Below are 112,132 nucleotides of genomic sequence, written 5' to 3'. Positions count from 1 at the left end.
TCGTTAAGTTGGTCTTCTTTATCTTGTTTTTGGAAATAATGATTTTGCAACAATTTTTAATAAGACAGATTATTCTGATTAAAAGCATCATAAATAAATTTAGTTGGGGGCGAGTAAAGCGAACCCGTAAAAGTAAAGAGCCAGACTGCACAACCCGTACAGGGCTTGACCACTTTTGTCCTAAGATCACAATTTGTAAATTCTTCCCGCCGGAAGGAACGACGTTCTCTACACTCCAGGTAGTATTCACTGGAGGCATGACATCATGGCGAACACCATCACGGCTGATGATATTCGGGAACATTTTTCGCAGGCTATGTCGGCGATGTACCAGCAGGAAGTTCCGCAGTACGGCACCCTATTGGAGCTGGTGGCCGACGTAAACCTGGCGATTCTGGAAAATAATCCGCTTTTACATGAACAGCTGGCGAACGCCGACGAGCTGGCGCGCCTCAACGTGGAGCGGCACGGAGCGATCCGCGTGGGAACCGCGCTGGAGCTCTCCACGCTGCGCCGGATGTTTGCCATCATGGGCATGTACCCGGTCAGCTATTACGATCTCTCGCAGGCGGGCGTTCCCGTTCACTCCACGGCGTTTCGTCCCGTCGACGATGCGGCGCTCTGCCGTAATCCGTTTCGCATCTTCACTTCGCTGCTGCGCCTTGAGCTGATTGAAAACGCCGCGCTGCGCGAGCGGGCGGCGGCGATCCTGTCCCGTCGACATATTTTTACCCCGCGCTGCCTTGAGCTTCTCGACCTGCATGACGCGGCGGGGGCGTTTACCGAGGCGCAGGCGCGCGAATTTGTTAAGGAGGCGCTGGAAACCTTCCGCTGGCACCGGCACGCGACCGTGGACCAGGAAACCTATCTGGCGCTAAGCAACGAGCATCGCCTGATCGCCGACGTGGTGTGCTTCCCGGGCTGCCACATTAACCACCTGACGCCGCGCACGCTGGACATTGACCGGGTGCAGGAGCTGATGCCGAAATACGGCATCGAACCCAAGATCCTGATTGAAGGGCCGCCGCGCCGCGAGGTGCCGATCCTGCTGCGCCAGACCAGCTTCAAGGCGCTGGAGGAGCCGGTGCTTTTTGCGGGCGAGCATAAGGGAACGCATACCGCGCGCTTCGGTGAAATTGAGCAGCGCGGGGTGGCGCTCACGCCGAAAGGGCGCGCGCTGTACGACAGCCTGCTGGGGCAGGCGGGAACGGGCAAAGATAACCTTACGCACCAGCTTCATCTGCGCGAGGTATTTAGCGCCTTCCCGGACAGCGAAATGTTTCTGCGTCGTCAGGGGCTGGCCTATTTTCGCTACCGCCTGACGCCTGCGGGTGAAGCGCACCGCCATGCGTTTCGCGCGGGCGACGATCCGCAGCCGCTCATCGAGCGCGGGTGGGTTATCGCCCAGCCGATCACCTACGAGGACTTTCTGCCCGTCAGCGCGGCGGGGATTTTCCAGTCCAACCTGGGCAACGAAACCCAGGCGCGCAGCCACGGCAACGCCAGCCGTGACGCGTTCGAAGCGGCGCTCGGTAGCCCGGTGCTGGACGAATTTACGCTCTATCAGGAGGCGGAAGCGCGCAGTAAACAGCGTTGCGGTTTGCTCTGAAACCGTTACTCTGCTGGGGTGTGATGGAAAAAGAAGGTCGTTATGCAGAATCCCTCCGCCCCTGTGGTTGAAACGCGCCAGGGCGCACTGATTGGTTTTACCGATAAAAATGTCCACGCCTGGTGCGGCATACCTTATGCTGCGCCGCCCGTGGGCGAGTGGCGCTGGCGATCGCCGCGTCCGCCGGAGGCCTGGGAAGGCGTGCGGCAGGCCACGGCGTTCTCACCGTCGAGCTGGCAAAGCCGTGACTACTGTGAAGATCTCGGCGGCGGCGATCCGGGGCAGTTCTCCGAGGATTGCCTGTACCTCAACGTCTGGTCGCCAGCGAACCGCCCGGCTCCGCTTCCGGTGATGGTCTGGCTTCACGGCGGGGGCTTTACGCTCGGCGCGGGCGGGCTGCCGCCGTACAACGGCCGGGCGCTGGCGCAGCGCGGCGTGGTGGTTGTCACCCTCAACTATCGTCTTGGCCATCTCGGCTTTTTCGCCCATCCGGCGCTGGAAGGAGAAGAAGACCGCGTGGTGCATAACTTTGCGCTACTCGACCAAATCGCCGCGCTGAACTGGGTGCGGGACAATATTTCGGCCTTCGGCGGCGACCCGAATAGCATCACGCTCTTTGGCGAATCGGCGGGCGCGCGCAGCGTGCTGTCGCTGCTGGCCTCGCCGCTGGCAAAAGGCTTATTCCACAAGGCGATTATTCAGAGCGGCTATACCTTACCCGATACCCCGCGCAGCGCAGCGCTGCAAAAAGGAGAGGCGATCGCCGCCCATTTTGGGCTGGAAAACGCCACCGCCGAGCAGCTGCGCGCGCTGCCTCCCGAGGCCTTCTGGCCGCTGACGTCACCGCTCAACATTGCGCCCGCGCCGATCGTCGGCGATTGCGTGCTGCCGGAGGCGATGCTTGACGTGTTTTTCGCCGCCCGCCAGCATCCCGTGCCGATGATGGTCGGATCGAACAGCGACGAAGCCAGCGTGATGGCGGTGTTCGGGGTCGATCTCGCCGGGCAAATTCAGAAGCTGCGCCGCGAAAGGCGGTTTGGCCTGGGGCTAATCAAGCTGCTCTATCCCGGCGTGAAGGGCGACGAGGAGCTGGGCAGGCAGGTCTGCCGCGATATGGCCTTCACCACGCTCGGATACGTGGTGATGCAGGCGCAGCAGCGCGCGGGCGGGCTTTGCTGGCGCTACTGGTTTGACTATGTCGCCGAAGCGGAGCACGCCACCTACGTCAACGGCGCCTGGCACGGCAACGAGGTGCCCTACGTGTTCGACACGCTGGGCGAGGTGGAACCTTCCCGGCAGTACGTTAACGAGCGCGATCTGACGTTTGCCGCCCAGGTGGCGGACTACTGGGTGAGTTTTGCGCGCGATGCGGGCGCTCGCGACAGCCTGCCGGGGCCGACACGCTGGCCCGCCTGCCGCAAGGGCCGAGACGTGCTGCTACGAATCGGCGTGAATAAACATGCAGGTTTCAGGCTGGAAAACCGCTTTATGCGCGCCCGCATGAGCCTGTTCAAGCGGGTGATGAAGCACCACGTCAGCCTCGATTAAGCAGGCAGTCGCGAAACGCCGACAGCCCGTTTTCGTCGTCCGGCGCGGCGCGGTAGACCAGCCGGTAGCTCGCCCCGGTCTGAATGCTTTGCGCATAAGGCCGCGCCAGCCGTCCGGCGCGGACGTCTTCTTCCACCAGAGTCTCGTCCGCAATGGCGACGCCCAGCCCCTGGATCGCGGCGGTGATGGCGAGGTCCATGGTGTCGAAGTGTTGATTTTTATGCATGGCAAGCGCCGGCTGAGGCTGGTTTGCCAGCCAGAGCGACCAGTCGGTTTTATCCCGCGTGGGGTGCAGCAGCGTCATGGAACCCAGCGGTACGCCCGCGCGCAGCGGGCTTATCACCGGGGTTAACGCCTCTTCAAACAGCAGATCGCCCGCGCTCATGTGGGTGCCAAAAACGATGGCCGCGTCGTAGGACTCCGTTTTGAAATTGACGTGATGATCGGTCGTGGTGGTCAACGCAATTTGCAAATCCGGCTGTTCCCGCTCCACCTTCAGTAGCCGCGGCACCAGCCAGCGCACGGCGCAGGTCGGCGCCTTAAGCCGGATCACGGTTTGCTGCGCGCGCGCCTGTTCGGCGACGGTCAGCAGATGTTCAAAGGCGGACTGCAGCTCCGGAAGAAGGGCGCTTCCCTGGGAGGAGAGGCGTAGGCCGCGGGCGTGGCGCTCAAACAGCGGAAAGCCGAACCACGCCTCGAGCGCGGCGATTTTGCGGCTAACGGCGCCCTGCGTCAGGCACAGCTCTTTGGCCGCGTGGGTCAGGTTTAAATGCCGCGCCGTTTTTAAAAAGGCATCGACGGCATTCAGCGGGAACGAACGGCGTGACATGGTTTTCCCTCAGCTATGCGTTTTTATCATGGCTATTATGACAACAATTCGATTGTCCCGACAGCGGCGATGTTGTTTGAATAGTTATGCATTAGCCATGAGAAGGGACAGAGGATGACATTACGAACTCCGGTGCAAACCCGTTCAAAATTGCCCGACGTGGGCACCACTATTTTCACCGTTATCGGCCAGCTTTCTGCGCAGCATAACGCCATTAACCTTTCTCAGGGCGCACCCAATTTTTCCTGCGATCCTAAGCTGGTCGCCGGGGTGACGCGCGCCATGGAGGGAGGGCATAACCAGTACGCCGCGATGACCGGCCTTCAGCCGCTCAGGGAGCGTATCGCGGAGAAAATCGACGCGCTGTACGGGACGCGCTACGATCCCGCCAGCGAAGTGTTGATAACCGCCAGCGCCAGCGAGGGGCTTTATTCCGCCATCAGCGGGCTGGTGCATCCGGGCGATGAGGTAATTTATTTCGAACCCTCATTCGACAGCTATGCACCGATCGTGCGGCTGCAGGGGGCGACGCCCGTCGCCATTAAGCTGACGGTGCCGGACTTTGCGGTGAACTGGGACGAAGTGCGCGCCGCGATCACCCCGCGCACGCGGATGATCATCGTCAACACGCCGCATAACCCGAGCGGTCAGGTATTTTCTGCGAACGATCTCGAGCAGCTGGCGGCGCTGACCCGCAATACCGATATCATTATTTTGTCTGACGAAGTGTACGAGCACGTGGTGTTTGACGGCGAGCCGCACCACGGCATGGCGACGCACCCGCAGCTGGCGGAGCGCAGCGTCATTATTTCGTCGTTTGGCAAAACCTATCACGTGACCGGATGGCGGGTCGGCTACTGCGTTGCGCCCGCTGAGCTGATGGACGAAATCTGCAAGGTGCATCAATTTTTGATGTTTTCTGCCGATACTCCCATGCAGCACGCCTTTGCCGAGCACATGACCGACCCGCAGACCTGGCTGTCGCTGGCGGCGTTTTATCAGCGCAAGCGCGATCTGCTGCAAAGCCTGCTGGCCGACTCGCCGTTTACGCTGCTGCCGAGCGCCGGATCGTTCTTCCTGCTGGCGGACTACAGCCGTTTCAGCGATGAGAGCGACAGCGAGATGGTGAAGCGCCTAATTACCGAGTGCGGCGTTGCGACCATTCCGCTGTCTGCGTTTTACGCCGACGGGACGGATAACAAATTGATTCGCCTTTCGTTTGCCAAAGACGAGGCGACGTTACGGGCAGGTGCCCAGGCCCTGTGTCGGGTTAAACCACGCTGAGGAGTTTGAGATGAAATTACGCGCGTTAGCTGTTGGCATCGGTCTGCTGTGTTCGTTCTCGTCGTTTGCGGCCACCGAGCTGCGCTACGGCCTGGAAGCGGAGTATCCGCCGTTCGAGAGCCGCAATGCCTCCGGTGAGCTGGAAGGGTTCGACGTGGAGCTGGGCAACGCCATCTGCAAAGCCGCGGCGCTAAAGTGCAGCTGGGTTGAAACCTCGTTCGACGCCCTGATTCCGGGGCTGGTGGCGAAAAAATTCGATGCGATCAATTCCGCGATGAACATTACCGATCAGCGCCGCAAGAGCATCGATTTTACGCAGCCTATCTACCGCATTCCGTCCCAGCTGGTGGGGAAAGCCGGCACGGCGGTTGAGGCAACGCCGGAAGGCCTGATGGGCAAAACGATCGGCGTACTGCAGGGATCGATTCAGGAAACCTACGCTAAAGAGCACTGGGAAAAGCAGGGTGTCACCGTGGTGTCTTATAAAGATCAGAATATGGCGTGGGGTGACCTTCTGAACGGCCGCATCGACGCCTCGCTGGTGATGTCCGCGGCCGGGCAGGCCGGTTTCCTCAGCAAGCCGCAGGGGAAAGGGTTTGGCTTCATCGGCAAACCGGTGTCGGACGACACCATCCTCGGCAGCGGGATCGGCTTCGGGCTGCGCAAGGGTGACGACGCCACCAAAAAGCAGCTTGATGCCGCGATAGATAAAGTCCGTGCCGACGGCACGATAGCGAAGCTCGCTGATAAGTACTTCCCGGGTATCGATGTCAGCGTAAAATAACCACCTCGTTTTGCCCCGGCTGTGGATGTCCAGCCGGGGCATTTTTTTTTACATCACCTTAATTGATTGATTTTAAATTTGTCAGTGCGGAGAATCCCTATGAATCTAAAGGAAAAGGACTCCGCATGTTTCGACTATACCGTTCGGATGATTTAGCCCGTAGGGTAGACCCCACCGACTTCCAGTACATACTCACACCAGCTGGCTCATTAAAAGAAGCATCTATACATTACGACCTCTCTTATGAGGCGAACGGGTTCAGTCTCGCTTTTGGACTCCCAAAAGAAAAATACTGCTCGTCACCACATGAGCAACCCTATGTACGAAAAAATCCTGGCTATGCAGATCCTATATACGATGAGGTAGAGCGGGAGCTGCAAATTGGCTGGCTTGTTGGTGTGGATACGTCCAGACGCTGGAGCAGCAACCGGAACCCGTTTTACATCGATGATAACGGGGACCTGATTTTTACGCCTACCTCCTCGTCATGGCACTCCTGGTTTGAGGAAGAAATTATCAGCGCTTACCGACACGCAATTGCCGACCGTCAGGGACGTAAGCCTGCCTCTACACAGCGTATAAACCACGATTCTTACGGTACAAAAACATTGAACAGTAAAGCCGTTGGTCGTCTGCTTGCGGTCGGCGGTGTGTATAACGGTAATATTGAGGGGTTTCAAAAAACCGCCCAGCAGCTTGGCGGGGAGGCTCCAGCGGGTTACGAGCAAGTCATGAACAACAAAGGGCTAATCATTGCGGGGGCCTCCGCTGTTGCAGGTTTGACAATGGGCAGGTTAAACCCTGTAAGTGAAATCGATGAGATATCAAATCTCACTAAAATCCCCGCTTTTGACCGTCCATATGAAAGGGGCTTCACAACTGAGAACGGTACGTTAGTGAACGCAGAACATGCCGTTATCGATCCGAAAAAACTCGCGACCTATGCTTTAGATTCAACACATCCTGCTGGGGGACACAAAGCCAGGGTATTTGAGTCAGCGCTGGGATACAACCCGACTAATGCAGATGTTTTAGCAGCAAGAATTCAGGAAGGCGTATTATCAGCTCCAGCGAAAGTGCTGCAGGCAAATAATTATGGTCAAACAATGGCTGTCGATATGCCGATTTTAGGCATCAACGGTGAAACAGCGATCGTGCGTACAGGATGGATGTATGAAACAGATGCGCTAGTGCCTCGCCTGACAACCCTGTTCGTTAAATGAGAAAAAAAAAAATGAAAAGAGCCGAATTAGACGTTGTGGTTTTAAACGAGGATCTACCGGATGAAGGGCTGGTAAAGGGGGCTTTAGGTACGATTGTTATGGTTTTCGAAACCCCGACACTGGGCTACCTTGTCGAATTTTGCGACGAGGAAGGAAGAACACTAGCAATGCCCGCTTTGTTACCCGCTCAGCTAAAGAGCTATCGGTAACGTTTGAAGCCCGGCGCGACCGGGCCTCTTTACACAACCATACGGGTTTTTACACCACTTTCAGGCCGTTCTGGTCGACAGAAAATATTTCTCACTTTGCTCAGATATTCACCGGCCAACAATTGGATTTTTAACCGTTTTTGTTTAGGCTGTGCGTTCTTTCTTGCCGTCATTTCGCCGCGCGCGAAGCACATTCACACGACCATAAGGACGTTTTCACAGGCATGAATCGCAGACGTTTTCTAAAAGGCTCCCTGGCAATGGCTGCCCTGAGCGGCACCTCTGGCCTGTCTTCGCTGTTTTCCCAGGCGGCATACGCTGCTGACTCCGACATCGCCGACGGGCAAAGCCGTCGCTTTGACTTCTCCGTCCTGCAATCCATGGCGCACGACCTGGCGAAAACCCCATGGGGCGGTGCGCCGCGTCCGCTGCCGGATACGCTGGCCACCATGACGCCGCAGGCGTATAACGCCATACGTTATGACGAGAAGCAGTCGCTGTGGAATAACGTTGAAGGCCGTCAGCTTGACGTGCAGTTCTTCCATATGGGAATGGGGTTCCGCCGCCGCGTGCGCATGTTCTCGCTGGACTCGTCAACGTCCCAGGCGCGTGAGATCCACTTCCGCCCGGAGCTGTTCAGCTACGGCGAGACGGGCGTTGATACCAAACAGCTGGAAGGTCAAAGCGATCTCGGTTTTGCGGGCTTCCGCGCCTTTAAAGCGCCTGAGCTGGCGCGCCGCGATATCGTCTCTTTCCTCGGCGCGAGCTATTTCCGCGCCGTGGACGATACCTATCAGTACGGCCTGTCCGCTCGCGGCCTGGCGATTGATACCTTCACCGACACGCCGGAAGAGTTCCCGGACTTTACCGCGTTCTGGTTTGAAACCGTCAAGCCTGGCGATACCACCTTCACCGTTTATACGCTTCTGGATAGCCCAAGCATCACCGGCGCCTATAAGTTTGTGATCCACTGCGAGAAGAGCCAGGTGATCATGGAGGTGGAAAACCATCTCTACGCCCGCAAGGACATTAAGCAGCTGGGCATTGCGCCAATGACCAGCATGTTCAGCTGCGGCAACAACGAACGCCGCATGTGTGACACCATTCATCCGCAGATCCATGACTCCGACCGCCTGGCGATGTGGCGCGGCAACGGGGAGTGGATCTGCCGTCCGCTGAACAATCCGCAGAAGCTGCAGTTCAACGCCTACATGGATAAGGATCCGAAGGGCTTCGGCCTGCTTCAGCTTGACCGCGATTTTTCCCACTATCAGGACATTATGGGCTGGTACAACAAGCGCCCAAGCCTGTGGGTGGAGCCGCGTAACAACTGGGGAAAAGGCGCGGTAGGGCTGATGGAGATCCCGACCACCGGTGAGACGCTGGATAACGTAGTGTGCTTCTGGCAGCCGGATAAACGGATCAAGGCGGGCGACGAGCTGGACTTCAAATACCGTCTTTACTGGAGCGCGCAGCCTCCGGTTCGCTCGCCGCTGGCGAACGTCTACGCCACGCGCACCGGCATGGGCGGGTTCCCGGAAGGCTGGGCGCCGGGGGAAAATTACCCGAAAGTGTGGGCGCGACGCTTTGCCATTGATTTTGTCGGCGGCGATTTGAAGGCGGCGGCGCCGAAAGGCATTGAGCCGGTGATCACGCTCTCAAGCGGCGAGGCGAAGCAGGTGGAAATCCTGTACGTTGAACCGTTCGACGGCTATCGCATTCTGTTTGACTGGTATCCAACGTCCGATTCGACCGAACCGGTAGACATGCGCATGTTCCTGCGCTGTCAGGGGGATGCGATCAGCGAAACCTGGCTGTACCAGTATTTCCCGCCCGCGCCGGACAAACGTCAATACGTTGACGACCGGATCATGCGTTAACGGGTGTGGGATTGTGCCGGGTGGCGGCTGCGCTTACCCGGCCTACAAATGCGCCCAGAGGTGGCCGGGTAAGGCGCAGCAACCACCCGGCATAGCCAGAGTGCTATAGCGCCCCGAGCAGCGGCGTGCGGGTGATACGCTCGTCGCCGTTCACCACCTTTTCGCCGCGCAGATGCACGTGCTCCCCGGCGAATGCCTCAATCACCGCGTTGTCCGTTACCTCAACCCGATGTTCGATCAGCACATCACCGCTGATGCGCGCCCGCCCCTGGATCACCACCTTATCGTCAATCAGAATCGGCCCGCCGCGCAGCCACGCCTGGCCGCCAATCAGCACGTGATGCTTGATGACGCAGTTTCCCTCAACGACGGCGTTTTCCGCCACCTGCGAGCTGTAGCGCAGGGTGGGGATGGCATCGTCTTCTAAACCGGCAATCAGGCGCGCGCTGCCGTACACTTTCGCGCAGTCGCATACCCAGACGTTATTAAGCTCGTTGCCCTCCAGAATGGCGTTGTCGAATACCTCGGCGCGGTGCTCGACAAAAGCATAATTCACCATCGCATTGCCATAGATCTGCGCCTGATGCACAATCCGCGACTGGCTCACCGTCGCTCTGTCATAGATTTTCAGGATCTGCTCGCGATCCGGCGTTAGCCCTTTGGCCGCGACAATCATGCTGTTGTGCAGAATGCGCGCATCTCCGTAAATATGGCATTCTCCGCGCACGCTAGAAGCCTGGATGGTGACGTTGTCACTTATTCTGGCGCCGTGACTGACCTGAGCAGCATCCAGCCAGCTGTTACCGCTAATCTCAGCCTGATGGCTGACCACGCAGGGCTGGGTGAGGCGCGCGTTGCCGGACACGCGGGCGCCCGCGTAAACCACGCTGTTTTCATCGTAGATCCAGCAGTCTCCATCCTCTGCGAGGGCGCTCGCATCTTCGACCCAGCCGCCTTTCGTCCCGCACGCAACGTCGTTAAAATCCGCCGTGGCAATCAGCTGGCGCAGGACGACCGCACGTTTTTCATCGCCGTTTTGTTCGTACCACAGGCGGGTTTCATCACTTAGACGGTATTTTTTCATGGTCTATTCTCGTTAAACGCCTTCACTAAACGTAGCAAAGTTTCCGCATGTCGAAGTGCTGGCGTCCGGTGAGGAAACCCCTTAAAATGGCATTTAAAATACATTTTATATTTTAAAATAAATGCATAAATCGAACGACACTCAGCGGGTTTTGAACCTGCCCGCAGGCTATTTCGGCATGGTGCTGGGGATTATCGGCATGGGCTTTGCCTGGCGCTATGCCAGCACAATCTGGCCCGTGACGCGCTGGCCGGGGGAGAGCCTGGTTGCCCTCGCGGTGGCGATCTGGTTGTTGTTGACGGTCGCGTTTGTCACGCGCGCGGTTCGCTTTCCTTACAGCGTGCTGGCGGAGATGCGCCACCCGGTGATGAGCAGCTTTGTCAGCCTTTTCCCCGCGACGACGATGCTGGTTTCCATCGGCTTTGTGCCGTGGTGCCGTCCGGTTTCGCTTGTCCTGTTTAGCGCAGGCGTCGTCGTGCAGCTGTGCTACGCCGCCTGGCAAAGCGCAGGGCTGTGGCGCGGAAAACATCCGCAGGAGGCGACCACGCCGGGGCTTTATCTGCCCACGGTGGCGAACAACTTCATCAGCGCCATGGCCTGCGGCGCGCTGGGCATTCATGATGCCGGTCTGGTCTTTTTGGGCGCGGGGATCTTTTCCTGGCTCAGCCTCGAACCGGTAATTTTGCAAAGGCTGCGCAGCGCCGGAGAGCTGCCCGGGGCAATGAGAACCTCGCTGGGGATACAGCTCGCGCCCGCGCTGGTGGCCTGCAGCGCCTGGTTTAGCGTTAACGGCGGCGAGGCGGATACCTTTGCTAAAATGCTGTTCGGCTACGGCCTGCTGCAGCTGCTGTTTATGCTCCGCCTGATGCCCTGGTATCTATCGCAGCCGTTCAACGCCTCGTTCTGGAGCTTCTCGTTCGGCGTCTCGGCGCTGGCCACTACCGGGCTTCATCTCGGGCAAAGCAGCCCGTCGGGCTTTTTTCACGCCATCGCCATCCCGCTGTTTATTTTTACCAACATCATCATTGCGGTGCTGCTGGTCCGTACATTTATCTTGCTGATGCAGGGCAAACTTCTGGTGCGCGCTGATAAGGCACTGCTTATGCAATCTGAGGAAAAAACAATGACCGCTGATGACAGCTACTTCACCGAGAAATATGGCCTGACCCGCACCCACTCCGAGGTGGTCTACAGCGCAGGGATCGTTAAGCCGGGCAAAACGCTCGACCTGGGCTGCGGCAACGGCCGCAACAGCCTTTATCTGGCCGCCAACGGCTATGACGTGACCGCGTGGGACAAGAACCCGATGAGCATCGACAACATCGAGCGCATCAGGGCAGAAGAAGGGATAACGAACCTGCAGACGGCGGTTAAGGATCTTAACGGCCTGAGCTTTGACGGGGAGTACGATTTTATTCTCTCCACCGTGGTGCTGATGTTCCTGGAGGCGAAAACCATCCCTGGTCTTATCGCCAACATGCAGCGCTGCACGAAGCCTGGCGGGCATAACCTGATCGTCGCGGCAATGGATACCGACGATTACCCGTGCACCGTGGGCTTCCCGTTTGCCTTCAAGGCCGGCGAGCTGAGCCGCTACTATGAAGGCTGGGAGCTGCTTAAGTACAACGAAGAGGTCGGTGAGCTGCACCGCACCGACGCCAACGGCAACCGCATCAAGCTGCGTTTCGCCACCATGCTGGCGCGCAAGCCCGCCTAACGGGCGGCCAGCAGGCAGAGCTGAAGGGCGGTCTTGTAAGACGCCTCGAACGACGACAGCGGTAAAAACTCAAACTTCGAGTGGAAGTTATGTGCGCCGGTGAAAAAGTTCGGGGTGAGCAACCCTTTGGCAGACAGCGCTGCGCCGTCGGTTCCGCCGCGCATAGGCGTCGGCTTCGGCGTGATGCCGAGTGATTCCATCGCCTCGAACATCAAATCGATGGCGCGGCGGTCCTCGCCGATGGCGTTGCTGATGTTGCTGTAGGTGTCCTCAATGCGGTATTCCACGCTTGCCGTGGGGTGCTGGGCAGCAATCAGGTAAGCAACGTCGGCGATCTGCTGCTTGCGGGCGGCAAAGCCGTCTTTGTCAAAGTCGCGAATATTGGCCTTCAGCAGCGCGTCGTTTTGCCCGGCCTGAATGCCGTTAAACCAGATGTAGCCCTCGCGGCCTTCGGTGCACTCCGGGGTTTGCTGGCGGTCAAAGTGGCTCATAAAATCGGTTGCCATCAGTAGCGGGTTCACCAGCACGCCTTTGGCGGACATCGGGTGCGCCGTTACGCCGGTAAAGCGGATTTCTGCCGCGGCCGCGTTGAAGTTCTCATACACGATTTCTCCCAGCTCACAGCAGTCGATGGTCCAGGCGAAGTCAACGTCGAAGCGCGCCAGGTCCAGCGCTTTTGCGCCGCACAGCCCTATCTCTTCATCGGGCACAAACGCCACCACAATATCGCCGTGCCGGTGTTCCGCCGTCAGGTTTTCCAGTACCGTCATCACCACGGTGACGGCGGATTTATTATCTGCGCCTAATACGCTGGTTCCGTCGCTGAAAATAATCTCTTCATTAGGATAAGCCAGAATTTCCGGGTGCTCATTGACGCGCAGCCAGACGTCTTTCTCTTTATTCAGGCAGAGGTCTTCACCGGTAAACGTTAATATTTGTGGATGAATATCCGGTGAAAGGCCGACGTCAACCGTATCAATATGGGTAATAAAACCGACGCGCGGCGCGCCGGGAACATTGCCCTTTTTTACCGCCGTTACCGTGGCAAATTCGTCGATGACGATATCGTCTAAACCCAGCTGCTGCAGCTCCTCCGCCAGCTCGCGGGCCATGTCGTACTGGCCCGGCGTGGAGGGGAGCGTTTTAACCTTCGCGTCGCTCTGGCTGGTGATGGCGAGATAGCGAAAGAAACGGTGCGTTAATTGTCTGGAGAGCGGGGAAGCCATAGTGAATCCTTCTCTTTTTGTTTTTCAGGTGTTTGCATAATCACTTTAATGTTATTTATGAAATGGCAAAAGAATTAATTAGCCGTCGAATAAAAAGACAGGAATAAAATATGAAATGCAAACGCACAACCTTAACGCTGGCGCTTGCGGCGCTGACGGTCAGTTCTACCGTTGCGGCAAAAACGCTGGTCTATTGTTCCGAAGGATCGCCGGAAAACTTCAATCCTCAGCTTTATACCTCCGGCACCAGCGTGGATGCCAGCGCCGTTCCGGTCTATAACCGCCTGGTCGACTTCAAGCCCGGAACGACCGAGCTGGTGCCGAGCCTCGCCGAGCGCTGGGACATCAGCGACGACGGCAAGGTCTACACCTTCCATCTGCGCCAGGGCGTTAAGTTCCAGAGCAACAAATCCTTCACCCCCAGCCGCGATTTCAACGCGGACGACGTGATCTTTTCGTTTATGCGCCAGAAGGACGTCAATCACCCGTACCACAACGTCTCTAACGGCAGCTACTCCAACTTTGAAAGCCTGGAGTTCGGCAGCCTGATTACGGCGATTGATAAAGTGGACGACCACACCGTGCGCTTTACGCTGGCGCATCCGGAAGCGCCGTTCGTGGCCGACCTGGCGTGGTATTTCGCCTCGATTCTTTCAGCGGAATATGCCGACGCGATGCTTAAAGCAGGCACGCCGGAGAAGGTGGATATGGATCCTATCGGCACCGGGCCGTTCAGGCTGGCGCAGTACCAGAAAGATTCCCGCATTCTGTTTACCGCGTTCCCTGACTATTGGCAGGGGAAATCGAAGCTGGACCGCCTGGTGTTTACCATCACGCCGGACGCCTCGGTGCGCTTCGCGAAAGTTGAGAAAAACGAGTGTCAGGTGATGCCGTTCCCCAACCCGGCGGATTTACCGCGCATGAAGGCGAATAAGGATATCAACCTGATGAGCAAGGCGGGGTTGAATACCGGTTTCCTGGCATTCAATACCCAGAAGCCGCCGCTGGATAACGTCAAGGTTCGCCAGGCGCTGGCCATGGCGATTAACAAGCCGGCCATTATCGACGCCGTGTTCCACGGCACGGGCACCGCGGCAAAAAACCTGCTGCCGCCGGGCGTCTGGGGGGCCGATAGCGAGCTGAAGGATTACGACTACGATCCCGAAAAAGCGAAGGCGCTGCTCAAGGAGGCCGGTTTCGCCAACGGCGTGAGCATCGACCTGTGGGCGATGCCGGTTCAGCGCCCGTATAACCCGAACGCGAAGCGCATGGCGGAGATGATTCAGGCGGACTGGGCGAAGGTGGGCGTGCAGGCCAGGGTCGTCACCTATGAGTGGGGTGAATACCTCAAGCGCGTGAAGGGCGGTGAGCATCAGGCCGCGCTGATGGGCTGGACCACGGCGACGGGCGATCCGGATAACTTCTTTGGTCCACTGTTTACCTGTACGTCCGCGAACGGCGGCTCGAACTCGGCGAAATGGTGCTACAAGCCGTTTGATAAGCTCATTGCGGAGGCGAAATCGATAACCGATCGCGATAAGCGCGTGGCGCTTTACAAAGAGGCGCAGCAGATGATGCATGACCAAATGCCTGCCGTCATGATTGCGCACTCCACCATCTTTGAGCCGGTGCGCAAGGAAGTCACGGGCTATGAGATCGACCCGTTTGGCAAGCATCTCTTCTGGCAGTTGGATATCAATAAGTAACGCCAATTACCCGGCGTGCTGGCGTCGGGTGATTTTTCGCAATATGTGCTATCTGCATCATTTTTTGCCACAACACGCACACCTGATTTTTGCTATAACTTCAACTGCATACTTGCGTATAAACTGGAATCTCATCATGCGTACTCACACACTTTTTAAAGTTGCAGTGCTTTCAGGCCTGCTGGCGCTGGCGGGCTGTGCGTCGAAAGTCGCCGAACCCGATCAGTACTCAGGCTTCTTAAAAGATTATTCCGGCCTCCAGCAAACGACGTCAGCGACGGGCAAACCGACGCTGCGCTGGGTCGATCCTTCCTACAACGAAGCCAATTATGACAGCATTATCTGGACGCCGATTACCTATTACCCGACGCCAAAACCGACTACGCAGATTGGTAAACAAACGCTCGACGAGCTGCTGAACTACACCAATACCAAAATGAAAGCCGCCGTGGGCCAGCGCAAGCCGATTGTGACCACGCCGGGCAAGCATAGCCTGATTTTCCGCGGTGCCATTACTGCCGTGAGCGCTCAGAAAGAGGGGCTGCAGTTCTACGAAGTGATCCCCGTCGCGCTGGTCGTAGCGGGTACGCAGATGGCGACCGGCCACCGCACCATGGATACTCATCTGTTCTTTGAAGGTGAGTTAATCGACGCCGCGACCAATAAGCCGGTCATGCGGGTCGTGCGTAAAGGCGAAGGCAAAGAGCTGAGCAACGAAAATACGCCGATGGCGTTCTCAACGCTGAAGCAGGTTGTTGATGACATGGCGACGGATGCCACCATGTTTGACGTGCATAAAACGGCAAAATAAGAAAACGGGCCTGCTCCGCGCAGGCCATTTTTTTACGCCGCGCGCAAGCGCCTGAACCAGGTCTCCGGCTTCGTGAACATCACCATATTCCCGCCCAGAATCAGCAGCAGCCCGACGATCCCGTTCATGTGCCACACGTATCCTTCGTAGACCGTTGAAATTGACAGGGCCACCAGCGGGAACAGCAGGGTGCTGTAGGCCGCTTTGCCGGGGCCGATGCGCCCGACCAGCGTAAAGTACGCGCCGAAGGCAATCACCGAGCCAAAGATCGCCAGGTAGAGCAGCGCGCCGACGTAGCTCACGGTCCATTCCGGCATAAAGCTATCGCCTCTCACCACCGCAATCATCCCCATCACCAGCGTGCCGTAGAGCATCGCCCAGGCGTTGGTGGTCATCGTCTCAAGGCCATTGCGCTGGTGGCGCATGCTGATCATGTTGCCGAGCGAGAACCCGTAGGTGCCGAGCGCGGAAAGGCCAATGCCCGTCAGCAGGGAGGCGCTCCAGCCGCTCGCCAGCAGATCGTCCCAGAAGAGGGTAATGATGCCGATCAGGCCCAGCGCCGCTGCCGTCCAGAATCGTGCCGGAGGCCGCTGGCCGAAGAAAATAAAGCTGTTAATCGCGTTGTACAGCACCGCCATCGAGAAAATGACCGACTCCAGCCCGGTGTTGATGTGCGTCGCCGCGGCGTAAAAACACCAGAAGTTGAAGCAGAACACGCAGCATCCCTGAAGAAGGCAGAACAGATGGTCCTTCAGCGCCAGGCGGCGCAGGCGCTTAAGCGCAATCAGCACGATCATCATCGTGGTGCAGGCCACGGCGAAGCGCCAGAATATCGATACGGGCGCGGCAACCGGCCCCTGCTGAAGAAAAATGGCAATCCACGTCGTTCCCCAGATGATCACGACCAGCCCGTATAATAATGCGTTCATGGTTTCTCTCTTTTCCTACCGCGAAAAGCGGAGTGTGACGCGGTTTGCCCGATGCGGCTTTCACCGGTTTGCGGCGCACTTGCAAAATCTTGCGCTTTTTTATTGGCCCGACTCTGGTAACGCGATGAAACAATTCTTAGACTGAAAGCCTGATCAACGACCTGTTAACGGCCATGTCTCGCGCTTACGACACTTTTGAAACGTTACGCCAACAGAACGCGGTGCTCCGGGAAACGGTCGCGCTGAACTCCGGCATTCAGCTGGCGGCGTGGTACAACAAGCACGATACGATTACCGTCAAAAGCAACCACCATACCCTGAGCCTGTACGTCGCGGACGGCTACGAGAGTTATCAAAAAACGCCGGGCGGATGGAAGAACGGCGGCGGGCCTGACCGCTTTTGCCTGATGCCCAAGGACAGCGAATCGACGTGGGATATCCGCGACGATCTGTCGTTCGTGCACCTCTACTGTACCGATGAACACCTGCGGGACGTCGGGGAGAAGATCTGGGACAAGCGCCCGCTGAGCCTGTCGCTGGATGAAAAAATCTTCGGCAGCGATCCGAAAATCACCGCGCTGTACCGTCAGTTTTTGCTCGGCTGCGACTGGCAGCAAAAGGCCAACCAGCTGACCCTGAGCACGGCGTCCACGCTGCTGCTAACGCACCTGCTGCAAAACTACGCCAACGTGCAGTGGAAGCTGCCGGTCGTAACCGGTGGGCTTTCGCCGTTCGTGCTGCGCAACGTGCTGGCGTTTATTGAAGAAAACCTCTCCCAGCCGCTGACGCTCGCGGAACTCGCCGACCAGGCCGCGCTCAGCGAGTACCATTTCGCGAGGATGTTCCGCCAGTCAACGGGGCAGGCGCCGCACCAGTACGTGATGAAGCGCCGGATGGAGAAAGCCAAAGCGCTGGTCCAGTTCAGCGCGATGCCGCTGACGGACGTTGCGCTGGCCTGCGGATTTAGCTCTGCCAGCCACTTCAGCAACCGCTTTCGCAGCGCGGTGGGGATTGCGCCCTCGCAGCTACGCGCGGCGCAGGCGTGAAAGCACGGCGTAGCCGATCCCGCCGATAGCCAGCCCCCAGAAAGCCGATCCCACGCCGAGCAGCGTGACGCCGCTGGCGGTCACCAGAAAGGTGACGATGGCCGCGTCGCGCTCGGCTTCATTATGCATCGCCTGCGCCAGACTTCCGCTGATTGTGCCAAGCAGCGCCAGCCCCGCCAGCGTCTGGAGCCAGCTGGGCGGCAGGGCGGACATCAGCCCCGTAATCGAGCCGCCAAAAACACCGGCCAGCAGATAAAATACGCCCGCCGCCATCGCCGCCAGCCAGCGGCGGCTGGCATCCGGATGGGCGTCCGGGCTTTGGCAGATGGCGGCGGTTATCGCCGCGATGCAGATGGAGTAGACGCCGAACGGCGAGAGCAGCAGCGCCAGCGCGCCGGTAAATACGATCAGCGGCGAGACCGGCAGCGGGTAGCCGGACGCCTTCATGGTGGCAAACCCGGGCGCGTTCTGCGACGCCATCGTCACCAGGAAAAAGGGCAGGCCGACGCTGACCAGGCTGGTAAGGGTAAACGCGGGGGCAACAAACGTCGGCATCGCGACGGCGAGCGTTAGATTTTTTGTGACAACGTCACCTCCGGCCCATGCCACGACGCCGCCCACCAGCAGCGATGCAACGATGGCATAGCGCGGGGCGAGCGCTTTTGCGAGTAGCCATGCCGCCAGCATGCTGCCGCAAAGCAGAAGATGCCCGTCAAGCTGGCGAAAGGCCTGCAGCCCGAACTGCAGCAGCACCCCGGCCAGCATCGCCGCGGCAAGGGAATGGGGGATCAGCTTCATCAGCCGGGCAAAAAGTCCGGTCACCCCGCACAGCAAAATCAGCGCGTTGGCAAAGATAAATATGCCGATGGTTTCCGCAAGGGTGATGCCGTGCAGGCTGGTCGCAAGCAGGGCCGCGCCCGGCGTGGACCAGGCGGTCAGCACCGGCGCTTTATACCACCAGGAAAGGACCAGCGTGCTGACGCCCATTCCCAGACCCAGCGCCGTCATCCAGCCCGCAATCTGCTGCGCGCTGGCACCGGCTGCCGACGCGGCCTGCCAGATGATGGCCGCCGAGCTGGCGTAGCCCACCAGGACGGCGACGAATCCGGCCAGGACCGTGGGAAAAAGCGTGGATGAACTGCGCATAAAAACTCCAGTGTGCGTTATAGCGTCCGGCATAAGGTAGCATTGTGCGTTATAGCGTACAAGTGGTATGCTTTCCGCTTACGGGAGGACCTATGGATATCACGCAGCATCTTGCATACACGTTAAAAACGCTGCGCCAGGCGCGCGGCTGGAGCCTGTCGAAGCTGGCGGAAGAGACGGGCGTATCGAAGGCCATGCTCGGGCAGATTGAGCGCAACGAGTCCAGCCCGACGGTCGCGACCCTGTGGAAAATCGCCACCGGGCTCAACGTCCCGTTTTCGACGTTTATCGCTTCACCCGCCGATACGCAGGCGGTATTTGACCCGCAGCAGCAGGCGATGGTCGTCAAGCCGTTATTTCCTTGGGACGATGCGCTGAAGTTCGACCACTTCTCGATTACCCTTGCGCCCGGCGCGCTGAGCGAATCCACCCCGCACGAGGCGGGCGTCGTTGAGCACGTGGTGGTGATCAGCGGCGAGCTGGAGATGAACATTGATGGCGAGTGGCGCACCCTGACGGCGGATTCCGGCGTGCGTTTCGCAGGGGATAAACCCCACGCCTACCGCAACAGCAGCGGGCAAACGGTCCATTTTCACTCGCTGATCCATTATCCCCGCTGAGGGGACGCAAAACTGTTTCGCTGACGCAGACTTCTGACTACAATAGCCGCCATTTTGACCATAACGGATAACGACGACGTATGCGCCTGCACTCCCATCATCTTGAACTTTTAAGCCCGGCCCGCGATGCCGACATTGCCCGTGAAGCGATCCTTCACGGCGCCGATGCCGTCTACATCGGCGGCCCTGGCTTTGGCGCCCGCCATAACGCCAGCAACAGCCTGAGCGATATCGCCGCGCTAGTGCCGTTCGCCCACCGCTATGGTGCGAAGGTGTTCGTGACGCTGAACACGATACTTCATGATGATGAGCTGGAGCCCGCGCAGCGCCTGATTACCGATCTCTACCAGACCGGCGTTGACGCCCTGATCGTTCAGGACATGGGCGTGCTGGAGCTGGATATTCCGCCTATCGAACTGCACGCCAGCACCCAGTGCGATATTCGCACCGTCGAAAAAGCAAAGTTTCTCTCCGACGTGGGCTTCTCCCAGATCGTGCTGGCGCGCGAGCTGAACCTGAACCAGATCCGCGACATTCACCAGGCGACCGACGCGACCATCGAGTTCTTCATTCACGGCGCGCTGTGCGTGGCGTATTCAGGGCAGTGCAATATTTCACACGCGCAGACCGGGCGCAGCGCCAACCGCGGCGACTGCTCGCAGGCGTGCCGTTTGCCGTACACCCTGAAAGACGATCAGGGCCGCGTGGTCGCATTTGAAAAACACCTGCTGTCGATGAAGGACAACGACCAGACCGCCAACCTGGGCGCGCTGATCGACGCGGGCGTGCGCTCCTTCAAGATTGAAGGGCGCTATAAGGACATGAGCTACGTAAAAAACATTACCGCGCACTACCGCCAGATGCTGGATGCGATCATTGAGGATCGCGGCGATCTGGCGCGCTCGTCGGCAGGGCGAACCGAGCATTTCTTCATTCCGTCCACGGATAAGACCTTCCACCGCGGCAGCACGGACTATTTCGTTAACGCGCGTAAGGGCGATATCGGCGCGTTCGACTCGCCGAAATTTATCGGCCTGCCCGTCGGCGAAGTGCTGAAAGTGGCGAAGGACCATCTGGACGTTGAGGTCACCGAGCCGCTGGCAAACGGTGACGGCCTCAACGTAATGATCAAGCGCGAAGTTGTCGGCTTTCGCGCCAACACGGTAGAGAAAACCGGCGAAAATCGCTATCGCGTCTGGCCGAACGAAATGCCTGCCGATCTCTACAAGGCGCGGCCAAACGCGGCGCTGAACCGTAACCTCGACCACAACTGGCAGCAGGCGCTGCTGAAAACCTCCAGCGAACGCCGCGTTGCGGTTGATATTGAGCTTGGCGGCTGGGAAGAGCAGCTGATCCTGACCATGACCAGCGAAGAGGGGATCAGCGTTACGCACACCCTGGACGGCGCGTTTGAGGTGGCGAACAACGCGGAAAAAGCGCTGAATAACCTGAAGGACGGCGTGGCAAAGCTGGGGCAGACCATCTACTACGCGCGCAAAATCGACGTCAACCTGCCGGACGCGCTGTTTGTGCCCAACAGCCTGCTAAATCAGTTCCGTCGCGAAACGGCAGAGATGCTGGACGTGGCCCGTCTGGAAAACTATCCGCGCGGCAGCCGCAAGGCCGAGGCGGTACCGGCGCCCGTTTATCCCGATACCCATCTCTCGTTCCTGGCGAACGTCTACAACCATAAGGCGCGTGAATTTTATCATCGTCATGGCGTGCAGCTGATTGACGCCGCCTATGAGGCGCACGAAGAGAAGGGCGACGTGCCGGTGATGATCACCAAGCACTGCCTGCGCTTTGCGTTTAACCTCTGCCCGAAACAGGCGAAAGGCAATATCAAAAGCTGGAAGGCGACGCCAATGCAGCTGGTCAACGGGGATGAGGTGCTGACGCTGAAGTTTGACTGCCGCCCGTGTGAAATGCACGTCATCGGCAAGATGAAAAACCATATCTTCAAAATGCCGCAGCCGGGCAGCGTGGTGGCGTCGGTCAGCCCGGACGAGCTAATGAAAACGCTGCCGAAGCGTAAAGGCCGATAGCTCACGCTGGTGGCTCTCTGGTTTGCGCGACTTTTGCCAGGCATGGTGTTCGCGCAAACCCTCTGCGGACTCCTCCGCCACGCTGCGTAACTCGTCGCTGTCGGCTTCATGACGAAGCTGATGGCCGACGTTTTTCACCCATAAAAATTCATGTCCCTTGTGTCCCGCCATCAGCTGCCCTGAAAAAAGCGCACAAATCAGCAGCACAATCGATAACCCTTTACTCACCATTGTTTCATCGTCGGTTGTTTATTTCCGGCCATGATGAACATAGTTTCGTCTGGTTATTATTCGCCATTTTAAAAAATCGCAAAGTCATTGTCAGGATCTGTCGGCGGTAATATCACGCGCGGTTATGTTACTGATTTGTTAACAAAAGATGAGCGCATAAATCTTAGGGCCACTACAGATTACTCCTAAAATTTCCAGAAAAATGGGTAGCTGCCAAAATTGGTACGTTTAAGGACATTTGATTTAGAGATTAATCTTATATAATGAGACTTCTCTGGCTATGGAATGAATCTAAATCAATGAAGAAAATACTGTCTCTGGTGCTTATTGTCGCTGCCGTTGGGGCCGTTGCCGCGGTGAACGTTCGCTGGGATGACGAGCCAGACTATATTCAGGCGGCGGAAACGCGGGTCGGTTCCTATTTGACCAGTGACTACGGAAGAGTGACCTGTAATAGCGCACGGGTGAACGCCCAGCGCTGGGAATTAGGCTGCGTGAACAAGGCGAAAGGAAAAAATTTCCAGTTTGCGGTCTATTCTGCCGACGAAGCTCCGTACGGGGTTTCACGTCCGTTCTACCTTGAAGCGCTTAATGACGACGCTAAAGATAGCGCCAGCTACGGCCTGATGCGCTATCTCCAGATAAACACCAAAGCTGGGTAACGGGCCCGTTTAGCTCTCGTTGAATATATTGATGGTAGGTTGTAAGGGATCCGCTGCCCGGCATGGAGTGTCGGGGACGTAGAGACCAAAATACAAATCTATCCATGCAAGCATTTACCGCCAGATAATGGCGGTTTTTTTTACCCGCTATAACCCGCTATAAAGAGAATGCCGCGAACCGCTTGCGATATTGCGCGGGCGAGAGGGCGAACCGCTGCCGAAAATGGTGGCGCAGCGTGGCGGTCTGGCCAAACCCCGTTTGTTCGGCGATTAGGTCAATACTCATTCGGCTATTTTCCAGATAATCTTTCGCCCGCAAGAGCCTTTCATTCAGCAACCATCGCGCGGGCGTCGTGCCGGTCGCATCCTGGAAACGGCGCAGAAAGGTTCGCTGGCTCATGCCGACCCGACGCGCCAGCGAATCGACGGTGTGCGGCTTGGCCAGCTGCTGATGCAGATAATCAAAAAGCTGGCCCAGACGCTGGCTTTCGCGCAGCTGCGCCACCGGACGGCTGACCCGCTGCGTTTGTGAACCGTCCCGGTGCGGCTGAATGACCAGACGGTGGGCCACCCGGTTGGCCGTCTCCATGCCGTAATCCCGCCGCACTACGTGCAGGCACAGGTCGATGCCCGCCGCACTGCCTGCCGACGTCAGGATATCGCCTTCATCCTGGTACAGCACATCCTCCACCACGCGAATCGCCGGAAACCGCGCCTTCAGCGTTTCTATGTACCGCCAGTGGGTCGTCGCTTTACGATCGTCGAGCAGGCCGGAAGCCGCGAGGACAAACACCCCGGAGCAGATAGACACCAGCTGGCAGCCGCGCGCATGCGCCTTGCGTAGCGCCTCGCACAGACGTTCTGGCACCGGCGCATCCGGCCCGCGCCAGCCGGGGATAATCACCCGGTCTGCGCTCTCCAGCAGGGACAGATCGCCCTCCGTCAGGATGCGCACGCCGCCCGTCGCCCGCAGTTCGCCCTCGTCGATGCCCGCCACCGCAAAGCGGTACCAGTTCTCACCCATCTCTGGGCGCGGCAGGCCGAAAATTTCCACCGCCACGCCAAACTCAAACGTGCACAGGTCGTCATACGCCAGGGCGATAACCGTTGGTCGTAAGGTTGTCATCTTTTTGCTGTTTTCTGGCATAGGCGGAAGCATTCACGGGCTGAATTTTTGGATAAAGTAGTGGTAACACAAACCCCCATCACGAGGAAGCATTATGAGCTATGTTACTGAATTTTCAGCCGCGGAGCCGCAGGAGGCCGCCGCACATTTTCTGCGTCGTCTGAGCGTGGAAACGGACTGCGCGGACGTGCATTACGCGCTGGCACAGGGTGAGCAGGACTTTGTGCTGCTGCACGTTGTCGGCCAGCCCGAGCACTTTGCGCGCCGCCATATTCCCGGGGCGATTCATTTGCCCTGGCGCGAGATGACCGAGGAGCGGATGGCGCACTGGCCTGCGGATACGCTGTTTGTCGTTTACTGCGCGGGGCCGCACTGCAACGGTGCGGATCGGGCGGCGCTCAGGCTGGCCCGCATGGGGCTGCCGGTCAAAATGATGCTCGGCGGGCTAACGGGCTGGGAAGACGAGCAGTTTGCGTTCGCTGGCCAGTAACTCGCCATCGCGATGAAGATGAATTTTTTTCATCACAGATGAAATTTTCTCGTTTGCCGCGGCGGGGCGGGCATGGCATCTTCTTGGACATATAGACATCCAGAAGTCTAAATCTTCGTTATGTTAATTATCACCGGTGGCGATAGTTGCCCTCGGTTACAGGAGAAAGTCATGCAGCGACAGCACGCCCCGTTCCGCGCCGACGTCGTCGGCAGTTTTTTACGTCCCGACGCCGTGAAGCTGGCGCGTCAGGAATTTGCCCGCGGTGAGATTAACGCCGTGCAGCTGCGCGAAGTGGAAGATGAGGCGATCCGCCACGTTGTTGAACAGCAGTGTGCCTGCGGGCTGCACGTGGTGACCGACGGCGAATTTCGCCGCGCCTGGTGGCACTTCGATTTCTTTGACGGCCTGCAGGGCGTTGAGCGCTACGATTCGCAGCAGGGCATCCAGTTTAACGGCGTCCAGACCAAAGCGCACGGCGTGCGCGTGACCGGCAGGCTGGGCTTTGGCGACCATCCGATGCTGGAAGACTTCCGCTACCTGAAAAGCATTAGCGGTAATGCACAGCCGAAGATGACCATTCCAAGCCCGAGCGTGCTGCACTTCCGCGGCGGTCGTAAGGACATTGATGCGGCGGTGTACCCTGACCTGAGCGCGTATTTCGACGACCTGGCGACAACCTGGCGCGATGCTATCCGGGCCTTCTATGACGCGGGCTGCCGCTACCTGCAGCTGGACGATACCGTCTGGGCGTACCTGTGTTCAGACGAACAGCGCGCGCAGATCCGCGAGCGTGGGGACGATCCCGACGAGCTGGCGCGCACCTATGCGCGGGTGCTGAACGCGGCGCTGGAGGGTAAGCCTGACGATCTGACCGTCGGTCTGCACGTGTGTCGCGGCAATTTCCGCTCGACGTGGATATCCGAAGGAGGCTATGAGCCGGTGGCGGAATTGCTGTTTGGCAGCGTCAACGTGGATGCCTTCTTCCTGGAGTACGACAACGATCGCAGCGGGGACTTCGCGCCGCTACGCTTTATTCGTCCGGGCAAGCAGCAGGTGGTGCTGGGGCTGATCACCACCAAGAACGGCGAGCTTGAAAACCCGGAGGGCGTGAAGGCCCGTCTGGAAGAGGCAGCGAAATTTGTGGCGAAAGAGCAAATCTGCCTCAGCCCGCAGTGTGGCTTTGCCTCCACGGAGGAGGGCAATACGCTGAGCGAAACCCAGCAGTGGGATAAGGTTCGCCTGGTGACGCAGATCGCCAGCGAGGTCTGGTAAGCGGAGCGGTTGCAAGCGCATTTGTTATAATATAACATCACCACTCTTTTCAAACGGAGTGGAGGTGTTGTAGTGCTGGGACATACAGGAAAATTGGCAATCGCGCTCGGGGCGCTGCTGGTCAGCGGGCAGGTATTTGCGCATTCGCACGGGCATCAAATGACCGAGGCGGAGCAAAAAGCGGCGAACGGCGTGTTTGAGGATAAAGACGTTAAGGACCGCAAGCTGTCCGACTGGGACGGCGTCTGGCAGTCCGTATACCCGTACCTGCTCGACGGCTCGCTCGATCCGGTCTTTAAAAAGAAAGCGGAAAAAGACAAGAGCAAGTCCTTCGACGAGGTGAAAGCCTACTATCGCACGGGATATGCGACCGACGTCGACACCATCGGCATTGAAAATAACGTGATGGAATTTCACAAAGGTAACGCGGTGAGCCGCTGTCACTACGACTACAGCGGCTTCAAGATTTTGACCTATGCGTCAGGCAAAAAGGGCGTGCGTTACCTGTTCGAGTGTAAGGATGCCGCCAGCACCGCGCCGAAGTTTGTCCAGTTCAGCGACCACACCATCGCGCCAAAAGCCTCGGCTCACTTCCATATTTTCATGGGCAACACCTCCCACGAGGCGCTGCTGAAGGAGATGGATAACTGGCCGACGTACTATCCGAACGAAATGTACAAGGAGCAGGTGGTGGACGAGATGCTGCACCACTGATGCTTTGCGCTGCCCGGCCTAGGATCGTGGATCTGTAGGTCGGGTAAGCGTAGCTTCACCCGACACATTATTCTCACCCTTCACGCCCATTCCGCGCAAAATCATCAGCCACGCGGCGACAATGGCCGCCATCATGATGGCAAACAGCGACCAGTGCGGTAGATGGGTCAGGATAATTCCGGTGATCATCGGGTTGGCCGCCGCGCCCAGCCAGCCCAGCGCCTGCGCGGAAAAATAGCTCGCCTTCATGCCCGGCGGCGCGATGTTGTCGATCAGCATGTATTCGCCAGGCGCATAGATAATCTCACCCAGCGTAAAGACGGCCGCCGCGATGCCCCAATAAACTAAATTCTCGCCGGAGAACATAAAGCCGCCCAGCCCGAGGATAAAAAACAGCGTGGCGGCGGTCATTAACGGCCGAATATTGGACGCGGAAATTTTGCTGCCAATGAAGTATTGCAGCGTCACCACGACCGCGGCGTTGACCGGCAGCACCACCGCCACCACCTTTTGCGCAAAATCGCTGTCGGCGTTGGCCGCCAGAACGTACTGAGAGATGCAGGTGGCAAAGGATCCGCCGACGTAAGAGGCGAGCAGGCCGGACAGCGTGAACCAAAACAGCGCGCGATCCTTTAGCAGGATCGACGGCTGCCACGGCGCTTTCTCTTCCGGCGCGTCCAGCGCGACGCTTTTCTGCACGAAGAAATGGATAAAGCCCAGCGGGAGCGCGGCGCAGAAGGCGGCCAGCCAGAACGGCAGCTGCAGGCTGTACATCACCAGCAGCGTGCCGAGCGGCGGCCCGACGGTCCAGCCGATGTTCAGGAAGCTGTAGTTCAGGGAGAACACGCGCGCCTTCTCGCTGGAGGTGAGCACGTCCGCGAACCACGCCTTCAGCACGGTGGAGAATACCGAGTAGGCGCAGTTGATGAGAGAGAAAAACAGCACCACCAGCGTGACGTTATCCACCAGCGGGATCGCCACAAAGCCGACGATGAAGGCCACAATGGAGGTCAGCATGTAGCGCTTTTTATCAAACTTATCGGCCAGAATGCCAAAGCCCAGGCTGAACGCCACCCCGATAGTCAGCGCAATCGTCAGCGCGTAACCAATATTCTCGACGCTCATGCCGTATGCGCGCGTGAGATAGATGGTCATGAAGGGCAGCGTTGCCCCCCGGCCGATGGTTAACAGCAATGACGATGCCAGCAGCGCCGCGGTTGAGCGCCTGAGAGATGGTTTCATATTCCTGCCCGACAAATGCTTATGATTTTATTGTTGTGTTCTATCAGGAGTATCACGACATCATGGGCTTGTATAGCGCCCAATTTTTCCATCCGTGCGCTGTTTTAACTGCCAAATTTAATGATCTTTTCCTGCGGTCATTTTTTCGCTACTTTGAAGTGTTTACAAAAATTTAATAATCAGGGGCAGGATATGACGCGAAAAGACGGGCTGCTGGCGATGCTGGTGGTTGTGGTGTGGGGGCTAAATTTTGTGGTCATCAAGGTAGGGCTGCACAACATGCCTCCGCTGATGCTGGCCGGCCTGCGGTTCATGCTGGTCGCGTTTCCGGCGCTCTTCTTTATCGCCCGTCCGAAGATCCCGTTCACGCTGCTGCTGGGCTACGGCCTGACGATTAGCTTCGGCCAGTTTGCGTTTCTGTTTTGCGCCATCAAGTTTGGGATGCCCGCGGGGCTGGCCTCGCTGGTGCTGCAGGTGCAGGCGTTCTTTACCATCATCCTCGGCGCGTTTGTCTTTGGCGAACGCCTGCAGGGCAAACAGCTGGCGGGCATTACGCTGGCGGTCTTCGGCGTGCTGGTGCTGATTGAGGCGAGCCTCAACGGGCAGCACGTCGCGCTGCTCGGCTTTATGCTGACGCTGGCCGCCGGGCTGAGCTGGGCCTGCGGCAATATCTTCAATAAGCTGATCATGCAGCACGACGCGCGTCCGGCGGTGATGTCGCTGGTGGTGTGGAGCGCGCTGATCCCGATCGTGCCGTTTTTGGCCGCATCGCTGATTTTCGACGGGCCGGACGCCATGGTGAGCAGCCTGGTGAATATCGACCTGACGACCATTCTGTCGCTGATCTATCTGGCCTTCGTCGCCACCATTGTCGGCTACGGGATCTGGGGCTCGCTGCTGGGCCGCTATGAAACCTGGCGCGTGGCGCCGCTTTCCCTGCTGGTGCCCGTCATCGGCATGGCGAGCGCGGTGGTGCTTCTGGACGAAAAGCTGAGCGCGCTCCAGCTGACTGGCGCGGTGCTGATCATGGCCGGGCTTTATATCAACGTGTTTGGACTGAAGGTGCGCAGGGCGGTGCGGGTGAAGAGCTAAAAAAAAGCCCCGCAAAAGCGGGGCAAAAACGAATCAGAGGCCGTGCTGGTTATAATATGGCACGCCTAATTCGTCGGATTTATCGCTGCCTGCGCCCATGTGGTTAAAATCATACGGGGAGGCGCTCTGCGCCGTCGGCATAACCATCGCTTCGCGATTGTTTTGCTGGGTGGCAGTCGGTGTTTGCTCCGCAAACGTCTGGCCGGAGACCAGCACCAGTAAGGTGAGGGCGGCGGAGGCGGTGAATTTCATGATTTCCTCGGTTACGTCTTTACAGGCGATGATTAACTACAGTGTGTTAACTGCAATGTTTTAACGGATAGAGATAGCGGGACTCGCCCGGCATGCTGGTAATTCGATATTTATGAGGCGGCACGTCGAAGTAGTTCTTAAACGTACGCGTCAGGGTTTGCTGGGACTCAAAACCATAACGTTCCGCCAGATAAAGGATCGGCTCATTGCTTTCTTTCAATTTTTGGGCAATTTCCGTCAGCTTGCGGCTGCGAATGTATTGTCCTAATGAATGACCGGTCTCTTTTTTGAACATCCGTTGCAGGTGCCACTTAGAGTAACCTGAACGCTCTGACACCTTTTCAAGGGAGAGCGGCGATTCCAGGTTATCTTCGATCCAGTCCAAAATGCTATGAATAGTGATAGCGTCAGTATTGCGTCTGGACATCGTCATACCTCTTTTCTGTTTACGGCAGTATTTTCTTAAGCAAAAGCTCAAGCGTTGCCACTTCGTCTGCCGTTAAGTTTTTTGTTAGTTCCTGATGCAGTGTTTGTCCTACTAATTGATGACATTGCTCGCACATCGCCGCGCCGTCACGGGTGAGCTTCACCAGGACGCCGCGTTTGTCATTCGGGTTAGGGCTGCGTTCAATCCATCCTTTACAGACGAGACGATCCAGCATGCGGGTTAACGCACCCAGATCGACAGAAAGCACCTTTTTGAGCTCAACCGGCGTGATACACACTTCGCAGCGAATGGAACACAGCACTTTGAACTGTGTTGCGGTGATATCCAGCGGTGACAGGTAGTCATTGAGCAGGCGATCTTTTTTCTGATTGGCCATGTGAATAAGGCGACCCAGCGGAATGATTTCGTTGAAGAGGTCACTGGTGTTGTTCACAATGGTTGCCCTGGCAAGTAGTTTAGTCACGGCAGATATTATTGCTCAGGCAAGTATAAGTCAACTGAATGAATCAGCCGATGCCACGAATTGCTAAAACGTTTCATGAACTTTTTTTGACCGTTTTCAAATCAGATACATAACGCGAGGTTATTTGTCAGTGCGACAACAATCCTTACGTTGTGCGGATGGCTGTTCCGCATCGTTTAACCCTATAATTGCGGAGATTCAAACTGAAAAGGACAACGACGCAACATGTTGGATTTAATTAAAGCAATAAGTCTCGGGCTGGTGGTATTGCTGCCGTTGGCTAACCCGCTGACCACGGTCGCGCTCTTCCTGGGGCTTGCGGGGAACATGAACAGCGCCGAGCGCAATCGCCAGTCGATGATGGCCTCGATTTACGTCTTCGCCATTATGATGGTGGCGTATTATGCCGGTCAGCTGGTGATGAACACCTTTGGCATCTCCATCCCCGGCCTGCGCATTGCCGGCGGGCTGATTGTTGCCTTTATCGGTTTCCGCATGCTGTTCCCGGCGCAAAAAGCCCACGAGTCGCCGGAAGCGAAAAGCAAATCTGAGGAGCTGGAAGACGAGCCTTCCGCCAATATCGCCTTTGTGCCTCTGGCGATGCCAAGCACCGCGGGCCCGGGTACGATCGCGATGATTATCAGTTCCGCCTCAACTGTGCGGGACGGCTCCACTTTCCCTGACTGGGTCATCACCGTCGCGCCGCCGCTGATTTTTGCCCTGATCGGCATTATCGTCTGGGCGTCCCTGCGCAGCTCCGGGGCGATTATGCGCTGGGTCGGGAAAGGGGGCATCGAAGCAATTTCACGCCTGATGGGCTTCCTGCTGGTGTGCATGGGCGTGCAGTTTATTATCAACGGCGTGCTGGAAATTATTAAGACCTATCATTGATGTTTATACCGGGCGATGCTCATGCACGCCCGGTTCGTTTTATATGTGCTGTGAATATAAATACATTCTGAATTTTAATTAACTGACTGTTATTGCGGGTGTTTTTATCTTTTCCGCACTTGTTCCCTATTAGTGAATAACGTAACGTACGCGGCGTCTATTATTATCAGGATACCGACATGAAAAAACGTTATTTACTCGCCTCAGGCGCCTTGCTTTATTCATTAAATGCCAGCGCCGGGCTGTTTGATTCCACGCCGGAATTTAAATGCGGCCGTGAAGATTCGATTGCCGCCGTTCAGGCTAAAATCAGAAGCGATGCCGTCAGCAAACTGCAGGAAACGTATTTGTCTTCCCCGGTAACGTTTTACGGCAAGCCGCTTCAATCATACGTTGATAAAGCTAACCAGATTTCCATCGTTATGGAGAATGTGACCACTAAGACCTTCAAAAAAGAGGATTCCGTGCGCAACTGTAGCGCCACCATTTCGCTGACGCTTCCAGCGGAACTGCAGTCGGTAATGACCTCTTTCCCGGACAAACTGCCCAGCATAAGCCTTGGCAGAGGCAAAGTTATTAATAACCGCGTCCAGTGGGAGCAATTCTCCTATTCGCTATCCTTAGCGGATAACAAAAAAGACATCGCTGTAACTTATGATTACCCAGGCGATAATTTCGTTTCCGAATCATTATTTAATATATCCCGCTTTGCCTTGAACAAAGATGAGATGCAAAAGACGGATCTGCAGAAAAAATTGATCAGGGAAGCGAACATCTACAGTGATATTGATAGCAATTTAAATATGCTGTGGAAGTCTCTGCCTGATTCAGTTCGTGCATCGATGAAAAAAGAACAGAGCGCGTGGATTGGCGAAAAAACGCGGAAGTGCGGAAAAATTAACGATGCCGCGTCCGAAACAGTTCCGCTTCAAACGCGAATTGATATTTACCATTGTCAGACAAAAATGACGGAAGATAGGGTGACCTATCTCGGTGGCGATACCGAAAGGGATTATTAATCGCGTCGGTGGTTTGTAGGCCGGGTAAGGCGAAGCCGCCACCCGGCACAATAGCGTCACCCCTGCTGACGCTGCTCCTCAAGCGCCACCGGCCATTTCCGGAAGATAAGCACCGACCAGACAAGCGCCACCGCCGCTGGAATCGCCCCCAGATAGCCAATCGCCGACATCGACAGGTGCAGGCTGATCTGATTTCCCAGCAGCGCGCCCGCGCCAATCCCGAGATTGAATATCCCCGAGAAGAGCGCCATCGCCACGTCCGTTGCGTCCGGCGCCAGCGCCAGCACCTTAACCTGCATGCCGAGACCAATGATCATGATCGCGATGCCCCAGAAGACGCTGAGGATAGCCAGGGTATTCTCGCCGCCGGAGGCGGGCATCAGCAGCACAAGGCAGGCCAGCAGCAGGCCGATTGCTCCGCTGACGAGCGCGGAGGCGTGCTGGTTGCCGAGCTTGCCGAAAACAACGCTGCCGATAATCCCCGCACCGCCCAGAATGAGCAGCAGCACGGTGGCAAAGTTCGCGCTAAATCCGGCAACCGTCTGCACGAACGGTTCGATATAGCTGTACGCCGTGTAGTGCGCCGTTACCACGATAACCGTGAGCAGATAGAGGCTCATCAGCGCAGGGCGACGAACCAGCAGCGGCAGGCTTTTTAGCGAGCCGGAATGCTCGCTCGGCAGCTTAGGCAGCAGCTTGACGAGGCAAACGAGGGTGATCAGCGCCCCCATCCCGATGGCGAAAAACGTGGTGCGCCAGCCAAAATACTGCCCGACGATACGGCCAATCGGCAGCCCCAGCACCATCGCCAGCGCCGTGCCGGTGGCAATCAGGCTCAGCGCCTGGGCGCGCTTCCCGGCGGGCGCAAGGCGAATGGCCAGCGACGCCGTAATCGACCAGAACACCGCGTGCGCAAAGGCAATGCCCACGCGGCTTATCACCAGCACCGTGAAATTCCACGCCATAAACGACAGCACGTGGCTGGCGATAAACAGCACAAACAGCCCGATCAGCAGCCTGCGGCGCTCCATCTGGCTGGTCAGGAGCATAAACGGCAGCGACATCAGCGCCACCACCCAGGCGTAGATGGTCAGCATAATGCCGACCTCCGCCGTCTCCATCTGGAAGCTTTGCGCAATATCCGACAGCAGCCCGACCGGGACAAACTCGGTGGTGTTGAAGATAAAGGCGGCGATGGCGAGCGTGACCACGCGTAGCCACGCGACCCTGCGGGAAACCGTGTTCATTGTCATAGGGAGTATTTAGGCCTGGTTGATGAAAGGACGAGGAGACGATCTTAAAGCCTTAAACGGCTAAAACTCAATCATTATGTGACGAAGATCTCAATATTTGCCCGTTCCCGGCGCTGGCGGCGCGCGGTGTTTTCCGTGAAGATAAAGAACGACACAATAAAAAAGGCGATATAAGCATGCAGGAAATTGATTTCTATCTGGTTGATGCCTTTAGCGACAGGGCCTTTAGCGGCAACGCGGCGGCGGTGTGTCCGCTGGAGGAGTGGCTCCCGGACGAGACGCTTCTGAAAATGGCGCAGCAGCATAACCAGTCTGAGACGGCCTTTTTCGTGCGCACGGACGGCGGGTTTGAGCTGCGCTGGTTCACCACGCTGTATGAGATTAATCTCTGCGGCCACGCTACCCTTGCGGCGTCGCACGTTATCTTTGAATACCTTGACTACCCGCATACTGAAATCGTCTTCTCGACGCGCTTCGTCGGTGAGCTAACCGTTAAGCGCAGCGGCGACTGGCTGACACTGAACTTCCCGGCGTGGGAGACGCAGGCTGTGGACAATCCGCCCGCGCTGCTGTTCAGCGCGCTGGGTATTGATAGCGCCAAAGAGGTGCGCGTCGGTCGTGACTACATGGTGGTGCTGGAAAGCCAGCGGCAGGTAGAGGCCCTGACGCCGGATATTTCTGCCATGGTTCCGCTGGATAAAATGGTCTGCGTGACCGCGCCCGGCGAGGATGATGATTTCGTCAGCCGCTTCTTCTGCCCGGGCGAGGGCGTGCCGGAAGATCCGGTGACGGGATCCACGCACAGCATGCTGATCCCGTACTGGAGCGCCAGGCTCGGCAAAACGCTGCTGAATGCCCGCCAGGTTTCAGCCCGCGGCGGGGAGTTGCGCTGCGAGTTGAAGGGCGACCGCGTGCTGATTGGCGGGCAGGCCACGCTGTACCTGAAGGGCAAAATCTTTCTTCGCAACGTTTAAGGTGAGGGCTGCCGCTCGTTCAGCAGGGCGATAAACGCTTCCAACTGGCGGGTCATGGCGCCGCGCCGCCACACCAGCCAGGTCGTGAGCCAGCGCCAGTTTTCCGCCAGCGGCCACGCCTCCACCTGATGATGCCCCGGCATGCTCTCCAGCATGGAGCGGGGCATCAGCGCAATCCCCGCGCCCGCAATCACGCAGGCCAGCATTCCGTGGTAAGACTCCATCTCATGTATGCGCCCCGGCGTGGCGCGATCGGCGTGAAACCAGCTTTCCAGATGGCGTCGATAGGAGCAGTTGGCGCGAAACGCGTAGACGTCGCTGCCGCTCACCTCCGTCGCGCGGGAAACCGCCGCGTGCCCCGCGGGCGCGACCAGCATCATCTCTTCCCGATAGACCGGCATCCCGTCTAGCTCAGGGTGCGACAGCGGCCCGTCAACAAAGGCCGCGCTCAGCGTCCCCTCCAGCACGCCGTCGATCATCGTGCCCGACGGCCCGGTGGAGAGGGCAAACTGAATGCGGGGATAGCGCTGGTTAAACTGCGCCAGGCTTTCCGGAATACGCACGGCGGCGGTGCTTTCCAGCGCGCCCAGCGAAAACAGCCCCTGCGGCTCGTCCCCGGCCACGACCATGCGCGCTTCGTCGACCAGCGCCAGGATCTGCTTGCTGTAGCGCAGGAAGTTATGCCCGGCGGGAGAAAGCCGCAGGCGCTGGTTCTCGCGAATAAACAGCTCTACGCCGAGATCGGCCTCAAGCTGGCGGATGCGGGTCGTCAGGTTGGACGGCACGCGATGCACCTTCTGCGCCGCCTGGGTGATGCTTCCGGTCTGCGCCACCGCGTTAAACATTTCAAGCTGGGTTAAGTCCATAGCATTCTCGATTCGTGAATAAGGTGGTTAGTATTATTCATTTTTAAGAAATAGCAGAGTAGGCCACACTTAATCAACTCTTACTGCGTGGAGACAATAATGACCTATTCATCTGCAACACATGCACTCTCTGTTAACCCGGCAACGGGGGAAACCCTGGCCGCTTACCCGTGGGCCACTTCTGATGACGTCGAGCGCGCGATTGCGCGGGCCGACAGCGGCTATCGCCAGTGGCGTACCGAGAGCGTCCTGCGCCGCGCGCATAAGCTGCGCGACGTCGGCGCGGCGCTGCGCCATCGCGCCGAAGAGATGGCGCAGATGATGTCGCGCGAAATGGGCAAGCCGATTTCGCAGGCGCGCGCCGAGGTCACGAAATCCGCCAACCTGTGCGACTGGTACGCCGAGCATGGCCCGGCGATGCTGCAGGCCGAGCCGACCTTGGTCGAAAACCAGAACGCGGTGATAGAGTACCGCCCGCTTGGGCCAATTCTCGCCGTTATGCCGTGGAACTTCCCGCTGTGGCAGGTGCTGCGCGGCGCGGTGCCGATTCTGCTGGCCGGTAACAGCTACCTGCTGAAACACGCCCCGAACGTACTCGGCTCCGCCGAACTTATTGCGCAAATCTTCGCGGACGCGGGCGTCACAGAGGGCGTGTTCGGCTGGGTGAACGCAACCAACGAGGGCGTGAGCCAGGCGATTAACGATCGCCGCATCGCGGCCATTACCGTTACCGGCAGCGTGCGCGCGGGGGCGGCGATTGGCGCGCAGGCGGGGGCCGCGCTGAAAAAATGCGTGCTGGAGCTGGGCGGGTCCGATCCGTTTATCGTCCTCAACGATGCCGATCTCGAACTGGCGGTGAAGGCGGCGGTGGCCGGTCGCTACCAGAACACCGGGCAGGTGTGCGCCGCGGCGAAGCGCTTTATCGTGGAAGAGGGTATCGCCGGGCGCTTCACCCAGCGCTTTGTGGAGATGACCGCGGCGCTGAAGATGGGCGCGCCGGACGAGGAGGAAAACTACCTTGGCCCAATGGCGCGTTTCGATCTGCGCGACGAGCTGCATCAGCAGGTGCAGGCTACGCTGGCGGAAGGCGCAGCGCTGCTGCTGGGCGGGGAGAAAATGGCCGGTAGCGGTAACTACTACGCGCCGACCGTACTGGGGAACGTCACCCCGGAGATGACCGCGTTCCGCCAGGAGCTGTTCGGCCCGGTGGCGGCGATAACCATTGCCAAAGACGCGGCCCACGCGCTGGCGCTGGCAAACGACAGCGACTTCGGGCTGTCCGCGACCGTCTTTACCGCCAGCGCGGATCTGGCGGATAAATTCTCCCGCGAGCTGGAGTGCGGCGGCGTGTTTATCAACGGCTACAGCGCCAGCGATGCCCGCGTGGCGTTTGGTGGCGTGAAGAAGAGCGGCTTCGGGCGCGAGCTTTCGCACTTCGGCCTGCACGAGTTCTGCAACGTGCAAACGGTGTGGAAAGACCGCGTTTAAGCGCATGCCGGGCGGACAGGTTATCCGCCCGGTGCAATCCCCCGCCTGTCATGTAACTGCAATGGTTCTGTCATTTTCGTTTCGTAGACTCTCCGCGTCTAACGTATTGTTACCGAAAGAAAATTATGAACCTAACGCAAATTTTTCGCCGTATTGCGCAGCGCATCGTTCCCCGTCGGTTTGGCCTCCTTGCCGGCATCTTCTGTATTATCGGGCTTTTCTCCGCGCTTCAGCTCTCCTCATCCTTCCTGCTGACCGCCTCGCTGCGGGAGGCCCAACGCAACGAACGTCATAATCAGCTCGCCTGGCAGCAGCAGAACAGGCTGGATCAGGCGCGCGTTTCGCTGCTGGCGGCAAGCGATCTGCTCAACCGCTCCGGCGTTTACTTTATGCAGGACAAAGAGACGGGCTCCGAGGGAAGCTGGCATAGCCTGATGGACGACGCGCAGAACGCGCTGGCGGATTCTCATCGGGCGTGGGAGGCGTGGCTGACGCTGAACCCGGTTAAGGACGAGGCGCTGGTGAGCAGCTATCAGCTGTTTTATGGCGCGATTCAGGAGCAGGCGGAAGGGCTGGTGAAATCAAATTCGATCGACGCGTTCTTTGCCGTACCGGCCCAGGCGTTTCAGACCGACTTTAACGATAACTACGCCCGCTACCAGCAGGCCAGCGAGAAGCGAGCGATGCAGGGGCGCCAGACGCTCACCGAGGGGCTATCCCGCCTGCAAACCCTGTTCCTGTTTGCGCCGCTGGTGCTGCTGGCGATCGCCATTGCCGTGTGGTTTGGCATGGCGAAGTGGGTCATTACGCCGCTGCGCCGTCTTATCGCACACATCAACCAGCTTGCCGCGGGCGATCTGTCCGGCACGCCGCCAGGCGTGGTGCGCTTTAACCGCGAAATTGACCAGCTTCACGGCAGCATTTCCACCATGCAGAACGGGCTACAGCAGCTGGTGACGCAGGTGAGCGAGGCGTCGGCGTCGATGGTGGAAAACATCGGGGCGCTGGCGGAGGGTAACCAGAAGCTGTACCAGCAGTCGGCGCGCCAGGCAAAAGAGCTTAGCGACGTCACGGCGCATATTGCCGCGCTGGAAACCCACGTCGAAGGCAATACCGGCTACGCGAAGCTCGCCAGCACGCGGGCGGACGAAGCGCGGCAGGCCGCCGCGGGCGGCGATCGGATGATGTCCACCGTGAATGCCTCAATGCAGACGATCGTCGACCGATCCTCGGAAATGCGCGGGATCGTGGCGATGATCGACAACGTGGCGTTTCAGACCAACATTCTGGCCCTGAACGCCGCGATTGAAGCGGCCCATGCGGGAAACCAGGGGCGAGGCTTTGCGGTGGTGGCAAAAGAGGTGGGGCTGCTGGCAAGAAAGAGCAGCCACTCCACGCAAACCATTCAGGAGCTGATTAACCACTCCCTGCAGGGCATCGAAGACGGCTCGAAGGCGGTGAACCGCATGGAGGACAATCTGCAGCAGGTCACCGCGCTGGTGGCGAACCTCAGCGGCCTGCTCAATGAGATCTCCGCGGCGACGCAAAGCCAGGGAGAGAGTATTCATCAGATGACGCGCCAGCTTCACTCCCTGAACCAGGTCTCGCACCAGACGGACGCGCTGGTGTCAGAGGCGTCGGCAGCCTCAACGCGCCTGCACCAGAAGTCGGATCTGCTGCTGCGGGCCGTTTCGCGTTTTCGCCTGCCCGCCTGACGCAACGCGGCGGCGTCTGTTATACTCGCAGCCCGTTTTTAGCCTGAGGGCAAGGAGCAAAGTGTGGCTGCGGTCATTCATAATGAGATGCTGGATGAAATTCTGGCGCAGGTGCGCCCGTTACTGGGGCAGGGCAAGGTGGCGGACTATATACCCGCGCTGGCTTCCGTCAGCGGGGAAAAGCTCGGCATTGCCATTTGCACCGTTGACGGCCAGCGCTTTCAGGCGGGCGACGCGAGCGAGCGTTTTTCCATTCAGTCGATCTCGAAGGTGCTGAGCCTGGTCGCGGCGATGCGTCAGTATGATGAAAACGAAATCTGGCAGCGCGTGGGCAAAGATCCTTCCGGCCAGCCGTTTAACTCGCTGCTTCAGCTTGAAATCGAGCAGGGCAAGCCGCGCAATCCGTTCATTAACGCGGGGGCGCTGGTGGTGTGCGATATGCTGCAAAGCCGCCTCAGCGCGCCGCGCCAGCGGATGCTGGAAATTGTGCGCCAGCTTTCCGGCGTGCAGGACATTGCCTACGATCCGGTGGTGGCCCGCTCCGAGTTCGAGCACTCCGCCCGCAACGCGGCCATCGCCTGGCTGATGAAGTCGTTTGGTAATTTCCATAACGACGTGGCGACCGTGCTGCAAAACTACTTCCACTACTGCGCGCTGAAGATGAGCTGCGTGGAGCTGGCGCAAACCTTCCTGTTTCTCGCGCATCAGGGCCATGCCCCCCATCTGTCGCAGGAAGTGGTCTCCTCGATGCAGGCGCGCCAGATCAACGCCCTGATGGCGACCAGCGGCATGTATCAGAATGCCGGAGAGTTCGCGTGGCGCGTCGGCCTGCCGGCAAAATCCGGCGTCGGCGGCGGCGTTGTGGCGATCGTGCCGCACGAGATGGCTATCGCCGTCTGGAGCCCGGAGCTGGACGAAACGGGCAACTCTCTGGCGGGCGTCGCGGTGCTGGAACGTCTCACCCAGCGGCTGGGGCGTTCGGTCTACTGATGTCTGATCTTGATCCTCTTTTTGCGCGCCTGGCGCGTTCGACGTTCCGCTCGCGCTTTAAGCTTGGCGTAAAAGACCGCCAGTACTGCTGGGACAAAGGGGCGGAAACCATTGACCAGCACGCGGCGGACTTCGTGGCTAAGCGCCTTGCCCCCGCGCATCCGGCCAATGACGGCAAGCAAACCCCCATGCGCGGCCATCCGGTCTTTATCGCGCAGCACGCCACCGCGACCTGCTGTCGCGGCTGCCTCGCGAAGTGGCACAATATTGCGCAGGGTGAGGCGCTTACCGCGCGGCAGCAGCGCTACGTCGTCAGCGTCATCCATCACTGGCTGGTGTTACAGATGAACAACCAGAATTGACGGCTGAACAAACGTGCCAAAGATGTGCTATAGATGCATGTAACCTTTTATTAACCATGCTGGCGACCGCAATAATTGCCATAAGTGATTATGTGGAAAAAATAATTAATGGGGCCTGCTATCTCTTCGTTTACGCTTTTTCAACCTGAGAACGCACTGCGTAACGCGGTGGGCGTTTTCGTTTTTACCACGCTGTTTTATTTCATCGGGGCCGAGCTGCGCCTGGTTGAGGCGCTGTCGCTGTTCTGGCCGCTGAACGGCGTGATGGCGGGCATTTTTGCCCGCTACGCCTACCTGAACCGTCTGCGCTATTACGCCGTATCCTATGTCGCGATGCTGCTCTACGACGCGTTTACCACCAGCTGGGGGATGGCTTCCCTGGTCATCAACCTGTCCAATATGGTGTTTATAGTGACGGTTGCTCTGCTGGTGCTGCGCGACAAACGCCTGAGAAAAACGACGCCCGATCCCATTAACGCCCTGCGACTGTTCAATTACTGCCTGATCGCTGCGCTGCTTTGCGCGCTGCTGGGGGCTATCGGATCCGTGGGGATCGACAGCCACACCTTCTGGCCGCTGTTTGCCGACTGGTTTAGCGAGCAGTTTTCAACGGGCGTGCTGATTGTTCCGTGCATTCTGGCGGTAAAAATGCCAGCAGGGCGCATGCGCGTTCGTCCTGAACAGCTTCTGCCCGCGCTGGCGCTGGCGGTCTCGGTCGCCGCGTCGGTGGTGATTGGCGGTGCCGGAGCGCTAGCCTTTCCGCTGCCCGCGCTGATCTGGTGTGCGGTGCGGTATTCGCTTCCGACGACCTGCCTGCTGACCTTCGCGACCGGCGCGATCGAGGTGGTGCTGGTCGCGAACTCGGTGATCAACATTGCCGTTGAGGCGCCGCTTTCGACGCCGATGATGTTCTCCGCGCGCCTCGGGATTGCGACCATGGCGATTTGTCCGGTGATGGTTTCGGTGAGCGTGGCGGCGATCAACTCGCTGATCCATCAGGTTTCGCTGCGCGCGGACTATGATTTCCTGACCCACGTCTACTCGCGCTCTGGCCTGTATGAGGCGCTGAAGCAGGAGGAAGTCCACCGACATTCGCGTTTTCTCACGGTCATGCTGCTGGATATCGACTATTTCAAAAGCATCAACGATAACTACGGCCACGAGTGCGGCGACCGCGTGCTGACGACCTTTGCCCAGAAGGTGCGGCAGGTGGTGGGGGATGACGGCATGGTGGCGCGAATGGGCGGCGAAGAGTTTGCCGTAGTAGTGAGCGCCGGGGACGCGCAGCACGGCTATGCGCTGGCGGAACGCATCCGCCACACGATAGCTAATCATCCCTTCACCTGGCGTCAGCAAACGATCTTTTTAACGGTCAGCATCGGGCTGGGCAGCGGAAGGGCCGCATCGTGGCAACTGACCGACGTCTTCAACACCCTGATGGCCGAAGCGGATGATTATCTCTATCGCTCGAAAAAAGCGGGGCGAAACCGCACCAGCGGTCGGCTGCTGGAAGAGGCTGAGATAGCCGATATCGACAGGAGCACGGAGCAGGTATAAACCCGCGCGGCATGACAACGGCTCTGCGTAAGCTACGCTTTTACAAAAGCCAGACGCAAGGAGTCGCCATGAGATCACCTGAAATACCCGCCAATGAAAAAGAACGTCTGGAAGCGCTGCATCAGACCGGGCTGCTCGAGCCCGGCGCGTCGCCCGCCTTCGATCGCCTCACGCGGCTCGCCAGACGGGTCTTTCAGGTCCCGCTGGCGATGATCAATCTGTTAGACGAACACACCCTGATTGTTAAATCTGCCGACGGCAGCGCGCCGGAAACGGTGCCGCGCAATATCTCATTCTGCGGCCACACGATCCTCTGCGAGGCGCCGCTGGTGGTGGAGGACATGCTTCGGGACGATCGCTTTGCCGATAATCCGCTGGTGGCCGGTGAGCCTGGCGTGCGTTTTTACGCCGGGTTCCCGCTGCGCCTGCGCGACGGGGCCAGCGTCGGGTCGCTTTGCCTGATTGACTTCCGGCCCCGGACCTTTAGCGCTGACGATCTCGCGGTGTTAAGCGACCTCGGCGCGCTGGCGGAAAACGAATTTGCCGCCGTCAGCGCGGCGACGACCGACGATCTGACCGGGCTTTTTAACCGCCGCGGTTTCAATCTGTTTGTCCAGTTCACCCTCTCATCGGCCAGGCGTCGGGCGGAGCCGCTGACCCTGGGCTGGCTTGACCTGGACCACTTCAAATCGATCAACGATCTTTACGGCCACGAAGAGGGCGACAGGGCGCTGAAGGTGATGGCCTCATTAATGCGGGCCTCCTTCCGCGAGGCCGATCTGCTGGTCCGTTTCGGCGGGGATGCGTTCGCGATCCTGTTTGCGGATACCGACGAGAAGGGCGCGTGGATAGCGATGCAGTATCTCGTTGAGCAGGTTGAGGCCTACAACGCGCGCAGGCTGCATCCGTGGACGCTGGCCTTTTCGTGGGGCGTTAGCGAATTTGACCATCAGGGCGATGACGTTCAGCAGTGGCTGAAATGCGCCGACGAGAATATGTATGCCATGAAGCAGCAGCGCCACGGTGCGGCTTAACAGTTTTTATAACTGTTTTTCACAATGACGCGATGAATTGATCAAAACAGGGTTCCTGGTCGAAATGTTTTGATAAGTTATTACACCAATTGCATCAGGCTGTATGACTAATCAATCAAGGAACCCATTGTGAACACACTCAACCGTCGTGATTTCCCCGGTGCTCTCTACCCTGAACGTATCATTCAGTTTGGTGAAGGCAACTTTCTGCGCGCGTTTATCGACTGGCAAATTGACCTCTTAAATGAACATACCGATCTCAACGCGGGCGTGGTGGTTGTGCGCCCCATTGACAGCGACTTCCCTCCGTCGCTCAGTACCCAGGACGGGCTCTACACCACGATTATTCGCGGGCTGAATGATAAAGGCGAATCGGTGAGCGACGCGCGGATTATCCGCTCCGTTAACCGCGAAATCAGCGTCTACAGCCAGTACGATGAATTTCTCAGGCTCGCCCACAACCCCGAGATCCGCTTTGTTTTTTCCAACACTACGGAAGCGGGCATTAGCTATCACGCGGGCGATCGTTTCGAAGACGCGCCTGCCGTCAGCTATCCGGCGAAGCTTACGCGCCTGCTGTACGAGCGCTTCAGCCATTTTGACGGGGCGAAAGACAAAGGCTGGATCATCATTCCGTGCGAGCTGATTGATTACAACGGCGAGGCGCTGCGCGAGCTGGTGATGCAGTACGCGCGGGAGTGGGCGCTGCCGGCAGCATTTACGCAGTGGCTCGAGGAGGCAAACTGCTTCTGCTCCACGCTCGTCGACCGCATTGTGACGGGCTATCCGCGGGACGAGGTGGCCGAACTCGAAGCCTCGCTCGGCTACCACGACGCGTTCCTCGACACCGCGGAACACTTCTACCTGTTTGTCATTCAGGGGCCCGCGTCGCTCGCGCAGGAGCTGCGGCTAACGGAGTTTCCGCTCAACGTGCTGATCGTCGACGACATCAAGCCGTACAAAGAGCGCAAGGTGGCCATTCTGAACGGGGCGCACACGGCGCTGGTGCCGGTGGCATATCAGGCGGGGCTGGACACGGTAGGAGACGCCATGAACGATGCCCAGATGTGCGCTTTCGTGGAGCGGGCTATCTACGAGGAGATTATTCCCGTGCTGGACCTGCCGCGCGACGAGCTGGAATCCTTTGCCAGCGCGGTCACCGGACGTTTTCGCAACCCGTATATCAAGCACCAGCTGCTGTCGATTGCGCTCAACGGCATGACCAAATACCGCACGCGCATACTGCCGCAGCTGCTGAAGGGGGCTAAGGGCGGGAAATTACCGGCCCGGCTGACCTTTGCGCTGGCGGCGCTGATGGCCTTCTACCGCGCAGAGCGTAACGGTGAGCGCTATCCGGTTCAGGACGATGCGCACTGGCTCGAGCGTTATCAGCAGCTGTGGGCGCAGCATAATGACGGCCAAATCAGCACCCGAGCGCTGGTGCTGGCGGTGCTGAGCGTAGAGGAACACTGGGGTGAAGATCTCACCCAGGTGAACGGGCTGGTTGACCAGGTGACGCGCGATCTCGATGCGATTCTGCTTCAGGGGATGCGTGACGCGGTAAAACCGCTCTGCTAATTAAGAGGTGTGATGAAGGGGACGGTCAGCGCATGACGTCCCTTTTAAAAAGCACAGCATTAGTTACAACATACTAAATGCCCCTTTTTTAAAAAGAGACCTCGGCATCGTGCGGTTTTCGCTAAACAGTAGATAAATGGCAAACTTTCATTAACAAGCTTGCAACCGTGATGGCGATCACGTTTAATAGTCGCGCTCTTTATCTTTCCTGAAGCTGACTATGATTGTTCGTCCCCAACAGCACTGGCTACAACTGATTTTCGTCTGGCACGGCTCGGTCCTGCCGAAGATTTACACCCGACTGCTGCTCAACTTCCTGCTTTCCATTGCCGTGATCGCGATGCTGCCGTGGTATACCTCGCTCGGCATCAAATTCACCGTCGCCCCGTTCAGCATTCTCGGCGTGGCCATCGCTATTTTCCTCGGCTTTCGCAACAACGCCTGCTATTCGCGCTACGTTGAGGCAAGGCTGCTGTGGGGGCAGCTGATGATAGCGGCTCGGTCGCTGTTTCGCGAGGTAAAAAACACGCTGCCGGACGATCCGCACCTCGGCGAATTTGTCCGCATGCAAATCGCGTTCGCGCACTGCCTGCGGATGACGCTTCGCCGCCAGCCTCAGGCGGAACGGCTGTCAGGGTATCTCTCCGAGGAAAATCTCAGCAGGGCAATGGCGGCAAGTTCTCCGGCAAACCGCATTCTGCTGATGATGGGCGAGTGGCTGGCCGTGCGGCGGCGGGAAGGGCAGCTTTCGGATATCCTTTTCCACAGCCTCAACAACCGCCTCAACGATATGTCCGTGGTTCTCGCCGGGTGCGAGCGCATCGCCAACACGCCGGTGCCGTTTGCCTACACGCTGATCCTCCACCGCACGGTTTACCTGTTCTGCATCATGCTGCCGTTCGCGCTGGTCGTGGACCTGCACTACATGACGCCGTTTGTCTCTGCGCTGATCTCCTACACCTTTATCTCGCTGGACACGCTGGCGGAAGAGCTGGAAGATCCGTTCGGCACGGAAGACAACGATTTGCCCCTGGACGCCATCTGCAACGCAATGGAGCGGGACCTGCTGCAGATGAACGACGAAGAGCAGATCCCCGAGCGCATCGTGCCGGACAAGCATTATCAGCTGACGTAGCGGGCGTTCCATTCGTCGCGGGTAATTTCCCACAGCTCGGAATCCAGCAGCCCGCTAACGTACGGTTTCTTTTCCGTGCGAACCAGCCGCATGCCGCTGCTGGCAGAGATGCGCTGGGAGCGGGCGTTGGCCGCCGCCTTTGGCGCGCGCAGCACCGGCTTGTTCAGGGTATTAAACCAGAAGTCGGTTGCCGCAATACTCGCTTCGCGCATGTAGCCTTGGCCCTGAAACGCCGGTGCCAGCCAAAATCCGCGGTTGTTATCCTCGACGTCGTACAGGCAGATGATGCCCATCAGCTCGTCGGGGGCGTCCTTCCGGCGAATGCTCCAGAACCAGGCGATGCCTTTTTCCATATCCGGCAGCGCAACGTTATTGACGTAGTTTTCAGCGCCATCGTCCGGGTAGGGCCACGGCACGGATGACACCATATAGCGCACAATTTCCCAGTGCGGATAGCGCTGCTGGATCTGCGGCGCGTCGTCCGCCGTCAGCGGCTTGAGCACCAGGCGCTCCGTCTTCAGCGTGGGTATCGTCATCTGCAATTCTCCATTTTCGTTCTGCCTTCTGGTATGTTGATTATTAACACAATCTCCGCGAGCCTGCTGATTTTCATTGGCTTACGCAACATCGAGGACAACATGAACGTAACAATCAGAGCGCTGCGCGCAGAAGATTATTCCCGCTGGCGTCCGCTGTGGGACGGCTATACCCGTTTTTACGGCTGCGACCTGGACGAATCCGTCACCGCCTGTACGTGGGAAAGGGCGCTGAACCCGCATTCATCGCTGTTTTGCCGGGTAGCGGAAATCGACGGCAAGGTGATTGGCTTCGCCCTTTGCGTGCTGCATGAGGGGACCTGGTCAACGGCGCCGATCTGCTATCTGGAAGATCTGTTTGTCGATGAAGCCGCGCGCGGCGCGGGTGCCGGTCAGGCCCTCATCGACGCGCTGATAGCGGAAGGCAAAGGCGAAGGGTGGTCGAAGCTGTACTGGGTAACGCGCGAGAGTAACCCGGCGCGCAAGCTGTACGATCGTTTCGGCGAAGCCGACGACTACGTTCGCTACCGCATTTCGCTTTAAGGCCCGCGCGCGGGTTTGTATCACACTGTATCTGCGTCTGAGATACATACACAGCCTTGCAAAAAGGGCGCTTTCGCACATATCCGCTATACAAAAAACTGGTGTTATATCCCCGTGAACTTAACGCAATCGGAGATAACACCATGTTTAGCAAACTTGCTTCCTCAACGCTGGCTTTAACCGTTTCACTGGGTACCGTCATGTCCTGCCAGGCCGAAGCGACGGGCAACGATTTCGCGGCCGCGTTTAGCCAGGTCCATCAGATAAGGGCGGGCGTTCTCAACGTCGGCTACGTCGATATTGGCCCGAAAGACGGACAGCCGGTGATCCTGCTGCACGGCTGGCCGTATGACATTCACAGCTACGCGGACGTTGCGCCCGCGCTGGCGGCGAAAGGCTATCGCGTGATTGTTCCTTCGCTGCGCGGCTACGGCACCACGCGCTTCCTGTCGGATAAAACGCCGCGCAACGGGCAGCCTTCGGCGCTGGCAAAAGACGTTGTTGACCTAATGGACGCCCTGAACATCAGGCAGGCGGTCTTTGCCGGATACGACTGGGGCGCCCGCACCGCTGACATCGTGGCGGCGCTGTGGCCGGAGCGCGTGAAGTCGCTGGTCTCGGTAAGCGGCTACCTGATCGGCAGCCAGGCGGTGGGCAAACAGCCGCTGCCGCCGAAAGCGGAACAGCAGTGGTGGTATCAGTTCTATTTCGCGACCCCGCGCGGCGCGGCTGGCTATGCCAAAAATACCCATGATTTTGCCCGCCTGATTTGGTCCCAGGCCTCTCCGGACTGGACATTCAGCGACGCGACCTTCAACGCCAGCGCTAAATCGCTGGATAACCCCGACCACGTAGCGGTGACCCTGAGCAACTACCGCTGGCGTTTGGGGCTGGAAAAAGGCGAACGCAAATACGACGGCTACGAGCAAAAGCTCGCCGCGCTGCCGAACATCACCGTTCCGACGATTACCCTTGAGGGCGGGAATAACGGCGCGCCGCATCCCGCGCCGCAGGCCTACGCCAGCAAATTCACCGGCAAATACGAGCACCGCACCCTCGGCGCGACAGTGGGCCACAATCCGCCTCAGGAAGATCCGCAGGATTTCGTGAAGGCGGTGATCGACGCTGACAGGCTCTGAAATGTGCTATTTTCAATCCGTTACCCATCATTCAGGAGCCTGCGGTGGAGCATATTGATCATATCCTTGTCGTCGATGACGACAGGGATATTCGCGAACTGATCGTGGATTATCTTGTGAAGTCCGGCTATCACGCCTCGGGCGCGGCCAACGGCAAAGAGATGCGCGCGGTGCTTGAGAAGCAGCATATCGACCTCGTCGTGCTGGACGTGATGATGCCCGGCGACGATGGCCTGACGCTGTGCCGACAGCTTCGCAGCAGCAGGCATAAAGATTTGCCGATCCTGATGCTGACGGCGCGCAACGAAGACACCGACCGCATTCTGGGGCTGGAAATGGGGGCCGATGACTACGTGGTGAAACCCTTTGTGGCCCGCGAACTGCTGGCGCGCATCAAGGCCATTCTGCGCCGTTTTCGCACCATGCCGCCCAACCTTCAGGTGACGGAAGCGGGGCGGCTGGTGATGTTCGGCGACTGGCAGCTCAACACCGTGGCCCGCCATCTTATTGATAACGAGGGGATGATCGTCGCGCTCAGCGGCGCGGAATATCGGCTGCTGCGCGTGTTCCTCGACCATCCTCAGCGCGTGCTCACGCGCGATCAGCTGCTTAACCTGACCCAGGGTCGGGACGCCGAGCTGTTTGAGCGCTCCATCGACCTGCTGGTCAGCCGCGTCCGCCAGCGTCTGAATGAGGATGCGCGAACGCCGGCCTACATCAAAACCGTGCGCAGCGAAGGCTACGTCTTTACGATGGCAGTGACGATCGTCGAGGCCAGCGAATGAGGTTCTGGCCGCGCTCCCTGCTGGCTCGGCTGCTGATCGTGGTGCTGCTCGGGCTTATTCTGGCAAACCTGCTGAGCCTGACGTTGGTCATGGTGGAGCGCACGCGCAGCGCCCGCAACGTGATGCTTGGAAACTTGGAATATGACGTGGCGACCAGCGTGGCCATTCTCGATCGGCTGGCCGCAGGCGAGCGGCCCCAGTGGCTGGACAGGCTCCAGCGCGGCAACTATCGCTACGTGCTTGGCCCCGGCGAGCCGGGAGCCGCCCCGCAGGATAAGCGCTCGCAGGATGCGATCCGCACCTTGACCGATACGCTTTCCCCGCGCTATCCGCTGACCTTTACCGCCGTTCCCGGACCGGTTTCGCACATTCAGGCGCACCTCAGGCTTAGCGACGGCGAGCCGCTGACTATCGACCTCGTTCCCCGGATGCCGCCCGTCGCCAGCTGGCTGCCCGTGGTCCTGGTGCTACAGCTGCTGCTGGTTGCCATCTGCTCCTGGATCGCCGTTCGCCAGGTGGTGCGGCCCTTATCGCAGTTTACCCGCGCGATAGATTCCCTCGACCCGGCGGCGCATTCGCCGATGAGTGAAAGGGGCCCGTCCGAGGTTCGCCGGGCCGCGCATGCCTTTAACGCCATGCAGTCCCGCATACAAACCTACCTACGCGAGCGCGCCCAGATTCTGGCCTCGATTTCTCACGACCTGCAAACCCCCATCACGCGCATGAAGCTGCGGGTGGAAATGACGGAAAGCCCAGAGCTACGCGACAAGCTGCTGAACGACCTCGATAGCATGTCGCGCCTGGTGCGGGAGGGGATTGCGTATGCCCGGTCATCAGAATCTCTTGAAGAGACCTCGCTCAAAATGGAGCTGAACGCCTGGATCAACAGCATCGCCAGCGACTATCAGGACATAGGTAAAAACGTGCAGTTTCGTGCAGCGGACGATCGTCTCCCGGTAGTAACCCGACCGCAGGCGCTGCGCAGGGTAATGACCAACCTGCTGGACAACGCGCTGAAATTTGGCGATTGGGCGGTCATCGCGCTGGAAAACCACGGCGACAGGATCGTGATTCACGTCACGGACAACGGGCCGGGCATTCCTGACGCGGAGCTGGAGGCGGTGCTGCAGCCGTTTTACCGCGTTGAAACCTCGCGCAATCGCGACACCGGCGGCACGGGGCTGGGGCTGGCGATCGCGGCGCAGCTGACCGCGCAGCTGAAGGGCACCCTGCGGCTGACGAATCGTCCGGAAGGCGGGCTGGACGTGGCGGTTACGCTCCCGCGCGAATAATTGTACGGCTTTGTATCCCGCCTAAGCAGGATACACGCGCAGACAAAACCCGCCTTTCCGAACACATCCGAGACACACCCGCACGGTGAAATGACGTCACTGCAACATCGCAGGTGACGTTTCCGTGAGGTCATTATGTTTCTGATAATTGCGTTTTTGGGCGGGATGGTGAGCCTGCTCAGCCCCTGTACGCTCCCCGTTATCCCTCTGCTGTTTGCCGGATTTCAGGGGCAGCGGCGGCATATTCTGGCGCTGCTTGCCGGAATGGTCGCCATGTTTACGCTGGTTGCGCTGGCCGTAACCGCGGCGAGCGACTGGATCGTCAATGCCACCCTGATTGGACGCTGGGTTGCCCTCATCGCCCTGGCCGCCGCGGCGCTGGCCCTGATATTTCCGTCCGTTGCCCAGCGGCTTGCCGGGCCTGCGGTCAGCGTCGGGAATTTACTCAATACCGGCAGCAGCAGGACGCGCGGCGTGACGTCCGCATTTTTAGCGGGCCTGGCCGTCGGGCTGCTCTGGTCACCGTGCGCGGGGCCTATTTTAGGCGCGATTTTTAGCCTCAACGTTGCCGGACATTCCGCTATCGCCAGCGGATCGCTGCTAGCGGCATACGGCGCCGGATGCGCGCTGATGCTGGGCCTGCTGGTTACCGGCGGGCGCAGGATAATGACGCCGCTGCGCGCAAAATCGGCGCTGATGGAGAGGTTGCGCCAGGGCGCGGGAGTCGTGATGCTGGCCGCCGTCGCGCTGAATGCCACCGGATTAACGTCGGTACTGAAGGGCGCGAACGGCGTGGCCGACAGGCTGGAGACCACGCTGCTCCGGCTGGCAAAACCCGCAACGCCCGCGGTGACGCTTCAGCCCGTTGCCGAGCCGGTGACCCGCAGCACCTTGCCGTCGTTGAGCGGGGGAACGGGCTGGCTAAACGGTGACCCTGTCACGTCTGAATCGCTGCGGGGCAAGGTCGTACTGGTTGATTTCTGGACGTGGGACTGCATCAACTGCCAGCATACGCTCCCGCACGTGCGCGACTGGGCGAATAAGTATCAGCAGCAGGGGCTGGTCGTGATTGGCGTGCATACGCCTGAATATCCCTGGGAAAAGCCGCTTTCGTCGGTTCAAAAGGCGATCGACAAATGGCAGCTGCCGTACCGCGTAGTGACGGATAACAACTACAGGATCTGGAGCGCATTTGGAAACCAGTACTGGCCCGCGCAATACTACTTCGATGCTAAGGGCCAGCTGCGCTACGCGTCGTTCGGCGAAGGAAACGAAGAGAAGCAGGAGCAGGTGATTCAACAGCTGCTGAAAGAGGCGCGCTCGTAGTTCACGGCTCGCGCCGCGCGACCATGAACAGGCGCGGGAAGGCCAGCAGTATCTGCCCGTTTTCCTGGAGCGGATACTGCTGTTCCAGCAGCGCATGGTAGCGCTGCAAAAAGTGCCTTTGCTCGCTTTCGCTCAGCTCCTGCAGCCACGGGCGCAGGCCGGTGGCGCTGACCCAGTCGATAATCGCCTGGTGAGACGTCATTTTATGGAAGTAGGTCGTCCGCCAGATATCAACGTCGCACCCGGCTTCCGTCAGAATATCGTAATAGGCATGCACGCCGGGGAGCGGCTCTCTGCCGCGATCCGGATAGCCTTGCTCAAGGGCCACTTCGCGCATGGCGACATGCGTCGGCTCAAGCCAGTTATCCGGCATCTGAATCGCCAGCACGCCGTTCAGGTGCAGCAGGGAGACCAGGTGCGGAAGAAGTTCGTAGTGGTCCGGGACCCACTGCAGCGAGGCGTTGGCGTAGATGAGGCTAAGGGGCTGTCCCGGCCTGTAGTGGCGAATGTCTGCCTCGACAAACTGGCAGTCCGGCAGCGCAGCGCGCGCCTGTTCCAGCATCGAAGGCGAGCTATCCACGCCGGTAACGTGCGCTGAAGGCCAGCGCTGTTTCAGCAGTGCCGTGCTGTTGCCCGGCCCACAGCCGAGATCGACAACCGCGCTCACCTCGTCCAGCGGGACTCTGGCCAGCAGCTCGGCGGCGGGGCGGGTGCGTTCGGCGCCGTACTGCAGGTAAAGAGAAGGATTCCAGTCGGCCATGATTTCTCTCCTTTATGCATCGTCCAGCAAGCATAGCACAGGCAGATACCCGCATCGGGGCAGGTATCTGAGAGCACGCGATTACATCAGACCTTTCAGCGCAACGTGGTACAGCAGCATGATGGTTTTGCCGTCGACGATAAGCCCAGTTTCGATGCCTTTAAGCGCCTCCTCGAGCGGCATTTCCAGCACCGCGATATCTTCCCCTTCAGCCTTAATCCCGCCGCCAGCGCCGGTTTTGTCCTGGGGATGGTACTCCGCCACGTAAAAATAGAGCTTCTCCGTCACCGAGCCGGGGCTCATGTACGCCTCAAAGATTTTCTCGACGCGCGAAACCTTAAAGCCGGTCTCTTCCTCGGCCTCCGCCCTGATGCGGCTTTCAGGATCCATGTTGTCCAGCAGTCCGGCTGCGGCCTCAATCAGATCGTCGGGATGGCCGTTGATAAACACCGGGAAGCGGAACTGTCGGGTCAGGATGACGGTTTTCCGATCGCGGTTATAAAGAAGGATAGTCGCGCCGTTGCCACGGTCGTAGACCTCGCGGCTTTGACGCTGCCATTCTCCCTCGCGGCGCTGCTGGTCGAAGGTATATTTTTTGAGGATGTACCAATTATCAGATAACACTTCGTCCGCGATAATGCGGATATCTGCACGTTTCGATTGCACGTTTGCTCCTCCTTACGTAGAGTAAGCATCATAAACAGCACTATCGTGCAATTTCAAGATAAAACATGCAATCTCAGGAAATCAGATGCTCACCAGCCAGCGAAAGCAATTAATCCTCGACAAACTGGACGCCGAAGGCCAGGTGCAGTCGAAAGCGCTCAGTCTTTATTTTGCCGTCTCTGAAGATACCATCCGCCGGGATTTGCGCGAGCTGGCGGCAGAAGGGCGATTGCAGCGCGTTCACGGCGGCGCGCTGCCTGCATCCGCTGCCGTGGCGCCGTTCGCCACCCGCCAGTCGCTGAGGCTGGACGCCAAAAGAAAGGTGGCGCAGCGGGGCGCGCAGCTGATCTCTCCAGGTCAGGTCGTGATGATTGACGGCGGCACCACCACGGCGGAGATGGTGGCGTTCCTGCCGCCCGACCTCCGTATTACGGTTATAACGCACAGCCCCAGCATCGCGCTTGGCCTGGTCGATCGGCCATTGGTTGAGGTGATTCTTATCGGCGGACGCCTGTATAAACACTCGATCGTTACCGTCGGCGCGGCGGCAGTTGAGAGCATCAATGCAATACATGCGGACATGTTTTTCATGGGCGTTACCGGCATTCACCCGGATGCCGGGCTGACAACCGGTGACTATGAAGAGGCGTGCATCAAACGGGCATTTTCAGGCAGAGCCGCGGAAACGGTCGTACTGGCCTCACCGGAAAAAATCAACGCAGCGTCTTCATTCGCGATCGGTGGCCTGTCCATGATAAACACCGTGGTGGTTGACGACGAGACGGACCCGGCCTGGATTGAGGCGATAAGAGAAAAGGGCGTTTCAGTGCTGAAAGCCACCTAATGAGGCGTGGCCGGATGTAACAGCGGATCATTGCTTTTGTTAATAATTTACTTGAGGATAGGTTTTGTTTAAGTTTTAGGCGATATACTAGGCCCGCTCATCTGAGTAAACCATTTCATTCATCGCGAGGTATTTCTATCGAAATCCAGTAAAAAGAGGGTTAGACATGTTAGGCAATATGAACGTATTTATGGCAGTTCTCGGAATGATTCTGTTCTTCGGCTTTATCGCTGCCTGGTTAAGCTATAAATGGGACGACTAATGAACGCTGAGTTTCCCCCACCTACGAAGCCTCTCGGATGATTTATTCGGGAGGCTTTTTCTTATGCCTTCAATCTGCCTCAGACTGCCAGTAAAGCGGTGAACCAAACGCGTCAACATAGTAATCGATAACCGCCCGCACGTTCAGCGGCGGATGACGGGTATTCGGGTAGAGTGCCGCGATGTGCTGCGGCTCGGTGTTGATGGACGCCTCCAGCTCGGGAAGCAGCGCGACAAGCTCACCGCGCTTCAGCCGGTCCTCAATCAGCCAGTCAGGAAACAGCACGATCCCCATCCCACCGAGTGCGGCAATCAGCAGCGTTTCAGCATTATTGGATGTCATCAGCGGCGAAACGGGATAGTGCACCCATTCCTCTCCGTGCCTGCGCAGCAGCCAGCGGTTGGGGCCTGACGAACCGCGATAGACCAGACATTTATGGCGCGCCAGCGCGTCAGGTGATTCAGGCGCGCCGTGCCTGCTGAGGTATTCCGGTGACGCGACAAGATGATAGAACTGCTGGCCAAACGCGCGCGCATGGAACGAGGAGTCCGTCAGCGTGCCAATACGAAAAATGACGTCAGCCGGGTCCCGGTGCGGGTCGATGTAATCATCGGTCAGCGTGAGCTCAATGCTGAGCCTCGGATATCGTTCCGCCAGGCCGGGGAGCGCGGGGGCCACGTGCCGCTGTCCAAAGAATACCGGTGCGTTTATGCGCACCAGTCCGGAAGGCTCAAGCGTTCTCTCGTTGAGCTCACGTCGCGCTTCCTCCAGGCTACCCGTCATGGCCCGCGCATAGCGGACAAAAAGATGGCCGCTTTCCGTCGGGATGATCGCCCGGGTATTGCGATAAAAGAGCTGTTGCCCGAGCGCGTCCTCTAACTGATGGATGACGCGCGATACCTGAGAGGCAGAGATGCCTTCCCGCCGTGCCACCACGGAGAAATTCTGCGTTTCATATACGTCTATAAAAATCAGCAGGGCGCGCATGCTGATATTTCCGGGCTCATTCATTAATGCATATCCTGCACAGGTGTTTAACGCATTATGGCATTTTTCTCATCCATGTTAAGGCGTAATCTTCTGCGCCTGAACAACGTGAGGCTAACTGCTATGCAACTGATACTGATACTAATCGTGATTGCCGGAGGGATGGGACTGTCCGTAGAGGCAGGATTGCTCGGGCCACTGGGTGGGAAGGTCGGTGACCTCTGGGCCACCTTTAGCGTTTTCGGCGTGGGCGCGGCGCTAACGTTTCTGCTGATGCTGTTTTTCAGCCCGCGCAACAGCCCGTCGTTTTTTGCGCAGCCTTCATGGCAGCTGCTTGGCGGCGTGCTTGGGCCGATTTACGTCATCATCCTGACCGTGGCAACGCCGGCCATCGGCATCGCCATGACCATGATCGGCATCCTGGCAGGCCAGATCTTCAAGAGCCTGATTATTGACCACTTCGGCCTGCTCGGTACGCCGCACAGGAAAATTGACGGTAAACGCATCATCGCGCTGATTTTTATCATCGCAGCGCTGGTTATGGTTGCACAAGGGTAGGGTAACGCTATGACAATTATCATGATTCTTCTCGCCGTCGTCGGTGGTGCCACGCTGAGTATCCAGGCCGCCATTAACAGCCAGCTGGGCAGCGCGGTCGGCGTATTCAAAAGCGCGTTCCTGACGTTTTCAGTCGGCGCGCTGGTAACGGGGCTGCTGATCTTTTTCTTCGAACCCAAACACGCGCTGACCCTGATGGACGTGCCGAAATGGCAGCTGCTTGGCGCAATGTTTGGCGTGCCGTACATCGTCATTATGGTGTTGGCCGTCCAGCGCATCGGCGCCGCAGTTGCAACGGTCGCCGTCATTTTTGGCCAGCTGACCATGAGCATGCTGATCGATAACTTCGGCTGGTTGGGCAATGAGTCGATCCCGTTCTCGATGAGCCGACTCGGCGCCATCGTCTGCCTGGGCATCGCGCTGTTCTTCATTTACGCCAGCAGCAGGTCAAAAGCAGTACCGGCGAAAAAGACAATGCGGCGGGTAGCGGCTGACAAAATCAGCTGATCCTGAGGACTTGGCTTTGAGGGTTAGGGATCTGACGGTTATCGGGTATGTATACGGGTAGCTGTCAGATTACCTTTAGCTTGAATTCGTCTGGGACTTTGGTCAGGATTAGGATTGAGAATTAGCTGTTATAATGTTAGTGCGCATAATGTATATTATGTTAAATGACGTTAACCATTAATAATGATGGGCCAACGACCCATGCTACAAGCCGCTCCCACTCTCTAAACATTGCGTTCTGCTCTGCCCTTCGTGCGCTGTGTAAAATCTGCATGTCGTTGGCGGTTATCCTGCACGAGATTTCACGTAGCGCACGCACAAAAAAGCCGACGCTGATGTCGAATTGTATTTCAGCGCCGCGCCTGTGTTCACGTATGTGCGCGTCAAGGTCGTTCCGAAAGCAGAAAATCTATCAGGGCTTTCACCCTTTTCGTTTTGCCCGCGTTTTTTGGGTAATAGAGATACACTGGCGGGTACGTTTTCCAGTAACTCTCCATCACGGGTAAAAACTGCTCTCTGTCGGGCTGCAGCTGCCAGATGGGCTCGAACAAGCGCCCAATTCCCAAGCCGCTGCGGATACCGTCCGCCATAACGTCGATATCATTGCTGATTAACTGTCCCGGCATCTCAAGAGTCAGCTGCTCTCCATGGTCGTTAAGGATCAGCGGCAGGATGCGGTTGTTGGTGATAAAACGATAGCCAATTAGCCGGTGATGACTGAGGTCTGCCGGCATTTCGGGTGTGCCATGCTCGGCGAGATAAGATGACGATGCATAAAGCCCTTCGCGAAACGGTTTCATTAGCGGACGCGCTACCACCCCACCCTCCAGAATATCGCCAAAACGTATCCCCAGGTCAAAACGTTCTTCGATGATGTTCACGGTACCGTCGTAGACCGAAATTTCCAGCTGAATGCACGGATATTGCTGGCAGAACGCGGCCATCGCGGGTTTAAGGATAAGCATATAGGCAAAGCGCGAGAGCGTGATCCTCACCACCCCCGAGGGCTCCCGGTTCTGGTCGCGAAGGCTTTCCAGTGAATTTTCCAGCGAGTCTACCGCGGCAGCGGTTTGCTCCAGCAGCAGCTGTCCGGTTTCCGTCAGCTCAATACGGCGAGTTGTGCGCAAAAAAAGCGGATGACCAATGTGCTCTTCCAGCAGCTTAAGCGCATTGCTGACGGATGGCGGCGTGATTTCAAGCTTCCTCGCAGCAGCCGAGATATTCCCTTCGCGCGCAATGCTCTGAAAGATGCGGATCTGATTATAAAGGGCGTTATTCATAGCGTTGCCTTAAGCAATAAACATCAGATTATTAAGTACAGGCTAAATATTCTTAAGTCAACGCTCTCCTAATCTTCTGCGCATGACGCCTCTATACTCTTCAAAAATGTTAAAACGAAAGCGAGGCCTGATATGAAAACACTTCCTCCCGTAGCGCTGGGCACGTGGTCATGGGGCATCGGCTTTGCCGGTGGCGACACCGTTTTTGGCAACCATCTCTCTGAAGCTCAGATGGCAGAGGTATTCACCACGGCCATGAGCAAGGGCCTGAACCTTTGGGATACCGCTGCGGTATATGGCATGGGTAGTTCCGAACGGGCGCTGGGCGCTTTAGTCCGTCAGTTCCCCCGCGAGGAGCTGATTTTATCAACCAAATTCACGCCGCAGATCGCCGACGAACGTTCGCCTCAGCCCGTTAGCGACATGCTGGAGGCAAGCCTCGGTCGCCTGGGCGTTGAAGAGATTGATCTCTACTGGATCCATAATCCTCTCGACGTCGAGAAATGGACGCCCGAGCTGATCCCACTCTTAGAAAGCGGTAAGGTCAAGCGCGTCGGCGTCTCTAACCACAACCTGGCGCAAATCAAACGCGCCAACGACATCCTAAATGCCTCCGGTTACGCCATCAGCGCGGTGCAGAACCACTACAGCCTGCTCTATCGCGCCTCTGAAGAGGCGGGCATCCTTGACTACTGCCGAGAAAATGACATTACCTTCTTTGCTTACATGATCCTGGAGCAAGGCGCACTGAGCGGTCGTTATGATTCGAATAACCCCATGCCTGCCGGGAGCGGCCGGGCCGAAAGCTATAACACCGTGCTGCCGCAGCTGGAAAAATTGACCGCGGCGATGAAAAGCATGGGCGCAGAGAGAAATGCCAGCGCTGCGCAAATAGCCATCGCATGGGCTATTGCCAAAGGTACCCTTCCACTCGTCGGTGCGACTAAAGTTCAGCACGTTCTTGATGCAGCCGACGCGGCAGAAATCCAGCTGAGCAATGAGGAAATCATCCTCCTGGAACGGCTCGCCGCAGAGACTGGCGTGGATACGCGCGGAGCCTGGGAAAAACCGATGCTGTAGCCCCCTATTATGCATTTTAACCTGACACGCCATACAGTCTTAAATATCCATCAACAACGCGTAACTTATTAAAATGAAAAATATTCTTATCGTGTCCGGGCATCCGGACCTTGCCCACTCTATTGCCAACGCCACCATTCTTGACGAGGTTGCTACCGCCCTGCCCGACGCCGACATTCGTCGTCTGGACTGGCTCTATCCGGACGGCAAATTAAAAATCGCTGCGGAGCAGGAAAGCCTGCTCCGGGCCGATGTGATTGTCTGGCAGTTCCCTTTTTCCTGGTATGGGCTGCCGGGGCTTATGAAGCAATGGCTGGACGAGGTCTTTGTTCACGGCTTTGCGCACGGCTCAACGGCGAAGCTGGGCGGCAAAAAGCTGATCCTCTCCTTCACCACGGGGGCACCGCAGGCGCTCTATACCGCTGACGGTTTCTTTGGCCATTCCATTGAAGAGTATCTTATTCCGTTCGAGACCACGGCCAGGCTGTGCAATCTTGAGCTGCTGGCGCCGGTTTATACCTGCGGCGTCAGCTACGCCGACCGGGACGCCGAGAAAATCGCCCGGCAAAAAACGCTCGCCCGTGAGCACGCTTCACGGCTTGTCGATCTGCTTAACGCCGTGAGTGAAAAACCCAGAGGGAGGAAAAGATCGCCGTGAAAAAGAGTCTTATGCTTTCAATGTGCATGCTGATAAGCAGCTCCGCTTTTCGCGCTTTCAACGGACAGGCTAATTATGATTCAGACACCATCCCTGAAAAGCGGGTACAGGAATGGAGTGTACGTGGAAATAGATGGGTAACCATGCCGCGCATATCGCGGTTAGTGACCTGCGGTTTAAGTTGGATGCATACCTGGATAAGGTCAAAAACATCCCTGAGCGTCATTTTTCCTGTGTTCATAGCCAATCCTGCTCTTGTGTCCTGTCACTCTGAATTCTATACACTATTCTCCGGTCAAAGGTAGTCCATTATTGCAATCACCTATAGCTTCTCGCTTCTGGTCTGTCGTCAGTACCTTCGCCCAAGAGCTTCCTGAAGCACTTCCTCGAATCCCAGGTCAGATGGCGTGAGTGATTGCGCCAACGTCAATACTCACCGCCCTTATATAAAAACTCAGCATCCGTGGCCCTGTATACTCATCGTAACTCGGCCACATTTCATTATTTCTCCATCAACCGTCATCAACCTTATTCAAATTACGGACACAGAATTAATTTAAATAAATAAGCACACAAGTGACGGCTATTCATTTAATAAACTAAAAACCATTGCGCAATATTAATCTCGATCGCATTTTATTATTGTGGGACGTTGTATTTATTATTTCCTGTGGTATACCTTAAGCAGATGTAAATAAGCGATGCATTTCTTACGCCTCACCCAGCACACAAATGCGGGGCATAGATTTCGTTTGCCTATAAGGAGAGAATATATGGATAAAGATACGCAATATAAAGCGCTCATGGATAAGGTGTTAAAAGGAACTCGCCATTTATCACAGAAAGGCGTGATAACGGAAAACTTACGCTTTGATGAACAGCAGCGGGAATTTATATCGGCTTCTATGGCGAGGGATGCCTGCGAAGAAGTTATACGCACGCTGGATTTTCATGAATCCTGCCAGCGCGCGGGCCTCGATGACGGTCGTCGCTACTGGTGCTTTCGCCAGAACGGGGAAATTATCGGGCTGACGGGATACCATTATCGCCTGTGGGACCACTCGGACATCGTCTGGTCAGCCTGGTTTGTCGCCGCCCCGCATGCCCCTGCGATGACGAAACTGGGGATGATTTATAACAACATGTACGTCTGCCTGACCCAAACCCGATTCCGCACAATGTACATTGAACTGCTGGGTAACGGCACAGACTCCAATATCTATAACATCTTTAAGGCCCTCGGATTGCAGGAGGTCGCCACCTTCCGCCATTTCCACGGCAAGAATAAAGATATGGTCGTAATGAAAATCGATCTTGACGCGCTTCGGGAATTTAGCAGGGAAGAATATGGTCTTAATACTTTATATTGAATCCGGTTCGGGCTCGTTAACCCTCGCACGAAATATACAGCTTGCGTTAACTCAGGACGGTATCGAAAGTCGCTTACTATCACTACATGATATATTACCGGAATGGCTTAACGAGGCGCTATTCGGTAATTATCAACGCTGGTGCAATGATAATAAGACGTGGTTCGAGTGGATATTTCGTTCCCGCTGGTTTTACCCGGGGCTTTATACGTTCCTGCCGCTCATCATTCGATTAAAGAATAAGGGCAAACGACTGGAAGCCCCCTCGGCGTTTAGCCGCGCAGAGGCCGTGGTTGCCTGCAGTTTTTTTTGCGGCTGGTTCTCTAACTACTTGCAGAAAAACAGCAGCCATCCCCGACCGGTATACGGGGTGTTGGGAGACTACACCGTTTCGCCGGGCTGGGATCTGCCGCTGGAGAGGCTTTTCATTCCAATGGCATTTGAAAGCCCGGTGTTTCGCGCCATTCGACGTAAGGGCGGAAAGATAACCGCTTCCGGCATTCCGGCCTCCCTGAACCAGGTTCATGATGCAGGGGAAAAAGGATGCGTCATGTTCAGCGGTGGCGGCTGGGGGCTTCACCTCAGCTCAACGAGCATCGAGTCGCTGCTGGGTCTGCCGTCGGTCACTACCCTCATTGTTCTGTGCGGCAGCAATCGGGCGCTGTGTGAAGAACTTAACGCACGTTTTCGTGACCCGATAAGCGCTGGCAGGCTTGAGGTGCACCCTTACACCTCTGAGGTGCAGAGCCTCTACGCCCGGGCTGAAGTGGTAATTGCTAAAGCGGGCGGACTTACCCTGACCGAAGCGGCCCTTTGCGGTAAGCCGCTGGTGATTAGCGGCTATTTGCCCGGGCATGAAGAGGAAAATCTGCGCGTATTTCTGCGTCATGATGCGGCGCTTTACGCAGAAAACGACAGTGAACTCGTCAACGCCGTTCAGACCCTTCTCTCCAATCCCGATCGGGCCCTCACCCTGAAAAAACATGCTGCCGCGCTGGTGAATCAGCGGGCAGGAGCGATCGTTAGCCTACAGATAAAAAAGGACATCAAACATGTGGACGCGTAAATCAACGCATACCGACTATGAGATCATCCCGCAGGAGTACCAAAACTTCATCGCCCGTAATCCGGGCTACACCCGGTACCATGAGGCCAGCACGCTGAGGGTTCAGCAGGCTATTCAGGATTATTTGCAGAGCGGGAAAATCGAAGAGAAAAACATCTGCAAGCTGGTCATCAAGATGACAAATACGTGTAATCTGCGCTGTACCCACTGCTTTCAGTGGCGCGAAGGCGGATTTCACCACGATCAGGATCCCACGGCCATTCCGTTTGATAAATGCCAACATCTGTTCGATTTTGTGGCGCGCAATAAGCCGGACATCATTCTTAACGGCGGCGAAGCGACCATGCACCGCGACTTCGACAAGTTCGTGGAAACGTTCGCCGAGATGGGCTGCTTCATTCATATCTGCACCAACGGGCTAAGCATCAAGAAGTATTACGATCTCTTTTCACGATGGCATAACCAGCTGGCATTTCTGATTTCGCTAGACGGCGTGGGAGAAACCCATGACGCTATCCGCGGAAAAGGCACCTGGCGTAAAACGCTTGCGTCTATCGACCTTCTGACGGAGGGCAAGCGCAACGGGATGAACTGGCTGATCGGCGTTGAAAACACGTTAATGCCATCAAATCTTGATGACACAATGGCGCTGAAGGATATGTGTGAAGAGCGCGGCGTGGACTGGATGATATTCAATCACCTGTGGATCGCCGGGCTGAAGGATCGACACGAATATAACCAATTCTGCAAACAGTGGGATATCACGCCCGTCTCTTACTCCGGGTTTGATACGGGTCCCTTCTCAGACGACTATATCGACAAAATCACCCGCACCGTCGAGGCGCTCAGGGCGAGCGAAAAATCCATACCCGTGCTCTTTGGGCCAGATTATTCAGCGGAGGATCTGGCGCGCTACTATCGCAACGAGATGCCGCCCGCCCCGGCATACCTGAAATTAGGCTGCAAGCTGGATATTGATATCGGCGGTGAGCTCGTGCTTACCAAGCAGTTCCCGGATATCGGATTCGGCAGCGTGCTGGACACGCCGGTCGAAGCGCTGCTGGCTTCAGAACGCTACCAGACCGTCGCTGCGGCGTTGCGCAGCTCGTCCCTGAGCATCCTTACGGCCTGCGCAGACACGCACAATTTCCGCATCTAGCCTGCCTTAAGCGCCGGAAATCCGGCGCTAAACCCTCTACTTCGCGCGCCCTTTTGCCCAGTACGCCATAAAGTTGATGGCGTCGTGCGGCAGCCCCTGTTCACCGACCAGATAGCGGCGCAGCAGCTTCACAACCGTCGATTCACCCGCCACCCAGCCGTAAAAATCGGTGCTGCGGGTGGATGCTTTATCCCACAGCAGCTCGCCCTCGCTCTCCTCGCGTACCTGCTCGCGGCGGTGGCGCTGAGAAGTGAAAGTCGCCGCCCTTACTGCCTCAAGAAGGCGTTCTCCGTGCGCCGATCCCGTGCGGCTGCGCGCAAGCCAGGTGATGTCGGCAAACTGAAACGCGGCCAGATCGGCGCAATCGCCCTCTTCCGGCACCTCAAAAAAGGCGCGAACGTGCGGCGGATTGTCCTGACTGGAGAGCCGCTCAAGGATCCCGCGCGCGGCCGGGAGCGCGGTTTCATCGGCGATAATCAGCGCGCTGCGCAAACCTGCGGGAGGCGTCCACTCGTAGCCGCCGCTGTCCTCCTGGTGGGCGGCGTTGGGCGCGACGATCTGAATGGCGTCGCCGGGCGCGGCGTTAATCGCCCACGCGGAGGCGGGCCCCTCAAGGCCGTGGCGGACAAATTCGACGGAGACTTCCCGGCGAGCCGAATCGACGTGGCGCAGCGTGTAGGTACGCACCACCGGACGCTTCGCTTTCTCCATTTCCTGCACCGCCTGATACCACTGGCTACCGGCGGAAAGCGACGGCGGCGTGCCGTCTTCTGAAGGAAAAAGCATCTTGATGCGCTGATCCGGCGAATCGGATTTCATCTCCGCGACTTCCGGCCCGCCGAAGACCAGGCTCAGCAGCGAGGGCGACACCTCCGTTTTGCGCACCAGTTGAACGTTGAACAGACGATAGCTCTGAACGCCAGCCATATCTTTTCCTTATTATTGCAGTGGAGACGGTGTACGACGGAGCCAGATAACGCCCGACGTCACGCTAAAGAGCGCGGCGGTGCAGAAGGCCGTAACCAGCAGCGCTACGCTGACGCCGCTATTCGACACCAGGGGAACCAGCAGCGCGCTCAGGCCGTAGCCCAGGGTATGGCTGGTTGCAATCCAGCCCGCGCCCGCGCCGTCGGCCAGCTTTTCGTTGAGCAACAGCTGATAGGCGGGCGTTGCCAGCGCGGCGCCGAACGACAGCAGCGCGCAGCCGGTATAAAACAGCCACAGCGGCACGGCCAGCATCAGCAGCAGCCCAAAGATCATTAGCGCTCCGGCGCTGAGCAGAAGCGCCATCGGCGTCAGCCGCTGGGGGCGCAGCACGCCAAACTGTGCCGCCAGCGAAGCGACCGCCGCCGCGCTCAGCAGCCACGCCACCTGATGGCTAATGGCGTGCGTATCCATCGCGAACTGGCGAACCAGCGCGGGTGAAAGGCCAAGCTGCATCAGGCTGACCGTTGCGGAAAGCAGCATCGCACACAGCAGATAAGGTACGCAGGCGCGCGTCAGGCCTGCGCGCCTGCGCTCTGCGCCGGGCTGCGGCGGCGTGCCCGGCAGGCGCAGCAGCATAATCAGCGCCAGCAGCGGCGCGACAATCAGCAGCGCCATCGGTGCAAAAGGATGGATCGCGAGCATGGCCGCCGCGCAGAGCGGCCCAAACAGGCGACCGCAGCTGAGCCCCGAGCTGATGGTCGCCAGCGCCGCCATGCGCCTTCCCTCGCCCGCCCTTTGCAGCGCCCAGACCTGGCAGGCCGGCACCATCGCCGAGACCGTCAGCCCGTAAATCACCCGCGCGACGACCAGCAGGCCAACGCCCGCTGCCGCCGGAACGGCGTGCGTCGCCAGCAGCGCGCTGCCCAGCCCCAGCAGCGTAAAGCTCACACCGTACCCCGCCAGCGCCCAGAGCACCACGGGCTTGCTGCCCACCCGCGCAATCTGTTTTCCCCACCACGGTGAAGACGGCAGAAACAGCATTGAGCCGAGCGTTAACAGCGCGGCCCACACCGAGAGGCTGAGGTTTGTCTGGATCACCAGAACGGGAATGGCGACCAGCAGGCCGTTCTGTCCGACGCCCAGCAGCCCGGCGCTGAACGCCAGCGGCCAGCAGGACAAGGGTTTTTGCGGCGTTTCCGAGATCTCAAATGTCGTCACAATGTTGCAAATCCATGGATATATTATGTTTATTTGTAAAATAAATTTTATCTATATTAACAATTGCTATTGATAATGAGAAACGTTATCGGCAAAATTCGCATTATCACAACACGTGGAATCTGTTTGATTATGACTTTGTCAAAGACTATTCCGGCCTGGGACGTGGCCGCGCAGTGCTTCCTGAACTCTCTTATCCGCGAAACAAGCGACTGGCGATTAACCGAAGGCCAGCCGGCCGAACTTGTCATTCCGCTTGACGACGGGCGGGCGCTTCACTTTACGGTGGACTATTTCTCACCGACGCAGCACCACCGCTTCGCCTTCCCCGCCAGGCTGGTCAGCGAATCTGGCAGTCAGCCACTGCATTTCACCGATTTTTCCCGACTCATCATCAATAAGCTTCAGCATCAGCTTTCGCTGCCCGCGTCCCATCGCGATGCGTTTTACCAGCGCGTCACGCAAAGCCACGCGCACACGCAGCAGGCCATTGACGCCCGTCACGACTGGGCCGCCCTGCGCGATCGTCCGCTGAATTTTGCCGAGGCGGAGCAGGCACTGCTGGTCGGCCACGCGTTCCATCCGGCACCGAAATCCCACGAGCCGTTTACCCAGCAGGAGGCCGAGCGCTACCTGCCGGACTTCGCGCCGCGCTTTCCCCTTCGCTGGTTCGCCGTGGATAAGGCGCAGATTGCCGGTGAAAGCCTTAACCTGAACCTGCAGCAGCGCCTGACGCGGTTCGCCGCCGAGAATGCCCCGCAGCTGCTGAACGAATTAACCGACAGCCAGTGGCTTTTCCCGCTGCACCCGTGGCAGGCCGCGTATCTGCTTGAACAGCCGTGGTGCCAGCAGCTCGTGGAGAAAAACCTGCTGAAAGATCTGGGCGAGGCCGGGACGTTCTGGCTGCCGACCACCTCTTCCCGCTCGCTGTACTGCGCCACCAGTCGCGACATGATCAAGTTCTCCCTCAGCGTGCGCCTGACCAACTCCGTGCGCACGCTGTCGGTGAAAGAGGTGAAGCGCGGCATGCGCCTCGCGAACCTCGCGAAAACCGAGCGCTGGCAGGAGCTTCAGACCCGCTTCCCAACCTTCCAGGTGATGCAGGAAGACGGCTGGGCCGGGCTGCGCGATCTCGACGGCAACATCATGGCCGAGAGCCTGTTTGCCCTGCGCGAAAACCTGCTGGTCGGTCAGCCGCAAAGCCAGACCAACGTGCTGGTTTCCCTGACGCAGGCCGCGCCGGACGGCGGGGATTCCCTGCTCGTTGCCGCGGTAAAACGCCTGAGCGCGCGCCTCGGCATTACGGCGCAGCAGGCGGCCCACGCGTGGGTCGACGCCTACTGCCAGCAGGTGCTGAAGCCGCTGTTCACCGCCGAAGCGGATTACGGCCTGGTGCTGCTGGCGCATCAGCAAAATATTCTGGTAGAGATGCAGCAGGATCTGCCCGTCGGGCTGATCTATCGCGACTGCCAGGGCAGCGCCTTTATGCCGCACGCCGCGGGCTGGCTGGACGTTATCGGCGAAGCGCAGGCGGAAAACATCTTCACCCGCGAGCAGCTGCTGCGCTACTTCCCTTACTACCTGCTGGTGAACTCGACCTTCGCCGTCACCGCCGCGCTGGGCGCCGCCGGGCTCGACGACGAGGCAAGCCTGATGTCGCGCGTGCGCGCGCAGCTATGCGCGGTGCGCGAGCAGGTCACCCACACGGCCTGTCTCGACTACGTGCTGGACAGTCCCGTCTGGAACGTGAAGGGCAACTTCTTCTGTTACCTGAACGATCACAACGAAAACACCATCATCGACCCGTCGGTGATCTACTTCGATTTCGCCAACCCGCTGCTGGCGCAGGAGTGCTGAATGTCTAAGGCTACTATCGTTCACGGCGGGCACGGCCTGCGCTGTGAAAAACTCGATGCGAACCTGAATCTCGGCTGGGGCATGGACAACAGCGCCGTGCTGCGCTGGCCGGGCCCGCTGCCGGAAGGCTGGCTGCGCGATGCGCTGGACCAGATTTTTATCGCCGCGCCGCAGATCTCCGCCCTCGTCCTCCCCTACGCCGAATGGCGCGAGGAGCCGCAGGCGCAGGCGATTTTCGGCCTGATCGACAGCGACGTTATCCACCGCGACGCCTTTATGCAGCTCCCGCTCTGGCTCAGCGCACCGGCGAATCGGACCTCCGGCGAAATGGTGTACGACGCCGAGCGCGAGATCTACTTCCCCCGCCGTCCGGCGCGCCCGCAGGGCGAGGTGTACCGCCGCTACGACCCGCGCGTGCGCAAAACGCTGAGCTTCCGCGTGGCGGACCCGGCACAGGACGCCGAGCGCTTCACCCGCTGGATGAACGATCCGCGCGTGGAATATTTCTGGGAGCAAGGCGGCTCGCAGGAGGTGCAGACCGCGTACCTCGAGCGCCAGCTGACGGGCCAGCACGCGTTTCCGCTGATCGGCTGCTTTGACGACCAGCCGTTTAGCTACTTTGAAATTTACTGGGCGGCAGAAGACCGCATTGGCCGCCACTACGCCTGGCAGCCCTACGATCGCGGCCTGCACCTGCTGGTTGGCGAGCAGGCCTGGCGCGGCGCGCACTACGTCCAAAGCTGGCTGCGCGGGCTGACGCACTATCTCCTGCTCGACGAGCCGCGCACCCAGCGCACGGTGCTGGAGCCGCGCGCCGACAACCAGCGCCTGTTCCGCCACCTTGAACCGGCAGGCTACCGCACGGTGAAGGAGTTCGACTTCCCGCACAAGCGCTCGCGCCTGGTGATGGCGGATCGCCACGCCTTCTTTACGGAGGTGGGCCTGTGATGAACCGCACGGACTGGGAAACGGTAAACCGCCAGCTTGTGGCGAAAATGCTGGCCGAGCTGGAATACGAGCAGGTCTTTAAGGCCGAATCCCTTGGCGAAGGCCGCTACTGCATCAACCTGCCGGGCGCGGAGTGGCACTTTAGCGCCGAGCGCGGCATCTGGGGCTGGCTGTGGATCGACCCCGACACGCTGCGCTGCGCGGATGAAACCGTGGCAGCGCAAACGCTGCTGATGCAGCTTAAGCCGGTGCTTTCCATGAGCGACGCCACCGTCGCAGAACATATGCAGGATCTCTACGCCACCCTGCTGGGCGATCTTCAACTGCGAAACGCCCGCCGCGGGATGAGCGCAGACGATCTGATCGCCCTGGACGCCGACCGCCTGCAGTGCCTGCTGAGCGGCCATCCGAAATTCGCCTTTAACAAGGGCCGCCGCGGCTGGGGCCAGGAGGCGCTGACGCGCTACGCGCCCGAATACGGCAACACCTTCCAGCTGCACTGGCTGGCGGTGAAGCGCGACCACATGGTCTGGCGCTGCGACAGCGAGCTGGACGTGCAGCAGCTGCTGGCGGCGGCCATGGATCCGCAGGAGCTCGCCCGCTTTACTCGGGACTGGCAGGATCGCGGCCTTGACGACGGCTGGCTGCCGCTCCCGGTACATCCGTGGCAGTGGCAGCAAAAAATCGCCCTTGATTTCGTTGCCGATTTGGCCGAAGGCCGCATGGTGTCGCTGGGCGAATTTGGCGACCGCTGGCTCGCCCAGCAGTCGCTGCGTACCCTGACCAACGCCAGCCGTCCGGGCGGGCTGGATATCAAACTGCCGCTGACGATTTACAACACCTCCTGCTATCGCGGGATTCCCGGCAAATACATCGCCGCCGGGCCGCTGGCCTCCCGCTGGCTGCAGCAGATCTTCGCCACCGATAAGACGTTGGTTGAAAGCGGCGCGGTGATCCTCGGCGAACCGGCGGCGGGCTATGTCTCCCACGCGGGCTACGGCACGCTCGCGCAGGCGCCCTATCGCTATCAGGAAATGCTCGGCGTGATCTGGCGTGAAAACCCGTGCCGCTGGCTGGAGCCGGATGAAAACCCGATTTTGATGGCGACGCTGATGGAGTGCGACGAGCGCGGTGAACCGCTGATTGGCGCCTATATCGCCCAGTCGGGCATGGAGGCGGAAGCCTGGCTTTCCCACCTGTTCCGCGTGGTGGTGGTGCCGCTGTACCACCTGCTGTGCCGCTACGGCGTGGCGCTGATCGCCCACGGGCAAAACATTACCCTCGCCATGAAGGACGGCGTGCCGCAGCGCGTCCTGCTGAAGGATTTTCAGGGCGACATGCGGCTGGTGAAGGATGAGTTCCCGGAGATGGACTCCCTGCCTCAGGAAGTGCGGGACGTTACCGCCCGCCTGAGCGCCGACTACCTGATTCATGATTTGCAGACCGGCCACTTCGTGACGGTGCTGCGCTTTGTTTCGCCGCTCATGGCGCGCCTTGGCGTACCGGAGAGACGTTTTTATCAACTGCTGGCGGCCGTGCTGAGTGATTACATGCAGGCGCATCCCGACATGTCGGCGCGCTTTGCCCTCTTCACGCTCTTCAAACCACAAATCATCCGCGTTGTGCTGAACCCCGTAAAGCTGACCTGGCCTGACCAGGACGGCGGCAGCCGCATGCTGCCGAATTATCTCGAGGATCTGCAAAATCCGCTGTGGCTGGTAACCAGGGACTAAATCATGACAAACACCGTAGATTTTATTGGCGTCGGCATCGGCCCGTTTAACCTGAGCATCGCGGCGCTGGCCCACGAAGCCGAAGGCTTCAGCACCCGCTTCTTTGACGGACGCGCGCACTTTGCCTGGCACCCCGGCATGCTGGTGCCGGACTGCCATATGCAGACCATGTTCCTCAAGGATCTGGTCACCGCCGTGGCGCCGACCAGCCCGTTCAGCTTTGTGAACTATCTGGTGAAGCGCAAAAAGTTCTATCGCTTTTTGACCACCGAGCTGCGCACCGTCTCCCGCGACGAGTTTTCCGACTACCTGCGCTGGGCCGCGGAAGGGATGCAAAATCTGCGCTTCAACAACACGGTTGAGCGCATTGATTTCGACGATAAGCGTCAGCTGTTCGCCGTGCAGACCGGCCAGGGCGAAACCTTCGCCCGCCATATCTGCCTCGGCATCGGCAAGCAGCCGCACCTGCCGCCGTGCGTGAAAACCGTGTCGCCAACCTGCTTCCACGCCAGCGAGATGAGCCTGCGCCAGCCGAACCTGAGCGGCAAGCGCGTCACCGTGGTCGGCGGCGGGCAAAGCGGCGCCGACCTGTTCCTCAACGCGCTGCGCGGTGAATGGGGCGACGTCGCCGAGATTAGCTGGGTGTCGCGCCGCAATAACTTCAACGCGCTGGATGAAGCGGCGTTCGCCAACGAATATTTCACCCCGGAGTACGTGTCCGGCTTTGTCGGCCTGAACGAAACGGCGCGCGGCGAGATGCTCAGCGAGCAGAAAATGACCTCCGACGGCATTACCGCCGACTCGCTGCTGACGATCTACCGCGAGCTGTATCACCGCTTTGAGGTGCTGGGCCTGCCGCGCAACGCGCGCCTGATGCCGAGCCGCTCGGTCACGGGTCTGGAAAGCCGCGGCCAGGGCTGGCAACTGCTGCTGGAACATCATCTGGACAAAGGCTACGACGCGCTGGACAGCGACGTGGTGATTTTCGCCACCGGCTACCGCCCCGCGCTGCCGGAGATGCTCTCCCCGCTGATGCCGCGCATCGCCATGCGCGACGAGTGCAGCTTTAACGTTCGGGACGATTTCACCGTCGAGTGGGACGGCCCGCAGGAGAACCAGATCTTCGCCGTTAACGCCAGCATGCACACGCACGGCATAGCCGAGCCGCAGCTGAGCCTGATGGCCTGGCGCTCCGCCCGTATTTTGAATCGCGCGGTTGGGCGCGATCTCTTCGATCTCAGTACGCCGCCATCGCTCATTCAGTGGCGCAGCGGCAGCCGGGAAAAACCGCAGCCTGAGGCTGCTTCACACCATCGCTACACAGCATCTTTGGGCTGATTTTTTCCGCCCGTCTGAAGGAATAATGATGATAAGCAAAAAACAAACGCTCTGGGCACTGAACCCGCTGCTGCTGGCCATGATGGCCCCCGCGACGGCGGCGCAGCAGGCCGATGACGAAACGCTCGTGGTGTCGGCTAACCGCAGCAACCGCACCGTCGCGGAAATGGCGCAGACCACGTGGGTGATTGAAAACGCCGAGCTGCAGCAGCAGATCCAGGGCGGCAAAGAGTTTAAAGACGCGCTGGCCCAGCTGATCCCCGGCCTTGACGTCAGCAGCCAGAGCCGCACCAACTACGGCATGAACGTGCGCGGACGCCCGCTGGTCGTGCTGGTTGACGGCGTGCGCCTGAACTCGTCGCGCACCGACAGCCGCCAGCTGGACTCCATCGATCCGTTTAACATCGATCACGTTGAGGTGATCTCCGGCGCGACCTCCCTTTACGGCGGCGGCAGCACCGGCGGCCTGATCAACATCGTCACCAAAAAGGGCCAGCCGGAAACCCAGGTTGAGTTTGAGACGGGCATCAAGAGCGGCTTTAACAGCAGCAAAGACCACGACGAGCGCGTGGCGAGCGCCGTCTCCGGCGGCAACGACCACATCTCCGGGCGCGCGTCGGTGGCGTATCAGAAGTTTGGCGGCTGGTACGACGGCAACGGCGACGCCACCCTGCTGGACAACACCCAGACCGGCCTGCAGTATTCCGACCGTCTGGACGTGATGGGCACCGGCACGCTGAACATCGACGAAACCCAGCAGCTTCAGCTGGTCACCCAGTACTATAAAAGCCAGGGCGACGACGATTACGGGCTGAACCTCGGGAAGGATTTCTCGGCCATCAGCGGCACCAGCAAGCCTTACGTCAGCAAGGGGCTGAACTCCGACCGTATTCCGGGCACCGAGCGTCACCTGATGAGCCTGCAATACTCCAACAGCGATTTCCTCGGCCAGGAGCTGGTCGGTCAGGTCTATTACCGCGACGAGTCCCTGCTCTTCTATCCGTTCCCGACGGTCAACGCCGCCAAACAGGCGACCGCGTTCTCGTCATCGCAGCAGGACACCAACCAGTACGGCGCGAAGCTGACCCTCAACAGCACGCCGGTTGACGGCTGGCAGCTGACCTACGGCCTGGACGCCGACCACGAGCGCTTCACCTCAAACCAGATGTTCTTCGATCTGGACAAGGCCAACGCCTCCGGCGGCCTGAACAACCAGTCGATCTACACCACCGGGCGCTATCCGTCCTACGACATCACCAACCTGGCCGCCTTCCTGCAGTCGAGCTATGACATCAACGACATCTTTACCCTCAGCGGCGGCGTGCGCTACCAGTACACCGAGAACAAGATCGATGACTTCATCGGCTACGCGCAGCAGCAGCAAATTGCCGCGGGTAAGGCAACCTCCGCGGACGCGATCCCCGGCGGTACGGTCGATTACGATAACTTCCTGTTCAACGCGGGCCTGCTGGTTCACCTGACCGAACGCCAGCAGACGTGGTTTAACTTCTCGCAGGGCGTAGAGCTGCCGGATCCGGGTAAATACTACGGTCGCGGTACCTACGGCGCGGCGGTGAACGGCCACCTGCCGCTGAACAACAGCGTGAACGTCTCCGACAGCTCGCTGGAAGGCGTGAAGGTTAACTCCTACGAGCTGGGCTGGCGCTATACGGGCGACAGCCTGCGCACCCAGATCGCGGCCTACTACTCGATTTCCGACAAGAACGTGGTAGCCAATAAAGATCTGACCATCAGCGTGGTGGACGACAAGCGCCGCATCTACGGCGTGGAGGGCGCGGTGGACTACTTCATCCCGGACACCGACTGGAGCACCGGGGCGAACTTCAACGTGCTGAAAACCGAGTCGAAGGTGAACGGCAGCTGGGAAAAATATGACGTGAAGGTGGCGAGCCCGTCGAAAGCGACCGCCTACGTCGGCTGGGCGCCGGATCCGTGGAGCCTGCGCGTGCAGAGCACCACCTCGTTCGACGTGAGCGACGCGCAGGGCTACAAGGTCGACGGCTATACCACCGTGGATCTGCTCGGCAGCTACGAGCTTCCGGTCGGCAAGCTCAGCTTCAGCGTGGAAAACGTCCTCGACCGCGATTACACCACCGTCTGGGGCCAGCGCGCGCCGCTGTACTACAGCCCGGGCTATGGCCCGGCATCGCTTTACAACTACAAGGGCCGCGGACGCACCTTTGGCCTGAACTACTCGGTGCTGTTCTAAGCGCCTCTTCTGCCCGGCGCGTGCCGGGCAGACTCATTTACCGAACCGCGCCGCACACCTCCCGCACTTTTTCCCTCAGCCAGCGATGGCCGGGATCGTTTTCCATTCTCGGATGCCACATCTGCGACACCGTGATGCTGCGGGTTTTAAACGGCAGCTCAAACAGGAACAGGTTTTCCGTCATCTGCTGATTCACTAAATAGAGCGCCGGAACGATGGTGATAAGGTCAGACGCCATCGTCACCGAGAGCGCCGTTGGAAAGCCGGGGACCGCGCTCGCCACCTTGCGCCTGAGGCCGAGCTCCGCCAGCGCATCGTCCACAAACCCGTGCAGCGTGCCGTCGGGCGCGGCCACCACGTGACCCCAGGCGATAAAATCCGCCACGCCAACGTTCCCCAGCGAAGCCAGCGGATGCGATTTGCGCGCCGCGCCGATAAAGCGGTCCTGAAAGAGCCGCTGCACGCGAATTTCCGGCCCCATGTTGCTTTGAATTCCAATTTCCAGATCGACCAGCCCCTCGCGCAGGTAGCGCGAGGTTTTTTCCGGCTTCGGCGCAAAGCGCAGGCAGACGCTGGGCGCAGCCTCTGCCACGGCGGCAATCAGCGCGGGGCCAAACGCCACCACAAAGCCCTCGTTGGCGCGGATGGTGAACAGCCGCTCAAGGCTTTCTACCTTCAGCGCGTCGGACGACGGCTGAAGCACCGCCCTCGCCTCGAGCACCGCGGTTCTGGCGCGGTCTCGGGTGGCTTCGGCCCACGGCGTGAGCACCATGTTGCGCCCGGCGCGCACCAGAATGGCATCGCCGGTGGCGTCGCGCAGCCTGCTTAGCGTGCGGCTCATCGCCGAGGTGCTCAGGTTCAGCCGCCGCGCCGCGGCGACAACGCTCGCTTCGGCCAGCAAAACGTCGAGCGCGACGAGAAGATTAAAATCAGGATCGGACATCATTTAGCCTCCGGCCTGTCAGATAAGGCGTTTGGTGCAACTATAAAGTGTAAACGCGGCGTCTTCCGCCTCTCATGGCTCCGGATTATAGTTTTTTCATCAACCCCCTTTCCACAGGAATTTAAATGAAGATAACGCTCTTTTCAGACAGGCTCGGCGACGACGGGCTTCCGGGCCACGAGCGCGCGCGGGTGATGGCTGCGATAATGACCACCACGCTGATGAGCGTTTTTGACGGCACGATGATCAACATCGCGCTGCCGTCTATGGCAAAGGCAATGCGGGTGTCCGCAGACCTCGCGGTGTGGTTCTCGAACGCCTATCTGCTGTCGGCGGCCATGATGCTGGCGGTTTTCGCCGCGCTGTCTATCCGCTTTGGCTATCGCCGGATCTTCCTGTCCGGCCTCACGCTCTTTACGCTCTCCTCGCTGGGATGCGCGCTCTCTTCAACGCCTGAAATGCTGATCGGTATGCGGATCCTGCAGGGGATCGGCGGCGCGGCGACGCTAAGCATCGCTCCGGCGATACTGCGCTCGGTTTTCCCCGGCAGGCTGCTCGGGCGCGTTCTTGGTTTGAACGCCCTGCTTATCGCGTTCAGCACCGCGGTAGCCCCGGTGCTGGGCGGGACGATCCTGCATGCGCTCAGCTGGCAGTGGCTGTTCGCCATTAACATCGTGCCGGGGTGCATCGCGCTGGTGCTGGCAGGCAAAGCTCTTCCGCGGCAGAACGTCTCCACCAGCACCGCGTTCGACGCGCCGGGGGCGCTGCTGTCGGCAATACTGCTGGGATCGGTGATTATGGCGGCGAACTGCTTTACCGGGGCGCAGCACGCGTCAGGCCACGTCAGCCTTGAGTTCGCTGGCTGGATGGCCGTAGCGCTTGCCGGCGCGCTGGCGTTTACCCGTCGGATCCGCCGCGCCCGCCATCCTCTGCTGCCGCCCGACATGTTTAAAAACGGGCGCTTTACCCTCGCGGCGCTCACCTCGCTGGCCTCGTTTATCAGCCAGGGGATCACCTTCGTCGCCTTGCCCTTCCTGTTTCAGAGCGTGTACGGCTACAGCCCGGTTGTTTCTGCGCTGCTGTTTACGCCGTGGCCGATTGGCATCGTGCTGATTGCGCCGCACGCCGGACGCTGGGCGGATACCGTTTCCGCCCCGCTGATTTCAACGCTGGGCTTAGGGATTTTCGTGGTGGGATTGATCCTGCTGGCGACGCTGCCCGCGAGCCCCTCCGCGTGGGATATCGGCCTGCGCAGCCTGGTGTGCGGCATCGGATTTGGCTGCTTCCAGAGCCCTAACAATCGGGAAATGCTGTCGAACGTCGCCCGCGAACACGCCAGCTACGCGTCGGGCGTGCTGGCAATCGTCCGCACCTTCGGCCAGTGCCTGGGAGCCGCCGTAGTAGGCGTCGTTCTCGCCGTGATGGCGACAGACACGCATCAGAGCCTGGACGGACGGGCCGTCCACGCTGCGCTGTGGATCGCCGTTGCGGCCTCTGCGGTCTCGGTGGCCTTTAGCGCAAGTAGGTTGCGCAAAGCGCACCGCGCGTCGGCGTAGGATTTGCTATGCGGCATGGAACAGCTTAACCGGCTTCCCGTCCGCCATTTCGACAACCAGGCGCGTCGGCTGCGCCTGTTCGACGGCCAGACGCTGGGAGAACTGTTCCAGACCAAGGTGGATAGCCTTGGTCTGCTGCTTTTGCGTCGCAAGATGCAGGGACAGCCATTTATTCAGCATCACCTTATTCGCGTGGGTAGCATTGCTGGACTCGGTGACCGGCGAGATCGCATCAATGCGGTTCCGATGCACGTGCGCAACCTCTTCCAGTACTTTTTGGAACTCATCCACGTCCTGCCGAATGCTACTTTCTCGTGCCTTCAAAAGGGTTTCGTCGCCAGGGAACAGCGAAACCATCTGCAACGCAAACGCGCGCGCAGAGAGCGCCATCTTCCATTCGACGATGCGTTTCTGCTGATTCTGCTGCAGCTCTTTAAGCTTAGTGGTGATTTTATCCGAGCTGAAAAACGTGGAAATCGCGCAATTTTTCACCTCATGGCTGGTAGTCACGATCTCCTTCAGCAGGTGGGTTTGAATGCCTATTAGCTCCAGTTCCAAATCCTCCAGCTTCTGTCGAATCGCCGAAGATAATTCACCGTTTTGCAGGCCGGGGGCCGTTTGCCTCAAATACTTTATCGCGGCGTAAATCTGCGACGCGCGTTCATCGGTCTGGAAATTCGCGACCTTTTTAACGTCTTCCGAAATCGTAAGTAATTTCTCATTAATGTCGGCAAGATGCTTCTGCGCCAGCAGTACGGAAGCCGTTTGCAGCAGCAGGCCGGTATTCACCAGATTCCCAAGTTTTTCCGGGTCCATCAGAACCGCATGTTCCTTTATCTTCCCGTTATCTCCCAGGCTAAAGGCACGAAAACCTACGCCGTCTTTGGCTTTCGCGAGAGGCCCGTCAATGATGACCTCCATAAAATGATGCTGAGAGACGTGCTGCGACGTTAACGCCGCGGGAATGGCCTGCAGCAGTGGGTTGAGTCGTGAAATACCGCTCACGTCGCCCTCTTCCATAACTGCAAATTCCGGCATATCCAGCGTGGCAATTTCTGAAATAGCGATTGCAGGATGCTGAGGGTCTTCGCCGATAACCCACTTTTGCGGTACATGATTCATTGCTTATCCCTCTAAAGGCGTGCCGCATTGCGGGCAGAATTTGATGCTCTCGTCGATATGCGCGTCGCAGCTTTTGCAGCGCGCCTGGCGGCTCTTCATGCGAATCCAGGCTATTTGCACAATGCACGGTAGCGTAACGCGAAACGCCGGACTTGCCAGATCGTAGGCGCTGTACAGTCCGGTTAAGGCAAATCCGATCGGTCCGGCGAGGACGCCTAGCACACGCCCCGCGCCAAAACCGGCCAGCAGCGGGATCGCGCGACCCGCAACCATCGCTGCCACGGAACTCGCTACCAGCGCGGTAATCTGGTACGCCGCTACGCCGCCCATTCCGATACGCGGTAAGATGATCTCCAGCGCGTTTCGTCCAGCCGAGGATTTCAGCCCCAGGTCATCAAGGATCGCTTTACGCTGCGCGTCATCCATCTCTTCCCACGCATTTTCGAAAACTTTGCTGATGATTAAAGTCTCTTTTCGCTCAAGAGACGCTGATTTCTGCGCCGGGATTTTGAGCCGACCAAGCACGTCGTCAACGATTTCGGCATAATCTACGCCGTTGCGGCGAAAGAGGTTAACGAAACTGTTGCCGCCGAAAAGCTGCAATTCCCTGATCAGGATCCGAAGCGTGTCGGCGTCAATCTCATTCTGCTCTTTTGCGCTGGTCAACAGCGTATTCACGCTGCCGGAAAGCGAAACCCTGCCTTTGCCATTGTCAGTAATGTAATCAATCAGCAGATCGAGATCGCCTTTGTCAGCACAGAGAAGCAGGTCCACCAGCTCGTGGTCATTTTTTATATTGATATCGCTCATTTGTTTTCCTTAATTACGCCAGATTTTCCTTAGGCGCGCAGAGTTATGATCAAATGTTACTGGAGAAAGGAATTTGAGCAAGCAGACAATCAGAAAATGACTAATTTTGAGGGGTGGATGCGGCGTATATTAATGATATTGCTGTAAAACCCGCCGCTATCGGCGGGTTAAATTCCGCTATTCCAGCGCCAACAGCGCAAAGCTTGCCAGCCAGTGGCCGCCGCTGTAGTGGCTGCCGACCACGTGCGGCACGCTGGCCGCAAGATGACGCGCGGCGGCATCCGCCAGCGCGGCCTGTGCGGGATGGCTTTCCGGCAGCGCACCGGCGATATGCTTCATGCACCAGGCGCGGCTAAGGTTCAGCCCGTCGAGGTGGGCGATTTTCGGATCGGCGCGGTCGCTCACCTCCGCGGGGTTCATCAGCGCGGCAATCGCCCCTACCTCGGGCAGGAAGTCATCGAACCACTGCGGGAAATCATCCGCCACCTTGCTCATCAGCAGCGCCTCGGTCAGCGCGCCGGAGACGTACTCATCGCCGCCCGGCTCGTAGTGCGCGGGATAGTGCCTGTCGTTCAGGTAGAAGCGGTTGGCCGCAGCGAGAATGGCCTCTTCCAGCTCGCTGTCCTCCAGCGCCCGGGCGTAGTCCAGCCCCAGAGCCAGCGCAAACGCGGTGTTGTAATGGGTGCCGACGCGAATGGGATACGTCAGCTTGCTGAGGTAGTCCATCAGCCTGCCGCGAATGTCCTGGGTGAGCGGCGAAAGCGTCTCAAACCAGGCCTTCGCCTGCGGCAGCGCGGACTGCTTCAGCTCCTGGGCCAGCGCCAGCAGCCAGCCGTAGCCGTACGGGCGCTCGAACGAGGCGCGGAACGGCGCATTGAAGTAGGCGAGCTCTTTCGCCACGTTCTCGGCCGTTAGGTGCTCGTCAAACAGCGCGACGATAGCGCTCCGGCACGGCAGCTCAGGGAACAGCCGCACGCAGCGCAGCAGCAGCCAGTAGCCGTGCACCGCGGAGTGCCAGTCGAAGCAGCCGTAGAAAATCGGATGCAGCGCGCGCGGCGGCAGAACGTCACCGTCGTCATTGAGCAGGTGCATAATGTGGTTCGGGTATTCCTGGCGCAGATACGCTAAAGGCATACCGGCAAAGTCGTTAGCCTGTGATGGGGTTAATTGCATAACAGCTCCTTAGCGAAAGACGAGGAAATACATGAGGAACACGTTCACCACCAGCAGGGTTAACGCGGTCGGGATCTGAATCTTGATAACCTGATACTTGTCTTTTAGCTCCAGCAGCGCGGCGGGCACGATGTTGAAGTTTGCCGCCATCGGGGTCATCAGCGTGCCGCAATAGCCCGCATACATGCCGATCGCCAGCAGCGGCGCCGGATCGCCGTGGTGGTAGTTGATCAGGAACGGCAAGGCGATGCCCGCGCTCAGCACCGGGAACGCGGCAAAGGCGTTGCCCATGATCATCGTGAACAGCGCCATGCCGATGCAGTAAATCACCACCAGCATGAAGCGGCTGTCCGGGTTCACAAACAGGCTCACCACCTTCTGCACCGAATCGCCGGTATTGGCGACCACGAACACCCCGCCCAGCATGGCGAGCATCTGCGGGAGGATCACCGCCCAGCCGATGGTATCCACCAGGCGGCGGGACTGGCGAATGGCGTGCAGCGGCGTGCCCTTCGTCAGCCACCAGCCGGTGAGGATCGCCGCCACGCAGGCCACGCAAAGCGCGGCGAGCGTCAGCTGCTTCTGGTCGAGCAGATACACGCCGCCGATGGAGACGCCCTTCAGGAACAGCGTGCCGATCACCGTCACCACCGGGATCATCAGCGCGGGCAGGAAGAGCCAGTTTTTAAGACGGTTCGACGAGGCGACGCGCTCAGGCTCGGTAGACATTTTGTAATGCCCTTTCCCCACCAGGCCGAAGCCCGCCAGCAGCGCAATGGCGATCACGCAGCCGCCGATAATCCGGTACGCCAGCGAGCGCCCCAGCTCCTGCACCATCAGATCGCCAAACAGGAAAATGCCGCCAAAGAGGAACCAGAACAGCGCGGTGGTGAAGCGCTTCGGGTTGCCGCGGTCGCGCAGGGTCATGATCACCAGCAGCATCACCACGAAGCCGATCAGGTAGTACACGCGGTTGATCGTAATCAGGGTCATCATGATGCGATCTCCTGCGTGCCTTGCTCCGCGCGCCAGGCCATCACGTCGCGGCGAATGCTGGCGTCCAGCCGCAGCAGGCGCGTCATGTGGATAATCAGCGCGGCAATCGCGGTGGGGATCGCCCACAGCCCGATGTGCAGCGGCTCAATGCCCTCAATGCCGTTCTCCTTCAGGAAGGCGTCAATCAGCAGCACCGCGCCAAAGGCGATAAAGATGTCCTCGCCGAAGAAGACCGCGATGTTGTCGCACGCGGCGGCGTGGGCTTTGATTTTGTCGCGAATGTGCTGCGGCAGCTCGCCGTATTCGTTCAGCGCCGCCCCTTCCGCCATCGGCGCCAGCAGCGGGCGCACGGTCTGGGCGTGGCCGCCCAGCGACATCAGCCCCAGCGCGGCGGTGCCCTCGCGGGCGACAAAGTAGAGCATCAGAATGCGCGCGGAGGTCGCGCTGGCGATCTTCGCCACCCACGCCTGCGCCCGCTCCTTGAGGCCGTAATATTCCAGTAAGCCGATAACCGGCAGGATCAAAATAAACGTCGCCAGCGAGCGGCTGTTAACAAACTTCTCGCCGAACGTCTCCAGCAGCATGCCGAAATCCATGCCGACCAGCAGACCCGTCGCCAGCCCCGCGACAACCACCACCAAAAGCGGATTGAAGCGCAGCGCAAAACCAATAACCACGATCGGGATCCCGATCAGCGGCAGCAGCGTAGAACCGTCCATAACCCTGTACCCTATCCAAAGTGAGCGTGGCGCACCGGCGGTCTTTTCTTATTTCCTCATCCGCAAATGAGGCGTGACCGTCCGGGGCGCGATGTTGTGTTTTTCGTCAGGCTTCACGAAACCTGTGCTAAAAAGCTATATCTGAACCGCAAAAACATGTAAACAATTTATCAATAAAATGTTCTTATTTTATCTCTTTGTGTTTACATTTTTGGGTGAGAGTCACACTCCCGTAAGGAACGTTATGAGCGCCAAAAAACCTGTAGCCCCAGCCAACAACGATGATATTGCCGACGGTCGGATCGTCTCCTCGCGCCACCTGGTTTCCGAGCGCTGCGCGGAGCTTTCGGAGCTGGAGTACGCGCTGATCATGACCAGCAACGCGTTCAACAAGTGGATGGTGCGCTGCATGACGGCCGCGGGCGAGCCGGACATGGGCGCGTTTGACGTGTCGCTTCTCCACCACGTTAACCACCGCAACCGCAAGAAAAAGCTGGCCGATATCTGCTTCGTGCTGAACGTTGAGGATACGCACGTCGTCACCTACGCCCTGAAAAAGCTGGTGAAGGCGGGCTACGTGACCAGCGAAAAGGCGGGAAAAGAGCTCTACTTCTCGACGACCGAGGAGGGAAAAGCGCTGTGCATGAAGTACCGGGACGTGCGCGAGGCCTGCCTGATTTCCATTCAGATGGAAAGCGGCATTCCCGCCGCGTCGATTGGCGAAACGGCGCAGCTGCTGCGCACCATTTCGTCGCTGTATGACACGGCCGCGCGGGCGGCCGCGTCGCTGTAGCGTTTACGGACGTCGGAACAGGGCGATGCTTCGCCCGGCCAGCTCAAAATCGACGGCGTCGGTGATAACCGCGCCGCGCGCGTCACCGGCGGTGGAGAGCTCAAGCACCCAGCCGCCTTCGCCAAACTGCGGGATCTGGAACGGCACGGTGCCTTCAAACGGGTTGAACAGCATCAGCACGTCGTGCCAGATGCCCTCCTCCTGCTTCAGATCCGGCCTGCTGATTGAGACGCCGATCGTCGAGCCTTCGTCCCACTGCTCGGACTGCTGCGGCCCGCCCCCCGCGTTGAACCAGCGGATCTCCAGCCCGTCGCGCCAGCTTTCGCGTCGGAGCAGCGGCTGCGCCGCCCGCAGCGCAATCAGCCTGCGGGTAAAATCGCGCAACGCGTTGTCATTCTCCGAGAAGTTCGCCCAGTCTACCCACGAAATCTCGCTGTCCTGACAGTAGCCGTTGTTATTGCCCTTTTGCGTGCGGCCAAACTCATCCCCCGCCAGCAGCATCGGCGTGCCGTGGGAGAACAGCAGCGTGGTCAGGAAATTGCGCTTCTGCTGCTCGCGGATCGCGACGATGCCCTCGTTTTCCGTTGGTCCCTCTTCACCGTAGTTGCAGGAGCGGTTGTCGTTGTGCCCGTCGTTGTTGTCTTCGCCGTTGTCCGCGTTGTGCTTTTCGCTGTAGGAGACGAGATCGTTCAGCGTAAAGCCGTCGTGGGCGGTAATGAAGTTGACGCTCGCCCAGGGGCGGCGGCCGCGCAGATCGTATAAATCACCGGAACCCAGCAGGCGCGCGGCAAAGTCCGTGGTCACGTTCTCGCCGCGCCAGTATTCCCGCACGGTATCGCGGTATTTGTCGTTCCACTCGCCCCAGCCGGGCGGGAAGCCGCCGACCTGATAGCCGCCGGGGCCAATGTCCCACGGCTCACCGATAAGCTTCAGCTTTGACAGCACCGGGTCCTGCGTGACGGCGTCAAAAAAGCCGCCGCGCGGGTCGAACCCTTCCGGCTCGCGCCCGAGAATTGTCCCCAGGTCGAAGCGAAAGCCGTCGACGTGCATGGCCTGCGCCCAGTAGCGCAGCGAATCCATCACCATCTGCAGCACGCGGGGATGCGAGGTGTTCACCGTGTTGCCCGTGCCGGTATCGTTGATGTAGTAGCGGTGCTGGTCCGGCAGCGTGCGGTAGTAGCTGAAGTTATCGATGCCCTTGAACGATAGCGTCGGCCCCAGCTCGTTCCCTTCCGCGGTGTGGTTGTAGACCACGTCAAGAATCACCTCGATGCCCGCGTCGTGATAGGCGCGAACCATATCGCGAAAGCCCTGGATCCCGGCGGGCCCGTAGTAGCGCGACGCCGGGGCAAAGAAGCCCAGCGTGTTATAGCCCCAGAAGTTTTTCAGCCCCCGGTCAAGCAGGTGCTGGTCGTCCGGAAACCAGTGGACCGGCAGCAGCTCGACCGACGTAATGCCAAGGCTTTTGATGTACTCCACCGAGGCCTTATGCCCCATCCCCTCAAACGTGCCGCGCAGCTCGGGCGGAATGGCGGGATTGAGCTGGGTAAAGCCCTTCACGTGGCTCTCGTACACCACGGCGTGCGGCCAGGGGATCGCGGGCCGACGGTTGTCCTGCCAGTCAAACGCCTGAGGGTCAATAACCCGGCACTTCGGCGTAAACGGCGCGCTGTCGCGATCGTCGAAGCTCAGGTCTTTATCCTCGTGGCCCAGCGTGTAGCCAAAGTGGGCGTCGTTCCACTGAATATCCCCGACCAGCTCGCGCGCGTAGGGATCGATAAGCAGCTTGTTCGGGTTAAAGCGGTGTCCGTTTTCCGGATCGTACGGCCCGTAAACGCGGTAGCCGTACAGCGCGCCCGGCTTAAGGTCGGGAACATAGCCGTGCCAGACCTCGTCGGTGTACTCGGGCAGCTCGAGCCTCGCAATTTCGTGTTGACCCGAGGGATCGTACAGGCACAGCTCCACGCGCTCGGCGTGGGCGGAAAACAGCGCAAAATTGACGCCCTTGCCGTCATAATTTGCGCCTGTCTGCTGGCCGTGACCGGCCCGAATCTCAAAATCCGTATTCTTATTCATTGTGACTCCCCATGTTATTCGCTGGTCATCAGAACCAGGATGCATCCTTTTTCAGACGAGAGGTCCAGCGCGTCGTCAAGCGTGCGCCGTGCGCCGGTAAACAGATCGCGGTAGCGCTTGCCCGCGAATTCCGGCGCAAGATCGATAACGGTGTTCGCCCACAGCGCCGGGTCAGGTCCGAGCCCGCGCTGCGTGACGTCAAGGACGAGGCGCGGCACCACCACGATCAGCGCGGCGTCGTCCTTAACGCGCGCCCAGGCGATAAGGTGATTTTCACGATCGCCCCTCACCCGCAGCGGCAGCCAGTCTCCGTAGTGAAACAGCGCGGGCGCGTGCTGGCGCATTCGCAGCAGCGTCGCGGTGACGAACTGCTTCACGCTTCCGTCCCGCCAGCGCGCCTCATCGTGGAAGATGGTTGCGTCAAGCCCCGCAAGATTCTCCGCAAGCCAGGCAAAGTCCGGCTCGCGGCGGTTGTCGGGATCGACAAGGCTAAAGTTGAGCGCCTCGCTGCCCTGGTAAATATCCGGCACGCCGGGCGCGGTCAGCTTTATCACCGTCTGGCTCAGGCTGTTCATCAGCCCGGCGCGGACGAACGGCTGCAGGGCGTCGTTGAAATCCGCGAGGAACGCAGCGTTGTCCGGCGACAGCATATGCCGGGCATAGCCCAGCACTACGCTCTCGTAGCTTTCGTTGCTGTCCGCCCAGTCGGTGCGCTGCTTGGCTTCGCGCAGCGCTTTCTCCACGAAGCCGAGGAAGCGGGTTTCGAGCACGCTCAGCCCCTCGCGGTCGTCCGGGGTTTGATTCGCGGGCCAGACGCCCGCCAGCGCCTGGTAGAGCATCCAGGTGTCGGCCCCATCGGGCGCGGTGCCGTCGTTGAGAAAGCGCACGTGCGTCTGGTTCATCTGCCGCCAGCGCGCCAGGTTTTCCGCCCAGCGCTCCGGCGCTTCCGTCAGGGCGTAAAGCCGTGCCCGCGCGTCTTCTCCGCGCTTGGTGTCGTGCGTCGAGGTGCCCAGCAGCGCGTCAGGCTGTCGGGCCAGGCGGATGCGCATCTCCTGGTGAAAGCGGGAAACGGAAAAGGCGCGCGGCGCAGGATCGGCCCCCACTTCATTGAGCGCGAGATCCATGTTGTGGCGAAAGAACAGCGTGTCCTCAACGGATTTCGCCATCAGCGGCCCGGTCAGCTGCTGAAAGCGGGTGCGGAACAGCGCGCCGCGCTCGCGGTCGCTCTCGTTCAGCTCGCCGCGCAGGATCAGCACAATCAGCGTCAGCGCGCCCGGTTCCGGCACCTCCAGCGTTTCGACAACACGCGCCAGCAGCGCCTCGTCGGCAGGCGTTAGCCCGTCCGCGGTGCCGTAGGTGCGATACACCGGAAACGCGATCAGCAGCTCGCGCAGCGCGTGGTGAAGCGCCTCGCGCGGCACCGCCACGCCGTTGCGCTGCGCCAGTTCGTCGGCAATGTTCAGCAGCGTCGTAAACTCGCCTTCAAAGTTGCGATCGGTCATCAGCCCTTTCGCATCCCGCAGCGCCAGCTCCCGGTCGGTGGTTTCGCCGACGGTCTTATCGTGGATCGTTTCCAGCAGCTCAAGGTTGTTATCGTCCACCAGCACCTCGGCCAGCGAGGCGATAAACTCGTACCCCGTGGTGCCCGATACCGGCCAGCCGTCGGGCAGCTGCTCGCCCCGGGCGAGAATTTTTTCCACGGTGATATAGCAGTCCGGCCCCGCGGCCTGGCGCAGGCGATGCAGATACCCGAGCGGATCGGCCAGGCCGTCGACGTGGTCGATGCGCAGGCCGTCAACCACGCCCGCATGGACCAGCTCGAGGATCAGCCGATGGGTGTCGTCAAACACCGCCTCGTCTTCGACCCGCACGCCCACCAGCCCCGTAATTTCGAAAAAGCGCCGCCACGAGAGCTGCTTCGGCGCCTCGCGCCAGGACATCAGCCGCCAGCTCTGCTTCTCGTGCAGCGCGGCGATCGCCTCGGGACCGACGGCGGTGAAATCGTCAAGATCGTCCACGCTGCCCGGATTCAGCGGCCAGGCGTTCTCATAATACTTCAGTACGGGCCTTTTCGTGACACTGTCACGCTCAAGCGTAATGGCACCCTTCTCCAGCTCGGCTTCGAACGTATCGCCGAGGAACGGCAGGGTCATCGGGCGCGACCAGTCGATGTCGAAGTAGCGCGCGTAGCGGCTCTGCTCGCCGTGTTCGATGACGTCCCGCCACCAGCGGTTTTCAAGGGAGGTGGACATGTGGTTCGGCACGATGTCCAGAATCAACCCCATGCCCGCCTGCTTCAGCGCCGCCGCCATGCGGTCAAACCCCGCGCGTCCGCCGATGGACGGTTCGATTTCGTTGGGGTCGGTAACGTCATACCCGTGGGTGGAGTCCGACGCGGCGGTAAAAATCGGCGAAGCGTACAGGTGGCTAATGCCAAGATCCTTCAGGTACGGCACCAGCTCTGCTGCGCGGTCGAAGGTCATTCCGTTGCGAAACTGAATGCGCCAGGTTGATAACGGGATCATAACGGGGCCTCTCCTTTTGCAAAGCACACGACGATGCTGTTTGTTTCCAGCGCGTTGAGCTGCGCGGGCCAGCTAAAAAGACGTTCTCCGGGAAGCGCGGGCAGCGTCGCGGGCTTTCCGGTATTGAGCGCCAGTGAAAGCGTGCCCGTGGCAAACCGCCAGCTCACCGCCACCCTTCCGGGCGCCGTTTCCAGCACGCGGCCCTGCACCGGTTTACCGTCGCGCAGCAGCGGCACGATGTGCTGCTGGCGCAGGGCGAGCAGGCGCTGCGTAAAGGCCAGCCACGCTTTCCCCTCGTCGGACTCGGTTTTCTGCCAGTCCAGCTTCGAGCGCATAAAAGTGTCCGGATCGTTGGGATCGGGAACCGTTTCGTCGTGCCCGGCATGGCCCGAAAATTCGCTGGCGCGCCCTTCGCGCACGGCGCGGGCCAGATCGCCGTGGAAATCGGTGAAGAACAGGAACGGACGGGTTTCGCCGTACTCTTCGCCCATAAACAGCAGCGGAACGTGGGGCGACAACAGCAGCGCGGCGAGCAGCACCCGCGTTTTATCCGCTCCGGCGAGCGCGATCAGCCGATCGCCCTGCGCCCGGTTGCCGGTCTGGTCGTGGTTTTGAATAAAATCGACAAAAAACGTCGGCGGCTGCGCAGCGCACTCAACGCCGCGGGATTCCCCGGTCTGAGCGGAGACTTCGCCCTGATAGACAAAGCCCTCCGCCAGCGCGCGGGCAAATTTCTTTTCAGGCTCAATGGCGAAGTCCTGATAGTAGGCGTGGGTCTCGCCGGTGGCGAAAACGTGCGCGGCGTTGTGGAAATCATCGTTCCACTCGGCGGTAAACAGCGGCGCGTTGCCCTGCTCGTCGCGCGGGTGAAGGAACACCACGTTGCGGCTGTCTTCGGTCGTCAGGTGGACGTGCCGGTCGGGAATTGCCTCGCGGATGCGGGTGGCGATCTCCTGCAAAACGTGGGTTTGCGAGGCATCCTCAATTTGATCGATGGCGTCAAAGCGCAGCCCGTCGAGGCCGTATTCGGTGAGCCAGTACAGAGGCGCTTCCACGATGTATTGCCTGGCGGGCAGCGACTCATAGGCGATGGCGTTGCCCCACGGCGTCATGCGGTCCTGATGGAAAAACGCCGGAGAGAGCGCGGGAAGATAGTTACCTTCCGGGCCAAAGTGGTTCAGCACGATATCCAGCACCACCGACAGCCCGAGAGCGTGCGCGGCGTCAATAAGCGCGTGAAAATCCTCCGGCGTGCCGTAGGCGGAATGCGGGGCGTACAGCAGCACGCCGTCGTACCCCCAGCCGCGCGCGCCGCCAAACTGCGACACGGGCATGATTTCGATCTGGGTGATACCAAGCTGCGCGAGATAAGGGAGCCTGTCGATGGCCGCCCGGAACGTGCCTTCCGGCGTAAAGGTGCCGATATGCAGCTCGTAAATCACCGTCTCTTCCCACGGTCGTCCCTTCCAGCTTTCGCTATCGGGCGAAGCGCGACGGGAATCGACCACCACCGAAGGCCCGTTAACGTCCCCTTTCTGCGCGCGGGACGCCGGGTCCGGCACGGTCATGCCGTCCGCCAGCCGGTACTGGTATTCGGCCCCCGGCTTCACGCCCTGAACGTCGACCTCGAACCAGCCCTCTCCCGCGGGCGTCATGACAATGTCCTTTCCGTCCAGGCACAGCGTCAGTGATTTTTGCCCTTCCGCCCACAGGCGAAAGCGAACAACGTCATCGGAAATAAACTCGGCACCCCAGTGCCGTTGAAATAATCTGGATCCCATTCTCATCCCTCGATTGAGCCACATTTTGCGCGACGCGAAATACAAGCTTAGTCGAGGTTTAGGGGCATGCTTCGAACGCTATCTATTGATTCCCTGCGCGAACCGGATTTATCCGAATTGCCGAATTCTGTGATTTTCCTCGCGAACGCTAACTATTCTTACTATTCACATCACAAAGGAGACCGGTATGACGACAGGAAATAACCACACGCTGAATTACCCTCGACCACCGTTTGCTGAACAACCTCAGCAGCCGCCGGGGCTGGCGTCTGAAATGAAGCCGCTGCCGGATCATGGTGAAACGAGCTATATCGGTTCGGGCAAGCTGGCGGGTAAAAAAGCCCTTATTACCGGCGGCGATTCCGGCATCGGGCGCGCCGTTGCCATTGCGTTTGCCCGCGAAGGTGCCGACGTGGCGATTGGCTACCTGCCGGAGGAAGAGTCCGACGCGGCGGCGGTGATCGCGCTGATCCAGGCGGAAGGCCGCAAGGCCGTTGCCATTCCCGGCGACATCCGCGTGGAGTCATTTTGCGATACGCTGGTTGAAAAGGCGGTGGACGGCCTTGGCGGGCTGGACATTCTCGTCAACAACGCCGGACGCCAGCAGTACTGTAAAGCGATTGAGGATCTGACCACCGCAGATTTCGACGCTACCTTTAAAACCAACGTCTACGCGCCGTTCTGGATCACCAAGGCCGCGCTGCGCCACTTCGCGGAAGGTGCCGTGATTATCAACACCTCTTCCGTGCAGGCGTTCAAACCGAGCGAGATCCTCGTGGACTATGCCCAGACCAAGGCCTGCAACGTCGCCTTTACCAAATCGCTGGCGAAGCAGCTCGGTCCGCGCGGTATTCGCGTTAACGCCGTCGCGCCGGGGCCGTACTGGACGCCGCTTCAGTCCAGCGGCGGTCAGCCGCAGGAGAAGGTGCAGCAGTTTGGGGAAGATACGCCGCTCGGCAGGCCCGGCCAGCCGGTGGAGATCGCCCCGCTGTACGTGCTTCTGGCGTCAGACGCCTGCTCGTATGCCTCCGGCCAGGTATGGTGCTCCGACGGCGGCACGGGCGTTGCCTGAGGTTAGCCGCGCGTCAGCGTGCTAAGAAATTTTTTGAGCACCTCGGAGCGGATGATGCGGTGACACACCAGCGTCAGCTCGCTCTCGCTGAGCCTGTCGAGAATGTCGATAAAGACCACGTTCGGCAGGTTCAGCGTCTTCGCCGAGGCGGGAAGCAGCGCCATGCCAAATCCCGCCGACACCAGGGTCAGCACGCCCGGCACGTCGGTTGCGTGCTGAACCACTTTCGGCTCAAAGCCCGCGTGGCGGCAGACGTCGTAAAAGTACTGCTCCAGCCCCATTCCCTCCGGATCGCTTAGCGCAATCCAGTTTTCTCCCTTTACGGACGCCAGCGTCACCGTGGCCGACGCCGCAAGCGGGTGCTGACGGCCCAGCGCAAGCACCGTTTTCTCCAGCGCAAACGGACGCGCCTGCAGGTCCTCAGGCAGCGGCGGGAGCGGCGCGCGCACGATCGCCACGTCGAGCTGGCTGTTTTGTACCTCAGAATAGAGCGCCTGAACGTTGCCCGTCCTCAGCGACAGCGAAATCCCCGGCCACCGGGAATGCAGCGCGCGCAGCGCGTCCGGCAGGCGCGCGTCAAACATGGCGCTGGAGACGCACCCCAGGTTCAGCACGCCCTGCTCGCCTCTGGCCGTTTTGCGCGCGTCGCCGACCGCCCGGTCGACCAGCTCGATCGCCAGCCGCGCCTTTTCGAGGAAGGCTTCTCCCGCGGGCGTCAGGGTCAGACGGCGGTGGGCGCGGTTGAACAACGTGACGTCCAGACGCGCCTCCAGCGCCTTGATCTGCTGGCTCAGGGCCGGCTGCGCCATGTTTAAGCGCTCCGCGGCCCGGTGCATGTGCAGCTCTTCGGCAACGGTGATGAAGTGGCGCATCAGTCGAAACTGCATCCGCGGTTTCTCCATAATTGATAATAAAATTCGTATCAAAATAGCATAAATGATGCAATTGATGCTCTTTCCACTTCGATGAAAAATAGCGCTATGCCATCTAAGGAGGAAAGTATGGAAAACACGATTCACGACCTGAGAAGCGCCATTGACCTGCTGCAAAAGCACGACGGCCAGTACATTGAAACCGATCGTCCGGTCGATCCTGACGCCGAACTGGCGGGGGTGTATCGCCATATCGGCGCGGGCGGCACCGTTAAGCGTCCGACCCGCACCGGCCCGGCCATGATGTTTAACCAGATTAAAGGCTACCCCGGCTCGCGCATCCTGGTTGGCATGCACGCCAGCCGCGAAAGAGCCGCCCTGCTGCTGGGCTGCCCGCCGTCCGAGCTGGCCCAGCACGTGGGCAAGGCGGTGAAAAACCCGATTGCGCCCGTCGTGGTGCCCGCCGCGCAGGCGCCGTGTCAGGAGCAGGTCTGGTACGCGGACGATCCGAACTTCGATCTGCGCACCCTGCTGCCCGCACCGACCAACACGCCGATTGATGCGGGGCCGTTTTTCTGCCTCGGGCTGGTGCTGGCGAGCGACCCGGACGACCGCTCGATCACCGACGTGACGATCCACCGCCTGTGCGTGCAGGGGCGCGACGAGCTGTCGATGTTCCTCGCCGCGGGCCGCCACATAGAGGTGTTCAGGAACAAAGCCGAAGAGGCGGGCAAACCTCTGCCGGTCACCATCAACATGGGCTTAGACCCGGCTATTTACATCGGGGCCTGCTTTGAAGCGCCGACCACGCCGTTTGGCTACAACGAGCTCGGCGTCGCCGGCGCGCTGCGCCAGCAGCCGGTCGAGCTGGTTCAGGGCGTGGCCGTTAACGAGAAAGCCATCGCCAGAGCCGAAATTATCATTGAGGGGGAGATCCTGCCGGGCGTTCGCGTTGAGGAAGATCAGCATACCCATACCGGCCATGCGATGCCGGAGTTCCCCGGCTACTGCGGCGAGGCCAACCCGTCCCTGCCCGTCATCAGGGTGAAGGCGGTGACGATGCGCCAGCACGCGATCCTGCAAACGCTGGTGGGGCCGGGCGAAGAGCACACCACGCTGGCGGGCCTGCCGACAGAGGCCAGCATCCGCAACGCCGTGGAAGAAGCCATTCCCGGCTTCCTGCAAAACGTGTATGCCCACACGGCGGGCGGCGGTAAATTCCTCGGTATTTTGCAGGTGAAAAAACGCCAGCCCTCCGACGAAGGGCGTCAGGGCCAGGCGGCGCTTATCGCGCTGGCCACCTACTCCGAGCTGAAAAACATTATCCTCGTTGATGAAGACGTGGATATTTTCGACAGCGACGACATTCTCTGGGCGATGACGACGCGCATGCAGGGCGACGTGAGCATCACCAACCTGCCCGGCCTGCGCGGCCATCAGCTGGACCCTTCCCAGTCGCCCGATTACAGCACCTCGATCCGTGGGAACGGCATCACCTGCAAGACCATCTTCGACTGCACGGTGCCGTGGGCGCTGAAGTCGCGCTTCGAGCGCGCGCCGTTTATGGAGGTGGACCCGCGTCCGTGGGCGCCCGATCTGTTTCCTGAGGTGAAGTCAGCCCGGCGCGGGGAAGCGCGGCAGCTGAAAAAGGAAAATTGCCGCCTTCCCCGCTTTCTTGTACCCTTTGAGCGTTCAACCCAACCCCACAAAAAATGAGACATTGGACGCCCTATGAGTGCACATATTTCCAAAGATCCTCTGCACGGCGTGACGCTGGAAATGCAGATTAACGCCCTGGTCGCACGCTACGGCTGGCGCGAGCTGGGGGAACGGATCAAAATTAACTGCTTTCGCAGCGACCCTAGCGTGAAATCCAGTCTAAAATTTCTACGGCGCACCCCGTGGGCGCGCGCGGAGGTCGAAGCGCTGTACCTCGATTCCCTTAGCGATACGGCCCCGGAAGTACCGGACGAACCCGCCTTTAATCCCTGGGCCAACAGCAGGATAACCAAGAGCTAACACATCAATGATGCGACGTGTAAAACGGACAGGCGCGCTGGTTGGCTGCGCGCTTTTACTTGCCAGTTGCTCCTCAAAACCACCCAAATCGCTCGTGACCCCGCCTTCGTCGGTCGCTCCCCCTGCCCAGCAGGCCAATGAGCCGATGCGCGGCATCTGGCTGGCAACGGTTTCGCGCCTCGACTGGCCGCCGGTCTCGTCGGTCAACGGCGTTAACCCGCAGCAGCGCGTCGCGAAGCAGCAGCAGGCGCTCAGGGACAAGCTCGACAAGCTGAAGTCGCTCGGCATTAACACCGTCTTTTTCCAGGTCAAGCCCGACAGCACCGCGCTGTGGGCCTCAAAGATCCTGCCCTGGTCAGATATGCTGACCGGCAACATCGGCGAGTATCCAGGCTACGATCCGCTGCAGTTTATGCTTGATGAGGCGCACCGGCGCAGCATGAAGGTGCACGCGTGGTTTAACCCGTACCGCGTCTCAACCAACACCAGGCCGTCGACCATCGCCGCGCTGAACCGCACCGCGTCGCAGCATCCTGCCAGCGTTTACGTGCAGCATCCCGACTGGGTGCGCATCTCCGGCGATCGCTTTGTGCTCGATCCGGGTATTCCTGAAGTGCGGGACTGGATCGTGCAGGTGGTGAGCGAAGTGGTCAGACAGTATCCCGTCGACGGCGTGCAGTTTGACGACTATTTCTATACCGAAACGCCAGACTCCAGGCTTAACGATGCCCAGACCTTCCGGCAGTACGGACAGGGGTTCGCCTCAAAAGCGGACTGGCGTCGCCACAATACCCAGCAGCTGATCGTCCAGGTTTCGCGCGCGGTGAAGCAGATCAAGCCGGACGTGGCGTTTGGCGTCAGCCCGGCGGGCGTCTGGCGCAACCGCTCGTTCGATCCGGCGGGTTCCGATACCCGCGGCGCGGCGGCGTATGATGAGTCCTATGCGGACACGCGCCAGTGGGTGCAGCAGGGGTTACTCGACTACATTGCGCCGCAGATTTACTGGCCGTTTGCGCGCGACGCCGCGCGGTACGACGTGCTGACCAAATGGTGGGCCGACGTGGTGAAGCCGACCCACACCCGCCTGTACATCGGCATAGCCTTATACAAGGTGGGCGCGCATTCGAAAAACGAGCCCGACTGGACGGTCAACGGCGGCGTGCCGGAGCTGAAAAAGCAGCTGGATCTTAACGACGCGCTGCCGAACGTCAACGGTACGATCCTCTTCCGCGAAGATTACCTCAACCAGCCGCAGACTCAGGACGCGGTGAACTACCTCAAAGGCCGCTGGGGAAGCTGATGCCGCGGGCGGAAACGGATTGTTTCCGCCCGCTTTTTACTCCGGCTTTGGCCCGAACATCGCCACCAGCTGCTTCGCATCCGGCATGCCGACCACCTGCTGGAGCTCGTTTTGCTCATTCATGTAGTAAATCGCCGGGGTCGCGTTCGCGCCAAGGGAATCCATAAGCGCCTGATGCTGCTGCAGCACGGCTACGGTTTCGCGGGAGGCCGCCGTTTCGGGCTTAGGCAGCTTTTTCCCGTTGGAAAGCTCGTACTCGCGCCAGGCCGCAACGGGATCGCTGGCGTTCAGGATTGCCGCGGCGTTGCGCCCGCTTTTCGGATTCAGAAACGCCACCAGCAGCGTGTTCAGCTGGACTTTATTCGCCTTCACCCACGGCTGCGCCTCGGCCCAGAACGCCTTGCAGTACGGGCAGAACGGATCGGCAAAGACGAACACCTTGCGCGGCGCGGCGTCGGCGCCCTCTTTTAACGGTTTAGCCGCGTTCAGCTTCTGCCACATCTCCCGCCCGAGCGGGGCGTAGATCTCTTTCTGGAAATAGCCTTCGCTCAGGTTTTTGCCCGCGTCGTCATACAGATAGCCGGAAATGACGTGCTTGCCGTCCGGGGTTAAAAACAGCGTGACGCCCATGTCCTGATACTGGCCAAGCCACGCGGGTGCGCCGCCGGGAGCATCAATTTTCTTGATGATTTTGATCTCCTGCCGATCGCTAAACTGCTTTACCACGTCCGGAATGGCCTCCGCGGCGTGGGCCAGCCCCGACGCCGCAAGCAGCGACAGTAACGGTAATCTTTTCATCTTCTTCTCCGGTATGCAGGGGGCCGAAGCCCCCTGTCGTTAGCGTTTTTTCAGCGCGTCGCTGACCATCGCGTCAAACTGCTCGTAAGGGATCCAGCCCGAAAGCATCTGGTCGCCGACAAGGGTAGCGGGCGTGCCCTGAATGCCCAGCTTTTCCGCCACGGACAGGCTGCTTTTCAGCGTTTCCATACTCTGCGCGTCCGGCTTGCTGATGCTCACCCCCGCCCGCTTTTTCGCCGCCTCGATGCTGGCATCGTCGTGGTAGCCCTTTTTCGCCATCAGGATATCGTTAAAGGCCATAAATTGCTGCGGCTGCGAGCGCCAGAGCATCAGCGCGTCCCGCGCGGACGTCACCGAGCTTTCGGCGCGATAAGGCAGGAATTTGAACACCACCGCGACGTCCGGGTACTTTTTAACGATCTTCTCCATGTACGGATCAAATTTTTTGCAGTACGGACAGTTGTAGTCCGTGAAAACAACCAGCGTCAGCTTCGGATTTTTTGCGCCAATGCGCGGCGAGCTGGGATCGTTAAACAAAAAATCACCGTTCTGGGCGATGACTTTCTTTATCGCCTCCTCACCCGCCAGCATGTTCTGCTGGTCGAGCTTTTCCGCCGCCTGGGCAAGGATATCGGGCTGGTTGATCAGCGTCTCACGCACCAGTTCCTGAACGCGTTTTTCCTGTTCGGGCGTAAGCGGACCGGCGGCCATGGCCTGAGCGGAGGCGCTCAGCAGTAAAAGCGTAATAAGCGTTTTTTTCATTTTCGTTAACCTTTGGCGTTGTTCAGTGCGGTCATCAGGGCCTGCTTGTTGAGCAGCGGAGAGAGGATCTCCCCGTCGGGCTTGCCCGGGCCTGACACCTCGTTAAAAGGGATGGCGTAGCGGTTTCGCTTCGCGAGGAAGTCGGCAATCAGCGTCGAGGGCTTGCTCCAGTCGCCGCGCAGGGCAACCACGTCCGGCGCGTTAAGCGCGGCAATAACCTCCGGCTGATTTAACACCCGGTGTTCGTTGACCTTGCAGGTCACGCACCAGTCGGCCGAAATATCGACAAACACGCGCTTGCCCTGGCCGAGAGCGGCCTGGATCGCCTCTTCGCTGAGCGGCTGCCAGTTGACCGCGTCGACGCTCGCCCGCGAGGCGGCGGCCTGCGGGGGCTGGACAACGTCGCGCAGCTGATACCCGCCAAGCGCGGCGAGCGCGATGATAACGCCCCAGAACAGCGGAGAGCCTTTTGGCCCGGTGCGGGCAAATATCGTGATGGCAATAACGATCAGCACCAGCATCACCACCTGGCTCGTCGCCTCGCCCAGATGCTGGCTCAGAAGCGTGACCAGCCACAGGCTTGAGGCCAGCATCATCAGCCCGAGAACGACCTTCAGCGTGCCCATCCAGCGGCCGGGCTTGGGCAGCAGCAGCGCCGTTTTGGGGATCAGCGCCACGAACAGCCACGGCAGGCTCATCCCGACGCCGAGCATCAGGAATATCAGCCACAGGGAGTGCAGCGGCGCCGCCAGCGCAAAGGCCACCGCCGTGCCGAGGAACGGCGCGGAGCACGGCGTGGCGAGCAGCGTGGCAAATACGCCTTCGCAGAAGCTTCCGGCCATGCCCGTGCCGCCCGCCGTCGCCAGACGCCCCGCCGCCGCGGACGGCAGCAGCATCTCAAACGCGCCGAACAGGTTCAGGGCAAACAGGAACGTCACCGCCACCATCAGGCCGATAAACCATGGGTTCTGGAACTGAATGCCCCAGCCGAGCGACGCGCCGGTCAGCTTGAGGGCCGTCACCATCGCCGCCAGCAGCGCAAAGGAGGTCAGTATCCCTGCGCTGGTCGCGAGGAAGCGCAGGCGGATTTTCCGCGTGTCGGAACCGGCGTGCAGCACGCTGCTGAGCTTCATGCCCATCACCGGCAGGACGCACGGCATCAGGTTGAGGATCAGCCCGCCGAGCAGCGCGAACAGCAGCATGCTGCCCAGGCCGGTTTGCGCATCATCCGCATGATCCGCTGCCGGGCGCGCGCCGACGGTCATCTCGGTTTGCTGCGCCCGGTCGCCGTTTGTCAGCACAAACGACAGCTTTTTCCCCAGCAGCGACGCGGGCCTGTCGCCCCACTCGTCGGTCACGGGCACGGTGACGCGCAAATTTTCGCCATTGTGCTTAATGACCGGCTCGCCCGGCAGTACGTCGCCTTCCAGCGGGTCAAAATAGATCCCCGGATTTTCCCAGCCGCCCTGCGCCGTTCCGGTGATAACCAGATCGCCTCCGTCCAGCCAGGCGGCAAGGTTTGATGTAATGCCGGAATCCCCCGGGATCGCGCGCATTGCCTGCTCAAACGCCGCCTGGAAGCCGCCGTCAACCGGCTGGCTAAAGTCGAGGCTGAGCGGATAGTCGGTCAACAGGCAGACGTTGCTGCAGGTGGACAGCGTCAGCGTGCCGTCAAGCGTGTCGCTGCTTGTCCCGGTGATGACTATCGGGATCGCGACCTTATTGTGATAGCCCTGCGTGGTCAGGCCGGAGATATCAAAGCGCGACGGCACCGGCCAGTACCAGCTGTCCTTGACGCCTTTCGGCCAGACAATCTGCGGGGCGACGCCCCCTTCGCCCGGCGAGCGCCAGTAGGTTTTCCAGCCCGACTGCAGCTCAACGGTGAGCAGGCCGAGAATGCGGTCCTGGCTTTTTTCTGCCTGGAAACGCACCCGGGCATGGTTGTTTTGTGGGGATGTCATCCAGCCGGTATCCGCCGCATGGGCAATGCCCGTGCAGGCGAGCAGCAGGAGGACGAAGCCCCTGAAGACGTGTAACATTTTTTACTCCGTGTACAGTGAAAGTTATCGTGTGGTTACGATGGTTTCACTCACGGAAAACGCAGTTTTTGAGGTGTATTCGCGGCGGCGGCGACTGAACGACGCGCTCTCTGAAGACAAGCGTACGCAGCGGCGTAAAGAGCTGCAGCAGCGCAAAGAAGAGGATAATGGCGGGAAGCGCGCCGTCGAAGAACATGGGCTGGGCGCACAGCAGAGACTGCGCGCTTAGCTGGCAGGGCGATGGCCCCGCCGACTCCGTATCGCCCGCGGGCTTCGTGGCGTCAACCGTCAGGGACGTCTGCGCCTGCTGTCCCAGCCCCTGCAAAAAATGGTTGAGATAGACCGCGCGTTGGACCAGGCAAAGCGCCATCGCCAGACACGTGATTATCAACAGCCATTTACCCAGAAGCGGACGGTTACGCATAACGTTCCAAAATATGAAGACGCCACGATCATAAACGATACCAATGAATCTACAAGTCCCGAGTGTGTAAGGATTTGTCTTTGTGGGTTATTGGCCTGTTAGCGCGTGGTACACGTCATGCGGGCAGCCTAAAGCTCGAGATACTTTGCGTCAGCTGCTGCGCCTGCGCCTCCAGCGAGGCCGCCGCGGAGGCTGACTGCTGAACCAGCGCCGCGTTCTGCTGCGTGACGCCGTCCATCTCGGTGACCGCCTGGCCAATCTGACCGATACCGCGGTTCTGCTCCTCGGAGGCGATGGAAATCTGCCCCATCAGCGAATTGACCTTATTGACCGAAGAGATAATTGCGTCGATCACGTCACCTGAACGATTCACCAGCGCGGCGCCATTTTTGACGCTGGATACGGACTGCGCGATAAGGTTTTCGATGTCTTTCGCGGCCACCGCGCTTTTCTGCGCCAGCGTGCGCACCTCGGTTGCCACCACCGCAAACCCGCGCCCCTGCGTACCGGCGCGTGCGGCCTCGACGGCGGCATTCAGGGCAAGAATGTTTGTCTGGAAGGCGATGCTGTTGATGACATTGGTGATATCTTCGATGCGCTGAGAATTGGCGGCGATGGTATTCATGGTCTCAATGACTTCACGCGTGACCGCCTCTCCGGTGTGGGCGTTAGTCACCGCGTCCTGGACCAGCTTGCCCGCCTCGTAGACGTTATCGGTGTTATTTGCCACGGTCGCGTTCAGCTCTTCCATGCTGGCCGCGGTTTGCGTCAGGGCGGCCGCCTGCTGCTCGGTGCGCGAGGCAAGGTCGATATTACCGGCGGCGATTTCCTGCGCGGCGTGGGTGACGCTGTTGCTGGCATCACGCACCTGCGCAATGGTGTCCAGAAGCGCCAGGCGCATCTGCTCCATTGACCCCATCAGGTGGTCAATTTCATTCCCCTCGCTGCCCTTCACCGGCACCGGAATATCCAGCCTGCCCGCGGCGATTTGGCTACAGTGTTCACGGGCCAGGTTGACCGGCGCGAACACGAAGCGGCGCATCAGCAGGCTGACGGCAACGATCACGGCGACGAACAGGAAAGCAATCCCGGCAATGATCGCCAGGCCGGACACGAAGTTATTCCGCGCGTCTTCGTTCAGGCGTTTGGCATATTTCTGATGAACGGACAGCACCTGGTCGAGGACCACTTCGTACTGGCGGTCTAGCTGAGAAACGGTGGGGATCAGCGCGTTAAATTTCGCAACGTCGTGAGCGGCCGCGGCCGCGATAAACGGCTCCAGCCCGCGATCGCGATAGTTAAGCCAGGCCTCCCGATAGGCGCTCACCAGCGGCGCTTCATCCGCCAGGCGCGGCGCGGCCATAAAGGCCGCAAAGGCGCCATCGGCCTTGGTCAGCGCTTCTTTCACGGCATCCAGCCTGGCGGCACCGTCGGCGGTATTCCCCACCTCGACCATCTTCACGTACTCCATCACCCGCACGCGCAGCGTACGGCTGTGGTTGATCGGGTCGATGATGGACAGCACCACCTGAATCTCTTTATTAACGTTATCGAGCGAGTTGTTGCTTTTAAGGATGAGACCAACCGTGGTGATGGTGCTGGCGACAAAGAAAAACAGCAGCGAAAACAGAACGATCAGCGATGATTTTTTTAACGACATAACTACCTCAGGATAAACACTCCCTATAGTTATCGGCTGAATCGTTTCTTTAATTAATTATAGTTAGTGCCGCATGTGCGGCCAGTGAATATCGCCGACGCCGTTGAGCTGCGGGCGGGCAAACAAAAAGCCCTGAAAGCGGCGTATGCCTGCGGATTCAAGCCACCGCCACTCTTCGAGCTTCTCAATGCCCTCGGCGACCAGCGAGATTTCCAGATCGGTACAGCAGCTGACGATGGACTTGACGATCGCCTGCTTGGGTCCGCTCAGGTGAACGTTGCTGACGATCTCGCGGTCAATCTTGAGTTTATCCGGCTGAAACTTGGTCAGCAGCGATAGCCCCGCGTAGCCGGAGCCAAAATCATCGATTGCCAGCCCAATTCCGGTGCCGCGCAGCGCTTTAATGGCGTTGTTGAAGGTGTTGAAGCCGGAAATCATCTCGTTTTCGGTCACTTCGATAATGACCTGCTCCGGCTGAAGGCCGCTGAGCTGGATTTGCTCAACCAAAAACTCGACAGCCCCCGGCACGTTGACAAGCGACATCGGCAGCAGATTCACCGCTATTTTATGGCTGCCGATCTTCAGCCTTTTGGCGAGCGCAAACGCGTAGGCTTTGGTCTGAAGGTCGACCTCATAGATCTTCGCGGGATCGAGATTGGCAAAGAATTGCTCAGGGCTGCCGCCGTCGTTACCGCGGATCAACATCTCCAGCGAGCTGATTTTCCCTTCGTAGGGCTCAACGATTGGCTGAAGGGCAAACTGACAGGTCTGACCGTCGATGAGGCCTGCGGGTTCGCCGAACGGGTGTTTTTCGCTGGTGAGCGTCCACGCCTCGGCCCGTTCATCGTGGTGCCGATGGGCGTAGTTCCCGCGGGTGATAAACGACTGAATGAATTTGAATACCCGATCGTCTGACGCAAGGTAGCTTTCAAGCTTGCTGTAGCGCAAGACGGACTGGAGAACGGTTTTCGGGGACCTTACCTGCAGATCGAACAGCAGCATCCCCACGTTTTCGAAGCGTCGGCGGGGACCGTAATCGCGCATCAGCTCGACGACGGAGGCGTGGCGCTTGTCCTTAACGATGCGCTGATAGAGCGCGACGACGCGATCTTCGCGGCCCTCAAGCACCTGCAGGATGTCCTGCCCGTTGAAAAGCATAATCCCCGTAATGCCGAGCGCCGTGTTGCGCTGCTTTGCCTGTTCAACCAGCATATTCAGCGCGTCATCATGACAGGATGAATCCAACTGGCTTCGGTAGATGAGTGTGGTCAGCACAGTATAGGGTCCTGTAGTAAGGGGCGTATCATGCGAGTTTCAGCATACTGTACTGCGTGACGTTAATATATAAAATCCGTGAATACCTCAAAGATTAATCCACTCTTTCATTAATCCTTTCCACCATGTAATCGTAAAACGGATTCGAGGTTACCCGCATCAGGCTATCCTTGCTCACGCTGAGCACCGACGTTTCGCCCCACAGCGCGATGGTTCCGAGGCTGATGCCGTAGCGGTTTTTCACCTCCGGATGGCGGCCGTATAAATCGTCATCGGGCGGGAACGGCACGGCGACGTGCGAAAGCGAGTAGATTTCTGCCGGATACGGCGTAGAGAGCGGCTCAACGCGCTCTCGAGTTTGCCCGGCTGGCGTGGTTTTAGCCACCGCGTCCAGGCTGTGCTCGCTGGCGTTGGCTATCGTCGTGACAGTGTAACGCCTCACCTGGGGCGGCAGCAGTTCGGACACCGCCGTCCACGATGCCGGTTTGAACAGTGGCCTGAAGCTTCCCGCCTGGTTAATGTCGAAGATCACCAGCTCGCTGCCGTTTTCCGGAAGGCGCTCAAACAGTTCGGTGACGACCGCCCGCGTGCTCACCGTGGAATCCATCACCGACTGGAACGCCAGCACCGGCGGCAGATCGTCAAGACGGCGTTCGCGGGCGTCGCGGCCCAGCTGCTCCTGCAGCGCCTGGGTCAGAAGCCACGACTGACGCGCGGCGTTCACCGGGAACGAGTTGTATTTATAAGGATTGTATTCCGGTGCGATAGTGAGCCACGCCGCTTTAGCAAACGCGGGCAGCATGGCGGGAAGGCCCGCCAGTCCGGCAAACCGAGCGAAAGACGTGACGCCGATCATCGGCGACAACAGGACCAGCTGCTGAGGTTTTCTCAGCTGTGCGGAGTCGAGCGCATCGAGGGCATATTTCATCGCCAGCGCGCCGCCGTTAGAGTACCCCACCAGATGCAGCGGAACCTTGTCCCCTGCAAGGCGGGTGGCCTCGCGCACGGCAAGCCGCGTGGCCGCCATCCACATCTCCCAGTCGACGTCCGTCAGCGCGCCCGGTGCGGTGCCGTGTCCGGGAAGACGCGGCGCCACGGCAACAAAGCCGCGCCGCTGATAGTCAAGGGCAAGATGCTTCACGCTGTAGGGGGAATCCGTAAGCCCGTGCAGGAGCACAACCGCGCCGTGCGGCGTTCCGGCAGGCATTAGCACAAACGAGCGGTTCGCATCGGGCGCGAACTGCCCCGGCCAGACCAGGCTTTTGCGGTAATAGCGGTTTAGCGGCGTGCGATCCTCCGCCCCGCTTTTCGCGGTAACGCTGTAATCCAGATCGGCGAAGATAGCGTTTTCCCGCGCGACGTAGTGCGCATAGTCGGACTTGTCCATCTCCCGCGCGGTCATTTCATCCGCTTTCCAGGTGTGCCAGAGATGCAGATCCGGCCCCTGCTGCGAGAGATACACCCGCACCGCCAGCAGCACGACCAGCGTTGTACCCAGCACCAGCGCGATTTTTTTTATGAGTCCCATGACCCGCACGCTGATGCGCCACGGCAGATTCACCATTCTGCTATCCCTTACCTGTTTGGTCTTTATCAATCTTACCAAAAATGTAAAGGGTCTGACGTATTCATGGTATCTATTGCAAGCTTTTTTAACTAATTGCTATATATGAATTTTTTTACTATGTCGAATGTCAATTGCTGTACAAAGCAATACACACTGCAATACGCGGGACATGTCACCGAACAAAAAAAGGAGTAATCATGCCTTTATTTTTGGATTTGCAGGCGATCGCCAACATCGGCGGCGGAATGATTATTGATGCCCGTAACTTCACCAACCTTGAACTTCAAAGCCTGGCGGTAGTAGCAAGCAAAAAATGTAGGTATGGCGTTCGGGTTATGAGGAATCCATATGCGCTCAAAAGTAAGGTTTTTTACCTTTCCCCCTGAATCCAGAAAATGAGCAACTTGTTTAGCCATCTCCCTATCCAGATAGCCTATTTTGTAAGAACTCGCCCCAATTAAACCTGTGCTGACAATATGAACGGCAATAGCGTTTTCATCATGGTGATTATCCATTTCACGCTGGAGGATAGGTTGATATTTTTTACCTGCTTCGGGATCAAGATGCCTTCTGACAATATTTTTTCGGTCAGTTCCATCCTCGTTTTCAGTGTGAATCCCTGCAACCTCAATTTGATAGAGCATACAATTTCCCTTTTTTCCTTGTTTGCTCAGTAAGTTAATCATTTTAGTAAAATATTTTTTACATTTTAAGTGCTAATCACCACTAGGCTGCATGATAAATCTACGGAAGAAGTATTTTGCAATAGAGAGGCTGATCCTGAAGTGACGCCCCCTGGAAATAACGGCTCAGGACAAAATTGTAGTCATCCTTAACATCATCCCACCCGAAGCGGAAAAACAGATGTTTGGTTTTAAAATAAGCGATCTGGAGGATGCAATAAATTTGAGCATGAAGCCCCTGGCGACTACTGGCCAGCGCCAGTTCAGACTCATCCAGAGCCAGAAATTCCAGCCGCTGTGCATCATTGAAATCAGGAAGTCCATACAGCGCTTCCTGTTCGGCACTATTTAAAACTGCCAGTCGTTCGCTTTTACCTGTCGCTTTACCACGCGTTGTCATCCTGACCCCAATTAATCATGTCCGTAAGAGGATCGCTCTGCGGACAGTAAAAATTAAATTTGCGCTTCAGAGAAAATCACTGCTGGCGTTGTCTCATATCACTGGTACGATATCAATCTCTTTGACGGCCCCTTATACGTACATACTTATGACTGAAATTCGCATTGGCTATGCCCGGTGTTCAACTGACCGCCAGGATCTGGCCACCCAGCAGGAAGCCCTGGTCAACCTGGGTGTAGCTTCGGACCGGATTTATACCGACAAGGGTCTGACCGGTACAAACCGCCAGAGGCCCGGGCTGGATCAGGCGCTGGCGGCCGTTCGTCAGGGAGATACGCTGGTCGTACCTAAACTGGACAGGCTGGCCCGTTCAGTTCTAGATGCTCGGGAAATTGCCGATGCACTACAGGCCCGTGGCGTGAAACTGGCTCTCGGTACGAGCATCTATGACCCGGTAGATCCGATGGGCAAAATGTTCTTCAACGTGCTGGCGACCTTTGCTGAGTTTGAAGGCGATCTGATACGGCTGCGTACCCGCGAAGGGATGGCCATCGCCCTGGCAAAAGGAAAACTGCGGGGGAAGCAGCCGAAGCTGTCAGAAAAACAGCAGAAAGAGCTCTGCCGGATGCATGAAAGTGGCGAGTACTCTATCAGCGATCTGGCTGAATTATTTTCCGTTTCGCGACCAACTGTTTACCGGACGCTTTCCCGTGGGGAATAATGAAAAACTGGATTTAATGAAAATAAGCAAGGAGCATTTATGTATGGCAACAATGAAATTATCAGTTATTTACAGGCAAATAAGGTTCTTGCGCTAAAACTCGACCATGCACTAACAGGCGTAGGAAACGCTGTATCAAATCAGATTGAAACGATCGGCGCAGGTGCAACGCGTGCACTTTATTATACATCCTGCTTTACTGAGGAATACCAGGACGTATGTCAGCAGCAAAAGTCTGATGATATTCGGTTCAAAAATGGTGTTATTTATCTTCTTCGGCATGGCAACGTTGCGTATGATATGCTCAAGATATATTTCGAGGAAATATTTAAATATAAAACATCAGAACAGCTTGAACGTATCAAACAAATGCTTATGGCTGTTAATATCCATATTGCCGCAAGCTCACTCACAAACATGGGATTTGCTTTAGCAACGGCATCATTTGTTGCTGCAGGCATGAATCTAAGCCTTGAACTCAGTGCCCTGGTAGGGCGAAGAACGGGACAGGTTGTTGGGGCTATTGGCTTATATGGTGTTGTGCAAAAAGCAGCAGATAGTGCGCGTCGTCTTCATATTACTCATCCAGAGTACTACTCCGCGCTATATGCTCAAGAGCTGGAAATGATGTATTTCCTGATAGAGCCATTGTTTGAGCGGGCTGAGGCGTTTAAAGCCCAATGGGTATCGGATGATGAAATTGCAGACATTATAACCAGGATGATTCGATAACCATGATGAATCTTGTCAAAAGGTTTTTCAAGCGAATGTTCAGGTCACTGGTTTCGATGTATGGCCCAGCCGTACTGACAATCATATTCGCTTTAGTTCAGGGGTTGTTATTTCCAGATAGTCCAATCTGGCTTATCCCTTTATTTTTTTTGTTTGTGATGATTGTTTTATCTATATATGAAGTTGTAAATTTCAAACGTTAAAGTTATCTTAAGTTTTTATAAGCAAATAATATGTCTACTCCCGCACACTTATGGCTTGAAGATGAAAATGGTTCTCCAATTGTAGGCAGCTGCATGATGCCCCTGCGCTTAGGTTCTATTGAACTGAAATCATTCTCCCACGGCGTCACTATTCCGGTTGATCCGAGTTGGGGAAAACTTACCGGAACGCGAGTTCATAGCCCGATCACGATAGTGAAAGAATTTGATCAGACAACACCACTCCTGTACCGCGCTGTCTGCGAAGGCCGAACCATGAAGAAGGCGACAATCAAGATGTACCGTATTCTGGAGTCAGGTATCGAGGCCGAGTATTTCAATATCATTCTGGAAAACGTCAAGTTCACAACAGTTGCCCCATATTTGGCTCCTAACGGTATGAGTAGTACTCACCTTGAAACGCTCGAATTACGTTATGAGGCGATCACCTGGAAGTATACGGAAGGAAATATCATCTATCGTGATTCATGGAACGATCGTTGCTGTGCCTGATAACTAAGGGAATCAGAGGAGGCAAATACCTCCTCTGGTACTAACGAGGAGATAAAATGGTCGACTTAACTACTGAACAACGACAGTTGGCAGAGATAGTTCATGATTATGCCTGTCGGTTTCCTCTTACAGAAAATGGTGATGCTCAGTTATTGCAGGGCTGCTATGACTATATGGAAGCCTTTAAACGGGTGATGGACAGCGCTTCAAAAGTCCAGATGGACTACATTTGCCTGCAATACCCTGGATCTTTTCGCTTTGCACAATGGATGGAAAGGCTGGTTCAGGGCATTGCCGATGGAGTGATTGAGGTGCCGAAAGATCACTAATAACAACGGGCCGGAAATTTCGGCAGTTCCGGCGTAGAACCACAAAACTAACAGCGCCGTGTTTACTCACCCTGGCAGACATTCCTCGCTCGTCAGAAATAACCCGCTGCTTGTCCTGCGGCTTACCCATCGGTTTTTTTAGTTGCTTGTCACTCAGCTTGTTTTCCGCTGCCATTTCTTTTCCTCGCAAACACAAAAGCAATACACGCTGCAATATACAGCAGACCGTAACAGGGCAAACAAAGCCGATCTTATTTGAACATCAAAAACAGAATTGTTTTTTATTCAATGGATTACCGAACGAAACCGAACCTGATTGGCGGCCTGTTTTGTGTATATTGTATGCTCATGGTAGTTATCGGCAACGTAGGTTGCTACAGCCCTCCTCGAAAGGCTGTAGCACCCCCTGCTTTAAATCTGCGCCATCCCACCGTCCACAAACAGCTCGGTGGCGTTAATAAAGCTCGCCGCATCGGAGGCTAAAAACGCCACGGCTTTACCCACTTCTCCCGGCGCGCCCAGACGGCCCAGCGGCACCTGCGCGGCCAGCGCGTCGAACAGGCCCTGACGCTGTTCTTCGGGAACCAGGTCGCCCAGGCCGGGCGTTTTGACGGGGCCGGGGCTGACCACGTTGACGCGGATGCCACGCCCCTGCAGATCAAGCGCCCACGAGCGGGCAAAGTTGCGCACCGCGGCTTTGCTGGCGCTGTAAACGCTAAAGTTTGCAGTGCCTTTGATTGATACCGTCGATCCGGTCAGGATAATCGACGCCCCGGCAGAGAGCAGCGGCAGCGCCTTTTGCACCGTAAACAGCACGCCGCGCACGTTGGTGCCAAAAATCCGGTCAAACTGTTCTTCGGTAATCGCGCCCAGCGGCAGCATGTCCCCACCTCCCGCGTTGGCGAAAAGGATATCCAGCCGCCCTTCGTCTTTCGCTATTTGGGCGTAAACCTCATCGAGATCGGCAAGTTTAGACACGTCGGCGCGAATGCCTACCGCCGATGAGCCCACTTCCGCGACCGCGGCGTCCAGCTCTGCCTGGCGACGGCCTGTGATGTAGACCTTGGCGCCCTGTGCCGCCAGCTCCTGCGCGGTGGCAAGACCAATACCCGTGCTGCCGCCGGTGACCAGTGCAATTTTTCCTGCGAGCGTTGTATTCATGTTGTTCACCTTAATTTCGCGTTGAGAGATGCAGGGTGTCGCCTGCGTTGAACAGACTTTAGCCCTTGCGGGATTAGCGAAAAATGGGCAAAAATGAAAATGACTTTTCACAACAGGAAATAATCAAGGGGAAGCGCGTGGATCAACTTATGGCAATGCGCGCCTTTGCGCGCGTGGTGGAATCAGGCAGCTTTACCCGCGCGGCGGATTCACTGAATATGCCGATCGCCACGCTGAGCAAGCTGGTGAAATCCCTGGAATCGCATCTCGAAACGAGGCTCCTGCACCGCACCACGCGCCGCGTCGTCACCACGCCGGAAGGGATGGAATATTACGAGAAAGCCATGCGGGTGCTCATCGACATCGAAGATATCGACACCTCCTTTCGCGCGTCATGCTGTACGCCAAAAGGCCATCTGCGCGTTGACGTGGGCGGTTCAACCGCTCGCGACGTGCTGATCCCCCTTCTGCCCGATTTTATGCGGCGCTACCCGGACATCCGCATCGACCTCGGCGTCTCCGACCACCCGGTGGATTTAATCAGCGGCAACGTGGACTGCGTTATACGGGGCGGCCCGCTGGATGATTCAACCCTGATTGCCCGCCACATTGGCGATGCCGAACTGCTCACCTGCGCGACGCCGCACTATTTAAAAACCTATGGCGTACCGGCGTACCCGCAGGAGCTGCGAAACGGCCACCGGCTGGTCAGCTATCTTTCACCCGTCACCGGGCGGGCATTTCCGTTTCGCTTCAGGGAAAATGGCAACGCGCTGGAGATCGCCGTGCCGCATTATCTTGGCGTCAATGAAAGTAACGGCCATCTCGCGGCCGCGCTGGCGGGTTTGGGAATTATTCAGACGTTTGGCTATGCCGCTCGGGCCCACCTGCAGGCAGGCACCGTGGTTGAGATACTCCGGGACTGGCGTCCGAAGGCGTATCCTTTTCACGTGGTTTACCCGCAGAACAGGCACCTGACGCACCGCCTGCGGGTCTTTATCGCGTGGCTGGCAGAGGTGTTCCCCGCCGCGCTGAAAGGCTAGCCGGGCGAGTGCCCGGCGAAGGTTAATTCAGCTTATAGTCCAGGGTGATTTCAGCCTTCAGCACCTGAGAAACCGGGCACCCGGCCTTCGCTTTCTGGATGATGCCGTCAAACTGCTGCGGGTCGATGCCAGGCACCGTCACCTTGCTTTGCAGGGCAATTTTGCTGATAGCAAAACCGGCGTCGGTTTTGTCCAAAGAGACGACCGCTTTCGTGTCAATCGAATCAGCCGTATAGCCCGCCTCGCCCAGCATCAGCGACAGCGCCATTGAGAAGCATGCCGCATGCGCCGCGCCGATCAGCTCTTCCGGGTTGGTACCCTTTTCCCCTTCGAAACGGGTATTAAAGCCGTAAGGTTGCTGATTCAGGACGCCACTCTCAGTAGAAACCGTCCCTTTCCCGCGCTTAATATCGCCAGACCAGTGTGCCGAACCGTGCTTATGAATCGTCATTATTGCTCTCCTTTTGGCTTACAAAGGGTTAAGTATAGGACGTCAGTCACATTTTGCCGCGAACACAGACGAGTCTTACCCGAGCGCAAGCGAGTGCGCCAATGCGTCGAGGAACACGCGCTGGGCTGCGGGCTGATAGTCCCGCGACTGATAAATGCCATAAATACCGATCGGCTTCGGCGTAAATTCGCTCAGCACCGGCACCAGGGTTCCGTTGTGCAGCGCGTCCTGCGCCTCGCGCTCGGGCAGCATGGCAATGCCGCAGTGGGCGATGGCGGCCTCCATTAGCAGAGAGGATATGCTCGCGCTCAGGTTACCGCTCACGGCTACGGACGCCAGTTCACCATCGGGGCTGATAAACCGCCACGACTGCCCGGCAAAAAAGCTGTAATGCAGGCAGTTATGCTCAGTTAAATCCTCCAGACGCGCGGGCGTGCCGCGCGCGGCAAGGTATTGCGGCGAGGCGCAGAGCACCGAGCGGCACTCCCCGATCCTGCGCGCAATCATCCCCGGCTCGGGGGTGTCGGTAATACGAATCGCCACGTCGATACGCTCGCCGACGAGGCTGACGGGATGGTTATTCACGTCCAGCTCGACGCGCAGGTGCGGAAAACGCGCAAGCATCTCCGGCAGCACCGGGGCGATCACCTGCATCGCCGTGAAGTGCGCGCAGGCGACGCGCAGCGTGCCGGACGGCATGTCGCTTGCGGACTGATCCTCAATTTCCTGCGATATCTGAGATAGCGTGCGCGTTTTTTGCAGCACTTTTTCCCCTGCGGCGGTCAGGGTGAGCTTGCGCGTTGAGCGGTTAACCAGCCGCGCGCCCGCCCATTTTTCCATCTGCTCAAGGTAGCGGCTGACCATAGGCCGAGAGATCCCGAGCGCTCTTCCAGCGGCGCTCAGGCTTCCGAGTTCACATATGCGGTTGTAGACCTGAGCGGCAATCACGCGATCCATTTGTTGCTCCATCTGCTCGATTTATGAAACTAAGCATGTCCTGTTTCAGGAATAGTGGCAAATGCTCAGTTACTTATAATAAAGACTTTCCTGATAACAGAGACACGATGATGAAGCTTACCCACCTTGCCGCGCTGGGCACCGTTTTTACGCCGGTTGCGTTTGCCGCACCGCTGACCGTTGATACCTACAACCCGCAGGAGAAGGCCATTTTCGCCGTCTCTTCGACCCTGGTTTCCGGGCCGAAAGAGGCCGTGCTGTTTGACGCGCAGTTCAGCGTGAAGGACGGCGAAGCGCTGGTCGAAAAAATCCGCAAAAGCGGCAAAACGCTGAATAAAATCGTAATTACCTCCGGCGATCCGGACTTCTATTTCGGCCTGCAGCCGCTGGTGAAGGCCTTCCCGAACGCCAAAGTGCTCGCTACCCAGCGCGTTGTGGACCATATCAAGGCCACAAAGGACGCCAAGCTCGCCTACTGGGGCCCGCAGATGAAGGACGGCGCGCCAACGGCGCTGTTCGTTCCGCAGGTTCTGGCGTCCAACACGTTTACCATCGACGGCGAGAAAGTGGATATTGAAGACGCGGAGAGCTACGCCGCCTACGTCTGGATCCCGTCGGCGAAAACCATTCTGGGCGGAACCGGCGTGTCGTGGGGGATCCACGTCTGGACGGCGGATACGCAAACCAAAGCGGCGCGCCAGCAGTGGCAGCAAACGCTGGAGGCGATGGCCGCGCACGAGCCAGAGCGCGTGATCCCTGGCCACTACCTCGGCACGCCGCCAGCGGGAACCGGCGCCATCGACTTTACGCGCCAGTATTTGCAGCACTTTGAACAGGCCCTGGCGGACAGCAAAAACTCCGCAGGCGTTATCGCTGCGATGAAAAAACAGTATCCCGACCTGGCGGAAGAGAGTTCTCTGGAGCTCAGCGCCAAAGTGAATACCGGCGAAATGAAGTGGTAATAGCCTGAATTTCTCCTGCTATATTTATTATTTTATAGCAGGAGAAAAAAATGCCTTCGACGGTAAGAGGAATTGACCACATTGGTATTACGGTACCGGATATTGAACAAGCCACCCTATTTTTAGAACGCGCCTTTGACGCACGCGTTTTATATCACTCGGTCACGCCGGACAGCGAAAATATTGACCACGATGCACAAGAACACACGCTAAGGCTATTCCCCGGCACGCGCATCCGCGCCATACGCATGCTTGCCATGCCCCACGGGCCGGGAATAGAGCTGTTTGAAATGCACGGCCCTGAACAGGGGCCTCCCGCGCGCGCCAGCGATTTCGGGCTGCAGCACTTTGCCGTCTATGTCGATGATTTTTCAAAGGCTATCGCCTCCTTCACCGCCGCCGGTGGCGAGATGTTCACCGAACCCAAGCCGCTTACCTTTCCGGATGAACGCGGAGAAGGCAATGCGTTTTGCTACGGGCAGACGCCCTGGGGCAGCATTGTCGAGCTGATTTCCTGGCCCTCCCCGATGCCTTACGAAAAAAAGACCTCGTTACGGCGCTGGAAGCCGTAATTGCGTCTCGCCCCCTGAAAAATGATATTTTTATTTCCAGGACGAATCTTAGCCACATCCACAAAAATATTTGCGACTCTGTCTATGAATTAAATTTTTGCGAGCCGTACCATTAAACAGACAACGACACGGAGGCAGTATGTTTACTTATTACCCGGCACACACCACTTCAGCACAGCCCGAACTTGTTAACGCCATTGCGCAAGGCATCCATGCGGAGCGTGGAGCTGTTACTGAAGATGACATTTTGATGGAGCTGACCAAATGGGTTGAGGCTTCAGACAATGACATCCTCAGTGACATCTACCAGCAAACCATTAACTACGTCGTCAGCGGCCAGCATGCCGCTTTCTAAAAATCTGCTAAGCTGGATCTGCAACCTAAGGGGTTACATTTCGTTTGCGTAAGCAAACTTGTCCTTAAAACTATCAACAGGATTGAGGAGTTAATATGAAATCGAACCGTCAGGCACGCCATATTTTGGGGCTGAACTACAAGCTGTCTAACCAGCGTAAGGTGGTGATTGAGGGCGACAGCGAAACGCAAGTCACCCACGCTACCGGCAGAAAACGCCACGCAGGCAAGTAAGTCCCGCTAAGATATCCACAACACCATCGGCAAAAACCGGTGGTGTTTTTTTTATGTGGTGCGGTAATTCACATTTAGCTCCTTTATAATATCGCCCGAACCGCAGCCCTCAGCACAGCCCAGAAAGATGATAAACGACAGTGTCAGGGACGGATCTTCAAAAATTGAGTGAGTGACATGGACAACAAACTGAAAAAACATCGTTCCTTATACATCCCGTACGCCGGCCCCGTTTTACTCGAGTTTCCCCTGCTCAACAAAGGCAGCGCCTTCAGCATGGAAGAGCGCAGCAGCTTTAACCTGCTTGGCCTGCTGCCGGAAGTGGTCGAAACCATCGAAGAGCAGGCGGAGCGCGCCTGGATCCAGTATCAGGGCTTTAAAACCGAAATCGATAAACACATCTACCTGCGCAACATTCAGGACACCAACGAAACGCTTTTCTATCGCCTGGTGCAAAACCATCTCGAAGAGATGATGCCGGTGATTTATACCCCTACGGTCGGCGCGGCCTGTGAGCGTTTCTCCGAGATCTACCGTCGCTCGCGCGGGGTATTCATCTCTTACCAGAACCGTCACAACATGGACGATATTCTGCAGAACGTGCCAAACCACAACATCAAGGTGATCGTGGTGACCGACGGCGAACGTATCCTCGGCCTCGGCGATCAGGGCATCGGCGGGATGGGGATCCCTATCGGCAAGCTCTCTCTGTATACCGCCTGCGGCGGCATCAGCCCGGCCTATACCCTGCCGGTGGTGCTGGACGTGGGAACCAACAACCAGCAGCTGCTGAGCGATCCGCTGTACATGGGCTGGCGCCATCCGCGCATTACCGACGACGAGTATTATCAGTTCGTTGATGACTTTATCCAGGCCGTGAAGCACCGCTGGCCGGACGTGCTGCTGCAGTTCGAAGATTTTGCCCAGAAGAACGCCATGCCGCTGCTGAACCGCTACCGCGATGAGATCTGCTCGTTTAACGACGACATCCAGGGCACCGCCGCCGTTACCGTCGGCACGCTGATTGCCGCCAGCCGCGCGGCGGGCAGCCAGCTCAGCTATCAGAAAATTGTCTTCCTTGGCGCAGGCTCGGCCGGGTGCGGTATCGCCGAGCAAATCATCGCCCAGACCCAGCGCGAAGGATTAAGCGAAGAGCTGGCCCGCTCCCGCGTGTTTATGGTTGACCGCTTCGGCCTGCTGACCGACGGCATGCCAAACCTGCTGCCGTTCCAGACTAAGCTGGTGCAGAAGCGTGAAAACCTGAAGAACTGGGACACGGATAACGAGGTTCTCTCCCTGCTGGACGTGGTGCGCAACGTGAAGCCGGACATCCTGATCGGCGTATCCGGGCAAACCGGCCTCTTCACCGAGGAGATCATTCGCGAGATGCATAAATACTGCGAGCGGCCTATCGTCATGCCGCTGTCTAACCCTACCTCACGCGTGGAGGCCACGCCGCAGGACATCATCGCCTGGACCGAGGGCAACGCGCTGGTCGCCACCGGCAGCCCGTTCGACCCGGTGGTGTGGAAAGACAAGCTCTATCCGATCGCCCAGTGCAACAACTCCTACATCTTCCCGGGGATTGGTCTGGGCGTGATCGCGTCCGGCGCGTCGCGCATTACCGATGAAATGCTGATGTCCGCAAGCGAAACGCTGGCCGGTCACTCACCGCTGGTGAACAACGGCGAAGGGCTGGTGCTGCCGGAGCTGAAGGATATCCAGAAAGTGTCCCGCGCGATCGCGTTCGCGGTCGGCAAAATGGCGCAGCAGCAGGGCGTGGCGGTAAAAACCTCCGCAGATGCCTTGCAGCAGGCCATCGACGATAACTACTGGATGCCGGAATACCGGAGCTATCGCCGGACGTCGATTTAACTCAGATTAAACTCTCCCTCTCCCTCAAGGGCTGAGAGAGCCCCACAAATTGCAGCCTGGCACAGAATACTCCCTCTCCATTTAGGGAGAGGGCTGGGGTGAGGGGGAGCATGCGACTCAGGTGGTTGTTCCGTTCACCTTAAGTTCTGCACTGCTCTGTCTGCAGCGTCACCCGTGAACGTGTGAAGGGGGCTCGCCGTGTATGAACCGGTCACATGGGTAACACTTTAAACCGGGCACATGGGTAACAGGTTATAACGGTACGGTAAACAGCTGATGGAGGTTTACCGTGCCCTGGACTGAGACTGTTACCATGCAACGTTTGCAGTTTGTCGCGGCCTGCCTTGAAGGCAATCTTTCTATTGCTGAGGTGTGCCGCCAATTCAATATCAGCCGTAAAACCGCCTACAAGTGGCTGGCTCGCTTTTCCCCGGATGACATTGCTTCTCTCACCGATCGTTCCCGTGCACGTCATCATCAGAACAGCACGCCTGAACCTATGATGAAGTTGCTGCTGGAGACAAAGCAGCAATATCCACTGTGGGGACCAGAGAAAATCAGACAGCGGTTGCTTAACCTGAACATCAGTAACGTACCAGCGGCCAGCACGATTGGGGATCTCTTACGTCGCCACGGTCTGGTCAAAAAACGTAAGGCTCCAGCTTTTAAATCCGCGCGCCCTCATGAACTACATTCTGTTATTCAGCCAAACGATGTCTGGAGCGCTGATTTCAAAGGGCAGTTTACCCACGCCAGCGGGCGCTGGTGTTATCCCTTTACGCTGACTGATAACTACAGCAGGATTGTTCTGGCCTGCGAGGCCACTTATGTTCCAGATGCCCGTTTTGTCATTTTCTGTCTGGAACGGGTGTTTCGCGAATGTGGTATGCCGCAGGTGCTTCGAACCGATAACGGAGCTCCATTTGCAGATGCCGGTCTGTGGAGGCTAAGTCAGATGTCAATCTGGCTGATAAAGTGTGGGATCCAACCCGAGCGTATCCGTGCGGGTAAACCCACGGAGAACGGACGGCATGAACGGAT

At 58.5% G+C, this 112,132-nt stretch carries 105 protein-coding genes and 3 pseudogenes; 66 read left to right on the top strand and 42 right to left on the bottom strand.

The features are described 5' to 3' along the window. Positions 1 to 265: 265 nt before the first annotated feature. Both AB8804_RS15130 and AB8804_RS15125 read left to right on the top strand, forming a co-directional pair. Positions 266 to 1,609 (top strand): VOC family protein, encoded by a 1,344-nt coding sequence (locus tag AB8804_RS15130; protein WP_371187522.1) that lies wholly within the window; start codon positions 266 to 268, stop codon positions 1,607 to 1,609. Positions 1,610 to 1,651: 42 nt separating this feature from the next. Next, positions 1,652 to 3,157, top strand: coding sequence for a carboxylesterase/lipase family protein (locus tag AB8804_RS15125; RefSeq protein WP_371187520.1), 1,506 nt, complete (start codon positions 1,652 to 1,654; stop codon positions 3,155 to 3,157). Here AB8804_RS15125 and AB8804_RS15120 read toward each other — a convergent pair. Then, complete coding sequence (locus tag AB8804_RS15120) at positions 3,144 to 3,986, bottom strand: LysR family transcriptional regulator (RefSeq protein WP_371187518.1); 843 nt, start codon at positions 3,984 to 3,986, stop codon at positions 3,144 to 3,146. The two genes, AB8804_RS15125 and AB8804_RS15120, sit on opposite strands and share 14 nt — an antisense overlap. Positions 3,987 to 4,100: 114 nt before the next feature. Between AB8804_RS15120 and AB8804_RS15115 the strand changes: the two genes are divergently transcribed. The 5 genes and pseudogenes from AB8804_RS15115 (at position 4,101) to AB8804_RS15095 (ending at position 9,366) form a co-directional block, all read left to right on the top strand. After that, on the top strand, positions 4,101 to 5,270 hold the full coding sequence (locus tag AB8804_RS15115; RefSeq protein WP_371187516.1) for a pyridoxal phosphate-dependent aminotransferase: 1,170 nt from the start codon (positions 4,101 to 4,103) through the stop codon (positions 5,268 to 5,270). A gap of 10 nt (positions 5,271 to 5,280) precedes the next feature. Next, positions 5,281 to 6,054: a transporter substrate-binding domain-containing protein gene (locus AB8804_RS15110; RefSeq protein WP_371187514.1), complete on the top strand. Its 774-nt coding sequence runs from the start codon at positions 5,281 to 5,283 to the stop codon at positions 6,052 to 6,054. A 125-nt stretch (positions 6,055 to 6,179) separates the two neighbouring features. Beyond that, on the top strand, positions 6,180 to 7,277 hold the full coding sequence (locus tag AB8804_RS15105) for a DUF6883 domain-containing protein (RefSeq protein WP_371187512.1): 1,098 nt from the start codon (positions 6,180 to 6,182) through the stop codon (positions 7,275 to 7,277). Positions 7,278 to 7,288: 11 nt separating this feature from the next. Further along, positions 7,289 to 7,480, top strand: a pseudogene (locus tag AB8804_RS15100) (DUF4926 domain-containing protein); the annotation flags it as partial. Between the two features lie 230 nt (positions 7,481 to 7,710). Next, positions 7,711 to 9,366, top strand: coding sequence for a glucan biosynthesis protein D (locus AB8804_RS15095; protein WP_371187510.1), 1,656 nt, complete (start codon positions 7,711 to 7,713; stop codon positions 9,364 to 9,366). 103 nt (positions 9,367 to 9,469) lie between these two features. Here the strand turns inward: AB8804_RS15095 and ydcK are convergent, their stop codons facing one another. Further along, positions 9,470 to 10,450 carry a YdcK family protein gene (gene ydcK / locus AB8804_RS15090; protein WP_371187508.1) on the bottom strand — a complete coding sequence of 327 codons (981 nt, stop codon included), beginning with the start codon at positions 10,448 to 10,450 and terminating at the stop codon, positions 9,470 to 9,472. Between the two features lie 121 nt (positions 10,451 to 10,571). Here ydcK and tehA point away from each other — a divergent pair. Together tehA and tehB are read left to right on the top strand one after the other, a co-directional pair. Further along, a pseudogene (tehA, locus tag AB8804_RS15085) lies at positions 10,572 to 11,570 on the top strand (dicarboxylate transporter/tellurite-resistance protein TehA); the annotation flags it as partial. After that, complete coding sequence (gene tehB, locus AB8804_RS15080; RefSeq protein WP_371187588.1) at positions 11,553 to 12,167, top strand: tellurite resistance methyltransferase TehB; 615 nt, start codon at positions 11,553 to 11,555, stop codon at positions 12,165 to 12,167. The pseudogene tehA and the gene tehB, both read left to right, overlap by 18 nt. Here tehB and pepT read toward each other — a convergent pair. Further along, a complete protein-coding gene (pepT, locus tag AB8804_RS15075; RefSeq protein ID WP_371187506.1) occupies positions 12,164 to 13,393 on the bottom strand; it encodes a peptidase T in 1,230 nt (409 codons plus the stop codon). The two genes, tehB and pepT, sit on opposite strands and share 4 nt — an antisense overlap. 110 nt (positions 13,394 to 13,503) lie before the next feature. Between pepT and AB8804_RS15070 the strand changes: the two genes are divergently transcribed. Together AB8804_RS15070 and AB8804_RS15065 are read left to right on the top strand one after the other, a co-directional pair. Then, a complete protein-coding gene (locus AB8804_RS15070; RefSeq protein WP_371187504.1) occupies positions 13,504 to 15,099 on the top strand; it encodes an ABC transporter substrate-binding protein in 1,596 nt (531 codons plus the stop codon). Positions 15,100 to 15,235: 136 nt separating this feature from the next. Further along, positions 15,236 to 15,910: a DUF3313 domain-containing protein gene (locus AB8804_RS15065; protein WP_371187502.1), complete on the top strand. Its 675-nt coding sequence runs from the start codon at positions 15,236 to 15,238 to the stop codon at positions 15,908 to 15,910. A 32-nt stretch (positions 15,911 to 15,942) separates the two neighbouring features. On the opposite strand, the gene AB8804_RS15060 is transcribed toward AB8804_RS15065, so the two are convergent. Continuing rightward, positions 15,943 to 16,839 carry a DMT family transporter gene (locus AB8804_RS15060; protein WP_371187500.1) on the bottom strand — a complete coding sequence of 299 codons (897 nt, stop codon included), beginning with the start codon at positions 16,837 to 16,839 and terminating at the stop codon, positions 15,943 to 15,945. A gap of 173 nt (positions 16,840 to 17,012) precedes the next feature. Between AB8804_RS15060 and AB8804_RS15055 the strand changes: the two genes are divergently transcribed. After that, positions 17,013 to 17,885, top strand: a complete 873-nt coding sequence (locus AB8804_RS15055; RefSeq protein ID WP_371187498.1) for a helix-turn-helix domain-containing protein — start codon at positions 17,013 to 17,015, stop codon at positions 17,883 to 17,885. Here the strand turns inward: AB8804_RS15055 and AB8804_RS15050 are convergent. Beyond that, positions 17,865 to 19,031 carry a benzoate/H(+) symporter BenE family transporter gene (locus AB8804_RS15050; protein WP_371187496.1) on the bottom strand — a complete coding sequence of 389 codons (1,167 nt, stop codon included), beginning with the start codon at positions 19,029 to 19,031 and terminating at the stop codon, positions 17,865 to 17,867. The genes AB8804_RS15055 and AB8804_RS15050 overlap by 21 nt on opposite strands. 92 nt (positions 19,032 to 19,123) lie before the next feature. Here AB8804_RS15050 and AB8804_RS15045 point away from each other — a divergent pair, with 92 nt between their 5' ends. Further along, positions 19,124 to 19,651: a helix-turn-helix domain-containing protein gene (locus tag AB8804_RS15045; protein WP_371187494.1), complete on the top strand. Its 528-nt coding sequence runs from the start codon at positions 19,124 to 19,126 to the stop codon at positions 19,649 to 19,651. Positions 19,652 to 19,731: 80 nt separating this feature from the next. After that, positions 19,732 to 21,696, top strand: a complete 1,965-nt coding sequence (locus AB8804_RS15040; RefSeq protein ID WP_371187492.1) for a U32 family peptidase — start codon at positions 19,732 to 19,734, stop codon at positions 21,694 to 21,696. Here the strand turns inward: AB8804_RS15040 and AB8804_RS15035 are convergent. Then, positions 21,661 to 21,927 carry a DUF2554 family protein gene (locus tag AB8804_RS15035; protein WP_371187490.1) on the bottom strand — a complete coding sequence of 89 codons (267 nt, stop codon included), beginning with the start codon at positions 21,925 to 21,927 and terminating at the stop codon, positions 21,661 to 21,663. The two genes, AB8804_RS15040 and AB8804_RS15035, sit on opposite strands and share 36 nt — an antisense overlap. A 299-nt stretch (positions 21,928 to 22,226) precedes the next feature. On the opposite strand from AB8804_RS15035, the gene AB8804_RS15030 reads away from it, so the two are divergent. Then, positions 22,227 to 22,589, top strand: coding sequence for a hypothetical protein (locus AB8804_RS15030; protein WP_371187488.1), 363 nt, complete (start codon positions 22,227 to 22,229; stop codon positions 22,587 to 22,589). 157 nt (positions 22,590 to 22,746) lie between these two features. Here the strand turns inward: AB8804_RS15030 and ftrA are convergent, their stop codons facing one another. Next, the gene (gene ftrA, locus AB8804_RS15025; RefSeq protein ID WP_371187486.1) at positions 22,747 to 23,736 is read right to left on the bottom strand and encodes a transcriptional regulator FtrA; all 990 of its coding nucleotides are present in this window, start codon (positions 23,734 to 23,736) and stop codon (positions 22,747 to 22,749) included. A gap of 73 nt (positions 23,737 to 23,809) precedes the next feature. Here ftrA and AB8804_RS15020 point away from each other — a divergent pair, with 73 nt between their 5' ends. The 3 genes from AB8804_RS15020 (at position 23,810) to zinT (ending at position 26,194) form a co-directional block, all read left to right on the top strand. Further along, positions 23,810 to 24,205: a rhodanese-like domain-containing protein gene (locus AB8804_RS15020; protein WP_371187484.1), complete on the top strand. Its 396-nt coding sequence runs from the start codon at positions 23,810 to 23,812 to the stop codon at positions 24,203 to 24,205. 171 nt (positions 24,206 to 24,376) lie between these two features. Next, positions 24,377 to 25,480, top strand: a complete 1,104-nt coding sequence (locus AB8804_RS15015; protein ID WP_371187482.1) for a cobalamin-independent methionine synthase II family protein — start codon at positions 24,377 to 24,379, stop codon at positions 25,478 to 25,480. Between the two features lie 72 nt (positions 25,481 to 25,552). Beyond that, entirely contained in the window at positions 25,553 to 26,194 is a 642-nt protein-coding gene (gene zinT, locus AB8804_RS15010) for a metal-binding protein ZinT (protein ID WP_371187480.1), read from the top strand. 18 nt (positions 26,195 to 26,212) lie between these two features. Here zinT and ydeE read toward each other — a convergent pair whose 3' ends face one another. Next, complete coding sequence (gene ydeE / locus AB8804_RS15005; protein WP_371187478.1) at positions 26,213 to 27,436, bottom strand: efflux MFS transporter YdeE; 1,224 nt, start codon at positions 27,434 to 27,436, stop codon at positions 26,213 to 26,215. A 192-nt stretch (positions 27,437 to 27,628) separates the two neighbouring features. Here ydeE and eamA point away from each other — a divergent pair, with 192 nt between their 5' ends. After that, the gene (gene eamA, locus AB8804_RS15000; RefSeq protein WP_371187476.1) at positions 27,629 to 28,528 is read left to right on the top strand and encodes an O-acetylserine/cysteine exporter; all 900 of its coding nucleotides are present in this window, start codon (positions 27,629 to 27,631) and stop codon (positions 28,526 to 28,528) included. 33 nt (positions 28,529 to 28,561) lie between these two features. On the opposite strand, the gene marB is transcribed toward eamA, so the two are convergent. Genes marB through marR form a run of 3 tightly spaced genes read right to left on the bottom strand, consistent with a single transcriptional unit; the run spans position 28,562 to position 29,661 of the window. After that, positions 28,562 to 28,780, bottom strand: coding sequence for a multiple antibiotic resistance protein MarB (marB, locus tag AB8804_RS14995; protein ID WP_371187474.1), 219 nt, complete (start codon positions 28,778 to 28,780; stop codon positions 28,562 to 28,564). Positions 28,781 to 28,826: 46 nt separating this feature from the next. Then, positions 28,827 to 29,207, bottom strand: coding sequence for an MDR efflux pump AcrAB transcriptional activator MarA (marA, locus tag AB8804_RS14990; RefSeq protein ID WP_001303241.1), 381 nt, complete (start codon positions 29,205 to 29,207; stop codon positions 28,827 to 28,829). A gap of 19 nt (positions 29,208 to 29,226) precedes the next feature. Next, entirely contained in the window at positions 29,227 to 29,661 is a 435-nt protein-coding gene (marR, locus tag AB8804_RS14985) for a multiple antibiotic resistance transcriptional regulator MarR (RefSeq protein WP_371187472.1), read from the bottom strand. A 255-nt stretch (positions 29,662 to 29,916) separates the two neighbouring features. Here marR and AB8804_RS14980 point away from each other — a divergent pair, with 255 nt between their 5' ends. Both AB8804_RS14980 and AB8804_RS14975 read left to right on the top strand, forming a co-directional pair. Beyond that, on the top strand, positions 29,917 to 30,582 hold the full coding sequence (locus tag AB8804_RS14980; RefSeq protein ID WP_371187470.1) for a MarC family NAAT transporter: 666 nt from the start codon (positions 29,917 to 29,919) through the stop codon (positions 30,580 to 30,582). A gap of 179 nt (positions 30,583 to 30,761) precedes the next feature. Beyond that, entirely contained in the window at positions 30,762 to 31,601 is an 840-nt protein-coding gene (locus AB8804_RS14975; protein ID WP_371187468.1) for a lysozyme inhibitor LprI family protein, read from the top strand. Positions 31,602 to 31,657: 56 nt separating this feature from the next. On the opposite strand, the gene AB8804_RS14970 is transcribed toward AB8804_RS14975, so the two are convergent. Then, the gene (locus AB8804_RS14970; protein ID WP_371187466.1) at positions 31,658 to 32,854 is read right to left on the bottom strand and encodes a sugar transporter; all 1,197 of its coding nucleotides are present in this window, start codon (positions 32,852 to 32,854) and stop codon (positions 31,658 to 31,660) included. A gap of 176 nt (positions 32,855 to 33,030) precedes the next feature. Here AB8804_RS14970 and AB8804_RS14965 point away from each other — a divergent pair, with 176 nt between their 5' ends. Then, positions 33,031 to 33,828, top strand: a complete 798-nt coding sequence (locus AB8804_RS14965) for a PhzF family phenazine biosynthesis protein (protein ID WP_371187464.1) — start codon at positions 33,031 to 33,033, stop codon at positions 33,826 to 33,828. Here the strand turns inward: AB8804_RS14965 and AB8804_RS14960 are convergent. After that, on the bottom strand, positions 33,825 to 34,694 hold the full coding sequence (locus tag AB8804_RS14960; protein WP_371187462.1) for a LysR substrate-binding domain-containing protein: 870 nt from the start codon (positions 34,692 to 34,694) through the stop codon (positions 33,825 to 33,827). The two genes, AB8804_RS14965 and AB8804_RS14960, sit on opposite strands and share 4 nt — an antisense overlap. A gap of 99 nt (positions 34,695 to 34,793) precedes the next feature. On the opposite strand from AB8804_RS14960, the gene sad reads away from it, so the two are divergent. From sad to AB8804_RS14920, 8 genes are all read left to right on the top strand, one after another. After that, on the top strand, positions 34,794 to 36,182 hold the full coding sequence (gene sad / locus AB8804_RS14955) for a succinate-semialdehyde dehydrogenase (protein ID WP_371187460.1): 1,389 nt from the start codon (positions 34,794 to 34,796) through the stop codon (positions 36,180 to 36,182). Between the two features lie 125 nt (positions 36,183 to 36,307). Continuing rightward, positions 36,308 to 37,897, top strand: coding sequence for a methyl-accepting chemotaxis protein (locus AB8804_RS14950; protein WP_371187458.1), 1,590 nt, complete (start codon positions 36,308 to 36,310; stop codon positions 37,895 to 37,897). A 63-nt stretch (positions 37,898 to 37,960) separates the two neighbouring features. Further along, positions 37,961 to 38,887: a glutaminase B gene (glsB, locus tag AB8804_RS14945; protein ID WP_371187456.1), complete on the top strand. Its 927-nt coding sequence runs from the start codon at positions 37,961 to 37,963 to the stop codon at positions 38,885 to 38,887. Then, positions 38,887 to 39,249 (top strand): DUF4186 domain-containing protein, encoded by a 363-nt coding sequence (locus tag AB8804_RS14940; protein WP_371187454.1) that lies wholly within the window; start codon positions 38,887 to 38,889, stop codon positions 39,247 to 39,249. Before glsB ends, AB8804_RS14940 begins: the two co-directional genes overlap by 1 nt. Positions 39,250 to 39,357: 108 nt before the next feature. Next, positions 39,358 to 40,806 (top strand): diguanylate cyclase domain-containing protein, encoded by a 1,449-nt coding sequence (locus AB8804_RS14935; protein ID WP_371187452.1) that lies wholly within the window; start codon positions 39,358 to 39,360, stop codon positions 40,804 to 40,806. 68 nt (positions 40,807 to 40,874) lie between these two features. Continuing rightward, complete coding sequence (locus tag AB8804_RS14930; RefSeq protein ID WP_371187450.1) at positions 40,875 to 41,840, top strand: diguanylate cyclase; 966 nt, start codon at positions 40,875 to 40,877, stop codon at positions 41,838 to 41,840. Positions 41,841 to 41,969: 129 nt separating this feature from the next. Next, complete coding sequence (locus AB8804_RS14925; protein WP_371187448.1) at positions 41,970 to 43,418, top strand: tagaturonate reductase; 1,449 nt, start codon at positions 41,970 to 41,972, stop codon at positions 43,416 to 43,418. 220 nt (positions 43,419 to 43,638) lie between these two features. Further along, on the top strand, positions 43,639 to 44,553 hold the full coding sequence (locus AB8804_RS14920; protein ID WP_371187446.1) for a bestrophin family protein: 915 nt from the start codon (positions 43,639 to 43,641) through the stop codon (positions 44,551 to 44,553). Here AB8804_RS14920 and AB8804_RS14915 read toward each other — a convergent pair. Then, positions 44,541 to 45,089, bottom strand: coding sequence for a GNAT family N-acetyltransferase (locus AB8804_RS14915; RefSeq protein WP_371187444.1), 549 nt, complete (start codon positions 45,087 to 45,089; stop codon positions 44,541 to 44,543). The two genes, AB8804_RS14920 and AB8804_RS14915, sit on opposite strands and share 13 nt — an antisense overlap. A 102-nt stretch (positions 45,090 to 45,191) precedes the next feature. On the opposite strand from AB8804_RS14915, the gene AB8804_RS14910 reads away from it, so the two are divergent. From AB8804_RS14910 to AB8804_RS14890, 5 genes are all read left to right on the top strand, one after another. Continuing rightward, complete coding sequence (locus AB8804_RS14910; protein WP_371187441.1) at positions 45,192 to 45,632, top strand: N-acetyltransferase family protein; 441 nt, start codon at positions 45,192 to 45,194, stop codon at positions 45,630 to 45,632. A 143-nt stretch (positions 45,633 to 45,775) separates the two neighbouring features. Beyond that, positions 45,776 to 46,771 (top strand): alpha/beta fold hydrolase, encoded by a 996-nt coding sequence (locus AB8804_RS14905; RefSeq protein WP_371187439.1) that lies wholly within the window; start codon positions 45,776 to 45,778, stop codon positions 46,769 to 46,771. 44 nt (positions 46,772 to 46,815) lie between these two features. Next, the gene (locus AB8804_RS14900) at positions 46,816 to 47,556 is read left to right on the top strand and encodes a response regulator (protein ID WP_371187437.1); all 741 of its coding nucleotides are present in this window, start codon (positions 46,816 to 46,818) and stop codon (positions 47,554 to 47,556) included. Next, positions 47,553 to 48,848, top strand: coding sequence for an ATP-binding protein (locus AB8804_RS14895; RefSeq protein ID WP_371187435.1), 1,296 nt, complete (start codon positions 47,553 to 47,555; stop codon positions 48,846 to 48,848). Before AB8804_RS14900 ends, AB8804_RS14895 begins: the two co-directional genes overlap by 4 nt. Positions 48,849 to 48,983: 135 nt before the next feature. Then, positions 48,984 to 50,174: a cytochrome c biogenesis protein/redoxin gene (locus AB8804_RS14890; RefSeq protein ID WP_371187433.1), complete on the top strand. Its 1,191-nt coding sequence runs from the start codon at positions 48,984 to 48,986 to the stop codon at positions 50,172 to 50,174. Between the two features lies 1 nt (position 50,175). On the opposite strand, the gene tam is transcribed toward AB8804_RS14890, so the two are convergent. Together tam and AB8804_RS14880 are read right to left on the bottom strand one after the other, a co-directional pair. Then, a complete protein-coding gene (gene tam / locus AB8804_RS14885; protein WP_371187431.1) occupies positions 50,176 to 50,934 on the bottom strand; it encodes a trans-aconitate 2-methyltransferase in 759 nt (252 codons plus the stop codon). Positions 50,935 to 51,015: 81 nt separating this feature from the next. Further along, entirely contained in the window at positions 51,016 to 51,600 is a 585-nt protein-coding gene (locus tag AB8804_RS14880) for an NUDIX domain-containing protein (protein WP_371187429.1), read from the bottom strand. Between the two features lie 85 nt (positions 51,601 to 51,685). Here AB8804_RS14880 and AB8804_RS14875 point away from each other — a divergent pair, with 85 nt between their 5' ends. Both AB8804_RS14875 and mgtS read left to right on the top strand, forming a co-directional pair. Next, on the top strand, positions 51,686 to 52,444 hold the full coding sequence (locus AB8804_RS14875) for a DeoR/GlpR family DNA-binding transcription regulator (protein WP_371187427.1): 759 nt from the start codon (positions 51,686 to 51,688) through the stop codon (positions 52,442 to 52,444). Between the two features lie 166 nt (positions 52,445 to 52,610). After that, a complete protein-coding gene (gene mgtS / locus AB8804_RS14870) occupies positions 52,611 to 52,706 on the top strand; it encodes a protein MgtS (protein ID WP_112010018.1) in 96 nt (31 codons plus the stop codon). 69 nt (positions 52,707 to 52,775) lie between these two features. On the opposite strand, the gene AB8804_RS14865 is transcribed toward mgtS, so the two are convergent. Beyond that, a complete protein-coding gene (locus AB8804_RS14865) occupies positions 52,776 to 53,717 on the bottom strand; it encodes a LysR substrate-binding domain-containing protein (protein ID WP_371187424.1) in 942 nt (313 codons plus the stop codon). 99 nt (positions 53,718 to 53,816) lie between these two features. Here AB8804_RS14865 and AB8804_RS14860 point away from each other — a divergent pair, with 99 nt between their 5' ends. After that, positions 53,817 to 54,251 (top strand): DMT family transporter, encoded by a 435-nt coding sequence (locus tag AB8804_RS14860; RefSeq protein ID WP_371187422.1) that lies wholly within the window; start codon positions 53,817 to 53,819, stop codon positions 54,249 to 54,251. Between the two features lie 9 nt (positions 54,252 to 54,260). Continuing rightward, positions 54,261 to 54,758 (top strand): DMT family transporter, encoded by a 498-nt coding sequence (locus tag AB8804_RS14855; protein ID WP_371187420.1) that lies wholly within the window; start codon positions 54,261 to 54,263, stop codon positions 54,756 to 54,758. A gap of 383 nt (positions 54,759 to 55,141) precedes the next feature. On the opposite strand, the gene AB8804_RS14850 is transcribed toward AB8804_RS14855, so the two are convergent. Continuing rightward, a complete protein-coding gene (locus AB8804_RS14850) occupies positions 55,142 to 56,038 on the bottom strand; it encodes a LysR family transcriptional regulator (protein ID WP_371187418.1) in 897 nt (298 codons plus the stop codon). Positions 56,039 to 56,170: 132 nt separating this feature from the next. Here AB8804_RS14850 and AB8804_RS14845 point away from each other — a divergent pair, with 132 nt between their 5' ends. The 5 genes from AB8804_RS14845 (at position 56,171) to AB8804_RS14825 (ending at position 61,371) form a co-directional block, all read left to right on the top strand. After that, entirely contained in the window at positions 56,171 to 57,118 is a 948-nt protein-coding gene (locus AB8804_RS14845) for an aldo/keto reductase (RefSeq protein ID WP_371187416.1), read from the top strand. Positions 57,119 to 57,191: 73 nt separating this feature from the next. Next, positions 57,192 to 57,776, top strand: a complete 585-nt coding sequence (locus AB8804_RS14840; RefSeq protein ID WP_371187414.1) for an NAD(P)H-dependent oxidoreductase — start codon at positions 57,192 to 57,194, stop codon at positions 57,774 to 57,776. A gap of 773 nt (positions 57,777 to 58,549) precedes the next feature. After that, positions 58,550 to 59,146: a hypothetical protein gene (locus AB8804_RS14835; RefSeq protein WP_371187412.1), complete on the top strand. Its 597-nt coding sequence runs from the start codon at positions 58,550 to 58,552 to the stop codon at positions 59,144 to 59,146. Then, on the top strand, positions 59,124 to 60,212 hold the full coding sequence (locus tag AB8804_RS14830) for a glycosyltransferase (protein ID WP_371187410.1): 1,089 nt from the start codon (positions 59,124 to 59,126) through the stop codon (positions 60,210 to 60,212). The genes AB8804_RS14835 and AB8804_RS14830 overlap by 23 nt, the downstream gene beginning before the upstream one ends. Then, on the top strand, positions 60,199 to 61,371 hold the full coding sequence (locus AB8804_RS14825; RefSeq protein WP_371187408.1) for a radical SAM protein: 1,173 nt from the start codon (positions 60,199 to 60,201) through the stop codon (positions 61,369 to 61,371). Before AB8804_RS14830 ends, AB8804_RS14825 begins: the two co-directional genes overlap by 14 nt. 36 nt (positions 61,372 to 61,407) lie before the next feature. Here the strand turns inward: AB8804_RS14825 and AB8804_RS14820 are convergent, their stop codons facing one another. Both AB8804_RS14820 and AB8804_RS14815 read right to left on the bottom strand, forming a co-directional pair. Continuing rightward, on the bottom strand, positions 61,408 to 62,298 hold the full coding sequence (locus AB8804_RS14820; protein ID WP_371187406.1) for a siderophore-interacting protein: 891 nt from the start codon (positions 62,296 to 62,298) through the stop codon (positions 61,408 to 61,410). Between the two features lie 12 nt (positions 62,299 to 62,310). Beyond that, a complete protein-coding gene (locus tag AB8804_RS14815) occupies positions 62,311 to 63,516 on the bottom strand; it encodes an MFS transporter (protein WP_371187404.1) in 1,206 nt (401 codons plus the stop codon). Positions 63,517 to 63,648: 132 nt separating this feature from the next. Here AB8804_RS14815 and iucA point away from each other — a divergent pair, with 132 nt between their 5' ends. The 5 genes from iucA to iutA are packed head-to-tail and all read left to right on the top strand — an operon-like array spanning position 63,649 to position 71,622. After that, entirely contained in the window at positions 63,649 to 65,373 is a 1,725-nt protein-coding gene (iucA, locus tag AB8804_RS14810; protein ID WP_371187402.1) for an aerobactin synthase IucA, read from the top strand. Continuing rightward, positions 65,374 to 66,321, top strand: a complete 948-nt coding sequence (gene iucB, locus AB8804_RS14805) for a N(6)-hydroxylysine O-acetyltransferase (RefSeq protein WP_371187400.1) — start codon at positions 65,374 to 65,376, stop codon at positions 66,319 to 66,321. It abuts the gene before it with no gap. Further along, on the top strand, positions 66,321 to 68,054 hold the full coding sequence (gene iucC / locus AB8804_RS14800; RefSeq protein ID WP_371187580.1) for an aerobactin synthase IucC: 1,734 nt from the start codon (positions 66,321 to 66,323) through the stop codon (positions 68,052 to 68,054). The genes iucB and iucC overlap by 1 nt, the downstream gene beginning before the upstream one ends. A gap of 3 nt (positions 68,055 to 68,057) precedes the next feature. After that, complete coding sequence (gene iucD / locus AB8804_RS14795) at positions 68,058 to 69,392, top strand: NADPH-dependent L-lysine N(6)-monooxygenase (RefSeq protein ID WP_371187398.1); 1,335 nt, start codon at positions 68,058 to 68,060, stop codon at positions 69,390 to 69,392. A gap of 25 nt (positions 69,393 to 69,417) precedes the next feature. Continuing rightward, positions 69,418 to 71,622 (top strand): ferric aerobactin receptor IutA, encoded by a 2,205-nt coding sequence (gene iutA, locus AB8804_RS14790; protein ID WP_371187396.1) that lies wholly within the window; start codon positions 69,418 to 69,420, stop codon positions 71,620 to 71,622. Between the two features lie 37 nt (positions 71,623 to 71,659). Here the strand turns inward: iutA and AB8804_RS14785 are convergent, their stop codons facing one another. Continuing rightward, positions 71,660 to 72,565, bottom strand: coding sequence for a LysR family transcriptional regulator (locus AB8804_RS14785; protein ID WP_371187578.1), 906 nt, complete (start codon positions 72,563 to 72,565; stop codon positions 71,660 to 71,662). A 131-nt stretch (positions 72,566 to 72,696) separates the two neighbouring features. Here AB8804_RS14785 and AB8804_RS14780 point away from each other — a divergent pair, with 131 nt between their 5' ends. Next, positions 72,697 to 74,121 carry an MFS transporter gene (locus tag AB8804_RS14780; protein WP_371187576.1) on the top strand — a complete coding sequence of 475 codons (1,425 nt, stop codon included), beginning with the start codon at positions 72,697 to 72,699 and terminating at the stop codon, positions 74,119 to 74,121. Positions 74,122 to 74,127: 6 nt separating this feature from the next. On the opposite strand, the gene AB8804_RS14775 is transcribed toward AB8804_RS14780, so the two are convergent. From AB8804_RS14775 to AB8804_RS14755, 5 genes are all read right to left on the bottom strand, one after another. After that, positions 74,128 to 75,243 carry a hypothetical protein gene (locus tag AB8804_RS14775; protein WP_371187394.1) on the bottom strand — a complete coding sequence of 372 codons (1,116 nt, stop codon included), beginning with the start codon at positions 75,241 to 75,243 and terminating at the stop codon, positions 74,128 to 74,130. Between the two features lie 3 nt (positions 75,244 to 75,246). Continuing rightward, on the bottom strand, positions 75,247 to 76,053 hold the full coding sequence (locus tag AB8804_RS14770) for a zinc-ribbon domain-containing protein (RefSeq protein WP_371187392.1): 807 nt from the start codon (positions 76,051 to 76,053) through the stop codon (positions 75,247 to 75,249). Positions 76,054 to 76,230: 177 nt separating this feature from the next. Further along, positions 76,231 to 77,226 (bottom strand): DUF2891 domain-containing protein, encoded by a 996-nt coding sequence (locus tag AB8804_RS14765; RefSeq protein WP_371187390.1) that lies wholly within the window; start codon positions 77,224 to 77,226, stop codon positions 76,231 to 76,233. A gap of 9 nt (positions 77,227 to 77,235) precedes the next feature. Beyond that, positions 77,236 to 78,222, bottom strand: a complete 987-nt coding sequence (locus tag AB8804_RS14760) for a DUF979 domain-containing protein (protein ID WP_297122972.1) — start codon at positions 78,220 to 78,222, stop codon at positions 77,236 to 77,238. Further along, a complete protein-coding gene (locus AB8804_RS14755) occupies positions 78,219 to 78,941 on the bottom strand; it encodes a DUF969 domain-containing protein (protein ID WP_371187388.1) in 723 nt (240 codons plus the stop codon). The genes AB8804_RS14760 and AB8804_RS14755 overlap by 4 nt, the downstream gene beginning before the upstream one ends. A gap of 244 nt (positions 78,942 to 79,185) precedes the next feature. Between AB8804_RS14755 and AB8804_RS14750 the strand changes: the two genes are divergently transcribed. Continuing rightward, a complete protein-coding gene (locus tag AB8804_RS14750) occupies positions 79,186 to 79,734 on the top strand; it encodes a winged helix DNA-binding protein (RefSeq protein ID WP_371187386.1) in 549 nt (182 codons plus the stop codon). 3 nt (positions 79,735 to 79,737) lie between these two features. Here the strand turns inward: AB8804_RS14750 and glgX are convergent, their stop codons facing one another. Genes glgX through treZ form a run of 3 tightly spaced genes read right to left on the bottom strand, consistent with a single transcriptional unit; the run spans position 79,738 to position 86,116 of the window. After that, the gene (gene glgX, locus AB8804_RS14745; RefSeq protein WP_371187384.1) at positions 79,738 to 81,810 is read right to left on the bottom strand and encodes a glycogen debranching protein GlgX; all 2,073 of its coding nucleotides are present in this window, start codon (positions 81,808 to 81,810) and stop codon (positions 79,738 to 79,740) included. A gap of 14 nt (positions 81,811 to 81,824) precedes the next feature. Continuing rightward, positions 81,825 to 84,335, bottom strand: coding sequence for a malto-oligosyltrehalose synthase (treY, locus tag AB8804_RS14740; protein ID WP_371187382.1), 2,511 nt, complete (start codon positions 84,333 to 84,335; stop codon positions 81,825 to 81,827). Continuing rightward, positions 84,332 to 86,116, bottom strand: coding sequence for a malto-oligosyltrehalose trehalohydrolase (gene treZ / locus AB8804_RS14735; protein WP_371187380.1), 1,785 nt, complete (start codon positions 86,114 to 86,116; stop codon positions 84,332 to 84,334). The genes treY and treZ overlap by 4 nt, the downstream gene beginning before the upstream one ends. A 187-nt stretch (positions 86,117 to 86,303) precedes the next feature. Here treZ and AB8804_RS14730 point away from each other — a divergent pair, with 187 nt between their 5' ends. Continuing rightward, the gene (locus AB8804_RS14730) at positions 86,304 to 87,188 is read left to right on the top strand and encodes an SDR family oxidoreductase (protein WP_371187378.1); all 885 of its coding nucleotides are present in this window, start codon (positions 86,304 to 86,306) and stop codon (positions 87,186 to 87,188) included. Between the two features lie 2 nt (positions 87,189 to 87,190). On the opposite strand, the gene AB8804_RS14725 is transcribed toward AB8804_RS14730, so the two are convergent. Continuing rightward, positions 87,191 to 88,075, bottom strand: coding sequence for a LysR substrate-binding domain-containing protein (locus AB8804_RS14725; protein WP_371187376.1), 885 nt, complete (start codon positions 88,073 to 88,075; stop codon positions 87,191 to 87,193). Positions 88,076 to 88,189: 114 nt separating this feature from the next. Here AB8804_RS14725 and AB8804_RS14720 point away from each other — a divergent pair, with 114 nt between their 5' ends. From AB8804_RS14720 to AB8804_RS14710, 3 genes are read left to right on the top strand one after another with little or no spacing between them, the layout of a single operon-like run. Continuing rightward, positions 88,190 to 89,776 carry a UbiD family decarboxylase gene (locus AB8804_RS14720; protein ID WP_371187374.1) on the top strand — a complete coding sequence of 529 codons (1,587 nt, stop codon included), beginning with the start codon at positions 88,190 to 88,192 and terminating at the stop codon, positions 89,774 to 89,776. A 15-nt stretch (positions 89,777 to 89,791) separates the two neighbouring features. Further along, complete coding sequence (locus AB8804_RS14715; protein ID WP_371187372.1) at positions 89,792 to 90,079, top strand: VF530 family DNA-binding protein; 288 nt, start codon at positions 89,792 to 89,794, stop codon at positions 90,077 to 90,079. 7 nt (positions 90,080 to 90,086) lie between these two features. Continuing rightward, entirely contained in the window at positions 90,087 to 91,379 is a 1,293-nt protein-coding gene (locus AB8804_RS14710; RefSeq protein ID WP_371187370.1) for a glycoside hydrolase family 10 protein, read from the top strand. 36 nt (positions 91,380 to 91,415) lie between these two features. On the opposite strand, the gene dsbG is transcribed toward AB8804_RS14710, so the two are convergent. The 9 genes and pseudogenes from dsbG to AB8804_RS14665 all read right to left on the bottom strand — a co-directional run. After that, entirely contained in the window at positions 91,416 to 92,177 is a 762-nt protein-coding gene (gene dsbG, locus AB8804_RS14705; RefSeq protein WP_371187368.1) for a thiol:disulfide interchange protein DsbG, read from the bottom strand. A 39-nt stretch (positions 92,178 to 92,216) separates the two neighbouring features. Next, entirely contained in the window at positions 92,217 to 92,939 is a 723-nt protein-coding gene (locus tag AB8804_RS14700) for a DsbA family protein (RefSeq protein WP_371187366.1), read from the bottom strand. Between the two features lie 5 nt (positions 92,940 to 92,944). Next, a complete protein-coding gene (locus AB8804_RS14695; protein WP_371187364.1) occupies positions 92,945 to 94,978 on the bottom strand; it encodes a protein-disulfide reductase DsbD family protein in 2,034 nt (677 codons plus the stop codon). 46 nt (positions 94,979 to 95,024) lie between these two features. Beyond that, positions 95,025 to 95,402 (bottom strand): hypothetical protein, encoded by a 378-nt coding sequence (locus AB8804_RS14690; protein ID WP_371187362.1) that lies wholly within the window; start codon positions 95,400 to 95,402, stop codon positions 95,025 to 95,027. Between the two features lie 115 nt (positions 95,403 to 95,517). Then, the gene (locus tag AB8804_RS14685) at positions 95,518 to 97,062 is read right to left on the bottom strand and encodes a methyl-accepting chemotaxis protein (RefSeq protein WP_371187360.1); all 1,545 of its coding nucleotides are present in this window, start codon (positions 97,060 to 97,062) and stop codon (positions 95,518 to 95,520) included. A 63-nt stretch (positions 97,063 to 97,125) separates the two neighbouring features. After that, positions 97,126 to 98,337 (bottom strand): diguanylate phosphodiesterase, encoded by a 1,212-nt coding sequence (locus AB8804_RS14680; protein WP_371187358.1) that lies wholly within the window; start codon positions 98,335 to 98,337, stop codon positions 97,126 to 97,128. A gap of 94 nt (positions 98,338 to 98,431) precedes the next feature. Further along, on the bottom strand, positions 98,432 to 99,901 hold the full coding sequence (locus tag AB8804_RS14675; protein ID WP_371187356.1) for an alpha/beta hydrolase: 1,470 nt from the start codon (positions 99,899 to 99,901) through the stop codon (positions 98,432 to 98,434). A gap of 206 nt (positions 99,902 to 100,107) precedes the next feature. Further along, a complete protein-coding gene (locus AB8804_RS14670) occupies positions 100,108 to 100,548 on the bottom strand; it encodes an HIRAN domain-containing protein (protein ID WP_371187354.1) in 441 nt (146 codons plus the stop codon). Positions 100,549 to 100,672: 124 nt separating this feature from the next. Continuing rightward, positions 100,673 to 100,987: pseudogene (locus AB8804_RS14665) on the bottom strand (DUF4158 domain-containing protein); the annotation flags it as partial. Between the two features lie 148 nt (positions 100,988 to 101,135). On the opposite strand from AB8804_RS14665, the gene AB8804_RS14660 reads away from it, so the two are divergent. The 4 genes from AB8804_RS14660 to AB8804_RS14645 all read left to right on the top strand — a co-directional run bounded on the left by AB8804_RS14660 (position 101,136) and on the right by AB8804_RS14645 (position 103,482). Beyond that, positions 101,136 to 101,708, top strand: coding sequence for a recombinase family protein (locus AB8804_RS14660; RefSeq protein WP_371187352.1), 573 nt, complete (start codon positions 101,136 to 101,138; stop codon positions 101,706 to 101,708). A 39-nt stretch (positions 101,709 to 101,747) separates the two neighbouring features. Continuing rightward, positions 101,748 to 102,440, top strand: a complete 693-nt coding sequence (locus tag AB8804_RS14655) for a hypothetical protein (RefSeq protein WP_371187350.1) — start codon at positions 101,748 to 101,750, stop codon at positions 102,438 to 102,440. A gap of 233 nt (positions 102,441 to 102,673) precedes the next feature. Then, on the top strand, positions 102,674 to 103,153 hold the full coding sequence (locus tag AB8804_RS14650) for an Hcp family type VI secretion system effector (RefSeq protein WP_371187348.1): 480 nt from the start codon (positions 102,674 to 102,676) through the stop codon (positions 103,151 to 103,153). A 56-nt stretch (positions 103,154 to 103,209) separates the two neighbouring features. Beyond that, positions 103,210 to 103,482, top strand: a complete 273-nt coding sequence (locus AB8804_RS14645) for an arylsulfatase regulator (protein WP_371187346.1) — start codon at positions 103,210 to 103,212, stop codon at positions 103,480 to 103,482. 411 nt (positions 103,483 to 103,893) lie between these two features. Here AB8804_RS14645 and AB8804_RS14640 read toward each other — a convergent pair whose 3' ends face one another. Next, positions 103,894 to 104,643: an SDR family oxidoreductase gene (locus AB8804_RS14640; protein ID WP_371187344.1), complete on the bottom strand. Its 750-nt coding sequence runs from the start codon at positions 104,641 to 104,643 to the stop codon at positions 103,894 to 103,896. A gap of 137 nt (positions 104,644 to 104,780) precedes the next feature. Here AB8804_RS14640 and AB8804_RS14635 point away from each other — a divergent pair, with 137 nt between their 5' ends. Continuing rightward, positions 104,781 to 105,686 (top strand): LysR family transcriptional regulator, encoded by a 906-nt coding sequence (locus AB8804_RS14635; protein WP_371187342.1) that lies wholly within the window; start codon positions 104,781 to 104,783, stop codon positions 105,684 to 105,686. 22 nt (positions 105,687 to 105,708) lie between these two features. Here AB8804_RS14635 and AB8804_RS14630 read toward each other — a convergent pair whose 3' ends face one another. Further along, on the bottom strand, positions 105,709 to 106,137 hold the full coding sequence (locus AB8804_RS14630; RefSeq protein ID WP_371187340.1) for an OsmC family protein: 429 nt from the start codon (positions 106,135 to 106,137) through the stop codon (positions 105,709 to 105,711). 75 nt (positions 106,138 to 106,212) lie between these two features. Continuing rightward, positions 106,213 to 107,094 carry a LysR family transcriptional regulator gene (locus AB8804_RS14625; protein WP_371187338.1) on the bottom strand — a complete coding sequence of 294 codons (882 nt, stop codon included), beginning with the start codon at positions 107,092 to 107,094 and terminating at the stop codon, positions 106,213 to 106,215. A 110-nt stretch (positions 107,095 to 107,204) separates the two neighbouring features. On the opposite strand from AB8804_RS14625, the gene AB8804_RS14620 reads away from it, so the two are divergent. The 6 genes from AB8804_RS14620 to AB8804_RS14595 form a co-directional block, all read left to right on the top strand. Beyond that, positions 107,205 to 108,056, top strand: coding sequence for a Vmh family MBL fold metallo-hydrolase (locus tag AB8804_RS14620; protein ID WP_371187574.1), 852 nt, complete (start codon positions 107,205 to 107,207; stop codon positions 108,054 to 108,056). Positions 108,057 to 108,106: 50 nt separating this feature from the next. After that, a complete protein-coding gene (locus tag AB8804_RS14615; RefSeq protein WP_371187336.1) occupies positions 108,107 to 108,628 on the top strand; it encodes a VOC family protein in 522 nt (173 codons plus the stop codon). 139 nt (positions 108,629 to 108,767) lie between these two features. Beyond that, a complete protein-coding gene (bdm, locus tag AB8804_RS14610; RefSeq protein WP_112010065.1) occupies positions 108,768 to 108,983 on the top strand; it encodes a biofilm-dependent modulation protein in 216 nt (71 codons plus the stop codon). A gap of 95 nt (positions 108,984 to 109,078) precedes the next feature. Then, positions 109,079 to 109,216: a stationary-phase-induced ribosome-associated protein gene (gene sra / locus AB8804_RS14605; RefSeq protein ID WP_013096533.1), complete on the top strand. Its 138-nt coding sequence runs from the start codon at positions 109,079 to 109,081 to the stop codon at positions 109,214 to 109,216. 177 nt (positions 109,217 to 109,393) lie between these two features. Next, positions 109,394 to 111,091 (top strand): NAD-dependent malic enzyme, encoded by a 1,698-nt coding sequence (locus tag AB8804_RS14600; protein ID WP_371187331.1) that lies wholly within the window; start codon positions 109,394 to 109,396, stop codon positions 111,089 to 111,091. A 289-nt stretch (positions 111,092 to 111,380) separates the two neighbouring features. Beyond that, positions 111,381 to 112,132: DDE-type integrase/transposase/recombinase (locus AB8804_RS14595; RefSeq protein WP_371187329.1), on the top strand; the 752-nt coding region annotated here is incomplete at its 3' end.

Origin of the sequence: Enterobacter sp. KBR-315C3_2022, assembly GCF_041399425.1 — a bacterium.
Lineage (GTDB): Bacteria > Pseudomonadota > Gammaproteobacteria > Enterobacterales > Enterobacteriaceae > Enterobacter.
Note: the sequence above shows the minus strand (reverse complement) of the source record. Positions and strands in the feature narration are given on the sequence as shown.

What these genes read in the sequence shown, in the direction of transcription:
- ydeE (WP_371187478.1), bottom strand. Translation starts at nt 27,436, where the DNA reads ATGAAACCATCTCTCAGGCGCTCAACCGCGGCGCTGCTGGCATCGTCA.
- AB8804_RS15070 (WP_371187504.1), top strand. Translation starts at nt 13,504, where the DNA reads ATGAAATGCAAACGCACAACCTTAACGCTGGCGCTTGCGGCGCTGACG.
- AB8804_RS15125 (WP_371187520.1), top strand. Translation starts at nt 1,652, where the DNA reads ATGCAGAATCCCTCCGCCCCTGTGGTTGAAACGCGCCAGGGCGCACTG.
- AB8804_RS15050 (WP_371187496.1), bottom strand. Translation starts at nt 19,031, where the DNA reads ATGCGCAGTTCATCCACGCTTTTTCCCACGGTCCTGGCCGGATTCGTC.
- AB8804_RS15035 (WP_371187490.1), bottom strand. Translation starts at nt 21,927, where the DNA reads ATGGTGAGTAAAGGGTTATCGATTGTGCTGCTGATTTGTGCGCTTTTT.
- AB8804_RS15055 (WP_371187498.1), top strand. Translation starts at nt 17,013, where the DNA reads ATGTCTCGCGCTTACGACACTTTTGAAACGTTACGCCAACAGAACGCG.
- AB8804_RS14785 (WP_371187578.1), bottom strand. Translation starts at nt 72,565, where the DNA reads ATGTCCGATCCTGATTTTAATCTTCTCGTCGCGCTCGACGTTTTGCTG.
- AB8804_RS15130 (WP_371187522.1), top strand. Translation starts at nt 266, where the DNA reads ATGGCGAACACCATCACGGCTGATGATATTCGGGAACATTTTTCGCAG.
- treY (WP_371187382.1), bottom strand. Translation starts at nt 84,335, where the DNA reads ATGATCCCGTTATCAACCTGGCGCATTCAGTTTCGCAACGGAATGACC.
- AB8804_RS14830 (WP_371187410.1), top strand. Translation starts at nt 59,124, where the DNA reads ATGGTCTTAATACTTTATATTGAATCCGGTTCGGGCTCGTTAACCCTC.
- iucC (WP_371187580.1), top strand. Translation starts at nt 66,321, where the DNA reads ATGAACCGCACGGACTGGGAAACGGTAAACCGCCAGCTTGTGGCGAAA.
- iucA (WP_371187402.1), top strand. Translation starts at nt 63,649, where the DNA reads ATGACTTTGTCAAAGACTATTCCGGCCTGGGACGTGGCCGCGCAGTGC.
- glgX (WP_371187384.1), bottom strand. Translation starts at nt 81,810, where the DNA reads ATGAATAAGAATACGGATTTTGAGATTCGGGCCGGTCACGGCCAGCAG.
- AB8804_RS14910 (WP_371187441.1), top strand. Translation starts at nt 45,192, where the DNA reads ATGAACGTAACAATCAGAGCGCTGCGCGCAGAAGATTATTCCCGCTGG.
- iutA (WP_371187396.1), top strand. Translation starts at nt 69,418, where the DNA reads ATGATGATAAGCAAAAAACAAACGCTCTGGGCACTGAACCCGCTGCTG.
- AB8804_RS14835 (WP_371187412.1), top strand. Translation starts at nt 58,550, where the DNA reads ATGGATAAAGATACGCAATATAAAGCGCTCATGGATAAGGTGTTAAAA.
- AB8804_RS14820 (WP_371187406.1), bottom strand. Translation starts at nt 62,298, where the DNA reads ATGGCTGGCGTTCAGAGCTATCGTCTGTTCAACGTTCAACTGGTGCGC.
- AB8804_RS14940 (WP_371187454.1), top strand. Translation starts at nt 38,887, where the DNA reads ATGTCTGATCTTGATCCTCTTTTTGCGCGCCTGGCGCGTTCGACGTTC.
- AB8804_RS14750 (WP_371187386.1), top strand. Translation starts at nt 79,186, where the DNA reads ATGAGCGCCAAAAAACCTGTAGCCCCAGCCAACAACGATGATATTGCC.
- AB8804_RS14615 (WP_371187336.1), top strand. Translation starts at nt 108,107, where the DNA reads ATGCCTTCGACGGTAAGAGGAATTGACCACATTGGTATTACGGTACCG.
- AB8804_RS14720 (WP_371187374.1), top strand. Translation starts at nt 88,190, where the DNA reads ATGGAAAACACGATTCACGACCTGAGAAGCGCCATTGACCTGCTGCAA.
- AB8804_RS14640 (WP_371187344.1), bottom strand. Translation starts at nt 104,643, where the DNA reads ATGAATACAACGCTCGCAGGAAAAATTGCACTGGTCACCGGCGGCAGC.
- AB8804_RS14700 (WP_371187366.1), bottom strand. Translation starts at nt 92,939, where the DNA reads ATGAAAAAAACGCTTATTACGCTTTTACTGCTGAGCGCCTCCGCTCAG.
- AB8804_RS14760 (WP_297122972.1), bottom strand. Translation starts at nt 78,222, where the DNA reads ATGATGACCCTGATTACGATCAACCGCGTGTACTACCTGATCGGCTTC.
- marA (WP_001303241.1), bottom strand. Translation starts at nt 29,207, where the DNA reads ATGTCCAGACGCAATACTGACGCTATCACTATTCATAGCATTTTGGAC.
- sad (WP_371187460.1), top strand. Translation starts at nt 34,794, where the DNA reads ATGACCTATTCATCTGCAACACATGCACTCTCTGTTAACCCGGCAACG.
- AB8804_RS14660 (WP_371187352.1), top strand. Translation starts at nt 101,136, where the DNA reads ATGACTGAAATTCGCATTGGCTATGCCCGGTGTTCAACTGACCGCCAG.
- AB8804_RS14845 (WP_371187416.1), top strand. Translation starts at nt 56,171, where the DNA reads ATGAAAACACTTCCTCCCGTAGCGCTGGGCACGTGGTCATGGGGCATC.
- AB8804_RS15105 (WP_371187512.1), top strand. Translation starts at nt 6,180, where the DNA reads ATGTTTCGACTATACCGTTCGGATGATTTAGCCCGTAGGGTAGACCCC.
- AB8804_RS14935 (WP_371187452.1), top strand. Translation starts at nt 39,358, where the DNA reads ATGGGGCCTGCTATCTCTTCGTTTACGCTTTTTCAACCTGAGAACGCA.
- AB8804_RS14915 (WP_371187444.1), bottom strand. Translation starts at nt 45,089, where the DNA reads ATGACGATACCCACGCTGAAGACGGAGCGCCTGGTGCTCAAGCCGCTG.
- AB8804_RS14840 (WP_371187414.1), top strand. Translation starts at nt 57,192, where the DNA reads ATGAAAAATATTCTTATCGTGTCCGGGCATCCGGACCTTGCCCACTCT.
- pepT (WP_371187506.1), bottom strand. Translation starts at nt 13,393, where the DNA reads ATGGCTTCCCCGCTCTCCAGACAATTAACGCACCGTTTCTTTCGCTAT.
- AB8804_RS15045 (WP_371187494.1), top strand. Translation starts at nt 19,124, where the DNA reads ATGGATATCACGCAGCATCTTGCATACACGTTAAAAACGCTGCGCCAG.
- AB8804_RS14775 (WP_371187394.1), bottom strand. Translation starts at nt 75,243, where the DNA reads ATGAATCATGTACCGCAAAAGTGGGTTATCGGCGAAGACCCTCAGCAT.
- ydcK (WP_371187508.1), bottom strand. Translation starts at nt 10,450, where the DNA reads ATGAAAAAATACCGTCTAAGTGATGAAACCCGCCTGTGGTACGAACAA.
- AB8804_RS14920 (WP_371187446.1), top strand. Translation starts at nt 43,639, where the DNA reads ATGATTGTTCGTCCCCAACAGCACTGGCTACAACTGATTTTCGTCTGG.
- AB8804_RS14715 (WP_371187372.1), top strand. Translation starts at nt 89,792, where the DNA reads ATGAGTGCACATATTTCCAAAGATCCTCTGCACGGCGTGACGCTGGAA.
- AB8804_RS14725 (WP_371187376.1), bottom strand. Translation starts at nt 88,075, where the DNA reads ATGCAGTTTCGACTGATGCGCCACTTCATCACCGTTGCCGAAGAGCTG.
- AB8804_RS14620 (WP_371187574.1), top strand. Translation starts at nt 107,205, where the DNA reads ATGAAGCTTACCCACCTTGCCGCGCTGGGCACCGTTTTTACGCCGGTT.
- AB8804_RS15015 (WP_371187482.1), top strand. Translation starts at nt 24,377, where the DNA reads ATGCAGCGACAGCACGCCCCGTTCCGCGCCGACGTCGTCGGCAGTTTT.
- AB8804_RS14865 (WP_371187424.1), bottom strand. Translation starts at nt 53,717, where the DNA reads ATGAATGAGCCCGGAAATATCAGCATGCGCGCCCTGCTGATTTTTATA.
- ftrA (WP_371187486.1), bottom strand. Translation starts at nt 23,736, where the DNA reads ATGCCAGAAAACAGCAAAAAGATGACAACCTTACGACCAACGGTTATC.
- AB8804_RS14875 (WP_371187427.1), top strand. Translation starts at nt 51,686, where the DNA reads ATGCTCACCAGCCAGCGAAAGCAATTAATCCTCGACAAACTGGACGCC.
- AB8804_RS14950 (WP_371187458.1), top strand. Translation starts at nt 36,308, where the DNA reads ATGAACCTAACGCAAATTTTTCGCCGTATTGCGCAGCGCATCGTTCCC.
- marB (WP_371187474.1), bottom strand. Translation starts at nt 28,780, where the DNA reads ATGAAATTCACCGCCTCCGCCGCCCTCACCTTACTGGTGCTGGTCTCC.
- AB8804_RS14960 (WP_371187462.1), bottom strand. Translation starts at nt 34,694, where the DNA reads ATGGACTTAACCCAGCTTGAAATGTTTAACGCGGTGGCGCAGACCGGA.
- AB8804_RS14685 (WP_371187360.1), bottom strand. Translation starts at nt 97,062, where the DNA reads ATGTCGTTAAAAAAATCATCGCTGATCGTTCTGTTTTCGCTGCTGTTT.
- AB8804_RS15110 (WP_371187514.1), top strand. Translation starts at nt 5,281, where the DNA reads ATGAAATTACGCGCGTTAGCTGTTGGCATCGGTCTGCTGTGTTCGTTC.
- AB8804_RS15120 (WP_371187518.1), bottom strand. Translation starts at nt 3,986, where the DNA reads ATGTCACGCCGTTCGTTCCCGCTGAATGCCGTCGATGCCTTTTTAAAA.
- eamA (WP_371187476.1), top strand. Translation starts at nt 27,629, where the DNA reads ATGACGCGAAAAGACGGGCTGCTGGCGATGCTGGTGGTTGTGGTGTGG.
- AB8804_RS14650 (WP_371187348.1), top strand. Translation starts at nt 102,674, where the DNA reads ATGTCTACTCCCGCACACTTATGGCTTGAAGATGAAAATGGTTCTCCA.
- AB8804_RS14645 (WP_371187346.1), top strand. Translation starts at nt 103,210, where the DNA reads ATGGTCGACTTAACTACTGAACAACGACAGTTGGCAGAGATAGTTCAT.
- tam (WP_371187431.1), bottom strand. Translation starts at nt 50,934, where the DNA reads ATGGCCGACTGGAATCCTTCTCTTTACCTGCAGTACGGCGCCGAACGC.
- AB8804_RS15040 (WP_371187492.1), top strand. Translation starts at nt 19,732, where the DNA reads ATGCGCCTGCACTCCCATCATCTTGAACTTTTAAGCCCGGCCCGCGAT.
- AB8804_RS14630 (WP_371187340.1), bottom strand. Translation starts at nt 106,137, where the DNA reads ATGACGATTCATAAGCACGGTTCGGCACACTGGTCTGGCGATATTAAG.
- AB8804_RS14730 (WP_371187378.1), top strand. Translation starts at nt 86,304, where the DNA reads ATGACGACAGGAAATAACCACACGCTGAATTACCCTCGACCACCGTTT.
- AB8804_RS14625 (WP_371187338.1), bottom strand. Translation starts at nt 107,094, where the DNA reads ATGGATCGCGTGATTGCCGCTCAGGTCTACAACCGCATATGTGAACTC.
- AB8804_RS14895 (WP_371187435.1), top strand. Translation starts at nt 47,553, where the DNA reads ATGAGGTTCTGGCCGCGCTCCCTGCTGGCTCGGCTGCTGATCGTGGTG.
- AB8804_RS14975 (WP_371187468.1), top strand. Translation starts at nt 30,762, where the DNA reads ATGAAAAAACGTTATTTACTCGCCTCAGGCGCCTTGCTTTATTCATTA.
- AB8804_RS14765 (WP_371187390.1), bottom strand. Translation starts at nt 77,226, where the DNA reads ATGCAATTAACCCCATCACAGGCTAACGACTTTGCCGGTATGCCTTTA.
- AB8804_RS14855 (WP_371187420.1), top strand. Translation starts at nt 54,261, where the DNA reads ATGACAATTATCATGATTCTTCTCGCCGTCGTCGGTGGTGCCACGCTG.
- iucB (WP_371187400.1), top strand. Translation starts at nt 65,374, where the DNA reads ATGTCTAAGGCTACTATCGTTCACGGCGGGCACGGCCTGCGCTGTGAA.
- AB8804_RS14860 (WP_371187422.1), top strand. Translation starts at nt 53,817, where the DNA reads ATGCAACTGATACTGATACTAATCGTGATTGCCGGAGGGATGGGACTG.
- mgtS (WP_112010018.1), top strand. Translation starts at nt 52,611, where the DNA reads ATGTTAGGCAATATGAACGTATTTATGGCAGTTCTCGGAATGATTCTG.
- tehB (WP_371187588.1), top strand. Translation starts at nt 11,553, where the DNA reads ATGCAATCTGAGGAAAAAACAATGACCGCTGATGACAGCTACTTCACC.
- AB8804_RS14770 (WP_371187392.1), bottom strand. Translation starts at nt 76,053, where the DNA reads ATGAGCGATATCAATATAAAAAATGACCACGAGCTGGTGGACCTGCTT.
- AB8804_RS14690 (WP_371187362.1), bottom strand. Translation starts at nt 95,402, where the DNA reads ATGCGTAACCGTCCGCTTCTGGGTAAATGGCTGTTGATAATCACGTGT.
- AB8804_RS14710 (WP_371187370.1), top strand. Translation starts at nt 90,087, where the DNA reads ATGATGCGACGTGTAAAACGGACAGGCGCGCTGGTTGGCTGCGCGCTT.
- dsbG (WP_371187368.1), bottom strand. Translation starts at nt 92,177, where the DNA reads ATGAAAAGATTACCGTTACTGTCGCTGCTTGCGGCGTCGGGGCTGGCC.
- AB8804_RS14675 (WP_371187356.1), bottom strand. Translation starts at nt 99,901, where the DNA reads ATGGTGAATCTGCCGTGGCGCATCAGCGTGCGGGTCATGGGACTCATA.
- AB8804_RS14965 (WP_371187464.1), top strand. Translation starts at nt 33,031, where the DNA reads ATGCAGGAAATTGATTTCTATCTGGTTGATGCCTTTAGCGACAGGGCC.
- AB8804_RS14755 (WP_371187388.1), bottom strand. Translation starts at nt 78,941, where the DNA reads ATGGACGGTTCTACGCTGCTGCCGCTGATCGGGATCCCGATCGTGGTT.
- AB8804_RS14905 (WP_371187439.1), top strand. Translation starts at nt 45,776, where the DNA reads ATGTTTAGCAAACTTGCTTCCTCAACGCTGGCTTTAACCGTTTCACTG.
- AB8804_RS14930 (WP_371187450.1), top strand. Translation starts at nt 40,875, where the DNA reads ATGAGATCACCTGAAATACCCGCCAATGAAAAAGAACGTCTGGAAGCG.
- AB8804_RS15020 (WP_371187484.1), top strand. Translation starts at nt 23,810, where the DNA reads ATGAGCTATGTTACTGAATTTTCAGCCGCGGAGCCGCAGGAGGCCGCC.
- AB8804_RS14655 (WP_371187350.1), top strand. Translation starts at nt 101,748, where the DNA reads ATGTATGGCAACAATGAAATTATCAGTTATTTACAGGCAAATAAGGTT.
- sra (WP_013096533.1), top strand. Translation starts at nt 109,079, where the DNA reads ATGAAATCGAACCGTCAGGCACGCCATATTTTGGGGCTGAACTACAAG.
- AB8804_RS14850 (WP_371187418.1), bottom strand. Translation starts at nt 56,038, where the DNA reads ATGAATAACGCCCTTTATAATCAGATCCGCATCTTTCAGAGCATTGCG.
- treZ (WP_371187380.1), bottom strand. Translation starts at nt 86,116, where the DNA reads ATGGGATCCAGATTATTTCAACGGCACTGGGGTGCCGAGTTTATTTCC.
- AB8804_RS15095 (WP_371187510.1), top strand. Translation starts at nt 7,711, where the DNA reads ATGAATCGCAGACGTTTTCTAAAAGGCTCCCTGGCAATGGCTGCCCTG.
- AB8804_RS15060 (WP_371187500.1), bottom strand. Translation starts at nt 16,839, where the DNA reads ATGAACGCATTATTATACGGGCTGGTCGTGATCATCTGGGGAACGACG.
- AB8804_RS14695 (WP_371187364.1), bottom strand. Translation starts at nt 94,978, where the DNA reads ATGTTACACGTCTTCAGGGGCTTCGTCCTCCTGCTGCTCGCCTGCACG.
- bdm (WP_112010065.1), top strand. Translation starts at nt 108,768, where the DNA reads ATGTTTACTTATTACCCGGCACACACCACTTCAGCACAGCCCGAACTT.
- AB8804_RS14970 (WP_371187466.1), bottom strand. Translation starts at nt 32,854, where the DNA reads ATGACAATGAACACGGTTTCCCGCAGGGTCGCGTGGCTACGCGTGGTC.
- AB8804_RS14600 (WP_371187331.1), top strand. Translation starts at nt 109,394, where the DNA reads ATGGACAACAAACTGAAAAAACATCGTTCCTTATACATCCCGTACGCC.
- AB8804_RS15030 (WP_371187488.1), top strand. Translation starts at nt 22,227, where the DNA reads ATGAAGAAAATACTGTCTCTGGTGCTTATTGTCGCTGCCGTTGGGGCC.
- iucD (WP_371187398.1), top strand. Translation starts at nt 68,058, where the DNA reads ATGACAAACACCGTAGATTTTATTGGCGTCGGCATCGGCCCGTTTAAC.
- AB8804_RS14980 (WP_371187470.1), top strand. Translation starts at nt 29,917, where the DNA reads ATGTTGGATTTAATTAAAGCAATAAGTCTCGGGCTGGTGGTATTGCTG.
- AB8804_RS15065 (WP_371187502.1), top strand. Translation starts at nt 15,236, where the DNA reads ATGCGTACTCACACACTTTTTAAAGTTGCAGTGCTTTCAGGCCTGCTG.
- AB8804_RS15115 (WP_371187516.1), top strand. Translation starts at nt 4,101, where the DNA reads ATGACATTACGAACTCCGGTGCAAACCCGTTCAAAATTGCCCGACGTG.
- AB8804_RS14890 (WP_371187433.1), top strand. Translation starts at nt 48,984, where the DNA reads ATGTTTCTGATAATTGCGTTTTTGGGCGGGATGGTGAGCCTGCTCAGC.
- AB8804_RS14670 (WP_371187354.1), bottom strand. Translation starts at nt 100,548, where the DNA reads ATGCTCTATCAAATTGAGGTTGCAGGGATTCACACTGAAAACGAGGAT.
- AB8804_RS14825 (WP_371187408.1), top strand. Translation starts at nt 60,199, where the DNA reads ATGTGGACGCGTAAATCAACGCATACCGACTATGAGATCATCCCGCAG.